This is a genomic window from Agrobacterium sp. CMT1, from assembly GCF_037203725.1.
GTDB classification, from domain to species: Bacteria; Pseudomonadota; Alphaproteobacteria; order Rhizobiales; family Rhizobiaceae; genus Agrobacterium; species Agrobacterium pusense.
In genome coordinates this window covers 57,672-170,245 of sequence record NZ_JBBCAR010000002.1, presented here as the reverse complement: position 1 = coordinate 170,245, position 112,574 = coordinate 57,672, and the positions used below count along the sequence as shown (strand labels likewise).

109 protein-coding genes, 4 tRNA genes and 1 riboswitch (2 of these 114 cut by a window edge) are annotated in these 112,574 nt (G+C 58.9%); of the genes, 63 read left to right on the top strand and 50 right to left on the bottom strand.

The features are described from left to right. Together dapE and dapD are read right to left on the bottom strand one after the other, a co-directional pair. Positions 1 to 44, bottom strand: the 5' portion of a protein-coding gene (dapE, locus tag WA845_RS03485) for a succinyl-diaminopimelate desuccinylase (RefSeq protein WP_077986597.1). Its footprint begins 1,153 nt before the window's first position; the window shows 44 of its 1,197 coding nt (coding positions 1-44); the start codon lies at positions 42 to 44; its stop codon lies beyond the left edge, outside the window. A 15-nt stretch (positions 45 to 59) separates the two neighbouring features. Continuing rightward, the gene (gene dapD / locus WA845_RS03480) at positions 60 to 914 is read right to left on the bottom strand and encodes a 2,3,4,5-tetrahydropyridine-2,6-dicarboxylate N-succinyltransferase (protein WP_006698917.1); all 855 of its coding nucleotides are present in this window, start codon (positions 912 to 914) and stop codon (positions 60 to 62) included. 143 nt (positions 915 to 1,057) lie between these two features. Here dapD and WA845_RS03475 point away from each other — a divergent pair, with 143 nt between their 5' ends. Continuing rightward, on the top strand, positions 1,058 to 1,918 hold the full coding sequence (locus WA845_RS03475; RefSeq protein ID WP_004439649.1) for a TIGR00730 family Rossman fold protein: 861 nt from the start codon (positions 1,058 to 1,060) through the stop codon (positions 1,916 to 1,918). A gap of 166 nt (positions 1,919 to 2,084) precedes the next feature. After that, the gene (locus tag WA845_RS03470) at positions 2,085 to 4,418 is read left to right on the top strand and encodes a methyl-accepting chemotaxis protein (protein ID WP_022555528.1); all 2,334 of its coding nucleotides are present in this window, start codon (positions 2,085 to 2,087) and stop codon (positions 4,416 to 4,418) included. 70 nt (positions 4,419 to 4,488) lie between these two features. Here the strand turns inward: WA845_RS03470 and WA845_RS03465 are convergent, their stop codons facing one another. After that, positions 4,489 to 5,433 carry a nucleoside hydrolase gene (locus WA845_RS03465; protein ID WP_004439655.1) on the bottom strand — a complete coding sequence of 315 codons (945 nt, stop codon included), beginning with the start codon at positions 5,431 to 5,433 and terminating at the stop codon, positions 4,489 to 4,491. A 203-nt stretch (positions 5,434 to 5,636) separates the two neighbouring features. Between WA845_RS03465 and WA845_RS03460 the strand changes: the two genes are divergently transcribed. Then, a complete protein-coding gene (locus WA845_RS03460; RefSeq protein ID WP_006698921.1) occupies positions 5,637 to 6,062 on the top strand; it encodes an Hsp20 family protein in 426 nt (141 codons plus the stop codon). Positions 6,063 to 6,118: 56 nt separating this feature from the next. Beyond that, entirely contained in the window at positions 6,119 to 6,376 is a 258-nt protein-coding gene (locus WA845_RS03455; protein WP_003503706.1) for a DUF1150 family protein, read from the top strand. Positions 6,377 to 6,417: 41 nt separating this feature from the next. Here WA845_RS03455 and WA845_RS03450 read toward each other — a convergent pair whose 3' ends face one another. Further along, positions 6,418 to 7,014: an EF-hand domain-containing protein gene (locus tag WA845_RS03450; protein ID WP_045532928.1), complete on the bottom strand. Its 597-nt coding sequence runs from the start codon at positions 7,012 to 7,014 to the stop codon at positions 6,418 to 6,420. A 100-nt stretch (positions 7,015 to 7,114) separates the two neighbouring features. Beyond that, complete coding sequence (locus tag WA845_RS03445; protein WP_112555945.1) at positions 7,115 to 7,828, bottom strand: pyrimidine 5'-nucleotidase; 714 nt, start codon at positions 7,826 to 7,828, stop codon at positions 7,115 to 7,117. Positions 7,829 to 7,934: 106 nt separating this feature from the next. Here WA845_RS03445 and WA845_RS03440 point away from each other — a divergent pair, with 106 nt between their 5' ends. Beyond that, a complete protein-coding gene (locus WA845_RS03440; protein WP_037089382.1) occupies positions 7,935 to 8,852 on the top strand; it encodes a DMT family transporter in 918 nt (305 codons plus the stop codon). 47 nt (positions 8,853 to 8,899) lie between these two features. On the opposite strand, the gene argB is transcribed toward WA845_RS03440, so the two are convergent. Next, positions 8,900 to 9,784 carry an acetylglutamate kinase gene (gene argB / locus WA845_RS03435; RefSeq protein ID WP_004439672.1) on the bottom strand — a complete coding sequence of 295 codons (885 nt, stop codon included), beginning with the start codon at positions 9,782 to 9,784 and terminating at the stop codon, positions 8,900 to 8,902. Between the two features lie 266 nt (positions 9,785 to 10,050). Between argB and WA845_RS03430 the strand changes: the two genes are divergently transcribed. Continuing rightward, positions 10,051 to 10,428, top strand: coding sequence for a hypothetical protein (locus WA845_RS03430; protein ID WP_112556156.1), 378 nt, complete (start codon positions 10,051 to 10,053; stop codon positions 10,426 to 10,428). 12 nt (positions 10,429 to 10,440) lie between these two features. Here the strand turns inward: WA845_RS03430 and yihA are convergent, their stop codons facing one another. Genes yihA through rpmH form a run of 4 tightly spaced genes read right to left on the bottom strand, consistent with a single transcriptional unit; the run spans position 10,441 to position 13,449 of the window. Next, complete coding sequence (gene yihA, locus WA845_RS03425) at positions 10,441 to 11,094, bottom strand: ribosome biogenesis GTP-binding protein YihA/YsxC (RefSeq protein WP_004439676.1); 654 nt, start codon at positions 11,092 to 11,094, stop codon at positions 10,441 to 10,443. Next, positions 11,091 to 12,893, bottom strand: coding sequence for a membrane protein insertase YidC (yidC, locus tag WA845_RS03420; protein WP_004439678.1), 1,803 nt, complete (start codon positions 12,891 to 12,893; stop codon positions 11,091 to 11,093). The genes yihA and yidC overlap by 4 nt, the downstream gene beginning before the upstream one ends. Beyond that, positions 12,893 to 13,276 (bottom strand): ribonuclease P protein component, encoded by a 384-nt coding sequence (gene rnpA / locus WA845_RS03415; RefSeq protein ID WP_004439680.1) that lies wholly within the window; start codon positions 13,274 to 13,276, stop codon positions 12,893 to 12,895. Before rnpA ends, yidC begins: the two co-directional genes overlap by 1 nt. A 35-nt stretch (positions 13,277 to 13,311) precedes the next feature. Beyond that, complete coding sequence (rpmH, locus tag WA845_RS03410) at positions 13,312 to 13,449, bottom strand: 50S ribosomal protein L34 (RefSeq protein WP_003493611.1); 138 nt, start codon at positions 13,447 to 13,449, stop codon at positions 13,312 to 13,314. Between the two features lie 351 nt (positions 13,450 to 13,800). Between rpmH and WA845_RS03405 the strand changes: the two genes are divergently transcribed. The 17 genes from WA845_RS03405 (at position 13,801) to WA845_RS03325 (ending at position 33,397) form a co-directional block, all read left to right on the top strand. Further along, positions 13,801 to 15,855: a methyl-accepting chemotaxis protein gene (locus WA845_RS03405; RefSeq protein ID WP_112555943.1), complete on the top strand. Its 2,055-nt coding sequence runs from the start codon at positions 13,801 to 13,803 to the stop codon at positions 15,853 to 15,855. Positions 15,856 to 16,099: 244 nt separating this feature from the next. Continuing rightward, positions 16,100 to 17,518 carry an ATP-binding protein gene (locus WA845_RS03400; RefSeq protein WP_006698926.1) on the top strand — a complete coding sequence of 473 codons (1,419 nt, stop codon included), beginning with the start codon at positions 16,100 to 16,102 and terminating at the stop codon, positions 17,516 to 17,518. Between the two features lie 217 nt (positions 17,519 to 17,735). After that, positions 17,736 to 17,812, top strand: a tRNA-Arg gene (locus WA845_RS03395). Positions 17,813 to 17,995: 183 nt separating this feature from the next. Further along, positions 17,996 to 18,808 (top strand): class I SAM-dependent methyltransferase, encoded by an 813-nt coding sequence (locus WA845_RS03390; RefSeq protein WP_112555941.1) that lies wholly within the window; start codon positions 17,996 to 17,998, stop codon positions 18,806 to 18,808. A gap of 199 nt (positions 18,809 to 19,007) precedes the next feature. Next, positions 19,008 to 20,153, top strand: a complete 1,146-nt coding sequence (locus tag WA845_RS03385) for an ATP-binding cassette domain-containing protein (RefSeq protein WP_162719256.1) — start codon at positions 19,008 to 19,010, stop codon at positions 20,151 to 20,153. Beyond that, complete coding sequence (locus WA845_RS03380) at positions 20,150 to 21,076, top strand: carbohydrate ABC transporter permease (protein ID WP_035206712.1); 927 nt, start codon at positions 20,150 to 20,152, stop codon at positions 21,074 to 21,076. The genes WA845_RS03385 and WA845_RS03380 overlap by 4 nt, the downstream gene beginning before the upstream one ends. Beyond that, entirely contained in the window at positions 21,076 to 21,897 is an 822-nt protein-coding gene (locus tag WA845_RS03375; RefSeq protein WP_004439691.1) for a carbohydrate ABC transporter permease, read from the top strand. Before WA845_RS03380 ends, WA845_RS03375 begins: the two co-directional genes overlap by 1 nt. Positions 21,898 to 21,939: 42 nt before the next feature. Continuing rightward, positions 21,940 to 23,232, top strand: a complete 1,293-nt coding sequence (locus tag WA845_RS03370; RefSeq protein ID WP_112555939.1) for an extracellular solute-binding protein — start codon at positions 21,940 to 21,942, stop codon at positions 23,230 to 23,232. Positions 23,233 to 23,295: 63 nt separating this feature from the next. Further along, positions 23,296 to 24,096: a phosphodiesterase gene (locus tag WA845_RS03365; protein ID WP_108081805.1), complete on the top strand. Its 801-nt coding sequence runs from the start codon at positions 23,296 to 23,298 to the stop codon at positions 24,094 to 24,096. Between the two features lie 295 nt (positions 24,097 to 24,391). Continuing rightward, entirely contained in the window at positions 24,392 to 25,888 is a 1,497-nt protein-coding gene (locus WA845_RS03360) for a succinate CoA transferase (RefSeq protein WP_112555937.1), read from the top strand. Between the two features lie 187 nt (positions 25,889 to 26,075). Beyond that, entirely contained in the window at positions 26,076 to 27,398 is a 1,323-nt protein-coding gene (locus tag WA845_RS03355) for an alpha/beta hydrolase (RefSeq protein ID WP_004439698.1), read from the top strand. Between the two features lie 124 nt (positions 27,399 to 27,522). Beyond that, entirely contained in the window at positions 27,523 to 28,560 is a 1,038-nt protein-coding gene (locus WA845_RS03350) for a 4-hydroxyproline epimerase (RefSeq protein ID WP_112555935.1), read from the top strand. Positions 28,561 to 28,672: 112 nt separating this feature from the next. Beyond that, positions 28,673 to 29,710, top strand: a complete 1,038-nt coding sequence (pyrC, locus tag WA845_RS03345) for a dihydroorotase (RefSeq protein ID WP_004439702.1) — start codon at positions 28,673 to 28,675, stop codon at positions 29,708 to 29,710. Positions 29,711 to 29,857: 147 nt separating this feature from the next. After that, positions 29,858 to 30,556 carry an orotate phosphoribosyltransferase gene (locus WA845_RS03340; RefSeq protein ID WP_004439706.1) on the top strand — a complete coding sequence of 233 codons (699 nt, stop codon included), beginning with the start codon at positions 29,858 to 29,860 and terminating at the stop codon, positions 30,554 to 30,556. A 98-nt stretch (positions 30,557 to 30,654) separates the two neighbouring features. Then, positions 30,655 to 31,581: a carbohydrate kinase family protein gene (locus WA845_RS03335; protein WP_112555933.1), complete on the top strand. Its 927-nt coding sequence runs from the start codon at positions 30,655 to 30,657 to the stop codon at positions 31,579 to 31,581. A 125-nt stretch (positions 31,582 to 31,706) separates the two neighbouring features. After that, entirely contained in the window at positions 31,707 to 32,672 is a 966-nt protein-coding gene (locus WA845_RS03330; protein WP_037089593.1) for an acetylxylan esterase, read from the top strand. Continuing rightward, entirely contained in the window at positions 32,669 to 33,397 is a 729-nt protein-coding gene (locus WA845_RS03325; RefSeq protein ID WP_112555931.1) for an alpha/beta hydrolase-fold protein, read from the top strand. Before WA845_RS03330 ends, WA845_RS03325 begins: the two co-directional genes overlap by 4 nt. A 15-nt stretch (positions 33,398 to 33,412) precedes the next feature. On the opposite strand, the gene WA845_RS03320 is transcribed toward WA845_RS03325, so the two are convergent. From WA845_RS03320 to WA845_RS03310, 3 genes are all read right to left on the bottom strand, one after another. Further along, positions 33,413 to 34,282 carry an ornithine carbamoyltransferase gene (locus WA845_RS03320; protein WP_112555928.1) on the bottom strand — a complete coding sequence of 290 codons (870 nt, stop codon included), beginning with the start codon at positions 34,280 to 34,282 and terminating at the stop codon, positions 33,413 to 33,415. Positions 34,283 to 34,369: 87 nt separating this feature from the next. Beyond that, complete coding sequence (gene pgi, locus WA845_RS03315) at positions 34,370 to 35,995, bottom strand: glucose-6-phosphate isomerase (protein WP_022555553.1); 1,626 nt, start codon at positions 35,993 to 35,995, stop codon at positions 34,370 to 34,372. Positions 35,996 to 36,105: 110 nt separating this feature from the next. Continuing rightward, a complete protein-coding gene (locus tag WA845_RS03310) occupies positions 36,106 to 37,818 on the bottom strand; it encodes a long-chain fatty acid--CoA ligase (RefSeq protein WP_037089366.1) in 1,713 nt (570 codons plus the stop codon). Positions 37,819 to 38,172: 354 nt separating this feature from the next. On the opposite strand from WA845_RS03310, the gene WA845_RS03305 reads away from it, so the two are divergent. The 6 genes from WA845_RS03305 (at position 38,173) to WA845_RS03280 (ending at position 46,012) form a co-directional block, all read left to right on the top strand. Further along, on the top strand, positions 38,173 to 39,219 hold the full coding sequence (locus WA845_RS03305; protein WP_112555926.1) for an ABC transporter ATP-binding protein: 1,047 nt from the start codon (positions 38,173 to 38,175) through the stop codon (positions 39,217 to 39,219). A 153-nt stretch (positions 39,220 to 39,372) separates the two neighbouring features. Further along, positions 39,373 to 40,389, top strand: coding sequence for an extracellular solute-binding protein (locus tag WA845_RS03300; RefSeq protein WP_112555924.1), 1,017 nt, complete (start codon positions 39,373 to 39,375; stop codon positions 40,387 to 40,389). 72 nt (positions 40,390 to 40,461) lie between these two features. Then, a complete protein-coding gene (locus tag WA845_RS03295; protein ID WP_112555922.1) occupies positions 40,462 to 42,138 on the top strand; it encodes an ABC transporter permease subunit in 1,677 nt (558 codons plus the stop codon). Positions 42,139 to 42,315: 177 nt separating this feature from the next. Continuing rightward, positions 42,316 to 44,505 (top strand): TonB-dependent siderophore receptor, encoded by a 2,190-nt coding sequence (locus WA845_RS03290; protein ID WP_112556152.1) that lies wholly within the window; start codon positions 42,316 to 42,318, stop codon positions 44,503 to 44,505. Positions 44,506 to 44,614: 109 nt separating this feature from the next. After that, complete coding sequence (locus tag WA845_RS03285; protein WP_162719254.1) at positions 44,615 to 45,496, top strand: helix-turn-helix domain-containing protein; 882 nt, start codon at positions 44,615 to 44,617, stop codon at positions 45,494 to 45,496. Between the two features lie 123 nt (positions 45,497 to 45,619). Further along, positions 45,620 to 46,012: a PRC-barrel domain-containing protein gene (locus tag WA845_RS03280; protein WP_337322193.1), complete on the top strand. Its 393-nt coding sequence runs from the start codon at positions 45,620 to 45,622 to the stop codon at positions 46,010 to 46,012. 99 nt (positions 46,013 to 46,111) lie between these two features. Here the strand turns inward: WA845_RS03280 and WA845_RS03275 are convergent, their stop codons facing one another. From WA845_RS03275 to WA845_RS03260, 4 genes are all read right to left on the bottom strand, one after another. Beyond that, on the bottom strand, positions 46,112 to 46,354 hold the full coding sequence (locus WA845_RS03275; RefSeq protein WP_006698942.1) for a DUF982 domain-containing protein: 243 nt from the start codon (positions 46,352 to 46,354) through the stop codon (positions 46,112 to 46,114). Between the two features lie 317 nt (positions 46,355 to 46,671). Then, positions 46,672 to 46,830 carry a YqaE/Pmp3 family membrane protein gene (locus WA845_RS03270; protein WP_004439740.1) on the bottom strand — a complete coding sequence of 53 codons (159 nt, stop codon included), beginning with the start codon at positions 46,828 to 46,830 and terminating at the stop codon, positions 46,672 to 46,674. Positions 46,831 to 46,938: 108 nt separating this feature from the next. After that, positions 46,939 to 47,014 (bottom strand) — tRNA-Thr (locus tag WA845_RS03265). Positions 47,015 to 47,149: 135 nt separating this feature from the next. Then, on the bottom strand, positions 47,150 to 48,112 hold the full coding sequence (locus tag WA845_RS03260) for a nitronate monooxygenase (RefSeq protein WP_112555916.1): 963 nt from the start codon (positions 48,110 to 48,112) through the stop codon (positions 47,150 to 47,152). A 253-nt stretch (positions 48,113 to 48,365) separates the two neighbouring features. Here WA845_RS03260 and WA845_RS03255 point away from each other — a divergent pair, with 253 nt between their 5' ends. Then, complete coding sequence (locus tag WA845_RS03255) at positions 48,366 to 49,511, top strand: hypothetical protein (protein WP_077986614.1); 1,146 nt, start codon at positions 48,366 to 48,368, stop codon at positions 49,509 to 49,511. A gap of 33 nt (positions 49,512 to 49,544) precedes the next feature. Here the strand turns inward: WA845_RS03255 and ppk2 are convergent, their stop codons facing one another. Further along, positions 49,545 to 50,441: a polyphosphate kinase 2 gene (gene ppk2, locus WA845_RS03250; protein WP_112555914.1), complete on the bottom strand. Its 897-nt coding sequence runs from the start codon at positions 50,439 to 50,441 to the stop codon at positions 49,545 to 49,547. 230 nt (positions 50,442 to 50,671) lie between these two features. On the opposite strand from ppk2, the gene phoR reads away from it, so the two are divergent. The 7 genes from phoR to phoB all read left to right on the top strand — a co-directional run bounded on the left by phoR (position 50,672) and on the right by phoB (position 58,606). Next, positions 50,672 to 51,940 carry a phosphate regulon sensor histidine kinase PhoR gene (phoR, locus tag WA845_RS03245; protein ID WP_112555912.1) on the top strand — a complete coding sequence of 423 codons (1,269 nt, stop codon included), beginning with the start codon at positions 50,672 to 50,674 and terminating at the stop codon, positions 51,938 to 51,940. Between the two features lie 194 nt (positions 51,941 to 52,134). Next, positions 52,135 to 53,169, top strand: a complete 1,035-nt coding sequence (locus tag WA845_RS03240) for a substrate-binding domain-containing protein (protein WP_004439763.1) — start codon at positions 52,135 to 52,137, stop codon at positions 53,167 to 53,169. Between the two features lie 272 nt (positions 53,170 to 53,441). Further along, on the top strand, positions 53,442 to 54,926 hold the full coding sequence (pstC, locus tag WA845_RS03235) for a phosphate ABC transporter permease subunit PstC (RefSeq protein ID WP_004439765.1): 1,485 nt from the start codon (positions 53,442 to 53,444) through the stop codon (positions 54,924 to 54,926). Beyond that, complete coding sequence (gene pstA / locus WA845_RS03230; RefSeq protein WP_112555910.1) at positions 54,923 to 56,242, top strand: phosphate ABC transporter permease PstA; 1,320 nt, start codon at positions 54,923 to 54,925, stop codon at positions 56,240 to 56,242. Before pstC ends, pstA begins: the two co-directional genes overlap by 4 nt. Positions 56,243 to 56,256: 14 nt before the next feature. Continuing rightward, on the top strand, positions 56,257 to 57,072 hold the full coding sequence (gene pstB, locus WA845_RS03225) for a phosphate ABC transporter ATP-binding protein PstB (RefSeq protein ID WP_003519986.1): 816 nt from the start codon (positions 56,257 to 56,259) through the stop codon (positions 57,070 to 57,072). Between the two features lie 94 nt (positions 57,073 to 57,166). After that, positions 57,167 to 57,892, top strand: a complete 726-nt coding sequence (gene phoU, locus WA845_RS03220) for a phosphate signaling complex protein PhoU (protein WP_004439770.1) — start codon at positions 57,167 to 57,169, stop codon at positions 57,890 to 57,892. 30 nt (positions 57,893 to 57,922) lie between these two features. After that, entirely contained in the window at positions 57,923 to 58,606 is a 684-nt protein-coding gene (phoB, locus tag WA845_RS03215; protein WP_003493692.1) for a phosphate regulon transcriptional regulator PhoB, read from the top strand. Between the two features lie 289 nt (positions 58,607 to 58,895). On the opposite strand, the gene WA845_RS03210 is transcribed toward phoB, so the two are convergent. Beyond that, positions 58,896 to 59,429 carry a GcrA family cell cycle regulator gene (locus WA845_RS03210; protein ID WP_004439774.1) on the bottom strand — a complete coding sequence of 178 codons (534 nt, stop codon included), beginning with the start codon at positions 59,427 to 59,429 and terminating at the stop codon, positions 58,896 to 58,898. A gap of 430 nt (positions 59,430 to 59,859) precedes the next feature. Here WA845_RS03210 and WA845_RS03205 point away from each other — a divergent pair, with 430 nt between their 5' ends. From WA845_RS03205 to WA845_RS03195, 3 genes are all read left to right on the top strand, one after another. Continuing rightward, positions 59,860 to 61,059 carry an aspartate aminotransferase family protein gene (locus tag WA845_RS03205; protein WP_004439775.1) on the top strand — a complete coding sequence of 400 codons (1,200 nt, stop codon included), beginning with the start codon at positions 59,860 to 59,862 and terminating at the stop codon, positions 61,057 to 61,059. Positions 61,060 to 61,116: 57 nt separating this feature from the next. Then, positions 61,117 to 62,034, top strand: a complete 918-nt coding sequence (gene argF, locus WA845_RS03200) for an ornithine carbamoyltransferase (RefSeq protein ID WP_112556150.1) — start codon at positions 61,117 to 61,119, stop codon at positions 62,032 to 62,034. A gap of 237 nt (positions 62,035 to 62,271) precedes the next feature. Then, the gene (locus WA845_RS03195) at positions 62,272 to 63,261 is read left to right on the top strand and encodes an Hsp33 family molecular chaperone (protein ID WP_035206751.1); all 990 of its coding nucleotides are present in this window, start codon (positions 62,272 to 62,274) and stop codon (positions 63,259 to 63,261) included. A gap of 46 nt (positions 63,262 to 63,307) precedes the next feature. Here WA845_RS03195 and apaG read toward each other — a convergent pair whose 3' ends face one another. After that, positions 63,308 to 63,700, bottom strand: a complete 393-nt coding sequence (gene apaG, locus WA845_RS03190; protein ID WP_006698948.1) for a Co2+/Mg2+ efflux protein ApaG — start codon at positions 63,698 to 63,700, stop codon at positions 63,308 to 63,310. A 231-nt stretch (positions 63,701 to 63,931) separates the two neighbouring features. Continuing rightward, positions 63,932 to 65,116 (bottom strand): O-succinylhomoserine sulfhydrylase, encoded by a 1,185-nt coding sequence (locus WA845_RS03185; RefSeq protein WP_006698949.1) that lies wholly within the window; start codon positions 65,114 to 65,116, stop codon positions 63,932 to 63,934. A 43-nt stretch (positions 65,117 to 65,159) separates the two neighbouring features. Beyond that, positions 65,160 to 65,238: riboswitch (SAM riboswitch) on the bottom strand. A gap of 73 nt (positions 65,239 to 65,311) precedes the next feature. Between WA845_RS03185 and WA845_RS03180 the strand changes: the two genes are divergently transcribed. The 4 genes from WA845_RS03180 (at position 65,312) to WA845_RS03165 (ending at position 67,753) form a co-directional block, all read left to right on the top strand. After that, entirely contained in the window at positions 65,312 to 66,409 is a 1,098-nt protein-coding gene (locus WA845_RS03180; RefSeq protein ID WP_045533194.1) for a 2'-deoxycytidine 5'-triphosphate deaminase, read from the top strand. A gap of 58 nt (positions 66,410 to 66,467) precedes the next feature. Next, a tRNA-Gly gene (locus WA845_RS03175) sits at positions 66,468 to 66,541 on the top strand. A gap of 140 nt (positions 66,542 to 66,681) precedes the next feature. Further along, entirely contained in the window at positions 66,682 to 67,407 is a 726-nt protein-coding gene (aqpZ, locus tag WA845_RS03170) for an aquaporin Z (RefSeq protein WP_337322192.1), read from the top strand. Between the two features lie 52 nt (positions 67,408 to 67,459). Continuing rightward, entirely contained in the window at positions 67,460 to 67,753 is a 294-nt protein-coding gene (locus tag WA845_RS03165) for a hypothetical protein (protein ID WP_004439782.1), read from the top strand. A 182-nt stretch (positions 67,754 to 67,935) separates the two neighbouring features. Here WA845_RS03165 and WA845_RS03160 read toward each other — a convergent pair whose 3' ends face one another. Then, positions 67,936 to 69,873 (bottom strand): glycosyltransferase family 2 protein, encoded by a 1,938-nt coding sequence (locus WA845_RS03160; protein ID WP_162719253.1) that lies wholly within the window; start codon positions 69,871 to 69,873, stop codon positions 67,936 to 67,938. Positions 69,874 to 70,043: 170 nt separating this feature from the next. Here WA845_RS03160 and WA845_RS03155 point away from each other — a divergent pair, with 170 nt between their 5' ends. Continuing rightward, the gene (locus WA845_RS03155) at positions 70,044 to 70,805 is read left to right on the top strand and encodes a transporter substrate-binding domain-containing protein (RefSeq protein WP_112556146.1); all 762 of its coding nucleotides are present in this window, start codon (positions 70,044 to 70,046) and stop codon (positions 70,803 to 70,805) included. A 42-nt stretch (positions 70,806 to 70,847) separates the two neighbouring features. Here the strand turns inward: WA845_RS03155 and uppX are convergent, their stop codons facing one another. Next, a complete protein-coding gene (gene uppX, locus WA845_RS03150; protein ID WP_337322212.1) occupies positions 70,848 to 72,074 on the bottom strand; it encodes a Wzx-type polysaccharide biosynthesis protein UppX in 1,227 nt (408 codons plus the stop codon). A 346-nt stretch (positions 72,075 to 72,420) separates the two neighbouring features. On the opposite strand from uppX, the gene uppY reads away from it, so the two are divergent. Both uppY and WA845_RS03140 read left to right on the top strand, forming a co-directional pair. After that, the gene (uppY, locus tag WA845_RS03145; protein ID WP_035206756.1) at positions 72,421 to 73,719 is read left to right on the top strand and encodes a Wzy-type polysaccharide biosynthesis protein UppY; all 1,299 of its coding nucleotides are present in this window, start codon (positions 72,421 to 72,423) and stop codon (positions 73,717 to 73,719) included. A gap of 26 nt (positions 73,720 to 73,745) precedes the next feature. Further along, positions 73,746 to 74,498, top strand: coding sequence for a polysaccharide deacetylase family protein (locus WA845_RS03140; RefSeq protein WP_045532871.1), 753 nt, complete (start codon positions 73,746 to 73,748; stop codon positions 74,496 to 74,498). A gap of 68 nt (positions 74,499 to 74,566) precedes the next feature. On the opposite strand, the gene WA845_RS03135 is transcribed toward WA845_RS03140, so the two are convergent. Then, positions 74,567 to 75,214 carry a S24 family peptidase gene (locus tag WA845_RS03135; RefSeq protein WP_004439793.1) on the bottom strand — a complete coding sequence of 216 codons (648 nt, stop codon included), beginning with the start codon at positions 75,212 to 75,214 and terminating at the stop codon, positions 74,567 to 74,569. Positions 75,215 to 75,326: 112 nt separating this feature from the next. After that, entirely contained in the window at positions 75,327 to 75,977 is a 651-nt protein-coding gene (locus WA845_RS03130; protein ID WP_006698958.1) for a response regulator, read from the bottom strand. 241 nt (positions 75,978 to 76,218) lie between these two features. Between WA845_RS03130 and WA845_RS03125 the strand changes: the two genes are divergently transcribed. Together WA845_RS03125 and WA845_RS03120 are read left to right on the top strand one after the other, a co-directional pair. Continuing rightward, positions 76,219 to 76,572, top strand: coding sequence for a DUF952 domain-containing protein (locus tag WA845_RS03125; RefSeq protein WP_004439797.1), 354 nt, complete (start codon positions 76,219 to 76,221; stop codon positions 76,570 to 76,572). Next, positions 76,572 to 77,663, top strand: a complete 1,092-nt coding sequence (locus WA845_RS03120) for a quinone-dependent dihydroorotate dehydrogenase (RefSeq protein ID WP_045532869.1) — start codon at positions 76,572 to 76,574, stop codon at positions 77,661 to 77,663. The genes WA845_RS03125 and WA845_RS03120 overlap by 1 nt, the downstream gene beginning before the upstream one ends. 189 nt (positions 77,664 to 77,852) lie before the next feature. Here the strand turns inward: WA845_RS03120 and WA845_RS03115 are convergent, their stop codons facing one another. Together WA845_RS03115 and WA845_RS03110 are read right to left on the bottom strand one after the other, a co-directional pair. Next, a complete protein-coding gene (locus tag WA845_RS03115) occupies positions 77,853 to 78,350 on the bottom strand; it encodes a CAP domain-containing protein (RefSeq protein WP_035206758.1) in 498 nt (165 codons plus the stop codon). 1 nt (position 78,351) lies between these two features. Continuing rightward, entirely contained in the window at positions 78,352 to 78,618 is a 267-nt protein-coding gene (locus WA845_RS03110) for a DUF6460 domain-containing protein (protein WP_004439806.1), read from the bottom strand. Positions 78,619 to 78,785: 167 nt separating this feature from the next. On the opposite strand from WA845_RS03110, the gene WA845_RS03105 reads away from it, so the two are divergent. The 3 genes from WA845_RS03105 to WA845_RS03095 all read left to right on the top strand — a co-directional run bounded on the left by WA845_RS03105 (position 78,786) and on the right by WA845_RS03095 (position 81,182). Next, positions 78,786 to 79,727 carry a class I SAM-dependent DNA methyltransferase gene (locus WA845_RS03105; RefSeq protein WP_006698959.1) on the top strand — a complete coding sequence of 314 codons (942 nt, stop codon included), beginning with the start codon at positions 78,786 to 78,788 and terminating at the stop codon, positions 79,725 to 79,727. Between the two features lie 130 nt (positions 79,728 to 79,857). Then, on the top strand, positions 79,858 to 80,469 hold the full coding sequence (locus tag WA845_RS03100; protein WP_112555905.1) for a YitT family protein: 612 nt from the start codon (positions 79,858 to 79,860) through the stop codon (positions 80,467 to 80,469). Between the two features lie 71 nt (positions 80,470 to 80,540). Continuing rightward, positions 80,541 to 81,182, top strand: coding sequence for a YitT family protein (locus tag WA845_RS03095; protein ID WP_112555903.1), 642 nt, complete (start codon positions 80,541 to 80,543; stop codon positions 81,180 to 81,182). Between the two features lie 26 nt (positions 81,183 to 81,208). On the opposite strand, the gene WA845_RS03090 is transcribed toward WA845_RS03095, so the two are convergent. Beyond that, positions 81,209 to 81,670, bottom strand: a complete 462-nt coding sequence (locus tag WA845_RS03090) for a carboxymuconolactone decarboxylase family protein (protein WP_006698962.1) — start codon at positions 81,668 to 81,670, stop codon at positions 81,209 to 81,211. A 107-nt stretch (positions 81,671 to 81,777) separates the two neighbouring features. Further along, positions 81,778 to 82,281, bottom strand: coding sequence for an RrF2 family transcriptional regulator (locus tag WA845_RS03085; RefSeq protein ID WP_004439813.1), 504 nt, complete (start codon positions 82,279 to 82,281; stop codon positions 81,778 to 81,780). A gap of 49 nt (positions 82,282 to 82,330) precedes the next feature. Here WA845_RS03085 and WA845_RS03080 point away from each other — a divergent pair, with 49 nt between their 5' ends. Both WA845_RS03080 and pdeM read left to right on the top strand, forming a co-directional pair. Next, on the top strand, positions 82,331 to 84,922 hold the full coding sequence (locus WA845_RS03080) for a ligase-associated DNA damage response DEXH box helicase (RefSeq protein ID WP_337322191.1): 2,592 nt from the start codon (positions 82,331 to 82,333) through the stop codon (positions 84,920 to 84,922). Between the two features lie 46 nt (positions 84,923 to 84,968). After that, positions 84,969 to 85,697 carry a ligase-associated DNA damage response endonuclease PdeM gene (pdeM, locus tag WA845_RS03075; protein WP_004439820.1) on the top strand — a complete coding sequence of 243 codons (729 nt, stop codon included), beginning with the start codon at positions 84,969 to 84,971 and terminating at the stop codon, positions 85,695 to 85,697. 14 nt (positions 85,698 to 85,711) lie between these two features. On the opposite strand, the gene WA845_RS03070 is transcribed toward pdeM, so the two are convergent. From WA845_RS03070 to podJ, 4 genes are all read right to left on the bottom strand, one after another. Further along, positions 85,712 to 86,149, bottom strand: a complete 438-nt coding sequence (locus tag WA845_RS03070; RefSeq protein ID WP_006697645.1) for a universal stress protein — start codon at positions 86,147 to 86,149, stop codon at positions 85,712 to 85,714. Between the two features lie 157 nt (positions 86,150 to 86,306). After that, positions 86,307 to 87,134 carry a TIGR02186 family protein gene (locus tag WA845_RS03065; RefSeq protein ID WP_004439826.1) on the bottom strand — a complete coding sequence of 276 codons (828 nt, stop codon included), beginning with the start codon at positions 87,132 to 87,134 and terminating at the stop codon, positions 86,307 to 86,309. Further along, on the bottom strand, positions 87,131 to 88,057 hold the full coding sequence (locus WA845_RS03060) for a sulfite exporter TauE/SafE family protein (protein WP_004439829.1): 927 nt from the start codon (positions 88,055 to 88,057) through the stop codon (positions 87,131 to 87,133). Before WA845_RS03060 ends, WA845_RS03065 begins: the two co-directional genes overlap by 4 nt. A 261-nt stretch (positions 88,058 to 88,318) precedes the next feature. After that, positions 88,319 to 92,062 (bottom strand): cell division protein PodJ, encoded by a 3,744-nt coding sequence (gene podJ / locus WA845_RS03055; protein ID WP_112555901.1) that lies wholly within the window; start codon positions 92,060 to 92,062, stop codon positions 88,319 to 88,321. A gap of 377 nt (positions 92,063 to 92,439) precedes the next feature. Here podJ and WA845_RS03050 point away from each other — a divergent pair, with 377 nt between their 5' ends. From WA845_RS03050 to WA845_RS03030, 5 genes are all read left to right on the top strand, one after another. After that, positions 92,440 to 94,236 (top strand): acyl-CoA dehydrogenase C-terminal domain-containing protein, encoded by a 1,797-nt coding sequence (locus tag WA845_RS03050; RefSeq protein ID WP_112555898.1) that lies wholly within the window; start codon positions 92,440 to 92,442, stop codon positions 94,234 to 94,236. Positions 94,237 to 94,272: 36 nt separating this feature from the next. After that, positions 94,273 to 95,481, top strand: a complete 1,209-nt coding sequence (locus WA845_RS03045; protein WP_112555896.1) for an acetyl-CoA C-acetyltransferase — start codon at positions 94,273 to 94,275, stop codon at positions 95,479 to 95,481. Positions 95,482 to 95,619: 138 nt separating this feature from the next. Further along, on the top strand, positions 95,620 to 97,836 hold the full coding sequence (locus WA845_RS03040) for a 3-hydroxyacyl-CoA dehydrogenase NAD-binding domain-containing protein (RefSeq protein WP_112555894.1): 2,217 nt from the start codon (positions 95,620 to 95,622) through the stop codon (positions 97,834 to 97,836). Positions 97,837 to 97,991: 155 nt separating this feature from the next. After that, the gene (locus WA845_RS03035; RefSeq protein WP_112555892.1) at positions 97,992 to 98,423 is read left to right on the top strand and encodes a hypothetical protein; all 432 of its coding nucleotides are present in this window, start codon (positions 97,992 to 97,994) and stop codon (positions 98,421 to 98,423) included. 283 nt (positions 98,424 to 98,706) lie between these two features. Then, a tRNA-Phe gene (locus WA845_RS03030) sits at positions 98,707 to 98,782 on the top strand. 76 nt (positions 98,783 to 98,858) lie between these two features. On the opposite strand, the gene WA845_RS03025 is transcribed toward WA845_RS03030, so the two are convergent. From WA845_RS03025 to WA845_RS03005, 5 genes are all read right to left on the bottom strand, one after another. Next, positions 98,859 to 99,947, bottom strand: coding sequence for a tyrosine-type recombinase/integrase (locus tag WA845_RS03025; RefSeq protein ID WP_337322190.1), 1,089 nt, complete (start codon positions 99,945 to 99,947; stop codon positions 98,859 to 98,861). Next, positions 99,944 to 100,189 carry a hypothetical protein gene (locus tag WA845_RS03020; RefSeq protein WP_337322189.1) on the bottom strand — a complete coding sequence of 82 codons (246 nt, stop codon included), beginning with the start codon at positions 100,187 to 100,189 and terminating at the stop codon, positions 99,944 to 99,946. The genes WA845_RS03025 and WA845_RS03020 overlap by 4 nt, the downstream gene beginning before the upstream one ends. Before the next feature lie 95 nt (positions 100,190 to 100,284). Then, positions 100,285 to 100,890, bottom strand: coding sequence for a hypothetical protein (locus WA845_RS03015; protein WP_337322188.1), 606 nt, complete (start codon positions 100,888 to 100,890; stop codon positions 100,285 to 100,287). Between the two features lie 65 nt (positions 100,891 to 100,955). Then, entirely contained in the window at positions 100,956 to 101,297 is a 342-nt protein-coding gene (locus WA845_RS03010; protein WP_337322187.1) for a hypothetical protein, read from the bottom strand. 48 nt (positions 101,298 to 101,345) lie between these two features. Then, entirely contained in the window at positions 101,346 to 101,519 is a 174-nt protein-coding gene (locus WA845_RS03005) for an Arc family DNA-binding protein (protein ID WP_337322186.1), read from the bottom strand. A gap of 97 nt (positions 101,520 to 101,616) precedes the next feature. On the opposite strand from WA845_RS03005, the gene WA845_RS03000 reads away from it, so the two are divergent. From WA845_RS03000 to WA845_RS02990, 3 genes are all read left to right on the top strand, one after another. Further along, a complete protein-coding gene (locus WA845_RS03000; RefSeq protein ID WP_337322185.1) occupies positions 101,617 to 102,003 on the top strand; it encodes an Arc family DNA-binding protein in 387 nt (128 codons plus the stop codon). A gap of 39 nt (positions 102,004 to 102,042) precedes the next feature. Then, entirely contained in the window at positions 102,043 to 102,411 is a 369-nt protein-coding gene (locus tag WA845_RS02995) for a hypothetical protein (RefSeq protein WP_337322184.1), read from the top strand. Positions 102,412 to 102,546: 135 nt separating this feature from the next. After that, positions 102,547 to 103,041 carry a hypothetical protein gene (locus tag WA845_RS02990; protein ID WP_337322183.1) on the top strand — a complete coding sequence of 165 codons (495 nt, stop codon included), beginning with the start codon at positions 102,547 to 102,549 and terminating at the stop codon, positions 103,039 to 103,041. Here the strand turns inward: WA845_RS02990 and WA845_RS02985 are convergent. From WA845_RS02985 to WA845_RS02930, 12 genes are all read right to left on the bottom strand, one after another. After that, positions 103,038 to 105,260 carry a phage tail tape measure protein gene (locus WA845_RS02985; protein ID WP_337322182.1) on the bottom strand — a complete coding sequence of 741 codons (2,223 nt, stop codon included), beginning with the start codon at positions 105,258 to 105,260 and terminating at the stop codon, positions 103,038 to 103,040. The genes WA845_RS02990 and WA845_RS02985 overlap by 4 nt on opposite strands. A gap of 121 nt (positions 105,261 to 105,381) precedes the next feature. Beyond that, the gene (locus WA845_RS02980) at positions 105,382 to 105,654 is read right to left on the bottom strand and encodes a phage tail assembly protein (protein WP_337322181.1); all 273 of its coding nucleotides are present in this window, start codon (positions 105,652 to 105,654) and stop codon (positions 105,382 to 105,384) included. Next, positions 105,654 to 105,845: a hypothetical protein gene (locus WA845_RS02975; protein WP_337322180.1), complete on the bottom strand. Its 192-nt coding sequence runs from the start codon at positions 105,843 to 105,845 to the stop codon at positions 105,654 to 105,656. The genes WA845_RS02980 and WA845_RS02975 overlap by 1 nt, the downstream gene beginning before the upstream one ends. Positions 105,846 to 106,005: 160 nt before the next feature. Then, positions 106,006 to 107,049: a major capsid protein gene (locus WA845_RS02970; RefSeq protein ID WP_337322179.1), complete on the bottom strand. Its 1,044-nt coding sequence runs from the start codon at positions 107,047 to 107,049 to the stop codon at positions 106,006 to 106,008. Positions 107,050 to 107,053: 4 nt separating this feature from the next. After that, positions 107,054 to 107,425 (bottom strand): head decoration protein, encoded by a 372-nt coding sequence (locus WA845_RS02965; protein ID WP_337322178.1) that lies wholly within the window; start codon positions 107,423 to 107,425, stop codon positions 107,054 to 107,056. A gap of 31 nt (positions 107,426 to 107,456) precedes the next feature. Continuing rightward, positions 107,457 to 108,428: a head maturation protease, ClpP-related gene (locus tag WA845_RS02960; protein WP_337322177.1), complete on the bottom strand. Its 972-nt coding sequence runs from the start codon at positions 108,426 to 108,428 to the stop codon at positions 107,457 to 107,459. Next, positions 108,425 to 108,946: a hypothetical protein gene (locus tag WA845_RS02955; protein ID WP_337322176.1), complete on the bottom strand. Its 522-nt coding sequence runs from the start codon at positions 108,944 to 108,946 to the stop codon at positions 108,425 to 108,427. Before WA845_RS02955 ends, WA845_RS02960 begins: the two co-directional genes overlap by 4 nt. Further along, entirely contained in the window at positions 108,943 to 109,287 is a 345-nt protein-coding gene (locus tag WA845_RS02950; protein WP_337322175.1) for a hypothetical protein, read from the bottom strand. Before WA845_RS02950 ends, WA845_RS02955 begins: the two co-directional genes overlap by 4 nt. Positions 109,288 to 109,339: 52 nt before the next feature. Next, the gene (locus tag WA845_RS02945) at positions 109,340 to 109,819 is read right to left on the bottom strand and encodes a hypothetical protein (protein ID WP_337322174.1); all 480 of its coding nucleotides are present in this window, start codon (positions 109,817 to 109,819) and stop codon (positions 109,340 to 109,342) included. A 141-nt stretch (positions 109,820 to 109,960) separates the two neighbouring features. Further along, the gene (locus WA845_RS02940) at positions 109,961 to 110,347 is read right to left on the bottom strand and encodes a hypothetical protein (protein WP_337322173.1); all 387 of its coding nucleotides are present in this window, start codon (positions 110,345 to 110,347) and stop codon (positions 109,961 to 109,963) included. Between the two features lie 62 nt (positions 110,348 to 110,409). Then, a complete protein-coding gene (locus WA845_RS02935; protein WP_337322172.1) occupies positions 110,410 to 110,982 on the bottom strand; it encodes a hypothetical protein in 573 nt (190 codons plus the stop codon). A gap of 149 nt (positions 110,983 to 111,131) precedes the next feature. Then, positions 111,132 to 111,425, bottom strand: coding sequence for a hypothetical protein (locus WA845_RS02930; RefSeq protein ID WP_337322171.1), 294 nt, complete (start codon positions 111,423 to 111,425; stop codon positions 111,132 to 111,134). A gap of 582 nt (positions 111,426 to 112,007) precedes the next feature. On the opposite strand from WA845_RS02930, the gene WA845_RS02925 reads away from it, so the two are divergent. Further along, positions 112,008 to 112,574, top strand: partial view of an alpha-ketoglutarate-dependent dioxygenase AlkB gene (locus WA845_RS02925; protein WP_112555890.1) — the 5' portion only. It continues 24 nt past the right edge of the window; the window shows 567 of its 591 coding nt (coding positions 1-567); its start codon is at positions 112,008 to 112,010; its stop codon lies beyond the right edge, outside the window.

Sequence of the window (112,574 nt, the reverse complement as noted above, 5' to 3'; positions counted from 1 at the left end):
CGGATGAGGGCGGCGAGATTGGCAACGGGATCGGTCGTGGTCATGGTATCAGCTTTATATCAGTCGCGCAGAAGCTCGTTGATGCCGGTCTTGGAGCGGGTCTTTTCATCGACGCGCTTGACGATCACGGCGCAATAGAGGCTGGGGCCCGGCTCGCCATTCGGGAACGGTTTGCCCGGCATGGTGCCGGCAACGACGACGGAATAGGGCGGGACTTCGCCGTAGGTGATCTCGCCGGTGGCGCGATCAACGATCTTGGTCGATTTGCCGATGAAGACGCCCATGCCGAGAACAGCACCCTCGCGCACGATGCAGCCTTCCACGACTTCCGAACGCGCACCGATGAAGCAATTGTCTTCGATGATGGTGGGCCCTGCCTGCAGCGGCTCCAGAACGCCGCCGATGCCGACGCCGCCGGAGAGATGCACGTTCTTGCCGATCTGCGCGCAGGAGCCGACGGTCGCCCATGTATCGACCATCGTGCCTTCGTCGACATAGGCGCCGAGATTGACGAAGGAGGGCATCAGAACGACGTTCTTGGCCACGTAAGCCGAGCGGCGCACGACGGCGTTCGGCACGGCGCGGAAACCGGCGGCGCGGAACTGGTTTTCACCCCAGTTTTCAAACTTCGACGGAACCTTGTCCCACCAGGTGGCTTCGCCCGGACCACCGGTCACGATTTCCATGTCATTGAGACGGAAGGAGAGAAGCACGGCCTTTTTCAGCCACTGGTTCACCTTCCAGTTTCCATCCGCCTGCTTTTCAGCAACGCGTGCCTCGCCGCTGTCGAGAAGTTGAAGAGATGTGTCCACGGCGTCGCGAACCTCGCCCTTCGTCGATACATTCACGCTGTCGCGGTTGTCGAAGGCGGTTTCGATGATCGTTTCGAGGGAAGAGAGATCCGTGAGGCTCATGGAAAATTCCTTAAAGTCGCGTGTGTTCGTGGTCACGGCGGGTTCCGTGCCGCTGGAAGGCTTTGGCCATTTGATCTAAGGGAGTGTTGGAAAGGCGTCAATGCGATTTGGGTGATTTGGCGCCGCAGACGAAAGGCATGGAAATGACACGACTGAAAAACGGCAAATTGCGGCGCAAGGACGGGGTATGGGACCCCTTGAAGCGCAGCGCTGTGGACAAGCAGCAGGCCGAGGTCGTTGTCAAGACGCCGCAGTCGGACTCCCCGTCCTACCGGCTGGCCTATGTGGATACGGACTTTCTCTGCCGCGAGGAATTGCGACCCGTCAGGCTGCAGCTGGAACTTCTGAAGACGGAAATGGCGCTCACCGAACGCGGGATCAATTCCACCGTCGTCATGTTTGGCGGCGCCCGCATTCCCGAACCGGGAGGAGAGGCCTGGGCGGCGCGCAATGAAACGCAGAAGCGCAATCTCGAGCAGTCCTCGGTTTATTACGACGAAGCGCGCAAATTCGCCCGCCTTTGCACCGACTACGGCGCGAAATCCGGTCACCTGGAATATGTGGTGGTCACCGGCGGAGGTCCCGGCGTCATGGAGGCGGGTAACCGGGGTGCCATGGATGCCGGCGGTCCTTCCATCGGCCTCAATATCGTCCTGCCGCACGAGCAGGCGCCCAACCCTTATGTAACGCCGGAACTGAGCTTCAATTTCCACTACTTCGCGATCCGGAAAATGCACTTCCTGATGCGGGCAAAGGCCGTGGTGGTTTTCCCCGGCGGTTTTGGCACGCTCGATGAGCTTTTTGAAGCCTTGACGCTGATCCAGACCAAGCGCATGGCCCCGATCCCTCTCATTCTTTTTGGAGAAAAGTTCTGGCGATCCGTCGTCAATTTCGAGTTCCTGGCGGATTTCGGCACCATCGCTCCCGAGGATATGAATCTCCTGCACTTTGCCGAAACGGCGGACGATGCCTGGAAGATCATCTCCGACTACTACGAACACTGAAGATGCACGGCGCGGCGAAGTAATATTAGGGCTTAATTAGCAATCATATTCTAACTTCGCCCTGTCGCGCTGCAGCGCACTGTCCCATGCGGACGGGCCTCCATGACGGAGATTGTCATCCGTTGACGTCAGCTCCTTCGGGTTGACGATTTCCATTGGGGCCTAAATGTTCAATCTCAAAGTGAAGTCGCTTGCGACCAAGCTGATCCTCGTAACCGGCTGTGCCATCACCACGGTTCTCGTTGCATCCAATTCTTTCCTCATCTCCCAGACCAGTGAGCGCGTGCACGCGTTGACCATGGATCAGGCCAATACGGAAGCCCGCGCCATCGCCAACGTCATCGCCGCCGATGTCGGTGAACTCGGCAGCGCTGCCCGCTCGATGGCTGGCGTCATCGGTCGGGCGCATCAGGCGAAGTCGATGGATCGCCCTGGCATCGTCAACATCCTCAAGGCCAATGTGGAGCAGAATACTTTTGCATTCGGCAGCTGGTTCTGCGAACAGCTCGGTCTTTTCGATGGTCAGACGACAGAGATCGCCAACAGGCTCGATCTCGGCACCAACGCGACCGGCGCCTTCGCACCTTACTGGTCCAAGACCCAGAAGGGCGATATCCAGTTCTCGACCTTTAAGAACGATTACGCAGCGGAGTGGTATGCGCTGGCCGCCAAGACCGGCAAGGGAGCGATTACCCAACCTTATCTCGCCGAAGGCACGGAAGTGCCGACCACCATGACCTCGCTTGCCTATCCCGTCATGTCGGATGGCAAGATGATCGGCGTGGCGGGTGTCGATATTTCGCTCGCGTCTCTCACCCAGAAGCTGCAGGCTCTGCATCCTTTCGAGACCGGCCGTGTGACGCTCGTCTCCCAGGGTGGCCAGTGGCTGGTGCCGCCGACGCCCGAGCAGAACATGAAAGCCTATGACGGAGAGGGCGCAGCCACTGTCCAGACCGCGATCGCTTCGGGTAAGCAGGGCCTCATCGAAGACCTCGGCCTTGATACCGACGCGCCGTATAACCGTCTCGTTTATCCCTTCGCCGTTCCAGGGCTCAACGCAACCTGGGTCGTCCTTGTTGATATTCCCCATCAGGCCTTGAACGCTCCGGTTCAGGAGCAGACCTATCTGATGATCATCGGTGCGATCGTCATTCTTGCCGCCGTCATTGCAGCGCTTTATTTTGCAGTCCGTTATTTCGTTCGCAACCCGCTTGCATCGCTAGTTACCGACGTCAGGACGCTGAGCGACGGTCGCTACGACGTGCCCGTCTCCGGTCAAGACCGGCAGGATGAGACCGGTTCGGTTGCGACAGCGCTTGAAGGTTTCCGCGCCAAGCTTGCCGGCATCCGTGAGATGGAGGCCGAAGCCGACGCCCAGCGTGGTCACGCCGAAACGGAGCGCCAGCGCTCTGAATTCGAGCGCAATGAAAACAGCCGCATGCAGCAGCACATTGTCAGCGTTCTCGGTTCCGGCCTGAATGCCCTGTCGCAGGGCAATCTGACCTACCGCATTCAGGACGAGTTCCCGGGCGAATATGCAAAGCTGCGCGACGACTTCAACTCGGCGCTTGCCAGCCTCGAGGAAACGGTTTCCACCGTCAACGCAACCGTCGTCAGCATCGGCAATGGCACCGGTGAGATCACCCGCGCCGCCAGCGATCTCTCGCATCGCACGGAACAGCAGGCCGCCAGCCTTGAAGAAACTGCCGCTGCGCTTAACGAGCTGACCGCCCAGGTCAATTCCAGCGCCGAAAATGCCGCAGAGGCGGCCGGTGCCGTCAGCCATGCCTGTGAAGACGCCGGCAAGTCTGGCGAGGTCGTGCAGCAGGCCGTGAACTCCATGCAGGGCATTGCGCAATCTTCGGCGGAAATCTCCCGCATCATCGGCGTCATCGACGAGATCGCCTTCCAGACCAATCTTCTGGCGCTGAATGCCGGGGTGGAAGCGGCCCGCGCGGGTGATGCCGGCAAGGGCTTTGCCGTTGTCGCACAGGAAGTGCGCGAACTCGCGCAGCGCTCTGCAACTGCTGCCAAGGAGATCAAGGGTCTGATCAATACCTCGGCCACGCAGGTGGGCGAGGGTGTTCAGCTGGTCGGCAAGGCCGGCGACACGATGAAAAAGATCGCCGATCAAGTTCTGCAGATCAACCAGCTTATACGGCAGATTTCGGCCTCAGCCAGTGAGCAGGCGGTGGGCCTGAAGGAAATCAACTCCGCCGTTACGCAGATGGATCAGGTCACCCAGCAAAATGCGGCGATGGTGGAGGAAACCACTGCGGCCAGCGTGACGCTCAACAGCGAGGCCGAAACGCTCAAATCGCTTGTCGCCGGTTTCGTAGTTTCCGGCGGTCAGCCCAGCCAGCAATTGCGTGCCGCCGCTGCGGCCATGCGCGCTCCCGCTGCTGCCGCCCCGACGTCCGCCCGTCCAGCTGCGCCCCGCGCGCGTCCGAGAACCAGCGGCGCAAATGCGCTGGCTCAGGATGACTGGACGGAATTCTGATGCGGTTTTCCGTTTTGAAATATAAAGGGCCGCTGGTATCGCCAGCGGCCTTTTTTAGCATCAGCGTCCGTCAAAGACGCGCGAAACGCTCCGTCAGCAACTCGAAGAAACCATCTGCATCCACCTTCCGCATCACGCGGGCATTGGCGGGGCGATCCGTCACGCGCCACCAGTCCACCACGGTCATGCCCATGGTCAGTTCGGAATGGACCTCGATCTCGACATTGCATTCGCGGCCCTCGAACAGTTCGGGCTTGATGAGATAGGCGATAACGCTTGGGTCATGCAGCGGACCGCCATCCGAACCGTACTTCTCGATGTCGAACCGCTCGAAGAATTCCAGCATTTCCGCCATGGCGATCGCCGGCCTCGTGCCGATCTCCCGAATGCGATTGACGCGTGCCTTGGTCGTCAGCAACTGATGCGTGACATCGAGCGGCATCATGACGATGGGCATGCCGGAGCGGAAGACGATGTCGGCAGCCTGCGGATCCACATAGATGTTGAATTCCGCCGCGGGCGTGATGTTGCCGCCCTCGAAGAAGCCGCCGCCCATCATCACCAGTTCTTTGACGCGATCAGCGATCTCCGGCGCCTTCAGGAGCGCCAGCGCCACGTTGGTCAAGGCCCCGAGGGTGCAGAGGGTAACGGTGCCCTCAGGCTCCCGCATCACCGTCTCGATGATGAAATCGACCGCGTGCTGCTTTTCTGCCTCCATGGTCGGTTCGTCGAGAACCGGGCCGTTGAGACCTGTACTGCCGTGAACATGTTCGGCGGTGATGGGCCTGCGCACCAGCGGCTTTTCGGCGCCCTCGTAAACGGGAATGTCGGTGCGACCGCACAATTCGCAGATGATGCGAATGTTACGGCTTGTCAGCTTCAGGGGAACATTGCCGGCAACTGCGCACAACCCCAGAATTTCGATGTCTTCCGGGCTGCCGAAGGCCAGCATGATCGCGGCTGCGTCGTCCTGTCCGGGATCGGTGTCGATAATGATTTTTCTGCGTTCTGCCATGTCTTGCCCGCCGTTGAGATGAGCGCTTTTTTCGAGCCGCGGGTGCTCACTTGTCAAGCCTCATTCCTGCCGCCGCTCACCGGTCACTTTGACTTGCGCATCGCGGTTCGGCTTCCCATATTGCAGGGGCCGGTGCGATTGACCGGCGAGGTTGCCGGAAGCGGGGCCGCTAAACGTCGCTTGGTTGCAAGGACAGAACAGATATGAGCCGCATGACGCCATTCACCCACCCGCTTTTGCTGGGTTTCGATGCTATGGAAAAGACGCTGGAGCGCATGGCGAAGGCCAATGACGGCTATCCTCCCTACAATATTGAGCGCCTGCCCGGCAGCGATGACGTACCGGAACGCCTGCGCATCACCATTGCCGTGGCGGGGTTCTCCGAGGATGATCTCGACGTGACGACGGCTGATAATCAGCTCGTCATTCGCGGACGCCAGCAGGAACAGGAGAAGCGCGATTTTCTCTATCGAGGCATCGCGGCACGCCAGTTCCAGCGGGTCTTCGTGCTTGCCGATGGCATGCAGGTCAGGGAGGCGCGCCTGCGCAACGGCCTTCTTTCCATCGATCTGGTCCGGCCCGAAATTTCAAACGTGGTAAAGAAAATTAATATTTCCGTCTCAGAGTAGACCATGAACGCCGGAATCGGACATGAATCGCTCGGCGTGAAGAAGGAGGCTGAAATATGCTTTTGAAAGAAGCGCATGCGCGTCTCACCCAATCCCAGCTCGCCCATATCGGCGAAGGAGAAGTGGGATATATCCGCAAGATCCGAGCGGAAGACGTCAGCCGCTGTTTCCCGGAGGCGCCCGATCTCGATCCGCAATTGGACCTTTGGGCATTGTTCGGCGCGGACGGAACGCCAATTCTCCTGACAGACAATCGTTCGAGCACCTTCTTCAAGGCGGCGGAAGACGATCTTAAAACCGTCAGCCTGCATTAAGAAAAAGCCCGCCGGTTGAGCGGGCTTTCTGCTTTTTTGGCTTAGAGGAACGGCCGGTCCGGCATGTCGTCGATGGAGATGACGCCGTCCTTGTTCTTGTCCAGTCGTTCGAACATCTTTTCTCCGGCGGCGGCGAATTCGGCCTTGCTGACCTGGCCGTTCTCGTCAGTATCGGCCCAGCGGATCAGCGCGAAGCCGCCACCTTTACCGCCGTGCTTGCCCCAGCCCTGATGGCCGAAACGACCACCATGGTCACGCTCGGCACGCTTGCCCTCAGGCGCTTTCGCTTCATCCGCCTTGGCCTCTTCCCGCTCGGGGCGCGGGTGAGCGGCCCGGAAGGCCTCCATCTTTGCCTGACGATATTCGCGCATTTCCTTTGGCGTGATCGAGCCGTCCTTGTCCTTGTCGATCTCAGCGAACAGGGCATCCTGACGGGCGGTGAATTCCTCCTTGGAAATCTTGCCATCCTTGTTCGTGTCGGCCACCTTCAGCAGGTGAACGAAGGCAGCCTCCTGGCGGATCGGCATGCGATCCTTATGGCCTTTACCGGGTGCGGCGAAACTGGCCGTTGCGGCCGTGCTGAGCACAAGGGCTGCGCCAAGAGCAGACAGGGCGATTTTGCGTGTGGTCATCGTCATTACCTTTCTTTGGTGTCCCTGAAGAAAAGATAGTGACGTCCAGCAAGCCCCACCACTTAAACATCCGTAAGGTGCATGAAGCTTCGGTAATGTTCGCTAGTCAGCGGGCGATGGTTTTTGTCAGGAACCCGGTCAGATCGTCGGTAACGTAGTCGATATGCTCATCCGTCACATCAGGGATTTCCCATCGTTCCATGATGACGCCCTCAAGATTTGATGGCACGAGTAGCACGGTCTTCATGCCCAGCGCTTTCGGGGCCGCGAGATTGCGCGGCAAATCCTCGAACATCGCAGCCTTTTTCGTATCGAGTTTTGCAAGTGCTGCAAACTTCTCGTAGGTTGCGCTGGCAGGTTTCGGCAGATAACCCGCGGCGACGATATCGAAAATATCCTCGAACTGATCGAGAATGCCGAGCGCTCCGGCGGCAGCCTGCGCATGCTTGACGCTGCCATTGGTAAGGATGAACTTCCGACCCGGCAAAGCCTTGATGGCCTCACCCAGTTCCGGATGCGGTTTCAGCGTCGAGTAGTCGATTGCATGGGCGCGTTCCAGAAACTCGTCCGGGCTGATGCCGTAATGGATCATCAGGCCCTGCAGCGTCGTGCCGTGGTCGTGATAATAACGCTTCTGCAAGGCGCGCGCTTCGTCGGGGTCGAGCTTCAGAAGCTCCGCCACATACGCCGTCATGTTGCGGTCGATCTGGGAAAACAGATTGACGTGGTGCGGATAGAGCGTGTTGTCGAGATCGAAGATCCATTCGCTGACATGGGCGAAATCGGCGGCGTCTGGCAGGTTTTTCGGCTTTGTGTCCATGGGCAGCTTTATGCCTGTTTCGAATGCGGAAGAAAATCGAAAAGAGGACGATTGATCAGAAATTCGGGCTTGGCTGCGGCCTCGCGCGCATGATACCGCCAAGGGCATGGAACTCTGGATAGGCATTACTTTCGCAAGCGCGTTTTTGCAGAACCTGCGCTCGACTTTGCAAAAACACCTCAAGGGCATGATGGGCACCACGGGTGCAACGTTTGTGCGCTTCGTGTTCGGCATGCCCTTCGCTCTCGCTTATCTTGCATTCCTGCATCTTGGGCTTGGCCGTCCGCTGCCGGTGCCGAACATGGCCTTCGCCGTGTGGGCAACGGTCGGGGCCATGGCGCAGATCGCCGCCACATTCCTTCTGGTGCACCTGTTCTCTTTCCGCAATTTCGCTGTCGGCACGGCCTATTCCCGCACGGAGCCGGCACAGGCGGCGCTGTTTGCTCTCATTTTCATAGGCGAGAGCGTCACGGGCGGTACATTGGCGGCGATAGCGATTTCGGTCGCCGGCGTCATGCTGATTTCCGTGGCGCGCACGGAAGTAACGCCCGCTTCCTTCCTCACCTCGATCTTCAGCCGAACGGCGGGTATCGGCCTCGCCTCGGGTGCGTTCTTCGGACTGTCGTCTGTTGCCTATCGGTCGGCATCGCTGGCGCTAGCACCGAGCTTGCCTGCCCCGGATGCGATGATGCAGGCGGGCTTCACCCTCGTCATCGTCATCGTCATGCAGACGGTATCGATGTTCCTGTGGATCATCTGGCGGGAAAGGGAAGAACTGCGGCGCATCGCCAGGGTGTGGAAACCGTCGCTTGCGGTCGGTTTCGTGGGTGCCACGGCCTCGTTCGGCTGGTTCACGGCAATGACCCTGCAGCAGGCCGCCGTGGTGAAGGCACTGGCGCAGGTGGAGATGCTGTTTGCCTTCGCTTCAACAGTGCTTTTCTTCAAGGAGAAGATCAACCGGCTTGAACTGTCCGGCTGCCTGCTGATTGTGGTCGGTGTGCTGTCGCTCCTGGCATTCGGGTGAATGCCTGATGTGGCGGACAGGTTTGCCGTCCGCCACCCTGAAGCACATCAGGGCACGATGAGCGTGCCGGCGCCTTCGGTAAAGATTTCCAGAAGGACGGAGTGCGGCGTCTTGCCATTGAGGATCACCACACCCTGAACACCAGCCTTGATGGCGTCGATGCAGGTCTCGACCTTCGGGATCATGCCGCCGGAAATCGTGCCGTCCTTGATGAGGGCGCGTGCCTGCGAGACGGTGAGCTCCTTGATGAGTTCCTTATTCTTGTCGAGAACGCCGGGAACGTCGGTGAGGAACAGCAGACGCGAAGCGTGAAGTGCACCCGCAATCGCGCCGGCGAAGGTATCGGCATTGATGTTGTATGTCGCGCCATCGCGGCCAGGGGCGACCGGTGCGATGACCGGAATCATTTCCGATTTAGCGAGCAGGTCGAGCAGTGTGCGGTCGACTTCCACGACTTCGCCGACGAAGCCGAGGTCGAGCACGCGCTCGATGTTGCTGTCGGGGTCGATCACGGTCTTTTTCGCCTTCTCGGCGAAGACCATGTTGCCATCCTTGCCGCACAGGCCGATGGCCCATTCGCCCGTCTGGTTTATGAGGGCGACGATTTCCTTGTTGATCGAGCCGGCCAGAACCATTTCAACGATCTCGACCGTCTTGGCGTCGGTGACGCGCAGGCCGCCCTCGAATTTTGACTCAATGCCCATCTTGCTCAGCATGGCGCCGATCTGCGGGCCGCCGCCATGCACGACGATGGGGTTGATTCCCGACTGCTTCAACAAGGCGATGTCTTCCGCGAATGCCTTGCCAAGCGTGGAATCGCCCATGGCGTGGCCACCATATTTCACCACGATGGTCTTGTTCTCGTATTTCTGCATGAAAGGCAGAGCCTGTGCGAGCAGCCGCGCCTGAGTTTCGCTTTCGGAAGACGTCATCTAAAAACCTCGGTCTGTGGTTGCGGCCGTTGAAGCCTGTCACCGCTCTAAAGCAAGTCTTTGACGGATGAAATAACCTCCTGGCCTTATTGTGTCGGCTGCGGTGAAATTTCTTTTTTTTGCCTGTTCCGGCCCTGTAATGAGATTGACATAAAGGGCCAATGGGACCAGCCTTGCTGATGAAGGGGAGGGGTTAATTCAGGGTGATGAAGATGTCTCGCGCCGTGGAAATGGTGCACCTGAACGACCGAGGAGTGATTGAACACATGACGGCACCCGATCGAGACAAGCAAAGCGGTTTACGGGACGAAGTGCTCGCGGGCGAATATGTGCTGGGTGCCCTGCCGCCGGAAAGCATGGCGGAGCTTGCCAAGCGCGTAAAACGCGACAGGCAGTTCGCGGCCATGGTCAGGCGCTGGCGTGACAATCTGGCGGAAACCGAATATCGCGAAAATGCGACCGTCGCTGCGTTGCTGGAACGGGACCCCCGCCGATCCGGTCTGCCATTCAGGAGCCAGCCGTTGCGGAGTGGCAGCATATTCGCAGCCATGCTCTCGGAGATCTGGCATTCCGTGCGCTTCTGGCGCCTTCTGGCTTTGACGGCGATGCTCTGGACCGCCGTTCTGCTTTTCACCATCGCCTGAGAGGCACGCCTCTCAAAGAGAGATCGTTCTGATGATCTCGGCCCGCAGGTTATCCAGCCCGACTGATTTTTCCGAGGACGTGGCGAGAACTTCCGGATAGGCGGCAGGGCGCTTGCGGATTTTCTCAAGCGTTTCGCCAATCAGCCGCGGCACGCCGGCATCCTTGATCTTGTCCGTCTTCGTCAGCACGATCTGGTAGGACACAGCCGCCTTGTCGAGGAGGGTCAGAACCTCCTCGTCATTCTTTTTCACGCCGTGGCGGGAATCGATCAGCACGTAGACGCGCTTCAGCGTCGCACGGCCGCGGAGGTAATCGAAGACGAGCTTCGTCCAGGCATCGACCTGATCCTTGGGGGCCTGCGCATAACCATAACCGGGCATGTCGACCAACGCCATAGGCGGAAGATCGCCCTCAGCACCGGAGTAACCATCGGGAACGAAATAATTCAGTTCCTGGGTGCGTCCCGGCGTGTTGGAGGTGCGGGCAAGCCCTTTGTGGCCCACCAGCGCATTGATGAGCGAGGACTTGCCGACATTCGAACGACCGGCGAAGGCAATTTCCGGCGGCCCTTCAGGCGGCAGGAATTTCATCGCGGGGACGCCGCGAATGAAAATCCAGGGTCGTCCGAATAGTGGCTTTTCGGTTGCCGCGCCGGTTTCACTCATTTCGATTGCACCGGCTTTCGCTTGAACAGCCCTTTGATGTTATCGAACAGCTCGATCTTGGCGCCCTGGCGCTTCATGATGACCGCCTGCTGGGTGATGGAGAGCGTATTGTTCCATGCCCAGTAGATGACCAGACCGGCCGGGAAGGAGGCCAGCATGAAGGTGAAGATCAGCGGCATCCAGTTGAAGATCATCGCTTGTGTCGGATCGGGCGGCGTTGGGTTCATGCGCATCTGCAGGAACATGGTGATGCCCATGACAAGCGGCCAGACACCGATCATCAGGAAGTGCGGCACGTCGTAAGGCAGAAGGCCGAAGAGGTTGAACAGCGATGTCGGGTCCGGCGCGGAAAGGTCGTGGATCCAGCCGAAGAACGGCGCGTGCCGCATTTCGATGGTGACGTAGATGACCTTGTAGAGCGCGAAGAAGACCGGGATCTGCAGCAGCATCGGCCAGCAGCCGGCAACAGGATTGATCTTTTCTTCCTTGTAGAGCTGCATCATCGCTTGCTGCATGGCCATGCGGTCATCGCCGTGCTTGGCCTTCAGCTCTTCCATCTTCGGCTGCACGCGCTTCATATTCGCCATGGAAGCATATTGCTTGCTGGCGAGCGGGAAGAAGAGGGCCTTGACGACGATGGTGGTGAGCAGGATCGCTACGCCGAAGTTACCAAAATAACGGAAGAAGAAATCCATCATTTTGAACATCGGCTTGGTGATGAAGTAGAACCAGCCCCAGTCGATCAGAAGGTCGAACTTCGGAATTGCGTAGGTCGTCTCGTAACGGTCAACCAGCGGCACTTCCTTGGCGCCAGCGAAAACAAGGCTCTTCAGCTCGATCGACTGGCCGGGCTCGACCGTCATCGGGTCGCTCTTGAAATCTGCCTGATAGCTCGGCTGATTGCCGGTGATGTGCGAATAACGGGTTTCGAATGGCGTCGTCTGGGGCGGAACGATGGCCGCAGCCCAATATTTGTCAGTGATGCCGAGCCAGCCGCCGGTCGCCTTTGCAACCGTTACCGGTGCTTCTTCGACGTCCTTGTACTTTTCTTCCGTCAGGCTGCCATCTTTGCCCGAAACGCCGAGAAAACCTTCATGGATGACGAAGACCGGGGGAACTGCGGGCTTGTTGTTACGCGTCACGCGGCCATAGGTGGCGAAGGAGATGGCCGCCTGGCCGGGGTTCTCAACCTTGTCGGCGACCGAGATCATGTAATGCTCGTCGATCGAAACCGTACGGGAGAAAATCACACCCTTGGCATTGGTGTAGGTGAGGGTGACGGGCGTGTTTTCCGTCAGCTTGTCGCCGCTTGCGAGCGTCCAGACGGTGGTCGGACCTGGAACGCCGCCGACTTCCTGCGCTGCAACGTAACCGAGCTCGGTGAAGTAACCGTCCTTGGTGTCAGCGGGCGAGAACAGCGTGATGATCGGGCTCGAGTCATCGACGGTCTCATGGTAGTCCTTGAGCCGGATGTCGTCGAAGCGGGCGCCGGTGAGATTGATCGAGCCGGCGATGGCATTGGTGTCGATGGCCACACGCTGGGTTCTTGCAATCGACTCTTCGCGGGTCGCCGTTGCGGCAGTCTGCGGTGAGGAGGCGGGCGGTGCGCCTTCAACGGCAGCACCTGGTGCGGCGCCCGGCGCCGGCTGCTGTTGCTGCGTGGTCTGCTGCTGCGCCTGGCGGGCCTCTTCGGCGCGGCGCTGCTGCTCGATACGCGGATTCATGTAAAGGAATTGCCAGGCGAGGACGATGACAACCGAAAGGGCTATCGCGATGAAGTAATTGCGGTTCTTTTCCATCATTCTTTCCTGGAGCGGGTCTCCTGGGACCGTTTCGGTTTCGCCGTTCCTTCAATGCGCTCGGCAAGGAGAGACTGAAGTTTCGGGAAGGCCGTATCAAGCACATCCCTGCGGGCGACAATCACATAGTCATGACCGGGCTTCATTGCGACCCCGGCAGAAAGCCTGACGGCTTCCTTCAGACGGCGGCGCATGCGATTTCGCTCGACCGCGTTGCCTTGTCTTTTTGTTACGGTGAAACCGACGCGAGGCTCGGTTTCCGGGGATTTCCGATCAAGCACTTCCAGAAGAAAGGTGCTTCCCCGCCGTTTTTCACCTGCCTGAACGGCAAGAAACTCCGACCGGTTTTTAAGCCGGCCGGGGCTTTTCTTAGTCTCGCTCATGTGCCCACGACTTTCATCGGGCCACAGATCGGCAATTAAGCCGACAGACGAGCGCGGCCGCGCGCACGGCGGGCTGCGAGAACCTTGCGGCCGCCGGCAGTAGCCATGCGGGCACGGAAACCATGACGACGCTTGCGAACAAGCTTGGACGGTTGGTAGGTACGCTTCGACATTTATTTAATACCGCGGTGTGCGGCCCTTCTTGAATTTGCAATTATTTGCAAGAGCGTTTCGTTTTTTGCACGGCTAAACCCGCCTGGGCGAGCTTTCAATGGCCGAGCGTGCGCGGCTTATAAGGGCATAGGCCAAGCAAAGTCAATTGCCGAAGGGGTTTTCGCCCTTCACCTTTTGCGGAAAACGCACCGCGATTTCTCTCGTCTACGGCCGATGAGGGCCGATTCCCATCCGCAATCGATAAAATCTGAAATTCTTTCTTAAGGCCGCATTGATAAATCTTGTGACGCGAAAAGTTATGCCAGCTTCCCATTTTCATAGCGCAGCTGGTTTTTGTTGGGGGAACGAAATTGAGAATTCGCGGTCGTATCAATCTACTTGTCGGGCTGATGAGCCTTGTTGCCTGTACCATCGGCGGGCTGTCCATCTATGCGATCAACGAATTCTGGGTTCGGTCGCACCATTTCGAACAAGCGGCCGAACGGGCTTACAAGGGCGAGGCGCTCAACCGTCTGGTAACGGCAGTCGTCATGGAGGCGCGTGGCATCTATGCAGCGGCGGACATTGCTGCGGCCGCACCCTTTGCCGACGGCATGGTCAAGAACCTCGACGCCATGGACAAGCTCATTACCAGCTGGGCACCGCTCGTGCCGGCGGAACAGAAGGCTGGTTTCGACAAGCTTGCCGGCCGCTCGAAGGAATTCCGGACTTTCCGCCTGGAGACCGTCCGGCTGGCTAAGGAAAGCGGGCCGCAGGCGGCGAGCCAGCAGGGCAACAACGAAGCAAACCGTGCCAATCGCAAGGCCTATCAGGCGGAGATCGACAGTATCGTGAAAAACGACATTGCCGAGCTTGAAGTCGTCAAGGCGGGGGTCGACGCTTTCAGCACTGCCATATTCTGGGTAATTGTCGCGGTGACTGTCGCCGGCGTGGGGGCGGGGGCTGCTTTCGGCCTCTATATCGGAACGCGTCAACTGAGTGCGCCGATCCGCCGGGTATCCCAGGTCATGAGCGAGGTGGCCGACGGAAATCTGGATGCGGCAGTTCCCTACCTTGGGCGCAAGGACGAGATCGGCGAAATGGCCGCGGCCGTCGAGGTCTTCAAGACCAATGGCCGCGAAGTGCGCCGCATGAACGCTCAGGAATCCGCCATGCGGGCCAAGAGTGACGACCTGCAGGCCGGCATGGCCGTTGTCGTCGATGCCGCCGCCGCGGGGGATTTCAGCCGCCGTATCAACAAGGATTATGGCGACGACAACCTCAACCGTTTCGCAGCCACGATCAACGCCCTGCTCATCGGCGTGGACAATGGTGTCTCCGAGACCAGCCGCGTCATCGAAGGTCTGGCGCGGGGCGATCTGACGGAGAAGATGGATGGCGAGTTCCGCGGCGTGTTCGCCGAACTCCAGTCGAACGTCAACCAGACGCTGGCCAAGCTGCGGGAAACAATGCGCGAAGTGCGCAGCAGCACGGAGGGTATCAGCGGTAATGCCGGCGAATTGCGCTCGGCCGCCGATGATCTTTCCAGGCGAACGGAACAACAGGCCGCGGCGCTCGAGGAAACATCCGCCGCTCTGGACGAGATCACTGCCGTCGTCCGAAATTCCACCGACCGCGCCCAGGAAGCCAGCGCCATGGTGGCTGAAACCAAGCAGAAGACCGAAGAATCCGCCAATGTCGTACGCGATGCCGTTTCGGCGATGGACCGTATAGAGCATGCGTCGCGGGAAATCAGCCAGATCATCAATGTTATTGATGAAATCGCCTTCCAGACCAATCTCCTTGCCCTGAATGCGGGCGTGGAAGCGGCCAGGGCCGGCGAGGCAGGCAAGGGTTTTGCAGTCGTCGCTCAGGAAGTGCGTGAGCTCGCACAGCGCTCGGCAACGGCGGCCAAGGACATCAAGGCGCTGATCACCAAGTCCGGTGAGGAAGTCGGGCGCGGGGTATCGCTGGTCCAGAGAACCGGCAGCGCTTTGAGTGAGATCGAAACGCGCGTCCTGGCGATCAACGAGCATATCCACTCCATAGCTACCGCGGCGAAGGAACAGTCCACAGGCCTGCACGAGGTGAATACGGCCATTAACCAGATGGATCAGGTTACACAGCGTAATGCCGCCATGGTGGAGGAAACCTCGGCCGCAACCCATAAGCTCAGCAGCGAGGCGGACCATCTTGTCACGCTGGTGACCCGCTTCAATGTCGGCGCGGATGGTGTTCAGCGGAACCTTCGCGCCGAGACCGTGTCGCGTCCGGCCCGCGCCGCGCAGCCCATGCGGCCCGTTGCAGTGTCAGACAGAACGACGGCGGTGGCTTCTCCGGCGCGCAAATTGATGAACAGCGTCAGCCGGGCACTCAGCGCTCAGCCAGCCGTAGCGCCGGCGCAGGGGGACTGGCAGGAATTCTGACGGGGTTACCTGATAACTAAGCCGCTTCTTGCTTCAGACGCCGCCTTGTGGCGGCGTTTGTTTTATTGCGATGAAAACCTTGCGTCGCAGCGCATTGGAAAAAAATCCGTTAGGTCCTATTATCGTTGGTGCATATAAACCGAGCCGTTCAACCGAAGCGGCGGCGCGCATACAGGATCAGGGCCCGGTGTTTTCTAAAGGCGTAGACAGCTTGGACCGCACGGAAGACAATCCGGCGCACGGCATGCCGGGATTGACTGCCGGTCTTTCCGGGCGGCTGCTGTTGCTCACGGTCATTTTTGTCATGATCGCGGAAGTGCTCATCTTCGTGCCTTCCGTCGCCAATATGCGCCTGTCCTGGTTAAGGGATCGTCTGAATACGGCTGCCGCGGCCGGCGCGGTGATTGACGGACTGCAGGCCGAATTGCCGCGAAGTGTGCAGAACGATACCCTGATGGCGACAGGGGCAAAACTGATAGCCCTGCGCAAGGACGGTACGTCGCGGCTGCTGGCGGCTGCGGAAACCCCGCCCGGCGTCGATGAGCAATATGATCTTTCCGATGTGTCGCAGGTGGCCGCAGTACGCGATGCCTTTTCCACCCTGCTGTTTGGCGGTAACCGCGTCATTCGCGTTTTCGATGTCGTTGGCGACAGCGACACCATCATCGAACTGGTGCTGGGCGAGAACAAGCTCAGGGCTGCCATGCTGGCCTATGCCCGCAATGTGTTCCTCATTTCCATCGTTCTGTCGCTGATCACCGCCGGCCTCATTTTCATCTCCATCAACCGCATCATGATACGGCCGATACGCCGGCTGACGCTCGGCATGCAGAATTTTTCGGAAGATCCTGGCAACCCGGAGCGGATTTTCGTGCCGGAGGAGGGAACGGACGAGCTGGCCGTTGCCGGGCGTCATCTCGCCGATATGCAGACGGAACTGCAGAAAACGCTGCGGCAACAGAAAAACCTCGTGGATCTCGGCCTCGCCGTCTCGAAGATAAACCACGACATGCGCAACATCCTCTCATCCGCGCAGTTGATGTCTGACCGTCTGGTGGACGCAAAGGACCCGATGGTGCGAAGCTTCGCGCCGAAACTGCTGCGTACCATCGACCGTGCCGTTGCCTACACCGGCGAAGTTCTGGCCTATGGCCAGGCGACGGAAGGTGCGCCGAAACGCAAGATGGTGCAGTTGAGCCTTCTGGTGCGGGACGTGCGCGATATCCTGGCGCTGGAGCCGGACAGCGGTATTGAATTCCGCGACAGCGTGCCCGCGGAGTTGACGGTGGATGCGGATTCGGAGCAGCTATTCCGGGTAATCCACAATCTGTGTCGCAATGCCGTCCAGGCCCTGCAATCCGATGCCGCCAATGCCGCGCCGAGGTATCTTTCAATCTCGGGTCAGAGGGCCGGCAGCGTTGTCAGCATCGTGATCGACGATAACGGTCCGGGTATGCCGCGGAAGGCCAAGGAGAACCTGTTTTCCGCCTTCAGGGGCTCGGCCCGTTCCGGCGGCACAGGGCTCGGCCTGGTCATCGCCCGCGAACTGGTGCTGGCCCACGGCGGCACCATCGCGCTTGTCGAGAAGCCGGGCCCCGGCACGCAGTTCCGCATCGAAATCGCCGATCGCGCCACGACGGTGCAGGCGGCAAGAACCGCCTGAAAGGCCCCCACCCGGATCGTCCAGCGCAGCCTTCATACCCGCTGGATGATATGCGGCTCACGCGCTCTCGAAAACGCACGTTTAGGAATGTCGTTTATTTTCAACGCGATAATTGAATTGCTGCGGAAAAATGACAATTTCGAAGCAAAATCGCTTGCAATCGGAATGAGGACGTTTTAGAGGATCGCCACGCCACCGGAAACGACCGGAACGGCACGCACCCGTAGCTCAGCTGGATAGAGCACCAGACTACGAATCTGGGGGTCAGGAGTTCGAATCTCTTCGGGTGCGCCATTTCCTTCTTAAAAACAAGCATTGAAACACGCGATATTTCTAGCCTCGTATGCGGCTTGGATGAGCAAGTCCATTCCGCCAGATTCCTCGGCCCCTCTGGCACGCGGCAGGACCGAACGAATTCCACACATCCCGAATATATGTTAAAATCATCCGATCGTGAGATGGCTCGGGGTGAAAGCCATGCTGGAAGCGGATAAGGTATTTGCGGGGTCGATTCCGGAAAATTACGACCGCTATATGGTGCCGTTGATTTTCGCACCTTTCGCCACTGATCTGGCGCGGCGGGCGGCGGCATTGATGCCGGTTGATATTCTGGAGGTCGCTGCAGGAACCGGCGCCGTCACGCGCGAACTCACGTCCCGACTATTGCCTGCCGCCAGCTATGTGGTGACCGATCTCAATCAACCTATGCTCGACTTCGCCGCGTCGCAGCAGGCACCGGATCACCGCATAAAATGGCAACAGGCCGATGCCCAGCTCCTGCCTTTTGCAAGCGCTGTCTTTGATCTTGTCTTCTGTCAGTTCGGCGCAATGTTCTTCGGTGATCGGCCGTCGGCCTATCGTGAGGCAAAGCGGGTGCTGAAGCCCGGCGGGCATTATTTATTCAATGTCTGGGATCGCATCGGGGAAAACCACTTCGCAGATGAAGTGACAAACGCGTTGGCGCGCCTGTTTCCCGATGATCCACCCCGCTTCCTGGCACGCACCCCGCATGGTTATCATGATGTGGCCGCGATCCGCCGCGAACTGGAGGACGCGGGGTTTTCCCGGGTGACGATCGAGACGGTGGCGGCGCAAAGTCGGGCCGCTTCGCCCCGTGTTCCGGCGGTCGCTTATTGCCAGGGAACGGTTCTGCGCACGGAAATCGAGGCAAGGGCCCCCGGAACACTGGATGCTGCGACAGATTACGTCACCGCAGCCATTGAAGCCCGCCATGGCAGCGGTGAGGTTACCGGCAAAATTCAGGCGCATGTGATTCTCGCCGCATTATAAGTCTGCGCCCCCAGCGATTTTCGGTTCACGGACAAGCGCGGAAATACCATCAATATTAGTGGTTTTGAGTAAAGGCCCATTCATCGCGGTTTCCGATTGTCCAAGATTTCCGGGCTTTCGCGTGTCATCGAACTTTCCTCAAACCTTCGTCATATTGTCATACAATATAAGCATATGCGCTTCAGAAAAGGAGCGCAGAATGACGCCACAATCACTTGAACTTTCGGGCATCGGCAAAGGCTTCGGCGCCGACGATGTTCTGAAAGAGATCGATCTTTCCATCCGCCCCGGAGAGTTTTTGTCCCTGGTGGGCATGTCGGGCTGTGGCAAGTCCACGCTGCTGCGCATCATAGCGGGGCTCGAAACGCCGGATCGCGGTTCGGTGTCCATCGGCGGACAGGACGTGACCGAGATCGATCCGAGCGACCGTAATCTCGCGATGGTGTTCCAGTCCTACGCCCTTTATCCGCATATGAGCGTGCGCCAGAACATCGCGACGCCGCTTAGGATGCGGCGTTTGCCCTTTGCCGCGCGGCTACCGCTGATCGGGCGGTTTGCGGCGCCGGCCGAAACGGTGAGAGAGATCGAAGCAGCCGTCGAGCAGGCGGCCGAGACGCTGCAGATCGCGCATCTGCTGGATCGCAAGCCGGCGCAGCTTTCCGGCGGCCAGCGTCAGCGTGTTGCGCTTGCCCGGGCACTGGTGCGTTCGCCGGCCGCCTTCCTCATGGACGAACCGCTCTCCAATCTTGATGCGAAGCTTCGCGCCCACATGCGCGAAGAGCTGGCAGGCCTGCACCGGCGGCTCGGCGCGACTTTCATCTATGTCACCCATGACCAGATCGAAGCCATGACGATGTCCGACCGTGTCGCGTTGATGTCTGAAGGTCGTATCGAGCAGCTTGGCACGCCGGATGAACTCTACCGCAAGCCCGCCACGCTCACCGTCGCGCGCTTCATCGGCACGCCCTCCATCAATCTGCTGCCGGTCGAAATCGCCGCCAGCGGCAAGGTGACGGCTTTCGCCCGGGATCTTGGTCTCGAAGCCGCGGGCCGCGACGCCGGTCCCGCAACGCTTGGTGTTCGCGCAGAGGATCTGCGTCCCGGCGCGGAAGGTTTGGCCGTGCGCGTGGTCCGCAGCGAAACCCATGGCGCAGACCGCTTCGTGAGTTGCCGTCTTTTAAGTGATGAGACGGTGGCCATAACCCTGCGACAGGGTGCCGGCGAAACGCTTGGCGCTGATGCGAATGGCGTCATGACCCTCGGTTTTGTGCCGGAGCGCGCGCATCTTTTCGCCGCCGATGGTCTCCGCCGCAAGGTGACCGTTCGCGAGCAGGTGCCGGCATGACGGCGGTTGATTTTTCTGGCGCGGCGCGTGCCAGCGCTCGCCCGCGGCTTTCAAAGGCCGACCGGCGGATGATCCGGCGCGGCCTGATCTTTGCGGCACCCGCAAGCTTGCTGCTTCTGGCAATCTATATCGTGCCGATGCTCGTTCTCGCCGGGTTTTCCGTCACGGATTATCAGCTTGGCGCGCTGTCCACGCGCTTTGTGGGACTGGGAAATTTCGTCAAGGCGTTTCAGGATCCGGTTTTCCTGCGTGCTTTGACGAATACGGCCATCTACGCTGCCATCGTCATTCCCTTCGGCGTGTTTCTGGCGCTCGGCGTAGCCTTGCTTGTCTATAATCGCAAGCGCAGCCGCGCCTTCTGGGAAGTAGCTTACTTCCTTCCGGTCACCGCAACGCTGGTGGCCATGGCGACCGTTTGGCAATTCCTGCTCCATCCATCGCTCGGCCCGGTGAATGCGGCGATCAAGTGGATGGGCTTCGAACCCGTCGCTTTCCTCTCCAACCCCGTTCTCCTTATCCCTACCATGGCGCTGATGGGCGTCTGGCAGATACTCGGCTTCAACATGGTGCTGTTCCTTGCCGGTCTCACCGCCATTTCGAAGGATTTGCACGAGGCGGCGCGTCTCGATGGCGCGAAGAACCCGGTGGACCGCTTCCTGACGGTGACATGGCCGATGCTCGGACCGACGACCATGTTCGTTGTGGTCACCACCTCCATCTCTGCCTTCAAGGTGTTCGAGACGGTGGCAGTGCTGACCAAGGGCCGTTTCGGATCAGAGACGTTGCTGTTCGATCTCTATCTCGAAGGTTTTGAGTATTCCAACACCGGTTATGCCGCCGCGCTGACGGTGATCTTCCTCGCAATCGTACTGGTGCTTTCGATCGGCCAGACGCTGCATATGGACCGGAAGGTGCATTATTGATGGCCGCACTCCGCAAATATCTTCCGCATCTTGTGTTGGCGCTCGGCGCTTTCCTGATGCTCCTGCCGTTCTACTGGATGGTGCTGACGTCAATCCGTTCGCCGGCGGAAATATTCAACGTTTCGCTCTGGCCGATCCCTGAGAAATTCGACGCGGCCGATAATTACACCCGTGCAGCCGGGCAAGTGCCCATGGCACGCTTCATGCTCAATGGCGTCATCGTCTGCGTCGGTATTCTCGTCGTCCAGATACTGACATCTGTGCCGGCGGCCTACGCTCTGGCGAAACTGCGGTTCCCGGGCCGCAAGCTGCTTCTTGGCCTGGTCGTCGCCGCGCTCTGCGTTCCCATCCAGGCCCTTGCCCTGCCGCTTTTCGTCGGTCTGGCAAAGACGGAGCTGCTGAACACCTATTTCGCGATGATGATGCCCTTCTTTCTCTCCGTCTTCGCCATCTTCCTGTTCAATCAGTCCTTCCGCAGCTATCCGGATGAAATCATCGAAGCGGCACGCATGGACGGCTTCTCTGAAATGGAGATCTGCTGGGGGCTTGTGCTGCGTGGTTCGCTGCCTTCACTCGCCGCCTTCTCGGTCTTTTCGCTCGTCGCCCACTGGAACGACCTTTATTGGCCGATGATCGTTATCTCTGACACCAATCTCGCGCCACCGCCGCTTGGCATGATGTTTTTCGCCGATGTTGAATCCGGCGCAAATTACGGCGCGCTGATGGCGGGCGCGACACTGATTACCGCGCCGATGGTGCTGTGCTTCCTCCTGGCACGGCGGCATTTCATCGCCGGTATTACCATGACCGGCGTCAAGTGACGCCGTTCAGACTTCCTCCTCCCAACCTCTCTGGAGACTGACATGAAACTAAACCGACGCGCTGTGATGGGCGGTCTGGCCCTTGGCATGGCTCTTGCGGGCCTCGCTCAGCCGGTTTTCGCCAACGAAATCACGCTCAATGTTCTCTACAACCTGCCGGGCTTCACGAAATTCCATCAGCCGCTGGCCGATGAATTCATGAAGAAGAACCCGGACGTGAAGATAAACTTCCTCGCTCCGGCCGCCGGTTATAACGAAGGCCAGCAGCAGGTTCTGCGCTCTGCCGTTACCGGTAATCTGCCCGACGTTTATTTCTCGGGCTACAATCTGACGGCGGAACTGGTGCACACGCTCGCACCGCGCAACCAGATCACCGATCTCGGCCCGTTCATTCAGGCCGAAGGCGGTCAGGCTTTCCTCGACAAGAACTACAGCCCGAAGATGGCGGCACTCGGCCAGATCGACGGCAAGCAGTATGGTCTGCCGGTCAACGCTTCCTCGCCGATCATCTACATCAACTCGGACCTCGTCACCAAGGCCGGCGGCGACCCGGACAAGATGCCGACGACCTTTGCGGAGCTCATCGCTCTTGCCAAGAAGATCAAGGCTCTCGACCCCAAGTTCGCTGGCATGAGCTACGACATCAACGGCTGGCCGGATGACTGGCTGTGGCAGGCGCTCATTGTCGAGCAGGGCGGCAAGCTCGTTGACGAGAAGACCAAGACCGTTGCCTTCGACAACGAGATCGGCCTCAACGCCCTGAAGATGACCCGCCAGTTCGTCACCGAAGGTGGCCAGAACCTGCTCGACTGGGATCAGTCGCGCCAGCAGTTCGGTGCAGGCCTCACCGGCTTCATCTTCTCGACGCCCGCTCACGTTCAGACGATCCAGGGTCTGGTTGGCGATCGCTTCAAGCTGAAGACGGCGACCTTTCCGCTGGACAACAAGGAAAAGGGCGGCGTTCCGACCGGCGGTAACTCTGCCGTTATCCTGACGCAGGACAAGGCCAAGCAGGATGCTGCCTGGAAATACCTGAAGTGGATCACCGGTCCGGAAGCGCAGAACACCATCGTTCGCATCACCGGTTACCTGCCGACCAACAAGCTGGCAACCGGCCCGGACTTCCTCGCTCCTTATTACGTCGAGAACCCGAATGTGAAAACCGCTTCGCTTCAGGCTGACCGTTCTCTGCCCTGGGCCGGTTACCCCGGTGGCGATTCCGTCCGCATCTGGCGCACCCAGCGTGACATCATTGGCACCGTCATGCGCGGTGAGGTGACGCCGGAAGCCGGTCTCAAGCAGATCGTCGAGCAGACCAACGCCCTGCTGAAATAATCAGCACCATCGAGAGGCTGCGGGAAATCCGTTCCCGCAGCCATTTTGCGCAGGAAGCCCCAAATGAAGATTATCCAGATCACCGATACCCATCTTCTGCTGCCCGGCGTCGCCATAAATGGCGTCGACCCGGAAAAGCAGCTGCGCGCGGCAATCGCTGATATCGTTGAAAAACACGCCGACGCCGATCTTCTTGTCATGACGGGCGATCTTTGCAATTACGGTGAGCCGGAAGCCTACGGGCTGCTCCGCGGCATCCTCGCGTCGGCCTCCATGCCGGTGCGGCTGATGCTCGGCAATCACGATCGCCGCCCGGAATTCGTGGCCGCCTTTCCCGAACAGCCGCGCGACGATAACGGTTACATCCAGTCCTTCATCGACACCGATTTTGGTCGTTTGCTGTTTCTGGACAGCCATGAAGCCGATGTCATAGGCGGCATGTATGGTGAGGATCGTCTGGCATGGCTGGAGAGCACGCTGGAAAGCGCGGGCGAGTTGCCCGTGACGGTTTTCATTCACCACCCGCCGATGGATTGTGGCATCCGCCATTTTGAACATATCGGCATGCATGATGACGGGGCTGTCATGCGCCGGCTCGTCGCTCACCCGGCCGGTGTGCGTCACATCATCTTTGGCCATATCCATGTGCCAATGGCAGGCACGACGGCCGAAGGCATCGCTTATAGTTCCGGTCAGGCCTGCGCGCATCGCTTTATCACTGATATTGACGTTGTCGATCCCCTGTGGACGGGCGGCAATCCCTGTTACCGGGTCATAAGCCTCGGCGCGTTCGGCCTGCGTGCCTATGATGTGGAAGTGGGGCAGGTCGTGCTTGGGCGGGCGCCTGTCTGCGAAGGCCCCTGACGAGTTGCTTTTTCCTCACTGCGATGACGCGAACAAGGCCTCGTCACTCCTCGCCGATCACGGCGTAACGGAAGTCTCCTGCCGATCGCAGGGCCGGCATGGTGTGAGGGCCTGCCAGCCTGTCGCGCCGATGCGTCACTTATTGTCGCTGAACGGGATTTGATACGCAGAAGTGATGGTTCCCTTCTTGCCCTTGATCTATGTCAGTTTCATCGATGAAACTGCACGCCATAGTCGCCGAATAGGTGGCCAGCCGAATGCCGTGCCATCGTGATTGCAGATCATGGAGAAGTGCATGCTCGAAAAGCGTATTCGCAACGCGTCCCTTTTGAACCGGATCGTCAGTGCCGAAGAGGCCGCCAGTCTCATTCGGGATGGCATGACTGTGGGCATGAGTGGCTTCACGCGTGCCGGCGAGGCCAAGGCGGTGCCGCTGGCGCTGGCGGAGCATGCCAAGCTGCATCCCATGAAAATCACCCTGATGACGGGGGCATCGCTGGGCAATGATCTCGACAAGACCATGGTCGAGGCGGGCATGCTGGCGCGTCGCATGCCGTTCCAGTCCGATCCGGCTTTGCGCAAGGCGATCAATGACGGCAAGGTCATGTTCATTGACCAGCATCTCTCCGAGACCGTCGAGCAATTGCGCGGCGGTCAGATTCACGGCGCCGATATCGCCATCGTTGAAGCCGTGGCGATCACGGCTGAAGGTGGCATCGTGCCCACCACCTCCGTTGGCAATTCCGCGAGCTTCGCCATCCTGGCCGATAAGGTGATCGTCGAGATCAACCTGTCCCAGCCCGAGGTGCTGGAGGGGCTGCACGACATCTTCATTCCCGCAAAACGTCCGACCCGCATGCCCATCCCGGTGGTGGCGACGGATAGCCGTGTTGGACTGCCCTTCATTCCGGTGCCGCCGGAAAAAATCGCCGCTATTGTCCTGAGTGACAAGAGCGACAGCTTCTCGACAGTGCTGCCGCCGGATGATGAAACCAGGGCCATTGCCGGCCACCTCACTGAATTCTTGCTGAACGAGGTGCGTCAAGGCCGTATGACCCACGAACTTCAGCCGCTTCAGGCCGGCATCGGCACGATCGCCAATGCTGTGATGCACGGTTTCATTGATACGCCGTTTCACGATCTCAAAATGTATTCGGAGGTACTGCAGGACTCCACATTCGAACTTTTCGATGCGGGCAAGCTGACTTTCGCGTCGGGTTCGTCGATCACCTTGTCCTCCGCCATGAATGAGCGGGTCATGCCGCGTCTGGCCGAATATAAAAGCAGGCTCATTCTGCGCCCGCAGGAGGTCAGCAATCATCCCGAAGTTATCCGTCGCCTCGGTATCATCGGCATCAACACGGCGCTGGAATTCGATATTTACGGAAACGTCAATTCGACCCATGTCGGGGGAACGCATATGATGAACGGCATCGGCGGCTCGGGGGATTTTGCCCGAAATGCCTATATGTCCATCTTTGTCACCAAGTCTATCGCCAAAGGCGGCGCCATATCGAGCGTCGTTCCCATGGTCAGCCATGTCGATCACACCGAACATGATGTCGATATCCTCGTGACCGAGACGGGCCTTGCCGACCTTCGTGGCCTTGCGCCTCGTGAACGCGCGGCGGTCATCATCGAGAACTGCGTGCATCCGGCCTATCGTGATGCGCTAACGGACTATTTCCAGCGGGCAGTCTCGCGGGGAGGGCACACGCCGCATCTCATGGAAGAAGCGCTTTCGTGGCATGGCGCCCTGCGTGAAAGGGGCACCATGCTGCCGCAGAAATAGCGGCGGATCAGGAATCCAGCCTGAGGTATCGGACGCGCCCACGCGAAATTGGGTCCGTTTGGACACACCGGGATGGAAATCATCCGCCACTTCGCTGTGGTTGCTGGCGCGTCAGTTCCGCCTCCGGTAGAAAATCCTCTCTCTCGGCAGCGACCCGGCTGCCTCAGGGTTGCAGGAGAGTGATGTAATGCCCATTCGCTTCGTCGCCATGATCGCGATTGTTGCCCTGCTTGCCGGTTGCGGCGGGCGGCCGATCGGAGTGATGACGCCAACGGGACAAACAGTGGCCGGTACGACGCCGGTGAATCTCCTTGTCGCGACGACACGCGCGCCGTCTGACAATCCTGCGGTTCTTTTCGGCGGCGAGCGGGGTACGGGGCTGAAGGTCGACGCGGTCACCGTCTCGATACCGCCAGACGCCAACCGCAAGGTCGGACAGGTGCAGTGGCCGAAGAAGCTGCCGCCCAATCCGCTGAAGGATTTCACTACCGTTGCGGTCGAGCCCATTCGCTCCGAAGCCGAGACGCGAAGCTGGATCGGCCGGCATATTGAAAAGGACCGCCGCGTGCTGGTCTTCGTGCATGGTTTCAACAACCGCTACGAGGAATCCGTCTATCGATTTGCCCAGATCGTCCATGATTCCAGAACCGATGTCGTGCCCGTCGTCTTCACCTGGCCGTCACGCGCCAGCATCTTCGACTATAATTACGACAAGGAAAGCACCAACTATTCCCGTGACGCGCTGGAAGAGATGCTGACGCGGCTGGCGAAAGACAAATCCATCCGTGAAGTCACGGTCATGGCGCACTCCATGGGCACCTGGCTTGCGGTGGAGGCGTTGCGGCAGATGGCCATCCGCAATGGGCGCGTCGATCCGAAGATCGGCAACGTTATTCTGGCAGCACCTGATCTCGACGTGGATGTCTTCAGCCGCCAGTTCGCGAGCCTCGGCAAGACACCACCGAAATTCACGCTCTTCGTTTCGCAGGATGACCGCGCGCTCAGCCTGTCGCGCCGCATTTCCGGCAATGTTGACCGTCTTGGCCAGATCGATCCTTCCGTTGAGCCTTACAGCAGCCAGCTGGAGAAGGCCGGTATCACGGTTCTCGATTTGACGAAGCTGCAATCGGGTGACCGCCTGAACCACGGCAAGTTTGCCGAAAGCCCGGAGGTCGTGCGTCTGATCGGCGACCGCCTCATCGCGGGCCAGACCGTGACGGATTCCGATGTCGGCCTGGGCGAAGCCTTGGGCGCCGTCAGCATCGGTGCCGCGCAGACGGTGGGAACAGCAGCGAGCGTTGTGGTCAGCGCGCCAATTGCTGTGTTCGATCCCCGCACGCGGGAAAACTACGGCAGGCAGGTGGAGCGGCTTGGCCGCTCGGTGGAAAATACCGTGGGATCGGTGGGTGATACGGCCGGCTCCGTGGTGGACGATCAGGCGCTTCAGTCGTCAAGGATCAACTGCGATGCCGCTGCCAATCGAAACCGGGCGGAATGCCGCAATCGCTAAACTGCGATGCGTTAGGGGCAGCGGGAACGCTAGGCGCTTTTTGTCACAGAGCGGCGCAGATTTGTATACAGCTTGTATTTTTATCTATATGGTCGGTCGACAACCCTTTTCGGAGTAAGACCCCATGCGTTGGAAACGCACCCTTCAGCTTCTCGATGTTCATTGCGAAGGCGAAATCGGCCGTGTCGTCACCGGCGGCGCGCCGAAAATTCCCGGCAATACAGTGGCTGAACAGCTTCACTGGATGAATACCGACCCAAAGGGAGAGGCGCTTCGTCGCTTCCTGACGCTGGAGCCGCGCGGCACGCCCATGGGCTCGGTCAATCTGCTTCTGCCGCCGAAGCATCCGGATGCGCACGCCGCCTTCGTCATCCTTCAGCCGGACCAGGCGCATGCCAGCTCCGGATCGAATTCCATATGCGCGACGACTGCGCTTCTGGAAAGCGGCATGGTGGAGATGCACGAACCGGAAACCGTCATCATTCTGGAAACGGCGGCTGGTCTGGTGAAGGCAACGGCCACCTGCTGCGACGGGCGCTGCGAAAAGGTCAAGCTGACCATGGTGCCGTCTTTCGTGCATGCGCTTGATGTCAGCATCGACACGCCCCAATGGGGCAAGGTAACGATGGACATCTCCTATGGCGGCATTTTTTATGCGCTGGTGGATGTGCGTCAGATTGGTCTAACGATCGAAAAAGCCAATGCCGCGAAGCTGGTCTCTGCGGGCATGATCCTTAAGGATCTGGTCAACCGCGAAATGACCGTTGTGCATCCCGAAATTGCCGCCATATCGGGCGTGGCCTATGTGATGTTCCGCGATGTGGACGCTGATGGCTCCATCCGCACCTGCACCACCATGTGGCCGGGCCGGGCGGATCGTTCGCCCTGCGGCACCGGCAATTCCGCCAATCTCGCCACGCTTTATGCGCGCGGCAAGGTGAAGGTGGGCGACGAGTATAAATCCCGCTCGATCATCGGTTCGGAATTTGATGTCGGCCTTTCCGCCGTCACCGAAGTTGCGGGCCGTCCGGCCGTCATTCCCACGATTGCCGGGCGCGGCTTTACCTTTGGTCTGCATCAGGTCGGCCTCGACCCCTTCGACCCGTTGGCCGATGGTTTTGCCATGACCGACGTTTGGGGTCCGGAAGCGGGCAACATCTGAAGCGCGCTTCAAAAAAATGACATTTACGGCTGCCTGATCATGTCGGGCGGCTGTTTTCCCGCGACAAAAGATGCTAAGCGGGCGCAATTCCATCATGCTCCGAGGTATCCCGATGAAGTCGCTCACCCTGCGCCGCCCTGATGACTGGCACCTGCATCTTCGTGATGGCGCCATGCTGGAGGGGGTGATCGGGGATACGAGCCGTCATTTCGCCCGCGCCATCATCATGCCGAACCTGGTGCCGCCGGTTGTCACCACCGCAGATGCCCGCGCCTATCGCGACCGCATCGTCAAGGCCATTCCCGCGGGCGACAGCTTTGAGCCCTTGATGACGCTCTATCTGACCGAGGACACGCAGGCCGACGACGTGGAAGAGGGCAAGAAAAGCGGCCTGATTACCGCTGTAAAGCTTTATCCCGCCGGTGCCACAACCAATTCCCACGGCGGTGTGCGCGATTTTAACAAGGCCATGCCTGTTCTGGAGCGCATGGCGAAGATCGGCCTGCCCCTCTGCGTGCATGGAGAAGTAACAACGCCGGAAGTTGATATTTTTGACCGCGAGAAGGTCTTCATCGAGACGGTTCTGGAACCGCTGCGCCAGCGCCTGCCGGAGCTCAAGGTGACGATGGAGCACATCACCACCCGCGATGGCGTTGACTATATCAAGTCTTCCAAGGCCAATCTGGCCGGCTCGATCACCACGCATCATCTCATCATCAACCGCAACGCCATTCTGGTTGGCGGCATCAAGCCACATTATTACTGTCTGCCCGTCGCCAAGCGCGAGGAGCACAGGCTGGCGCTGCGGGCTGCCGCGACCTCGGGTGACGCGCGCTTTTTCCTTGGCACGGATTCCGCTCCGCACGTGGACCCGCTGAAGGAATGCGCCTGCGGTTGCGCGGGCATTTACACGTCCATCAATACGATGAGCTGCCTTGCCCATGTCTTCGAGGACGAAAACGCTCTCGACAAGCTGGAAGCTTTCGCTTCGCTCAACGGCCCGGCCTGGTATGGTCTGGCGCCGAATGAGGAGACGATCACGCTGGTCAAGCGCGACGAGCCAGTGTCATTCCCCGCCAAGATCGAAACGGGCGCCGGGCCGGTGACCGTATTCGATCCGATGTTCCCGCTTCATTGGGATGTAAACTGATTTTATGACCGCCGGCACTGCCGGCGGTTTTGTTATGGTCCGCCGGCACCTCGGCTGGCGCACGAAATACCGAACAAAGACGCGTACTTTCCGAACACCGATCCGGGTTTTCGGAGCGAGAAACCAAGGCCTAAAAGGAGAACGCCTATGAACCACTTCACATTCACCGATCGCGCCGTCGTTGCGGAACTGGTTGCGAAAATGTTGTGGGAAATCAAGGCGGTCCATTTTAATTCCGAAAGCCCATACACCTTCGCGTCAGGCATGAAGAGCCCTGTCTATATCGACATGCGCAAGCTCATCTCCTTCCCGCGCATTCGCTCCGCAGCCATGGATTTTGCGGCGGCGGCTGTCCTGCGTGAGGCCGGTTTCGAGAAGTTTGACTGTGTGGCCGGCGGCGAAACTGCGGGCATTCCCTTCGCCGCTTTCCTTGCCGAGCGCCTCGGCCTGCCGATGATCTATTGCCGAAAGAAGCCGAAAGGCCATGGCCGCAATGCCCAGATCGAAGGACATATGCCCGAGGGTGCCCGCGTTCTCGTCATCGAGGATCTGACGACCGCAGGTGGCTCGATGTTTACCTTTATCGACGCCATCCGTGCGGCGGGCGGCATCGTCGATCACGGCATCGCACTCTTCTATTACGGCATCTTCCAGGAGGCGGAAGCACGCTTTGCCAACGGCAATGTTAAGCTGCATTACCTGACGACCTGGCGCGATGTTCTAGCCGTTGCCCGGGCTGAAAAACTGTTCGATGAAAAGACCCTCTCCGAGGTTGAAGCCTTCCTCGATAACCCGCTGCCCTGGTCGGCAAAGCGCGGCGGTGTCAGCGAATTGCCGCAATCTTGATTTCGGATGCGGGTGGCCAGCTTGTGGCTGGCCTTCCGATCCATCTTCGTCTAAATCGATTTAAGTCCATTTGATTTGCTGTTTTGAGGAGGACCGTAATGATCCTGTGTTGTGGTGAAGCCCTGATCGACATGCTGCCCCGGCAGACAACGCTGGGAGAGGCGGGTTTTGCCCCTTATGCAGGCGGTGCGGTCTTCAACACGGCCATCGCGCTGGGACGTCTCGGCGTTCCCTCCGCCTTTTTCACTGGTCTTTCAGATGACATGATGGGCGATATCCTGCGGGAAACCCTGCGCGCCAGCAACGTGGATTTCAGCTATTGCGCCACTCTTTCGCGCCCCACCACCATCGCCTTCGTAAAGCTGGTCGACGGCCACGCGACCTATGCCTTCTATGACGAGAACACCGCCGGCCGGATGATTACCGAAGCCGAGCTTCCGGCGCTGGGTGCCGATTGCGAAGCGCTGCATTTCGGAGCCATCAGCCTCATCCCCGAGCCCTGCGGCAGCACCTATGAAGCGCTGATGACGCGCGAGCATGAAAGCCGTGTCATCTCGCTCGATCCCAATATCCGCCCTGGCTTCATCAAGGACAAGCAGTCGCATATGGCCCGCATCCGCCGCATGGCCGCCATGTCCGATATCGTCAAGTTCTCGGATGAGGACCTTGCCTGGTTCGGTCTGGAAGGGGATGAGGACACGCTTGCCCGCCACTGGCTGCACCATGGCGCAAAGCTGGTCGTCGTCACCCGCGGTGCGAAAGGTGCCGTTGGCTATACGACCGGCCTGAAGGTCGAAGTTGCTTCTGAACGCGTGGAGGTGGTGGACACCGTCGGTGCGGGCGACACCTTTGATGCCGGCATTCTTGCGTCGCTGAAAATGCAGGGCCTGCTGACCAAGGCGCAGGTGGCGTCACTGACGGAAGAGCAGATCAGAAAGGCGCTTGCGCTCGGTGCAAAGGCGGCGGCAGTCACCGTTTCGCGCGCTGGCGCCAATCCGCCTTTTGCGCACGAAATCGGCTTGTGATGGGTTAGGGTTGAACCATTTTGAAAAGATGGTTCAACACGCATCACGCCGCCAAAATCGTGAAAAACCGTTATTTCGGTATTATCAAGCTTGTGTCTGCTGTTTTTTCGAGAAACAAGCGTCGCATGAGTGTTTCAACAGCCCATCCCTTTGATTTCGACCCGACCTACGGCATGCAACGCGAGCAGTTGCTTGCCATCACGCCCCCGGAAGCGCCACCCGGTTTCGATGACTTCTGGGAGAAGCGCTATCGCCGCGCGCTCGCCACTGATCCGCGCCCGGTGCTGCGCCGGAGCAAGCTGAGCGATCCCCGTTGGCAGGTCCTCGATCTGACCTACACCTCCACCGACGGTTTCCGTATCGGTGGATGGCTGCTGTTGCCGCGCGAAGGACAGGTCCGCCGCGGCCTGGTCGTCGGCCACGGTTATGGCGGGCGCGGCGAGCCTGATTTCGATGTGTCGGTGGAAGAGACAGCCGTGCTGTTTCCCTGCTTTCGTGGACTGTCGCTGAGTGCCTGTCCGCCGATTTCATCCGATCCGGCCCTTCACGTTCTCTATAATATCGAGCGGAAAGACGATTATATTATCGGAGGCTGTGTCGATGACCTTTGGATCGCGGTCTCGACGCTCGTCAGCCTTTATCCCTGGCTGGAAGGGCAGGTGGGTTATAGCGGAATCAGCTTCGGGGGTGGTATCGGCGCTCTTGCGATCCCTTATGATAAGCGTATCGACCGCGGCCATCTCGTCGTGCCGACCTTCGGCCACCGACCGTTCTGGCTGACGCTGCCAACGGTCGGCAGCGCGGACGCCGTCCAGACCTATGCGAAGACGCACGCCCATGTTCTTGAAACGTTGCGCCTCTTCGATGCGGCCTGCGCGGCCGCCCGCATAAGCGTGCCCATGCTGATTGCGCCTGCGCTTTTTGATCCAGCCGTGGCGCCGCCCTGCCAGTTCGCGGTGGCCAACGCTTTGCCGCCGTCAAAATTTAATGAAATCTTCATCCTCGACGCCGGGCATTTCGATTACCCTGACAGCGCATCGCAAGATGCGGTCCATAAGGACAAGGTCAGACGGTTTTTCAAGGTGCCATGAAACGCGAATATCTCCGCTGGTATAGTCACAGGCTCCATCGCGATATGGAACTCCTGATATTCGGTCATGCCGGCGCGAAGGTGCTGATGTTCCCGACACGCGACGGGCGCTTCTTCGAATATGAGGAGTTGGGCGTCGTCGGAAGTCTTTCCCACAAGCTGGAGGCCGGCCACCTCCAGCTTTATTGTATCGAGGGTCTGGCACGGGAAAGTTTCTACGCGGGCCACAACCATCCCGCCGACCGTCTCCGACGTCACGCCGCACTCGAGGCCTATATTCTGGGCGAAGTGCTGCCGCTGATGTCAGAGAAAAATCCGCACGGCAGCACCATCGTGCAGGGCTGCAGCCTCGGTGCCTTTCAGGCCGCCAGCCTCGTCTTCCGTCACCCGCATCTCTTCACCAAACTCGTCGCTTTTTCCGGCCGCTATGACCTGACGATGGAGGTGGAGTCTTTCGGTGATCTATTCGACGGCTATTATGACGATGACGTCTATTTCCACATGCCGAGCCACTTTCTTCCCGGGTTAAACTGCCCATGGCGGCTCGATCACCTGCGCCGCATCGACATGGTCTTCACCATTGGCGATGCAGACCCCTTTCTGGACAACAATCACCACTTAAGCCGCGTGCTTTCAGGCAAGCAGGTGGGGCACCAGATGCATGTATGGGAAGGCCGCGCGCATCGGGCGGGTGCGTGGCGCAAGATGGCGGCCCTTTATATTTGAGGCTGGAGCCCCGCCTCAGGCGAGAAGAAATTCCATCAGGGCATTCTGGGCATGTAGAAGAAAAGCTTTTGCCGACCGGCTCTGATAGGCCGGATGGGCCATTGCGTCCGCGGTCACCTCTTGGCCACGCGAGACTGGCGGACAGGGCAAAAAAATCACATCAGGCCGCATCCTGTCGAGAAGGGACGCGGATATACGATAATCGGCCAGATAATGATTGGCGTCGGACGGCCAGGAATCGGTAATGACCACATCCGCATCCAGTAGCTCGTCCATGTCCGTGCTTGCCCGGAAGTTCGGATTGATGAGCGCGGCATCCGTGACGTGCCATTGATCCGGGTAAACCTGCGTGACCTGAATGGGCAGGGAAATCGAGGCTTCGATCCAAGAGCGTAAAATATTGGCGTCCGGTGCTACGCCGACGATTTTGAGGCCGGCTTTCTGGCCCCTCAGGCTTTTCACATAGGCCAAATCACCAAGCGTTTCACATGGATGATTGAATTTTGTCCGCGCGTTGATGACAGGTGCGCGCATGTCGGCTGCAAGTGCCCGGAGTGTCGAGAGTTCCTTCGTGCGGATAATCAAAAGATCGAACCAATTGTCGAGATAACCAGCCAGATCGGCAATCTCTTCTCGGCCGTTAAAGTTGATCGGAACGGTAACGCAGGTGCCGCCCATCGCCTGGATACCGAGATCAAAGGCGGCGGTATTGCGCCAGCCGGTGTCGTCAACGATCAGCCCGACACGTTTTCCCTTGAGCGTCTGTGGCATCGTGCCCTGTAACCAGTCCTCGGCCAGAGCGCACGCGCGGTCGATGATCGAGAAGATCGCGTCCGCACTCAGGTTGTGAAACTCCAGAAAGTCTCTGCCCGGCCGGAACGACATATGCACCTCCAAATGACATTCGATCAACGCTGCATTGAAAAAAGCCGGAAGTCGCCCTCCGGCTTTCGTAAATTGCAGTGCCTGGATTTACCCCGCCAGACCCGCCAGCGCCTTCACCAGGCCCTGCGTAGAGCTGTCATGGCCAGCGGCGCTTTCCTTTCCTTCGACGACCGGAAGCAGGCCGGTCGCCAGTTCCTTGCCAAGCTCCACGCCCCATTGGTCGAAGGAGTTGATGCGGAACAGCACGCCTTCAACGAAGACGCGATGTTCGTAAAGCGCGATCAGGCGGCCAAGCGCGAATGGCGTCAGCTTGTCGTAGACGAAGGTGATGGACGGACGATTGCCGGTGAAGACACGGTGCGGCGCAATGAAATCCGCATGTCTGTCATCCACGCCCTTGGAGGTGAGCTGGGCTTTTGCCTCAGCCAGCGTCCGTCCCTTCATCAGCGCTTCCGACTGCGCCAGGCAATTGGCGATGAGAAGCTGGTGCTGGTGGCGCAGTTCGGGCTCGAAACCGTTGGCTGCGATCATGAATTCCGCCGGGATGACGCTCGTGCCCTGGTGGATCAGCTGATAGAAGGCGTGCTGACCATTCGTGCCGGGCTCGCCCCAGACAACCGGGCCAGACTGGCCTTCGACCGGCGTGCCGTCGATGGTCACACCCTTGCCGTTCGATTCCATGTCCAGCTGCTGCAGATAAGCCGGGAAACGCGACAGCCGCTGGTCATAGGGCAGGATTGCCCGCGTCGGGTAATTCAGTACGTTGCGGTGATAAAAACCGATCAGGCCGAGCAACATCGGCAGATTTTCACGGACCGGCGCTTCGCGGAAGTGGCGATCCATGGCGTGGGCGCCATCCAGGAACTTGCCGAAATTATCCGGACCGATGGCGATCATCAGCGGCAGCCCGATGGCAGACCAGATCGAGTAACGGCCGCCAACCCAGTCCCAGAAACCGAAGATGCGGTCGCTTTCGATGCCGAAGGCGGTAACCTTGTCCAGCGCTGTGGAAACCGCGGCAAAGTGATGCTTGACGGCGTCTTCACCCAGCTTTTCGGCGATGAAGCGGCGCGCCGTGGCGGCGTTCGTCATCGTCTCGATGGTGGTGAAGGTCTTCGACGCCACGATGAAGAGCGACGTCTCGGGGTCGATGAGCTTCAGCGTATCGGCGATATGCGCGCCATCAATGTTCGAGACGAAATGCGCCCGCGGGCCGTCATGGAAAGGTGCCAGCGCCAGCGTTGCCATGACCGGGCCGAGGTCGGAACCGCCAATGCCGATATTGATGACATCGGTAATCTTTTTACCGGTCGCGCCCTTCAGCGAACCGGAACGGATGGCATCGGCAAACTTGCCCATGGCAGACAGAACCGCGTTCACATCGGGCATCACGTCCTTGCCGTCAACGAGAACCGGCGTGTTGGCGCGATTGCGCAACGCGGTATGCAGGACGGCACGGTCTTCGGTGAAATTGATCGCCTTGCCGGAGAACATCTCCTCGCGCTTGGCCTCGACGCCGCCTTCTTGTGCAAGCTGTTCGAGAAGCGTGACGATCTCTTCATTCACGGCGCACTTGGAATAATCCATCAGCAGGTCATCGAACTTGGCGCTGAAACGGCTGAATCTCTTGTCATCGGCCGCAAAGGCGGCGCGAAGATCGGTTGCGGCTGTGCTGCTCGCCGTTGCTTTCAGTTTTTCGATGGTGGCCTGCATCTCGTGCTCCTCGGCTTCCGTGGAAGGATGAGGAAACTATTCTTTTTCAGGCGGCCAAATCAAGGCGGCTTCGATAAAAGAAAAGAGCCGGTCACCCGGCTCGATTTCGTTCAGTTCAGATTGCGCAATTCGCGCCGCAGGATCTTGCCGACATTCGATTTCGGCAGCTCGGTACGGAACTCGATGATCTTCGGCCGCTTGTAGTTTGTCAGGTTCTTGGCGCAGAACGCCTTGAGTTCCGCTTCCGTGAGCGACTGGTCCTTCTTGACCACAAAAAGCTTGACGGTTTCGCCGGAGTGCTCGTCCGGAACGCCGATGGCGGCGCATTCCAGGACGCCTGGATGGCTGGCGGCCACTTCCTCCACCTCGTTCGGATAGACGTTGAAGCCGGAGACGAGGATCATGTCCTTCTTGCGGTCGACGATCTTGGTATAACCGCGTTCATCCATGAAGCCCATGTCGCCGGAACGGAAGAAGCCGTCTGATGTCATCGCCTTTGCCGTCTCGTCCGGCCGCTGCCAATAACCCGCCATCACCTGCGGCCCACGAATGCAGATTTCTCCGACCTCTCCGGTGGGCAGGCTGTTGCCGTCCTCGTCGCGAATATCGATTTCGGTGGAAGAGATCGGCAGGCCGATGGTTCCGCTGAACTCCGTGGAATCGAGGCGGTTGACGGTGGCAACCGGCGATGTCTCGGAGAGGCCGTAACCCTCCGCAATGGGGCAGCCGACGATGGAAAGCCAGCGTTCCGCGACAGGCCTTTGCACCGCCATGCCGCCGCCGAGAACCAGAATGAGCGACGACAGATCGAGCTTGCGGAAATCCTCGTTGTTCATCAGCGCGTTGAAAAGCGTGTTGATGCCGGGGAAAATATGCGGCTGATAATGCGACAATTCTTTCACAAAACCGGGAATATCGCGCGGATTGGCAATCAGCAGATTGTGGCCGCCAAGCGCAATGCCCATCAGCGAATTCACCGTCAAGGCGAAGATGTGGCAGAGCGGCAGCGCGCAGATGAAGTTGAGAACTTCAGGGCGATCCTTCTGGCCGTTGAAGGCGGCGTCCAGCCACAGGCTGATCTGAAGCTTGTTGGCCAGAAGGTTGGCATGCGTGAGAACCGCACCCTTGGATACACCAGTCGTGCCCCCGGTATATTGAAGGAAAGCAATGTCCTGCGCCGTGAGGCTGACCGGCTTCAGCGAAAATCCCTGACCTTCCTTCAGCATCGCCTTGAAGCTGATGGAGCCGGGAATGGTATAGGCGGGCACCAGTTTCTTGACCTTGCGGACGACCAGGTTGACGATATGTCCCTTGAGGCCGAGAAGATCGCCCATCGCCGCGACGACCACGTGCCGCACCGCGGTTTTCGGCACCGCCTGCTGCGCCACATGTGCAAAGTTCTCCAGCACGAAAAGCGCCTTCGCGCCGGAATCCTTCAGCTGATGTTCCAGCTCGCGCGGTGTGTAAAGCGGATTGACATTGACCACCACCATGCCTGCCCGCAGGATTCCATAAACCGCAACCGGATTTTGGAGGATGTTCGGCATCATCACGGCAACCCGGTCGCCCTTTTCCAGTCCTCTGGCCTGCAGCCAGGCGGCGACGGCTCGGGTTTCAGCGTCCAGTTCCCGGTAGGTCAGCGACTTTCCCATGCTGGAAAAGGCCTTCCGGTCGGCAAACTGCACACAGCTCTTTTCGAGAAGATCGACGAGGGAGGCATTGGTCGATACGGGAATTTCGGAAGGAACGCCCGGCGGATAGGAAGACAGCCAGCGCTTCCCAATGACGGCGTTCTGCGGGTGTCCCAGGGACAATTCACTCATGCTGCTCCTCCCAGAGTCTCTTCGCGCCGCGCATTCTGTGGAACGCGTGAACAGCGCTTTCGGCTGCCTGATGTTCACGAGGCTCCCGCACCGGTCGACATCTGCCGGCGTGAGGGAACCACTTGTGACGTCACCGGATCGACTGCTCCTCCCGCTCCCCGGTGACGAATGATAGACGCGTAATCCCTTGACGTCCATCTTATCGGCGAAACCTATTTAACTCTAACGTAAACGTCAATATTGCTGCCGCACATCTCGCCAACTCGTGATGGAAAACGCATTTTCCCGGTCTTTTTTGACTTTAATCCTGATTTGAGCGATCAACATAATTCGCAAAGCAGGGCAGGATTAAAAATGGCAGGCAGCGCAGCGCTAGAACTGAAATCGGTGGGCAAGAAATTCGGTGATACGGATGTATTGTCCGACATCGATCTGTCCGTCGAAAGCGGTGAGATCATTTGTCTTGTAGGGCGCTCCGGCTGCGGAAAATCAACCTTGCTGCGTATCATCGCAGGCGTGGAGACACCCGATAAAGGCAGCGTTTCCCTGAGCGGCGCTGTCGTGGCCGGGTCTGGAGCTTTCATCGAGCCCGAAAAGCGCAATATCGGTTTCGTATTTCAGGATTATGCGCTCTTCCCGCATCTTACCGTCGAGCAGAACGTCATGTTCGGCCTCCGCTCGCTGCCGAAAGCGCAGGCCCGGGCGCGCACTGCCGAGATGATCGAACACGTGCATCTCAAGGAACTTGCGAAACGTTATCCGCATACGCTGTCGGGCGGTGAGCAGCAGCGCGTCGCGCTTGCACGTGCACTCGCCCCGCAGCCTGGCCTTCTGCTGATGGACGAGCCTTTTTCCAATCTGGACAGGGGATTGCGCGACAATGTGCGCGAAGAGACGCTCGGTCTTCTACGCCAGCTGGGCACAACGGCAATCATGGTTACCCACGATCCCGAAGAAGCGCTTTCGGCGGGCGATCGCGTGGTTCTGATGCAGCGCGGACGTATCGTGCAAAGCGGCACGGGTTACGAAATCCACGACCATCCCAAGACCCGCTATGCCGCTGATTTTTTCTGCGCCTTCAACAAGATTGAAGGACGGGTAAGGCAGGGTCGCGTGGAAACGCCGCTTGGCATGCTGGGGGATGCCTCCGATCTGCCCGATGGCCTCGCGGCGGTTGCCTATGTTCGGCCCAATGCGATTTCGATTATCGAAGACGCCGCGAAAGAAGGTATTGCCGGAGAAATATCGAGCCGGGTCTTCCTGGGGGAGATCGAACAGCTCGGCATCGCGGTGCCCGGATTACCAGCTGATCTTCGCGTCAGAACAATGCAGCGTACAGCCGCCAAGACGCGGGCGATACGCTTCGGAATTGATCCGAAGGGTGTGCTGATATTTACCTGAAGTTGAATGAGCGCATTTGCATGTTCATTTTCTGCCCATTTTCAACTCTTGGTGATCAAAAGGCGGCGGAAAATGGCGAAATAAAACTTGATTTGTATCATCATGTATGATGTCTGCTCCCCCTATTGCCGTTATCGGAGAGGGAGACAAAACATGAAGAAATTTACCGGGTTCGCCCTGCTTGCTAGCACGGTTGCCTTTGCAGCCGGCGCAGCCAATGCCGCTGAACTCAATATCTATACCACCCGCGAGCCGGGCCTCATTCAGCCCCTCCTGGACTCCTTCACCGCTTCGAGCGGCGTGAAGGTCAATACCGTGTTTTTGAAGGACGGCCTTGCGGAGCGTGTTCTGAGCGAAGGCGCGAGTTCGCCGGCTGACGTTCTGATGACGGTGGACGCCGGCAATCTTGTCGATCTCGCTGAAAAGGGCGTAACGCAGGCGGTCGAATCCGAGACCCTGAGCAAGGCGATCCCCGCTGAACTGCGCGATGCCAAGGGTCACTGGTTCGCGCTTTCCATGCGAGCCCGCGTTCTGTATGCAGCCAAGGACCTCGATCTCGCTTCCTTCAATTATGAAGATCTCGCTGATGCGAAGTGGAAGGGCAAGGTCTGCATTCGCGCCGGACAGCATCCCTACAATACGGCGCTGTTTGCCGACTACATCGCCCATTATGGCGCTGAAGACACCGAGAAGTGGCTTGCCGGAGTCAAGGAAAACCTCGCCCGCAAGGCAGGTGGCGGTGACCGCGATGTCGCCAAGGACATCCTCGGCGGCATTTGCGATATCGGTATCGCCAACTCCTATTATGTCGGCCTGATGCGCTCGGGCAAGGGCGGCGAGGAGCAGGTGAAGTGGGGCGACGCCATCAACGTGGTTCTGCCGACCTTCAAGAATGGCGGCACGCAGGTCAATATCAGCGGCGCAGCCGTGGCGAAAAATGCGCCGAACAAGGCGGAAGCCGTCAAGCTTCTGGAATATCTCGTTTCCGACGAAGCCCAGAAGATCTATGCCGAGGCCAACTACGAATATCCGGTCAAGCAGGGCGCGGCTCTCAACGAGATCGTCGCTTCGTTCGGCACGCTGAAGATCGATAACAAGCCGCTGACGGAAATCGTATCGCATCGCAAGCAGGCGAGCGAGCTGGTCGACAAGGTCGGTTTCGACAAGTAAAGGCCAATCAGCGATAACATGTGAAAGGCGTTCGCAATTGCGGGCGCCTTTCCGCGTATTTTCCAGAAGCACATGAACCCAGACGCCACCCAGCCATTGTCACCTCGTGCCCGAGTCAGATTTTCATCCTCCTTCTGGTGGCTGTGCCTTTCAGTGCTGGCGGTTTGCAGCGCCATGGTTCCGGTTATGGCGCTTGTCTCGCAGGCGTTGCAGGGTTCTGATGGCCTTTGGTCGCATCTGGGCTCAACCGTGCTCTGGACGGCGCTTCCGGATACGGCGATCCTTCTTGCCGGTGTCGGGCTGCTGGCAGGTATCGTCGGAACCTGTGCCGCCTGGCTGGTCACCGCCTATGATTTTCCCGGCCGCAAAATATTGGAATGGGCGCTGCTACTGCCGCTGGCCATGCCCACCTATATCGTCGCTTACGCCTATCTGGATATTCTGCATCCCATCGGGCCTGTGCAGGGCGCGATCCGCTGGCTGCTCGGCTATTCCAGCCCGCGTGAATTCCGTCTTCCGGACATAAGGTCCATGACCGGATGCATCGTCCTTCTCGGCTTCGTGCTGTTTCCCTATGTCTATATTCCCGTGCGCGCCATGTTCCTCACGCAGGCAGGCAACCTGCTGGAAGCGGCGCGCACGCTCGGAGTCTCCAGACGTGCGGCTTTCTTCAAGGTAGCGGTGCCGCTGGCGCGCCCGGCGATTGCGGTCGGCGTCAGCCTTGCCTTGATGGAAGCGCTGAACGATATCGGCGCGTCCGAATTTCTTGGCGTCCGCACACTCACCGTCTCCGTCTACACCACCTGGGTCACGAAATCCGACCTGCCGGGTGCGGCGCAGATTGCGCTTTCCATGCTGTTCATCGTTGTCGCCCTCGTGGCGCTTGAGCGCTGGGCGCGACGCAAGCAGCGCTACGCGGTCTCTGCGCAGAAAAGCAGGCAACTGGAGCCGCTGCGGCTCAATGGCCTGAAGGGTTGGGCCGCTTTCTTGTTGGGCAGCTTGCCGGTCCTGATCGGTTTTATGGCGCCAGCCAGCTATCTCGTCACCGAGGCATGGAAACGGTTTCGTTTCAACGGATTGTCCCCCCGTTTTGCCGATGAGGCCCTGAACACCATCGTCTTTTCCGGGGTGGCGACGGTGATCACCCTCATTCTCGGCCTTGTCGTCGCTTACGCCATGCGCCTTGCGCCGGGCCGCCTGTCGCTCTGGTCCTATCGTCTTTCGACGGTGGGATATGCCGCCCCCGGAACGGTCATCGCCATCGGCGTCCTGATCGCGCTCGGCGGCTTTGACCGCTTTGTCGACGAGACCATGCGCGACTGGTTCGGCATATCGACAGGCCTCATCTTCATCGGCAGTGGCGCCGCGCTGATCTACGCCTATTCCGCACGTTTCCTTACCATTGCCGCTGGTGGGGTGGATGCTGGCCTCAGCCGCATCCCGCAGTCCTTCGATCACGCCTCGCGAACGCTCGGGCGATCCGCAACGCAGACATTCCGACACGTCCATCTTCCGCTTTCCAAGGCCTCACTTGCGGCTGCGGCATTGCTGATCTTCGTGGATTGCGTCAAGGAGCTTCCCGCTACGCTCCTGTTGAGGCCGCTCAATTTCGAAACCTTTGCCACCCATCTTTATGGCGAAGCGGCGCGTGGCACCTACGAGGAGGCGGCCATCGCAGCCTTGGCAATCGTCGTCATCGGCATGCTTCCGGTCATGCAACTTGCAAGGATCGGCCGGCGCAAGAGCTGACATCGAAGCTCCGCCTGATAAATTGCGGGCGCAAAATTGTGCGAGAGGCCAATAAGCTTCAAATCCACCCAGAAAACGACAAGCATCGCGCCTTAATCCTGATGTAAATACTCAGCTTAATTGAGGTGCTGCGACCCTTGGGATATCAATACGGTCGCGATGTTTTCGGGGCATATCTTGAAAAATTTGCATGGGATGTTTTTGCGCCATCTGGCTTTGGGAACGGCTGCCGTAGTTTTGCTGGCGCCCGCGATGGTGCACGCGCAGGACACAACCGTCCTTCAGCAGATTACCGTTGACGGGCAGGGCGCGGAAAACGCAACTGGCCCCGTCGGGGGCTACGTCGCGAAGAAAAGCGCGACGGGTTCAAAAACCGAGACGGAAACCAGAGATATTCCGCAATCCGTATCGGTCGTCGGCCGCCAGGAAATGAACGACCGCGGCGCGGTGACGAAGATCGACGAGGTGCTGCGGTATACCCCAGGCGTGACGGCGGAGCCCTTTGGCACGGATCCGGATACGGACTGGTTTTACATTCGCGGTTTTCAGGCCACCCAGACTGGGGTGTTTTTGGATGGGCTGAACCTGTTCAGTTACGGTTTCGGCGGTTTCCAGATGGATGCCTATGGTCTGGAGCGGGTTGAAGTCCTGAAGGGGCCTGCGTCGGTGCTCTACGGCGGCGCCAATCCCGGTGGCATCGTTGAGATGATCCGCAAGCGCACCCAGGAGGAACGCGTTCGCGAAACGGAAATCGGCATCAATAATTTCGGCAACGCTTTCTTCGGTTTCGATCTCGGCGACAAGGTGGATGATGAGGGCGTATGGAAATACCGCGTTACCGGCAAGGTCTCGGGCGGCGACAACTATACGAATTACTCCGAGGATTTGCGCGGCTTCATCATGCCGCAAGTCACTTTCGAGCCGGATGCGCAGACAAGCGCCACGCTCTATGGGTATTTTTCGGCGCTTGACCAGGTGCATGTGGGCAACGGTTTCCTTCCTTATGTCGGCACCGTGGCCGACGCGCCCTTCGGCAAGCTCAACCGTGAAGCCTTTTATGGTGAGCCGGACCTTGATAACGGCCGCGTCTATCAATCGATGGCGGGCTACGAGGTCAGCCATGAATTCGACAATGGCTGGAAGATCAGTCAGAACGCCCGTTATGGGCATCTGTACAAGCACGAGACCGGGCCCTATCCCGGCGGCTGGGCAAATGCCGATGCCAACGGCCAGCCGAGACTCGATCCGATCACCAAGGACTATATGCTGACCCGCTTCGGTTACGACGGCGTGTCGAAGGTCGATAGCTTCGGTGTGGATAACCGAGTGGAAGGCCAGTTCGATACCGGTGCCGTCAGCCATTCACTGCTCTTTGGTCTGGACTATAAATATTACCGGCTGGATCAGGTGCAGGCCTGCTGCGGGTCGAATGCGATCGGCGCGCTCAATCCGGTTTACGGTTCGGCGCAGGGAACGAATTTCGTTTATGCCGATAACATCGTGACCCAACAGCAGATCGGCATTTATGCGCAGGACCAGCTGCGGTTCGGAGATGGCTGGCTTGTGACGCTGAATGGCCGTTACGACTATGTCGATACGGAGCTGAACAACAGATTGCCGACGGGCCTGTCCCGCCGCTCCAGTGACGACGCGCTGAGCGGCCGCGCCGGCCTTGCCTACGAGTTCGACAATGGCCTGACGCCCTACGTCTCCGCCGCCACCTTCTTTAATCCGCTTATCGATACGCTTGCAGACGGCACACCCGCCGTGCCGGAAGAAGGCCACCAGTTCGAAGCCGGCATCAAATACGAGCCGACGTTCTTCGATGGCAGCATCACCGCCTCGGTCTTCAAACTGGTCAAGGATAATGCTATCGTGTCGTATACGGCGGGTGGGGTGACCACCAGCGGCCAGTTCGGACAGGTCGAATCCACCGGCTTCGAGCTGGAGGCCAAAGCCAATCTCAATGAAAACTGGAAGGCACTTGCCTCCTATTCCTACACCGATATCGACATTACCCGCGATGCCAATCCAAATCTCATTGGCAAATCGCCATGGATCGTGCCCGCCCATAGCGCTTCGCTGTGGCTGGACTATGCTTTCACCACGGATACACTTGACGGATTGAGCATCGGCGGTGGTGTGCGGTATCAGGGCAAATCCTGGGCGGATGCGGCGAATACATTGCGCGTTCCTGACGCCGCTGTTTTCGATGCCGCGGTCCGTTACCAGAAGGACGACTGGACCGCATCCATCAACGTCGCCAATGTCTTCGACAAGGAATACGTCAAGGGCTGCGCCGGTGTCTCCGTCTGCGGCTGGGGTGACAGCCGAACCATCACCTTCAAGCTTTCCAAGAAGTGGTAAGGCCTGGTCAAAGGCCGCAGTTGCGGGAAAATTGGTTTGCCACTATAAACATGAATAAACTTATCATGTTATAGTGGCGCCATGGCGCGCCCTGCGGGATCGAGAAGCCATGGCTTTCCGAGTGCGGATGGAAAATGAGATCGACGGTTTTGCCGTTATAGGCGGCCCGCGCTCAAGGGTCTGGAACGGCATCGTTGCCGATCTCTGGGACGTGCGTTGTGCACCGAAAGCAGGTGGACGTTATGTCGGCAAGGACCCGCGTTTTGTTTTTCTGCTGGAGATGGATGGAAAGGATGATGGCAGGTTCGTCATGAACGGCTGCCGCCGCGACAAGTATATTGCCTCCGAGGTGAACCGTATTTCCTTCGTGCCTGCCGATCTGGATGTGCATGCGGAGTTGAGCAACGTTTCCTTCCTCCGCCACCTCGATCTGCACTTCGACGCTGGACTGCTGGGGGCTCGGTTGGTGCAGGGTTTCGATCCGCACGGTTTGCTCGACCCGCATCTGATGTTCGAGGATGAGCGCCTGCTGGCGCTGGCGCGGTTGATCGCAGCCGAATGCGACAATCCCGATCCGCTGCACGATCTCTATGGCGAGAGCCTCGTGCTGGCGCTGCTGACGGATTTTCTGAAAGTGAGGCGGGAGCCGGTCAAAAAGCGCAGCAAGCTCGCCGCCTGGCAATTGAGGGCGGCGACGGATTATATTCGCGAACATTGCCTTCGGTCGATCCGGCTTGAGGAACTTGCGGAACTTACAAACCTGTCGCAATCCCATTTCAGCCATGCCTTCAAGGCCTCCACCGGCGTCCCGCCGCACCAGTGGCAGATGCAGGCGCGTATTGATCGGGTCAAGGATCTGATGATGCGAACCGAGATGGCGCTTACCGACATTGCCATCGCAGCCGGATTTTCCGATCAGGCGCACTTCTCCCGCGTCTTTCGAAAGATGGTGGGGGTGTCCCCCTCGGTCTGGCAGAGGAGCCGCCAGTAACTACTTTTTGTTCCGTTCTTTCTCCAAAAAATTCCCTGACGGCATCTGAAACGCACCGGAACGATTTCTCCGGCGACGGGTTTACAGACGTGACCCATTGCGGAAATCAAGGAGGAAACTATCATGTTGCATCAGGAACCCCGCGCCGGCCAGGACCCCTATGTGAAGGACACGCCCAGCCTCATCGCCAGCGACAAGGTTGAAGGCACCCGCGTTTACGGCGCCAACAGCAAGCATATCGGCTCGATCCAGCGCATCATTCTTGAGAAGCGCGGCGGCCGCGTGGCCTATGCGGTATTGAGCTTCGGCGGTTTTCTCGGCATTGGCGACGATTATTATCCGTTGCCATGGGAAAAGCTGCATTACGACGAAGAGCTCGACGGCTACCGCATCGACCTGACAAAGGAACAGATCGAAAATGCCCCGCATTTCGCCAATCTCGATGATGACGAATTGCTGAACGCAAGGGATCGTAAGGTCTACGACTATTACGGCGTCGCCCCTTACTGGATGTAAGGCGAATAATCTTGCCAACGGGCATTGTGGCGTTTTCAGCTGATTTTCAGCCGGAAACGCCTGACAAAAACGGCTCCTGAAGGAGCCGTTTTTTCTGCATTAATGTGGGTTCTTCTGCATGTCGGAAACCGCATCTGTGAAGCACTTACGCGCTTCCTCCGGCGATTTTCGCCCGTCAAGTGCAGCGCGGCAGGCACTTCTGGCTCTCACGAAACTCAATCCGCGCCGATTTGGCCAGCCTTCGGTCAACAATGTCAGTGCTTCGAATGGGCCGGCGACGACACTCTTGCCGTTCGCATCCAGATTGACCTCAACAGGCTCTGTCCATCTCTCGTTCTTCATCGTGCACCTCCCAGAGCAACGCGATCCCGAAACAAACCCGACAGCGGAGCAACCCATGAACGCTGTCCTGTGTCACTACCGCCTAGGATAAGCGCAAGCAATGGAATTGACAACGGTGATCAGCGGAAGCCGAAAAACGAAAGGATCGCCAGGACGATAACGACGAGGCCGACGATGTAGATGATCTGGTTCATGATTTTCTCCTTGTCTATGTCATCACCATAACGTGAAGGAGAAGATGCGGTTCCAGAAGCACATGATAATTTAATCACGTGCTAAAAAATTGCGGACATTCCATCGTCACGCGATGCGGAACGTCACCTCCGCACGATCACCCAGATCGCGTGTATGATGCCGGGCACATAACCGCACAGCGTCAGAAGAATGTTGAGCCAGAAGTGCAGCCCCAGTCCGACCTGGAGAAATACACCAACCGGCGGCAGGATGATGGCGATGAGAATACGAATGACGTCCACGATGACAGGCTTTCCGGTTGACTGTTGACCAGCCGGAGAACGTGTGTGGGGCGGTTTGGTTTCACTTAAGCACGGACGTGCTTTTTGAGATGGATTTTTGTTTGAAAATGGTGCCGCTTACGTGACTCGAACACGTGACCCCATCATTACGAATGATGTGCTCTACCGACTGAGCTAAAGCGGCCCGGTTGTGATCCGTCTGTCACGGATCAGCTTCATGGCGGGCTGATACAGGCAATGCCGACGGATTTCAAGCCTTGAATGCGTGGCTTTTGAAATTTCCGCAAAAAGCTTTGCCTGTCCAATGTTTAAGGGCGTATCAGGCTCCGGCGCAGATGCGGCCCCTCGCAACCTCGTATTCCTGGGCCAGCCGATCAACCAGAGCCGCTACCGGCTCCACCGCCTTGACCGCGCCAATACCCTGGCCCGCGCCCCATATGTCCTTCCAGGCTTTTGCGCCGCCGGAAGCCGATTCGAAATCCATGTTTGAGGGATCCGCTTCCGGCAGCTTGTCGGGGTCGAGGCCGGAGGCGACGATCGAACTTTTCAGATAATTGCCGTGAACACCGGTGAAATAGTTCGAATAGACGATGTCTTTGGCATGCGCATCGACGATTGCCTGCTTGTAGGCTTCGGAGGCGCGGGCCTCCTGAGTGGCGATGAAGGGGGAGCCGATATAGGCCATGTCCGCGCCCATCGCCTGTGCCGCGAGGATAGAGCCGCCATTGGCAATGGCGCCGGCAAGCAGCAGCGGGCCATCGAACCACTCGCGGATTTCCTGCACGAGGGCGAAGGGAGAAAGTGTGCCCGCATGGCCGCCGGCGCCCGTCGCGACGGCGATCAGCCCATCCGCGCCCTTGCGGATGGCCGACCTTGCATGGCGATCGTTGATGACATCGTGCAGGACGATGCCGCCGTAGGAATGCACGGCCGCATTGACTTCCGGCACGGCACCGAGCGAGGAAATAACCACCGGGACCTTATATTTCACGCAAAGGCCGAGATCATGTTCCAGTCGCCGGTTGGACATATGCACGATCTGATTGACCGCGAACGGCGCGGCCGGACGATCCGGGTTGGCCTGGTTGTGCGCGTCAAGCTCTTCGGTGATCATCGCCAGCCACTCATCGAGCTGGCTTTCCGGCCGCGCATTCAGCGCCGGGAAAGCGCCGATGACGCCCGCCTTGCATTGCGCCAGCGTCAGTTGCGGGTGCGAAATGATGAATAATGGTGACGCTATGACCGGAAGACGCAGATTGTCTTTCAGCACGGACGGTAGCATGGCTCCTCCCCCAGATTACGTTTACGCGCACGTAAGTCATTATCGTGTTCGGTGTTGGATTGGAAGCGAAAACAGTACCGCGAGGCGTCGCCGAACCTGCGTTCGTAGCGCCACAATAGATCGATTTTCCCCAAGACAATCCGGTCTTTATCACAAACGATGCTTGCGGAGGGGCGGCATAGCCGTTACCGAATCGTGAACCCATGGCGCAGCGCCGCATATTTTGCAAAGCGCATTAGAACAAGGATCGGTCGTGAGCGGACTGGAAACGGCAATCAGAAATGCTCTGGAAAAATCGGACAGATCGAACGCCGAAGTTCGTGCACGTATTTATCAATCGTCCCGTCAGGCACTGGAAGCGGGCCTGCGCAAGCAGGGCATCGACGACCCGCAGATTGTTGCCCAGCAGCGCCAGCGGCTTGAAAGCCTGATCCACCTCATCGAGAACGAGGAACGCAACCGGCTTCTGGACAGGGTGGAGCAGCAATTGCGGCCGCCCGTGCAGGAAAGCGCGGCGCAGGATGATGGTTCCGTCGATCCCGTTTCGCAGCCGCCCCATCGGGATGAAGTGTCTGTCGAGCCGGAACTGCGCGGTGAAACGCGCGATGCGCGACCCGGTGCCGCCACGGCTCCGGAATCCCCCCGACCAGGCCGGCGCGGCGGAAAACCATCGAGAAGAGGTTCCAGTGCGGCTGACGCATCGCTTGCCTTCCGCCCCGAAGGTGCTGTTGGTCGCCGCAAGCGCCGCGGGCTTTTTGCCCGGCTTTTCATCTATGTCACGCTTCTGGCCTTTGTCGGTTTCGGCGCCTGGTGGGCCTATTCCTCGGGCGTCCTGCTCTCTCCGGAACAGCGGGATACCAGCGTGCCCAATCCGCCGGCGCAGGTGCAGGCAGAGGACTTTAATGGCGCCGAACCCGCCCCGAGCCTATCGGCCGGGCGTGGCTTTTCGGACGACTGGGTCGAGGTTTTTAATGCCGAGCGCGGTAATTCCGGAGTTTCGGCAGGTCCACGCGCCAATGTCGAAAATATCGCAACGCCCGCCGGCAAGGCAATTCGGGTGACGTCGAGAAGCGTGGCGCAGGATGGCGCCGTCAGCATCGAGGTTCCAGTCGAAGTGATGCGGGACATGGCCGGGAAATCCTCGACCATATCCATTACCCTGCAATCCTCCAGTGACCGGCAGACACAGGTGTCCGTCGCATGCGATTTCGCTACCTTGGGCGATTGTTCGCGCCACCGCTTTACGGCCACGGCCGAGCGCGCCGACATGCTGCTGAACGCGACATTCGAGCGTTCGCTGGCCCCCAACGCGCCGGGCAGGATTTTCATCAACAGCGATATCGATGGCAGTGGCCGCCCGGTCAACCTTTATTCCGTGCGCATCCTGCCGGGTCAGTAAAAGGGTACGAGCAGCCGCCAAAGGCGGCTCTCCTTATTTCTCTTCGGCTTTTCCGAGAAAATTCGGGCCCGCCCCCAATATCTTATTGTCGATCTCGCCGATCGCCTTCTTGTCCTTGCCTTCATAGTCCAGCGAATTGAGAATGTGGCGGATGAGATTGACCCGGGCCCGGCGCTTGTCATTGGCGCGTACCACCGTCCAGGGCGCGACATCGGTATGGGTCTTTTCCAGCATCTCGTCGCGCTTTTGCGTGTAGTCGTCCCACTTCGTCAGCGCGGCTATGTCCATGTCCGAAAGTTTCCAGCACTTCAGCGGGCTATGGCGGCGATCGTGGAAACGGTCGATCTGCGTTTCCCGTCCGATATCGAGCCAGAACTTGAAAAAGTGGATGTCCTCATGGGCGAGCATCTTTTCCAGGCGCGGCGTTTCCTTGAGGAAGCGTTTATGTTCCTCGGGGGTGCAGAAACCCATCACCGGTTCCACTCCGGCCCGATTGTACCAGGAGCGATCGAACAGAACCAGTTCGCCTGCCGTGGGAAAATGCGAGATATAGCGCTGGAAATACCATTGCCCACGCTCGGTTTCCGTCGGCTTGGTCAGCGCCACGACGCGGGCATAGCGTGGGTTGAGATAAGACCGGATCGCGAAGATGGCGCCGCCCTTGCCGGCCGCATCGCGGCCCTCGAAAACTGCCATGACCCGCTTGCCTGTGGCCTGGAGCCAAAACTGGACCTTCACAAGCTCGATCTGCAGCGCCTCCAGCGTGGCGTCGTATTCCTCGCGCTTCATTTTCTTGTCATAGGGAAAATTGCCGGCCGAGAGCTTGTTTTCCTCCACCCAGTCGGGAAGAACCGGATCGTCGATGTCAAAGCTGCGCAGCTTTCCGCCAACGGTGATCTCAACTGTCCGCTTCTTCGTTTCATCGGCCATGGTTTCCTCCGGCTGTTGTTGTGTAAAGGCAACTCGCCGCCAATGAGTTCACATCGACCGGCAGAATTCAAGCGAAAGAGGATTGCTTGAGAAAGCTGTGGCGGTGTGACGATTGCAGCGTGGAATTTGCACATATACGCTGTGGAAAATATGCGGTGATGAATCTCTGTCATGAAGCTGGCCTATGAGATTTCGATGCGCTGTCGAGCGAGAGTGGAAAGCAGGCTGAAATGGCAGTCATGGAAGGCGATAGTGGATTAAGGCTTTTGGCAAAGAAGCTTGGCCGGAACTGGCTGCCCGTGCTCGTCGTCAGCATGCTCGCCATCGTGGCAGTTTCCGAGTTGCACACGCCCTATATGCCGGCCGTCCTCTGGCTCTGCGCGGTCATCGCCATTCTAGCCGTTCGCGAAAAACCGGCCTTTTCCGAAAAGGCCAAAAATGCGGCCGGACAGGTGGATGAGCCTGATGTTCCAGCTGAAAATGTCATTTCCGGCGTCAGGGCAGGTCTTGCCGTGCTGGATACGCCCGTTTTCATTCTCGATAAGAATGCCAGCGTGCTGTTTCAGAACGGCGCGGCCGAACGGGCGTTTGGTCAGCTTCCCGCCGGGGCGCATATTTCCGCAAGGCTGCGCTCGCCGGGCCTGCTGGATGTCATTCGCGAAACCATCGCCACCGGGGAGCCCAATCAGGTCGAACATTCCGAGCGTTTCCCCTCAGAACGGGTCTTCATCGTCCGTATCGCCCGTGCGGATATGGGCGAGGGGGCGGGCCCGCTTTTCTACATCCTGTCATTCCGCGATGTCTCGGAACTTCGCCGCATCGACCGCATGCGCAGCGATTTCGTCGCCAATGCCAGCCATGAACTGCGCACTCCGCTGGCTTCCCTGCGCGGTTTCATCGAAACCATGCAGGGGCCGGCGCGCAACGATCCCAAGGCGCAGGAGCGTTTCCTCGCCATCATGCTCGATCAGGCAACCCGCATGAGCAGGCTCGTGGATGACCTCATGTCCCTTTCGAGGCTGGAGCTGCGCGCCAATATCGCGCCGGATCAGAAGGTCGATCTCGTTCCCGTCATAGGCCATGTGCGCGATACGCTTCTGCCGCTTGCCAACGAACTCGATGTCGATATCACCCTGCATCTGCCGGATGGTCCTGCGGAGGTGCAGGGAGATCGCGACGAACTGGTGCAGGTATTCCAGAACCTCGTGGAAAATGCATGCAAATACGGCCAGGAAGGCAAGATTGTTGATGTCTGGCTGCGGGCTGAGCCCGGCAAGCCGGTAGAGGTAAGCGTCGTCGACCGGGGGCCGGGCATACCGGCCGAACATGTGCCGCGGCTGACGGAACGGTTTTATCGCGTCAGCGTCGCCGACAGCCGCTCCAAAAAGGGAACGGGGCTTGGTCTTGCCATCGTCAAGCACATTCTCACCCGCCACCGCGCTCGGCTCATCATTAAATCTGAACTAGGCAGCGGCACGGATTTTACCGTCAGATTCTGACATAAATACCCGTACATACAAAATATCACGTAAATTTGCATTTTAAATCAATTATTTAGCTTGTCACAAATCTTTCATCGAAGTGACATAAAAGGATGGGGCTACGGTGGTTAAGAAGAGGTCGCCGAGCGCATGCTAAGAGCGAGTGCCGCTATCGGCTGCGTCCACAAACAAGCCCACGACGGGAGAGACAAATGAACTTCGTTAAATTTTCCGCAGCAGCTCTGGTGGCTTCTGTCGCCTTCGCTGGCGCCGCCGCTGCTCGCGACCAGATCCAGGTTGCCGGTTCCTCCACGGTTCTGCCTTATGCCAAGATCGTTGCCGAGACTTTTGCCGAAACCTTCCCGAACTTCAAGGCTCCGGTCGTCGAGTCGGGCGGCACGGGTGGTGGTCTGAAGGCGTTCTGCTCGGGCGTGGGCGAAGGCACCATCGACGTCGCCAACGCATCGCGCAAGATCAAGAGCGACGAACTGGCCGCCTGTAAGGCTGCTGGCGTTACCGACGTTCAGGAAGTGAAGATCGGTTACGACGGTATCGTCTTCGCAATGGATTCTTCCAACAAGGACATCAAGCTTGAGCCGAAAGACCTTTACCTCGCTCTCGCCGCTGAAATCGTCAAGGACGGCAAGCTCGTTGCCAACCCCTATAAGAAGTGGTCGGAAATCAACAAGGAACTGCCGGATGTAGCGATCGCCGCTTACATCCCGGGTTCCAAGCACGGCACCCGCGAAGTCTTCGAAGAGAAGATCATGGCTGACGGTTGCAAGGAAGCCAAGGCGACCGACGTCATCAAGACGCTGATCACCGACGCTAAGCAGGCTGCTGCCAAGTGCGTAGCAGTCCGTAAGGACGGCGCTGCAGTCGACATCGACGGCGACTACACCGAGACGCTCGCTCGCATCGACGCCAACAAGACAGGCCTCGGCGTCTTCGGCCTCGCTTTCTATGAAAACAACGCCGACCGCCTGAAGGTCGCTACCGTTTCGGGCGTTGTTCCGTCCACTGAAACCGTTGCCAGCGGCAAGTACCCGGTTTCCCGCCCGCTGTTCTTCTACGTGAAGAAGGCTCACCTGGGCGTTATCCCGGGCCTTAAGGAATATGTCGAGTTCTTCGTTTCCGACGAAATGATCGGCCCGGATTCCCCGCTCGCAAATTACGGCCTGGTTGCCGCTCCGGACGCAGAGCGCGAAGAAATCCGTGCCAAGTTCTCGGCCGGTTCCACGATGTAATGAAGAAGGAGGGGTGCGGCCTGCCGCGCCCCTCATACCATCCGGTGCCTCTCAGCTTGGGCGAATGTCTTCGGTTGACAGTTCCTATTCATCGTCGTCCACATGATTGTCTATGGATTACAGATGGATAGGATGTATCAACCTTGACGCTTGCCGGACTTTGATACAGTCACTTGGCAGGCATTCCGGGATGATCCAGCGGTCTCGTTTTGATGACTTTTTGATTTGCCCTATATCGCACCGTGCTCCTGCGGCACGCCGAGGGAACTCTAATGAACACATCGATCCTTTTGCTGATACTGGCGCTGATCGGCATCGGCAGTTATCTGCTCGGCAGCCGCCGTGCCGTTGCCCTGTCTGGTGGGCGTCCTTCCAGCATGCATTCCCGAGCCGGTTATCACGGTTCATACGCGGTCGTCTGGGCGGTACTGCCCGCGGCGTTCATTCTCAGCGTCTGGCTGATTATCAGCCCGCTCATCGTGACATCAGCGGTCCGCGGCGATTTCCCGGAAGACATCCGGGCGCAATCCGAGGCGCAGCAGAGCCTGACCTACGGCATGGTAACCTCCATCGCCCGCGGCCTTCAGCGGCTGACACCGGAAGAAACGGCACAGGTCGATGCGGACACAAGCGCGGTGAGGCCTCTGCTTGCATCCAAGGGCGTGGCGATTGCCGGTGATCCGGAACGGTTCATGGTTGACGCCGCCCAAACGCTGAACACCATGACCGCCACGAGCCGTCTTGCGATGATCGCTGTCGTGCTGCTGGCCGCGCTTGGCGGCGCCACCTATGCGCTTCGGGCGATTGCACCGCGCTTCCGGGCACGCAACAAGGTCGAAAAGGTCATTCTCGGCGCTCTTCTTGTCGCATCTTCCATCGCTATCCTGACAACGATCGGCATCGTTCTGTCGATGCTGACGGAAGCGATCCAGTTCTTCAACATGGTTCCGGCTCACCAGTTCTTCTTCGGCACGGTGTGGGATCCGCGTTTTGCGGCTGCCGGTGCGACCGATTCATCGGGACAGTTCGGCCTGATCCCGCTGCTTGCCGGCACACTTTATATCGGCTTCGTCGCCATGCTGGTTGCCGTGCCCGTCGGACTGTTTTCGGCGATCTATATGTCGGAATATGCGTCACCCCGCCTGCGCTCGGTGGCAAAACCGCTGCTCGAGGTGCTCGCCGGCATCCCCACCATCGTCTACGGCTTTTTCGCGCTGACGACGGTCGGTCCTTTCCTCAGAGACATTTCTGCGCAGATCAACGGGCTGGCGACGGGTAACTACGCCAACTTCATCCAGGCGCAGAGTGTCATCACCGCCGGCTTCGTCATGGGTATCATGCTGATCCCCTATGTGTCGTCGCTGTCGGATGACATCATCACCGCCGTGCCGCGTTCGCTGCGCGATGGTTCGCTCGGACTTGGCGCCACGCGCTCCGAAACCATCAAGAGGGTCATTCTTCCGGCTGCTCTTCCCGGCATCGTCGGCGCCGTGCTGATGACGGCGTCGCGCGCCATCGGCGAAACCATGATCGTGGTTCTGGCGGCAGGTGTCGCTGCTCGACTGCAGCTTAATCCCTTCGAGCCCATGACCACGGTGACGGTCAAGATCGTCAGCCAGTTGACGGGCGACCTTGAATTCACCTCACCGCAGACGCTGGTTGCCTTTGCGCTTGGCATCACGCTTTTCGCCATCACGCTTTGCCTGAATATCTACGCGCTTTACATCGTGCGCAAATACCGGGAGCAATATGAATGACCGACATCGCCTCTCCCGCAGCTGGTGCGAACGCCGTCAAGGCGACGCGTCGTGATATCGGCATCAAACGCCGTTATGCCGCCGAACGCCGTTTCCGTGCTTATGGCATGGCAGCGATTTCCTTCGGCCTCATCTTTCTCTTCCTTCTGCTTTTCTCGGTTGTCTCCAAGGGTTACACCGCGTTCCAGCAGACGATGATCACCGTTCCGGTTGAGTTCTCCGAACAGATCATCGATCCCAAGAATGAGCGTGCCACCAATCCGGCCAAGCTTATGACGGCCAATTATCCCATTCTTGCCCGTGATGCGGTTGCCAAGGTTCTGGGCGTCGCGCCAACGGACCGCACCGGTCTTCGCGCCGTCAACCTTCTGATCTCCGATAGCGTACGTACGCAGCTTCGCGATATCGTCGTTGCCGACCCCGCCGTTATCGGCACCACCCGCACGGTGACGCTGCTGGCCTCGGGCGACGTCGACAGCGCCTTCAAGGGCCAGGTCGATCTGACGGCGGATGAAGCCAATCGCCGTATCTCGAACCAGCAGCTCGGCTGGATGAACCAGCTCGCCGAAAGCGGGCAGCTTGGCAAGCATTTCAATACCGGCATCTTCATCAACGGCGCCTCGAGCCGTCCGGAGGCGGCGGGTGTCGGCGTGGCGCTGATCGGCTCCTTCTACATGATGCTGATCGTGCTGGTGCTGTCGCTGCCGATCGGTGTTGCAGCTTCGATCTACCTTGAGGAGTTTGCTCCGAAGAACCGTCTGACTGATCTCATCGAGGTGAACATCAACAATCTCGCGGCTGTTCCCTCGATCGTTTATGGTCTGCTCGGCCTCTCCGTCTTCATCAACTTCATGGGCTTTCCGCGCTCGGCCTCGCTGGTCGGCGGCCTCGTCCTGACGCTGATGACCCTGCCGACGATCATCATTGCGACCCGCGCTGCCCTGAAAGCCGTGCCGCCGTCAATCCGCGCCGCCGCCCTGGGCCTCGGCGCTTCCAAGATGCAGACGATCTTCCACCACGTGCTGCCGCTCGCCATGCCCGGCATCCTCACCGGCACCATCATCGGCCTCGCCCACGCGCTGGGCGAAACTGCGCCGCTGCTGCTGATCGGCATGGTGGCATTCGTAGCAAATTACCCGACAACGCCGATGGACCCGTCCACGGCCCTGCCGGTGCAGATTTACATGTGGGCGAATGAAGCGGAGCGCGCCTTTGTCGAAAGGACTTCAGGCGCTATCATCATCCTGCTTTTGTTCCTCATCGTCATGAATGTTGGCGCAATCCTGTTGCGTCGCCGCTTCGAACGGCGCTGGTAAAGGGAGATTGAGCAATGAACATGTTGTCGGAAGCAGCAGTTGAAAAGGCGCTGGACAAGAAAATGAATGAAGTCTCATACAAGATGATCGGCAAGGACGTTTCGGTTTATTACGGCGAAAAGCGCGCGCTTTACGACGTGAACCTCAACGTTCGCGAAAATACGGTAACCGCGCTTATCGGCCCGTCCGGCTGCGGTAAATCCACCTTCCTGCGTACCCTGAACCGTATGAACGACACGATCGACGGTTGCCGGGTAACGGGCAAGATCACGCTCGACACCGACGATATCTATGATCAGGCGATTGACGTCGTGGAGTTGCGCGCCCGCGTCGGCATGGTGTTCCAGAAGCCAAACCCTTTTCCGAAGTCGATCTACGAAAACATTTCCTACGGCCCACGCATTCACGGTCTCGCCCGCAACAAGGCGGATATGGACCAGATCGTTGAGCAGAGCCTTCAGAAGGCGGGTCTCTGGAACGAGGTTAAGGATCGCCTGCACGAATCCGGCACCGGTCTTTCCGGCGGTCAGCAGCAGCGCCTGTGCATTGCACGCGCCGTTGCCGTCAGCCCGGAAGTGATCCTGATGGACGAACCCTGCTCGGCGCTGGATCCGATCGCCACTGCCAAGGTCGAGGAACTGATCCACGAACTGCGCACCAATTACACGATTGTTATCGTCACGCACTCCATGCAGCAGGCGGCACGTGTTTCCCAGCGTACGGCCATGTTCCATCTCGGTCACCTTGTCGAGGAAAATGAAACCGACAAGATGTTCACCAATCCGGATGACCAGCGCACGCAGGATTACATCATGGGCCGCTTCGGCTGATCGCGGCCGGCGCTTTATCGCAACCCAACAAGACTGGTGCCGCTGCGGCCCGCTTCGGGCGGTCGCATGCAAGGCCAAGCCGGAGGAATAGACCGTGAACCAGACAACGACCCATTCGCATATTCTGTCTGCTTATGATGACGAACTGAAGTTCCTGACGCGACGCATCGCCGAGATGGGCGGTCTCGCCGAGCAGATGTGTGCCGACGCCGTGCGTGCGCTCGTCAATTCCGACGCCGCGCTTGCCCAGAAGGTCATTTCCGATGACGCTATCCTCGATCATTCCGAGCGAGAGATCGGCGACAAGGCCATCGTCACCATCGCCAAGCGCCAGCCGATGGCGGCGGACCTTCGTGAAATCATCGGCACGCTGCGTATCGCCGCCGACCTCGAACGCGTTGGCGACCTCGGCAAGAATACTGCCAAGCGTGTCATCGCGGTGGCCGGAACGGGCGTGCCGCGCAAACTCGCCCGCGGCATAGAGCACCTGTCGGAGCTGGCGCTGGTACAGCTCAAAGAAGTCCTTGACGTCTATTCGACACGTTCCGCAGAAAAGGCCAATGCCATTCGCGAGCGCGACGAGGAAATCGACGCCATGTATACCTCGCTCTTCCGCGAGCTTCTGACCTACATGATGGAAGATCCGCGCAACATCACCACCTGCACGCATCTTCTGTTCTGCGCCAAGAATATCGAGCGCATCGGTGACCATGCCACCAACATCGCCGAGACGATCTATTACATGACCACCGGCAGCCAGCCGGAGGGCGAGCGTCCGAAGGACGACAGTTCCAACACGCTCGGTTCGGTGACCGAGTAACAGACAAGCAGCGGCTTGCGGAGTTAGCATATGGTGCCCAAGATTGCAGTTGTGGAAGATGAGGAAGCGCTGAGCGTCCTGCTTCGTTACAATCTCGAGGCTGAGGGATATGACGTCGACACCATACCCCGTGGAGACGAGGCAGAGATCAGGCTGCAGGAACGTATTCCGGATCTGCTCATCCTGGATTGGATGCTTCCCGGCGTTTCCGGTATCGAACTGTGCCGTAGGCTCAGGATGCGGCCGGAAACCGAGCGCCTTCCCATCATCATGCTGACGGCGCGCGGCGAGGAAAGCGAACGGGTTCGCGGCCTCGCCACCGGCGCGGACGATTATGTGGTCAAGCCGTTTTCCACGCCGGAACTGATGGCCCGCGTCAAGGCCATGCTGCGCCGAGCCCGTCCGGAGGTTCTGTCTTCGGTGCTGAAGTGCGGCGATATCGAGCTGGATCGCGAGACGCATCGCGTTCACCGCAAAAGCCGCGAGGTGCGTCTCGGTCCGACGGAGTTCCGCCTGCTGGAATTCCTGATGACCTCTCCGGGCCGCGTGTTCTCCCGTTCGCAATTGCTGGACGGCGTCTGGGGTCACGATATCTATGTGGATGAGCGGACGGTTGACGTGCATGTCGGACGTCTGCGCAAGGCGCTCAACTTTTCCCATATGCAGGATGTCATCCGCACCGTGCGCGGTGCCGGATATTCGATGGAAGCCTGATCGGAACCGAACTGAGGGTTCCCCTCAGCATGACGTACCGCCAAAATGAAAACGCCCGAAACCGGTCTGGTGTCGGGCCTTTTTATTTTGAACCTTCCGCAAGCACGATATTTTCATTTCTTTGACGAGCGGTTGAGAGTCCACCGAAATTCGATTGAGGGGCGAAACCCGACGACGATGAATAAGCCTTGGTGTTCTGCTGTCGCTGCCCGGGAAGCGCGGTATTTTGTCACAAAAAAACGGGCCCGAAGGCCCGTAGTTTTTGAGTGTCAAATGTGTGCCGCAACACTCAAGCCTTGCGGCGCTCGCTGACCGGTTGGTAGGCGAGTTTCGCATGGAACTTGCAATAAGGTGAAGATTCCAGAGCTTCACAGCCGCAGAAATGGAAATCGTCTTTCAGGGGGTCGCCGACCGGCCACTTGCAGGTGCGCTCCGTCAGTTCCGTCAGCGTCAGCCGGCGGGAGATCGGAGTAACGACGTTTCTGGAAGGAACGTAATCGAGAATTTCCGCAGTTTCGATGCCGACCTCTTCCTGAAGAGCGGTCGCCGCGTTGGAGCGGGTCAGGATCCGAGCAGGTGCAGCGTTGACGCGGCCAGCGAAATTCGCCGTGCGCGGGGCAGGTGCAGCAGTCCGCTTGGGCGCAGAACGCGCCGACGTCACCGGGCCGCCAGCCTTGACACGTCCGGGCAGATTAAGACGATGGACCTTGCCGATCACGGCATTGCGGCTGACGCCGCCCAGCTGAGCTGCTATCTGGCTGGCGCTCAGTCCTTCGGCCCACAATTTCTTGAGTTTCTCGACCCGCTCGTCTGTCCAGTTCATGCCGCTTCTCCGCTTTTCGCGTGTATTTCGACAGAATCCTTCTCCGTCTCGCGGGCATGCCGCGAGCGTGGTTTCTGCCTGATTTTTGGTGACTAGTTCCGCCGCAATGCAGTCTAGTAATTAGCGATTAACCTAGTGCCACGCAGACTCCGTGGCAAGAGTCGCGGGAATCATCTCGAATCGATTTTCCGGTTTTCCCCAACTTGCTGGCGAGTTGAGTCAGAAAGGCAACACCTTGGGCCTTGCGACCTGCCACCTACTAGGGCTTGAGAAGCCTAGGAAATACGGACTTTTGTTGACATCGGCAAGCGAAGTGACAATAGTGCCCCTGCCGCCGCGAGGCGGCATTTTTGATTTTCAGGCGAGGGATAACCCTCGAAGCCTATTGACAACCGTCTGACAGCGCATCCGCGCAAGGAGTGATACAGCCATGGCCGAAGCCGCCGCGCCATTGTTCGATACATTTGCAAGAGCCCCCCTCCGCTTCGAGCGAGGCGAGGGCGTCTGGCTGTACACGGAAAGCGGCGAGCGATATCTCGATTTTGCGGCCGGCGTTGCCGTCAATTCGCTGGGCCATGCCCACCCGCATCTTGTCGACGCGATCAAGACGCAGGCCGAAAAGGTCTGGCATGTCTCGAACCTCTATGAAGTTCCGGGCCAGGAAAAGCTTGCCAAGCGCCTGACGGAGGAAACGTTTGCAGACAAGGTCTTCTTCACCAACTCCGGCGCGGAAGCACTGGAATGTGCAATCAAGACCGCGCGTCGTTATCATTATTCCAAGGGCCACCCGGAAAAGTTCCGGATTATCACCTTCGAAGGCGCCTTCCATGGTCGTACGCTTGCAACGATCGCAGCCGGCGGCCAGCAGAAATATCTCGAAGGTTTCGGTCCCAAGGTCGAAGGCTTTGACCAGGTACCTTTCGGTGATGTCGATGCGCTGAAAGCCGCCATCACGGCCGAGACGGCAGCGCTTCTGATCGAGCCCATTCAGGGTGAGGGCGGTATTCGCGCACCCAGCAAGGAATTCCTGCAGTTACTGCGGTCGCTTTGCGACGAACACGGTCTGCTGCTGATTTTCGATGAGGTGCAGACGGGCGTTGGCCGCACGGGTAAGCTCTTTGCCTATGAACACACTGGTGTCGCCCCCGATATCATGGCGGTTGCCAAGGGCATCGGCGGTGGTTTTCCGCTGGGCGCATGCCTTGCAACGGCTGATGCCGCTTCCGGCATGACGGCGGGCGTGCATGGCACCACCTATGGCGGTAATCCGCTGGCCATGGCAGTCGGTAATGCCGTGCTTGATGTCGTCCTCTCTGACGGCTTTCTGGAAAAGGTTCGTGATGTCGCGCTGGTTTTCCGCCAGGGCCTTGCTTCGCTGAAGGACCGTTATCCTGACGTTATCGAGGAAATCCGTGGCGAAGGCCTGCTTCTCGGCATCAAGGCCAAGGTGCCCTCGGGTGAGCTGCTGCAGGCCATGCGCGCCGAGCATCTGCTGGGCGTACCAGCGGGCGATAATGTCATTCGTCTCCTGCCGCCGCTCGTCACCACGGCGGAAGAAGCCCGTGAGGGGCTGGCACGCGTGGAAGCGGCCGCCGCTTCTCTCACAGCGAAACAGGCAAAAATCGCCTGAGGAAACACTGAAGGGCGGGCCTCTTTCCTGGGGCTCGCAAGCATGGGACAGTTTGAAATGGCTTCACCTAAACATTTTCTCGACCTGTCGGCCGTCAGCTCGCAGGACCTGCGGGTAATTCTCGACGATGCCCGCGAACGCAAGGCGGCCACCAAGGCCGGAACGGCAGAAAAACCGCTTGCCGGCAAGATGCTGGCCATGATCTTCGAAAAGCCATCCACGCGGACCCGCGTCTCCTTCGATGTGGGGATGCGCCAGCTTGGCGGCGAGACGCTATTCCTCTCTGGTACGGAAATGCAGCTCGGCCGCGCAGAAACGATCGGTGATACGGCAAAGGTGCTGTCGCGTTACGTTGACGCCATCATGATCCGCACGACAGATCATTCGCGCCTGCTCGAGCTTGCCGAACATGCGACAGTGCCTGTCATCAACGCCCTGACGGATGACACGCATCCATGCCAGATCATGGCTGACATCATGACTTTCGAAGAACATCGCGGTCCGGTCAAAGGCAAGACGATTGCGTGGACAGGGGACGGCAATAATGTCCTGCATTCTTTCGTGGAGGGCTCGGCCCGTTTCGGTTACCGCATGACGATGGCAGTGCCGATGGGCTCCGAACCGCATGACAAGTTCCTGAACTGGGCCCGCAACAATGGCGGCGATATCATGTTGTGCCACGATGCCGACAAGGCGGTGGCGGGCGCCGATTGCGTCGTCACCGATACCTGGGTCTCCATGAATCAGGAACACAAGGCGCGCGGCCATAACATCTTTCAGCCCTATCAGGTCAATGAAGCCCTGATGGCCAAGGCGGAAAAAGACGCGCTGTTCATGCATTGCCTGCCGGCTCACCGCGGCGAAGAGGTGACGGATGCGGTGATCGACGGCCCGCAATCGGTGGTCTTCGACGAGGCGGAAAACCGCCTCCACGCGCAGAAATCCATCATCGCCTGGTGCATGGGCGTCATCTGAAAATATCACCCGTTTGATCAACGTCGGGCGGGTGCTTGAACTTCTCGGCAGCGATTACCATCTGTTGGACTTCGAAGAGGCTCGTCGGTTTTCTGGCGGGCCCTCGTCACGATTTGCACGTTTTTCCCCGGAAGCGGTTTCTCTTCCCGGGTCTCTGTGCGACAAGCGGAAAAAGCACATTTCGAAAGCCGGACTTTTGGACGGTAGCGGCGCCACGGCTGCGCCAGGGAGTATGACATGGCAGATGTAACGGTTGAACTGGACGATCTCGATTTTGCTGGCGACGACAAGGTCGTGCCCTTTCAGGTCGAAGGTCTGGATGTGCGCGGCCGCGCCGTGCAGGTGGGTCCGCTGCTGAATGCCATTCTCGAGCGCCACGATTACCCGGCTGCGGTCGCCCGCCTGCTGGCGGAAGCGACCGTTCTGACGGCGTTGATCGGCACATCGCTCAAGTTTTCCGGCAAGCTGACGGTACAGACCAAGGGCGACGGTCCGGTGGACCTGCTGGTGGCGGATTTCACCGCGCCGGAAAGCATGCGCGCTTATGCCCGTTTTGATGAGGAGCGGCTGGCGGAGGCCCTTGCGGCAGGGGCGACTTCGCCGGAACAATTGTTGGGCAACGGTATTCTGGCCTTCACGATCGATCAGGGCGCGGGCATGCAGCCCTATCAGGGCATCGTGCCACTCGATGGCTCATCGCTGGAAGACATTGCCGGGGTTTATTTCCGTCAGTCGGAGCAGCTTCCAACCCGTGTGCGCCTCGGTGTGGCCGAATTCTTCGATCGCGACGGGGAAGGCAAGCCGCGTCATGGCTGGCGTGCGGGCGGCGTTATCGCCCAGTTCCTGCCGCAGGCGCCCGAGCGGCTGCGTATGCGTGACCTGCACGGCGGCGACGGCGATGAAGGCGGTCACGATGTGCAGGAGGACGATGCCTGGACGGAAGCCGTGACGCTTTTGAACACCGTGGATACGGACGAACTGACGGATCCGCAGGTGCCGGTGGAACGACTCCTCTTCAGGCTGTTCCATGAAAGCGGCGTGCGCATCTATGATCCGCAGTCCATTTTCGATCGCTGCAGCTGCTCGCGGGATAAGATCAAGGGCGTGCTCTCGGGCTTTACCGCCGAAGAGATCAAGGCAAGCGAGGAAGACGGCGCGATTGCCGTGACCTGTGAGTTCTGCTCGACCACTTATCGCTACGATGTCAGCGAATTTGAAAACGCCTGAATAAGGGCCGCGCCTGCAAAGGCGCGGTTTTTTTATGGCCTGCGGGTCAGTTCAAGACCCGCATCAGCCCCGGAGAATCCAGCGAAAAAGCGGGTATGGTGACGTTGAACACTTCTCCGCTTTCCGTTTCCATCTCGTAATGTCCGAACATAAGGCCGGACGGCGTGTCCAACGGGCAGCCGGAGGAATATTCGTAGGTGTCGCCGGGCTTGAGATGCGGTTGTTCTCCCACGACACCCGGTCCGTAGACTTCGTCCACCTGACCGTTCTGGTCAGTGATATGCCAATAGCGATTGACGAGAGTAACGGGAACATCCGAGTTATTCGCGATCACGACCTTGTAGCCCCAGACGTAGCGGTCGTCATCCGGGTCGGATTGTTCTTCGAGATAATACGGATCAACCGTCACCTCGATATCCCTTGTCAGAGCACGATACATACGCGCCACACCTCGATATTTTCCCTGCCCGCTTATCCTACACTATAGGCTCTGGCTATCGTCAAGAAAATGAATGACTTGAGGGGCAGGAGCTGTCTCCCCTTGCGCTGTTTTTTACCGTTAGGGATAACGGAAAAGGTAAATAATGGTTGCCTGATACTGGCTTTCGAGGCCATCAAACGCGACATGGCCCGGCGTTCCGGCCGGGCCATGTCGATTATTGAATGAATGTCAGGCCGAAACGGCTGCCAGACCCTTTGCCAGATCTTCCAGCAGATCGTCCGTATCCTCGATGCCGCAGGAAAGGCGCAAAGTGCCGCCGGAGATACCGAGTTCCGCCCGTGCCTCGTCTGTGAGGTTCTTGTGCGTCGTGGTGCCGGGATGGGTGATGAGGCTCTTGGCGTCGCCCAGATTGTTGGAAATCTTCACGATCTCAAGCGCGTTCTGCAGCTTGAAGGCCGCTTCCTTGCCGCCCTTCAATTCGAAAGCCACCAGCGTCGAACCACCGGACATCTGCCGTGCAATAATGTCGGCCTGCGGGTGATCGGCGCGCCCGGGATAGATGACCTTGGCGACCTTGCCGCTGTCGGCCAGGAAATCCGCGATCTTCGAGGCATTGGCCGTCTGCTGCTTCACGCGCAGCGGCAGCGTCTCGATGCCCTTCAGAAGCGTCCAGGCATTGAACGGCGACATGGCCGGGCCGGTGTGGCGGAAATAATCCTGCAGCTCTTCCTCAATCCATTTCTTGTCGGAAAGGATCACGCCGCCGAGGCAGCGACCCTGGCCGTCAATATGTTTGGTGGCCGAATAAACGACGATATGGGCGCCGAGTTCGAGCGGCTTCTGGAAAAGCGGTGTGGCGAAGACATTGTCAACGACCACTTTCGCACCGATCTGGTTGGCAAGCTTCGCTACGCCGGCGATATCCACCACTTCGAGTGTCGGATTGGTCGGGCTTTCGAGGAAAAACAGCTTGGTGTTTGGCTGGATTGCCTTTTCCCAGTTGCCGAGATCACGTCCGTCGATCAGCGTGCATTCGATGCCATATTTCGGCGCGAGCGTTTCAACCACCCAGCGGCAGGAGCCGAAGAGGGCACGGGCGGCAACGATATGGTCGCCGGCGCGCAGCTGACACATGATGGCGGCGGTGACGGCGGCCATGCCCGAAGCAAGTGCGCGGGCGTCTTCAGCGCCTTCCAGCAGGCACATGCGCTTTTCGAACATGTCATTGGTCGGGCTGGCGTATCGGGCGTAGATAAAGCCGTCGGTTTCACCCTTGAAGCGCGCTTCGGCTGCTTCAGAGTTTTCGTAGACGAAACCCTGGGTCAGATAAATCGCTTCCGACGTTTCACCGTAAGGGGAGCGTAGCGTACCGCCGTGAACGAGCTGGGTTGCCGGGCGCCATTTATTGCTCATGTGATCACCTTCAAAACAAAAAAACCGGCCGCAAAAGCAGACCGGTTCCTAGCACCCGGTCTTTTTAGCCACTTGTTTAACGTGGCTGCAAGCCGACCGGCCAAATCACCACGGGATAAGCTTGCCATACTGCCGTTACCGGCTTGCGTCAATGCTTTCCTTTTGGTTTTGTCGCCGTAAAAAGGAATGACGACCATGATGAGAACCACGGGCATTTTGGCGGATGGCGCAATCCGCGCGCTGTTTGCAGGCGGCAAGCTGAAAAGCGAGGCCGATCTCGATGTCGATCAGGTGCAGCCCGCCAGCCTCGACCTCAGGCTTGGCTCCAGGGCCTATCGTGTTCGCGCAAGTTTCATGCCCGGCCCCGGAACCAAGGTCATCGACAAGCTCAATCGTCTCAGCCTGCACGAGGTGGATCTCAGCCAGGGCGCGGTGCTGGAAACCGGCTGTGTCTATATCGTTCCGCTGATGGAAAGCCTTGCGCTGCCGGCGGACATGTCGGCCTCGGCCAATCCTAAGAGTTCGACCGGTCGCCTCGATATCTTCACCCGCGTCATGACCGACAATGCGCAGGAATTCGACAAGATACCGGCGGGATACACAGGTCCGCTCTATCTGGAAATCAGCCCGCGCACCTTCCCCGTGGTGGTTCGCCGTGGCTCGCGCCTGTCGCAGATCCGTTTCCGCATTGGCCATTCGCTGCTGAATGAAAGCGAGCTTCTGAAACTGCACGAGACGGAAACGCTGGTCGCCAGCGAAAGCCCGAACGTGACGGGCGGTGGTATCGCACTCTCGATCGACCTCAAGGGATTTGGCGAAAACGGGCTGATCGGTTATCGCGGCAAACACCATACGGCGGTGGTGGATGTCGACAAGAAGGCCCAGCACGATGTTCTCGATTTCTGGGAACCGCTCTATGCGCGCGGCCGCGCCGAACTGATCCTCGACCCGGACGAGTTCTATATTCTCGTTTCGCGCGAAGCCGTCCACGTGCCGCCGCTTTATGCGGCCGAAATGACGCCCTTCGATCCGCTGGTGGGCGAATTCCGTGTGCACTATGCCGGTTTCTTTGACCCCGGCTTCGGCCACGCGCAGGCGGGGGGCACCGGCAGCCGCGCCGTGCTGGAAGTGCGCAGCCATGAGGTGCCCTTTATCCTCGAGCATGGCCAGATCGTCGGCCGGTTGGTTTATGAGCATATGCTGCAGAAACCGGAAGGCCTTTATGGCACCGGTCTCGGCTCCAACTATCAGGCGCAGGGGCTGAAGCTCTCCAAGCACTTTCGCGCCGCATAATGAGCTGCGGCGGGCGCTTGACACCCGCCGCGAACTATCCGATGTCTTGTTTGTGGGTGCGGGTGTAGCTCAATGGTAGAGCAGCAGCTTCCCAAGCTGAATACGAGGGTTCGATTCCCTTCACCCGCTCCAGTCTCCCTTGATCCCCTCGCCAAAAAGATCGGCCCCCTGTCTGCTGCCACGTCGGTGGCCGCGGGACTATGTGATTTTGCTTGACTACGATTAAATTGCACGTAATAGTTGATCCAGTCGTAACATGATGGGGAAATGTTATGAGTCGCAAACTTCTTTCTGAATTTTTGGGAACCTTCTGGCTGGTCTTTGGTGGCTGTGGCAGCGTGGTTTTTGCTGCTGCTTTTCCTGAACTCGGCATTGGCTTCCTGGGTGTCGCGTTCGCCTTCGGCCTGACGGTTCTGACCATGGCCTACGCGGTTGGCGGTATTTCCGGCGGGCATTTCAATCCAGCTGTTTCGGTCGGCCTGTCCGTTGCCGGTAAATTTCCGGCAGCAAACCTACTGCCCTATATCGTTGCGCAGGTCTTGGGGGCGGTCGTTGCCGCGGCGGCTCTTTACGTGATCGTCACCGGCAAGGCGGGGGCGGACATTGGCGGTTTTGCTGCCAATGGCTATGGGGAGCATTCGCCGGGGGGATATTCGCTCCTGTCGGCGTTGCTGATCGAGGTTATTCTGACGGCGTTTTTCCTGATCATCATTCTGGGGTCGACGCATGGCAGGGTGCCGGTCGGTTTCGCGCCGATCGCCATCGGTCTTGCACTTACTCTCATTCATCTGATCTCCATTCCGGTCACCAACACGTCGGTCAACCCGGCCCGCTCCACGGGGCAGGCCCTGTTTGTCGGTGGTTGGGCTCTGCAGCAGCTGTGGCTGTTCTGGCTTGCCCCGATCGTCGGTGGGGCGATTGGCGCTGTAATCTGGAAAATTTTCGGTGAGGAAGAGAAGGTCGGCCATGCCGGCTCCGTCCAGCCCGCACAGACGTGATTAAGAGGCTTTGTTTTTCCGAATGGTCGGGAAAACAAGTGAGGAGGATGACATGGATCTTGCTTCGATATTGGCCCAGATCATCGGCGGTGCGGCTGGTGGGACAGCCGGTGGAAAGATACTGAAGGACTCTGACCTTGGCGCGCTCGGCAACCTGATTGCCGGTGCCATTGGCGGTATTGGCGGTGGAACCGTGCTCGGATCGCTGCTTGGGGCGGCGGGAGACGCCGCAGCCGGCGGTGTGGATATCGGCGTCCTTGCTGGCCAGCTCGTTGGCGGCGGTGTCGGCGGTTTGATCGTCCAGGTCATCGTCGGCCTGATCAAGAACAAGCTTGTTGCACGATAATCGACCGCGCTTGAAATGAAACGGGACGTCTGCCGGACGAAGCGCTCCGGCAGACGTCGATTATATGCGCATCGGTGGGCGAGTTGCGTAAGGCCGGCTTCGGTTTTGCAAATCGCGACGATATCGGCAGAAAATAGAAGCCGCCTTCTGCGATCAGGTAAAGGATCGAAGCGGCAACCGTTTCAGGTAGTGTTGCTAACGCTTGGTACGTGAGGCGTCTTGTTCCAGACGAAAGGCTTGGTTTTTAACTCAAGCACGGCACGCCAGGCCGCCAGAGACAATATCAGCCAATAAAGCGGAATTGCCAGCCAGCGTTTTCCCACCTGCCTCCTCTCGTAATCGATCATCCTGTTCCTGCCCATCAGCACGAATATGGCGTAACTGCCGGCGATGTTCAGCGTATCGGTAAGAAACAGAACGCCCTGCCACGAAAACAGCATGTCTGCACCGCTGTCCCCGATAGCCGTGGCCATCCACGCCACGGAAACGAAGAGCAGGGGATGAGCCATCGACGACACCAGCATGCCGCCGATCAACAGTTGGAAGACGATATAGGAGAGCCATCCCATGCGGCGCGCCGTCGCAACAGGCGCGCGGGTCATCACCAGCCAGCTCTGCAGCCAACCCTTGTACCAGCGCGCCCGCTGGTTGAGCCACACGGGAAGCGTGGTGGGCGCATCCTCCAGCGTCTGACGGTATATGACGCCGCATCGATAGCCGAGTTGGTGCAGCCTGAGACCAATATCGGCATCCTCAGTCACATTGTAAGGATCCCAGGCGCCGACGCGACGCAATACGGCGGTGCGGAAATGGTTGGACGTGCCGCCAAGCGGCAGCGGTAGCCGGTGCGCCGCAAGCACGGGCAACATTGAACGGAACAGACCGGCATATTCCAGGGCGAAACAGGCACTGATCCAGGAAGAGCGCGCATTGCTGATGATAAGCGGCGCCTGCAGGCAGGCCACGTTCTCCGGCTGATCGCGGAAGGTCGCATAGGCTTCGCGCAATTGCAGGGGATGTGGCCGATCTTCCGCGTCATAGATGGCAACGAACGCCCCACGCGCGCCGGAGAGCGCATAGGTAAGCGCCTTGGGCTTGGTCCTCGGCAGGGAAGGCGGCACTCTCACGATCTCAATATGCTGTCCGGGATTTAATCTAAGGATGGCGTCGATTGTGGCCCCGTCATCTGCCTCGCAGACGAGCTTGATATCCAGTCGGGATTTCGGCCAGTCGAGCCGCTCCAGCGCGCCGATGAGCTGGCTGACGATGGCGTCCTCACGATAGAGCGCCACCAGAATGGTATAGACCGGCAGATTTCCGTCGGGTTCGAGCGCAGCTGCGGTCGTCGTGTCTTTCTCTCCTGAAGTCTGCATCAGCACAAACAGCCTGAACAGCAGTGTGAAGAAATAAAGCATCGTCAGGGCGACGTGGATGACGGCCATGGCCGTCTGCGTGTGAAACAGCAGCGAGAGCGTAAGCAGGGTGACGACGATACCGCTATAAAAGCCCTGATGACCTTGAAGCGTGATCCTGGCAGAGTACTGCGGCGCGGTGTTGAAGAGTTGCTGGCGAGCCTCACGACAGCGGCGTGTTTCACCCGCCTTCCAGACCGCATCGCGCATGGCATGCGGCGTCGTCACCACGAGCTCGTCCAGAAGATGCGGATGTCGGTCCAGCAGGCTTTTCAGTAATTCCATCCGCGCCAGCTCGGGCACGATCAGAAGTGCTGGTTTACCGTTCGCAGGCGTTAGCCGTAGCAAGCGCGGCTCGGCTAGCTGCGTATCGAGACGATGGACATCTGCGACCCGGTCCGGATCGATCTCCGCGACAAAGGGTAACCGCAAAAATCTGGCGAAAGCGCCAAAATAGGCATCCGACGCGACAAGGCCGCCGGCCAGCAGTTCCGCTTCCAGCGTCGAGCCGTTTTCCAGCGCCAGCCGTTCGCACGCGCTGATGTAGGGCTTGCCAAATCCCAGCGCCCGAAGGAAGCGCATGTGTCCGGCTTCACCCCGATCAGGAACCGTCTGGGGTGGATTGTCGCCTATGCGGGAAAATACAATTTTTCGCCCGGCAGGCGTCGTGCGAAACGATTCTCGTGTATAGTGTCGCAAATAATCCATGCACTGCCGCCACCGTCATGGTAACGCCCCACTTCCTGCTGCGGATAGTATAGATGAGAATGACGATTGTAACGCGAAATATAATTCTTGTTTTTACTTTAGTTTTCGCTTTGCAAGTTGTCGGTATTTTCGACAAGCTTCATGCGGAGGGCCTGTCGGACGGGAACCGCATGCCAGTGCTTTTCGACGCTCAGGAGCGGTTTCCCGGTGGCGACCTTTCCTCCGTCCCCCGCATCAGGTTTTTGATGTCGGTGGATTTTCCGCCCTTCAATTTTACCGATCAGGAAGGCCGGCTTGCGGGTTTCCATGTCGATCTCGTCCGCGAGGTGTGCGCGCAGCTCAAGGTGGAGAGCAAATGTCAGGTACAGGCCTTACCCTTTGACGAGCTGGAGGCGGCTCTGGAGATGGGAGAGGGCGAAGCGGTGATTTCCGGTCTCGCCGTCACGGCCGAGCTGCGCAAGAGCTTCACCTTTTCGCGGCCCTATCTTCTGTTGCCGGCCCGGCTGGCTGTCAACAAGGCGACGAAACTTGCCGGCTCCGGCGCTGACGCACTGTCCGGCAAGAAAGTGGGCGTGGTGACCGGTTCCCGGCACGAACAGATGCTCAAGGCATTTTTTCCCAAGGCGGCGGTTGAGGGTTTTGACGGCTACGAACCCATGTACGGTGCTCTGAAGGCCGGTAAGGTCGACGCCATCTTTGCCGATGCCCTGCGCCTGCCGTTCTGGGTTTCAGGAAGCGCATCCGAAGGCTGCTGCGCTCTTTTTGGAGGGCCTTATATGTCGGACAGGTTCCTCGGCGAGGGCCTTTCCATCATGACGGTCGATCCTGATAATGTGCTGGTGCCGGCCTTCGATCAGGCGCTTGCCGCTCTTTCCCGCAACGGCCGGCTCGAAGAGATCTATCGTCGTTATTTTCCCTACGGGCTCTATTAGGAGAGACCCGGGCCGACTCCATTCAACTGAATGAGGCGCGCTCTATTTGACCGCAGCGAAAGCCTCTTCGCTCCCCCGCAGCCGTAGAAGCGCCACCCACACAGCTGCCGCTATGGCGGTTTCGACGATGAAATAGCTGCCGATCGTTCCCGAAATGCTGAAAGACCAGGTGAAGAAGGCAACGACGACGGAGCCTATGAGATTGCCGCTGTTCCATATCTTGGCGCGGATATCCTGGCGCCCGGAGGCCCCCAACGCTTCCAGCGCGGTAGCGGCCACCGCCATCGGCAGTACGGCCCAGCAAAGCACGCGGGTGATGGTGGGAAGCGAAACATATTCGTCGCCAAATAAAAGCGGCAGGAAGGGCGCGATGATAAAGATTGCCAGCGCACTGCCGGTCGCGATGAACAGCGCCGCTTTCAGCACATTATAGGCGCGTTCGATGGTTTTGCTGATACCCTGCAGCGCTGCAGAGGCGGATCCGGGATAGATAAGCCGGTTCAGGGCCTCGACGGAAAGATAGGAGCTGTCGAGAATCCGGCGGGCGATGGAATAGCTGCCCAGTACCTCCGCACTGGCGATGGCTCCAAGGACGAGAATATCGGCATTGCCGCGTACCGCCTTGAACAGGAACTGGGTGGAAAACAGGATGCCGATGCGAATTTCCTCCCGGACGATCCGAAAGACCGGTCGGCCGAGCCTTCCTATTGCCTTGACGGAAATCACGGCTGCAATCGTGTGGGCGGCGAGGTTCCAGAGTGCCCAGGCCTCGACCGTTTCCACCTTGAAGACGAGGCAGGCAACCACGGCGGCAATGGTGCGGGCGATGGCAAACATCACCTCCAGCTTGTTGGCCGAGGCAAAGTCGGAATGGGCGATGAAGCTTTGCGTGGAAAGCGAAATAACCTTCAGGAGAACGAGGTTGGTGAACAGGATCAGGAAAGTGGTGATCAGCGTGTGCAGCAACGTTTCCGACGTCGGGAAAAACACCGGGATCGTCACCATGCCGATGAGCGTCAGGACCACGCCCGTCGCCGCGCTGAGGAGATAACTGTGGCCAAGCATGACGGGGAACATGCCGCGATCCTGCGCCACGCGACGAATGAGCGATTCCTGTGAGCCGATACCGCAAATCTGAACGCCCAGATTGGTCACGGCCGTGATCGAAGCGTAAAGCGCGAATTGTTCGACACCCAGATGGCGGGCTAGCAGCGCGAAGGTCAAGAGCTGGGCGGCGCTGGACATCAGCAGCGCGCCTCCGGATGCCATATAGGCCAATCCAAGTCTGACAAGATGGCCGAGCCGCGGCGTGTTCAACGACACCTCATTCTCCGTTTTTTCCGGCGTTGCCGGGCGAATTCAAAAGGACTGTCCCTTTTAAAGTCTTACGAACTGAAAGGGCGGCAACCGGGCGGTATTCGACACCGACGACCTGAATGAATGACAGTTTCTCCTGTCTTAGCCCTGTTGAGGTAAGAGAGGGTTAAAGCAATTACACAATAATGATGATAATGACTATTTATGGTTATTAGGACATCGCCCGGTTCAGAAGGGTTTCGTTGTTCGTTGCAGGGCAGGTCCATGATCCGATTTTCCGTTCCCGAAGCAGGCCACCATGCCGCGTTTTGCTGATACGCGGTCCATTTCTGCGGAAAACAGCAGTGCCATGTCCCTGTCGGGCGGCCGTCGCGACGCGATTTTTTTTGTCGCCACGATGCTTTACATCTGGATTTCTGTCGCGCCCTTTGAAAATCTTGCGGCGCCGCCCGTGCCGCGCGCCGCCGCCAATCAGCTGACCGGTCTGGTGATCGCGCTGATCCTCGGTGTCTTCGCACTGCGCCATCGTCTGACGGGGCTTTTGCTGAGGCCCCGCTTGCCAATCCTGCTGCTCTTTTCCTGGCTCGCGCTTTGTTCGGTCCTTGGTGCAGAGCCCGGCACGTCGTTGCAGCGCCTGATTTTCACGGCGCTCCTGTGTTTTATCACCAGCGTGCTGGTCGTCATGCCGCGCGACAGGCGGCAATTCGACCGGATGATGGCCGTTTTCGCCATTCTCCTGCTGGCGCTTTGTTATCTCGGGGTTATCTTCCTGAGTTCGCGCGCAATCCATCAGCCTTACGATCTCGATGAGAAGGCGCTTGCAGGCGATTGGCGCGGAATATTCAATCATAAGAACGCCGCCGCGCCGGCAATGATCATTCTTTTCATGGTGGGCCTTTATCTGCGCAATGCCTGGTCCACGCTGGGCGGAATAGCGATTACGCTGCTGGCCGGCTTTTTTCTCTGGAAGACGAACGGGAAAACTGCAGCGATGCTTTTGCCCGTCACCATCGCCCTGGTTTGGGTCATGGAGCGGCATGCCGGGCGGACATTGCTGATGATCGGTGGCCTTCTGGCGTTTCTCAATATCGTTGCAATCGGCTCCACCTATTTCCCGAGCATACAGAGCCTCGTCGAAAGCCTGGGCATCGATTCCACGTTCACCGGACGGACGGATATATGGCGCCTGTCTTTCGACACCTTTGCGCAATCGCCGATCTTCGGGCAGGGATTCCAGGCCTTTTGGACAAGCGACCGGCTTCTGTCACAGGCCGATATTGCCGAGACTTGGGCGGTCACGGCCTTTCACGCGCATAATGGCTATGTCGAGAGCCTTTTGAATGGCGGACTGCCCGCCTTCGTCCTCACTCTCATATGGCTCGTGATCATCCCCGCAAATGATTTCCGAACAGCGGTGGACAGAGGCACGGATCCCGGCCTGACGCGGCTTTTTGGGCGAATTTGGGTATATGCGCTGCTTTCTTCCTGTCTTGAGAGTAATTTCTTTACCGGAACCGGGCCTATCTGGTCTTCTCTTCTTATTGCGATCTATTGTTTGAGACATCAGGCTTACGACATACTGGAACAGGGACAGTAATTTGCACGGCGGGCCGGGGGGCTAGTATGACGCAGAAAATCGGAACGATCGCAGACCGGGTCAATAACCGGCTCGTGCGGTATTTCCCTGGACCGACGGCGCGGATCGAGACATCCGAACCGATTGTCTCCTTCACATTCGACGATGTTCCGGCGAGCGCCTGGACCAGCGGTGCCCGCATTCTGGAAAACGAGAATGTTCGCGGGACCTTTTATATTTCCGGAGTCTTCATCGACAGGCATGACGAACCGCAGGACATGATTTCCGCTAGGGGCTGTTCGGAACTGGCTACGGCCGGTCATGAGCTCGCCTGCCATACCTATTCCCATCGCAAACTCTCAAGCTTTTCACGGCGAGGGCTGGAAGAGGATCTCGATCGTAATGAAAAGGTGCTGGCCTCGTTCGATGAGAACGGGCACAGGCGGAATTTCTCCACCCCCTTCGGCATGGCTTCGCCACTCATGCAGCCCATGCTGCGGCGCAGGTTCAGGACCGCCCGCGGGATCATGCCCGGCATCAACCGCGGCAGCATCGATCCGCATAATCTTGCTGCCGTCGAATTGCGGCCCGATCCGAACTATCTCGATGCCGCTGATCGCTGGCTTGACGACGTCCTGCAAAACGGCGGCTGGCTCGTCATTTTTACCCATGATGTGTCGTCTGCGCCAAGCTTTTACGGTTGCCCGGAAGACAGGTTTCAGGGTTTCGTGCGTAAGGCGGCATCCCGTGGCGCAAAAGTCATGACGGTTGACGCGGCCGTGACGGCACTCGGCCTCTAAGGCATGGCACCGTGCTGCGCGCTTTTAGCCATCGCGGTGAAAGCGATTATGACGTGTAGGCTATCGGCCTACTGGCTGGCCCATATGATGCGGGCGATCCATTCCACATCGGCCATCTCGAAGCTCCGATTGGGATGCTCAGGATTGAGCGAAAGAAGTTCGATGCTCTTGGGGCTTTGCCGCGCCAGCACCTTGGCCATCACTTCACCGTCACGGCTCTTCAACACCACGCGGTCGCCGCGCCGTACCTGCGCGCCAGGCTCCACGATGAGGATGTCGCCGTCGCGGTAAAGCGGCATCATGCTCTCTCCCTGCACTTCCAGCGCGTAGACTCCCTGTTTGCGTTCGGGAGACGAGGGAAACTCAACCACGTCCCAGCCCTGACCTGCCGGAAAGCCGCCGTCGTCAAAAAAACCGCCGGAACCGGCCTGAGCGAAACCGAGCAGGGGGATGGCACTTTCCGCACCGGCAGGTCGCGTCTGCGCCTTTCCGAAAGCATAACCGAAAAACTGATCCACGCTCGCTCCCGTCGCTTCGAGCACCTTGGAAACGGACTCCGTCGAGGGCCAGCGTTTGCGGCCGTCCGGCCCGAAACGCTTCGACTTATTGAATGAAGTAGGGTCGAGACCGGCACGCTTCGCCAATGCCGAAGGCGTCAGCTGATGGCGTTCGGCAAGCGTATCGATGGCGCTCCAGATCGTCTCATGTGAAAGCATGGTAGAAAGCCCGCAAACGGAGCCGATAGCGGAAAAGCTCCTGTCGTTAACACCTCGAAATCTAGACCATATCCGGTCCGGAGTAAAGGAAGGAAAGGAATAAAATCCTTGCTTACGCCACAAGAGCCGATGTGTTGATCTTGGCGAGCTGGATGACCGCCTGCGTGCGGCTGTCCACCTTGAGCTTCAACAGGATCGCGGAGACATGTGCCTTGATCGTCGCCTCCGAGACATTGAGCTCATAGGCGATCTGCTTGTTCAGCAGGCCTTCTGCCAGCATGCCGAGAACACGGCTCTGCTGCGGCGTCAGCGTTCGCAGCCTGCCGATGAGATCGGCGACATCCGGATCGTGCTCCTTTTCGCCGTGATGGCCGGCCGGTACCCACAGGTCGCCTTCCAGAACCGCGCGGATGCCATCACGGATGTCATCGATGCCGGAGGATTTTGAAATGAAACCGGAAGCGCCGAGTTCGATTGAGCGGCGGACGGTCGTCGCGTCATCCGTCGCCGATACGATGACGATCGGCAGGCTGGAAAACTCTGCGCGTAGCGCCATGAGGCCCGAAAACCCGCTGACCCCTGGCATGGCAAGGTCAAGCAGCATCAGATCCGCATCGTTACGGGCTGCGGCTGCGCGTCTGGCAGCCTCGAAATCACCGGCTTCAACGATGGTCTGGTGTCCGTCGAGGCCGGATACGGCCTGTTTCAGGGCACCGCGAAAAAGTGGATGATCATCTGCAATGATAATGACAAGTTCCGACATTCTGGCCCCCTCCCAAGGGCATTATGCGGTTCTTTTCCAGTTATTGGCTCACTCCCTTTGCCGGTGGTCGAAACACGCCCGGCTCCTCCGCCAAAGGTTGCGCCAATCGGTTCCTCTTTACAAGGAAAAGCTTGTGGACAGGCGGTCTTTCAGGCTTTCAGCAATAAAAATACCGTGGAAACTGTGGACAATCCCCTAGCTTTACGGCAAACCGCGATGGTTGGAAAGCCATGGAGAGCGCATGCAGGAAACGCCCGCGATCATCTATAAAATCGTGCCGGAGACGTTGTGGAACGAGGCCAGGGCAAAGGGTGTCTTCGACGGCGCCGCCATCGACCTGACCGATGGCTTCATCCATTTTTCCACGGCCAGGCAGGTGGCGGAAACAGCCGCGCGGCATTTTTCCGGCCAGGCCGATCTGCTGCTGATTGCAGTCGACGGCGCGGCCCTCGGCGACAAGCTGGTCTATGAACCCTCAAGAGGTGGCGATCTTTTCCCTCACCTTTATGGGCCTCTTCCCTTGACCGCCGTGCTCTGGGAGACGCCGCTTGCACTCGATCACGACGGCCAGCACCAGTTTCCGGAGATTTTGTGATGAGCGGATTATTTTCCTCGATCGGCCGCAAGGGCCTGTTCCTGGTCGATCCGGAAAAGGCCCATGGGCTGTCCATTGCGGCCCTGAAAAGCGGCTTCCTGCCCACCTGCATGGTGCCGCACGATCCGCGACTGCAGCAGACCGTGGCGGGCCTTGTCTTCCCCAATCCGCTCGGCATGGCGGCGGGTTACGACAAGAATGCGGAAGTACCGGGACCGCTTCTGAAGCTCGGTTTCGGCTTCACCGAAATCGGCACCGTCACGCCGCGGGCGCAGGCCGGCAATCCGAAGCCGCGTATCTTTCGCCTTGTGGAAGATGAGGGCGTCATCAATCGCCTCGGTTTCAACAATGAAGGCCATGCCGCTGCGCTGGAGCGTCTGAAGCAGGCGCATCTGCGTGGCATTGTCGGCGTCAATATCGGCGCCAACAAGGACAGTGAAGACCGTATCGCCGATTATGTGCAGGGCATCGAGGCGTTTTATTCGGTCGCATCCTATTTCACCGTCAATATTTCGTCCCCCAACACACCCGGTCTCCGCGACCTGCAGGCGCGCGAAAGCCTTGCCGCCCTTCTCTCGGCCGTGCTGGAACGCCGCAAGGCGGAAGCTGAACGTTTCGGCAGACGCATCCCCGTCTTCCTCAAGATCGCGCCCGATCTGACCGAGGAGGGACTGGACGACGTTGCTGAAGAAGCGCTTGCCCATGATCTGGACGGCCTGATCGTTGCCAATACCACCCTTTCACGCGACGGCCTGCGAGCCAGCCCGCACAAGGGTGAGGCGGGTGGCCTTTCCGGCAAGCCTCTCTTCGAACTCTCCACCACGGTTCTGGCCAAGGTGCGCCGTCGCGTCGGCGTCAATTTGCCGATCATCGGTGTCGGCGGCGTTTCGTCCCCGGAAACGGCCTTGGAAAAGGTAAGGGCAGGTGCGGATCTGGTACAGCTGTACTCCTGCATGGTCTATGAAGGCCCCGGTCTGCCATCTGCCATCGTCAAGGGCCTGTCGAAGCTGGTTGCCCGTGAGGGCGTGGAATCGATCCGCGATCTGCGCGACAGCGCGGTTGACCGCTGGGCGGATCGTAAGCTGGGCTGACAGCGAGCCTGAAAGGTCGAGGCAGCGCTTCCTCAGAGGCTCTCCCTCCTCATCCCTGTGCTTGTCACAGGGATCCAGCCAGCCCAAGTCCTTGGGCTGAAAGAACTCTCTCCGCCGCGCAGGCGCGTCGGCTGGATTCCTGTAACAAGCACAGAAATGAGGGAAGAGGGTGGTTTCCCGCCCTTTACCTCAGGCGCAGAGCACCATAGCCCAATAGGGCCGGTTGCGGCTGGTGGCATCGTAGGCGACCGCCACGCCGAGGCCGTTATAAGGCCCAAGCATGTTTTCCAGGTGGTGTTTGGAGCCGATCCAGGCCTTCACCACCCGCTCCACGCTATCCTGACCGGCGGCCACATTCTCCGCCGCAGGAAGCGGCACATTCCCCTCCTTCATTCGGATCAGGAAATTGTCGGTCAGTCCGATCAGATGCGCCATCTTCTGCGCCTTGACCATGCGTCCGGCCTGATAGGCGGCGGCGCTGCTGGCTGCACCATTGATGGAAAGCGGCGAAAGTCCTTTCGAGCGTCGCAGGTCGTTGACCATTGGAAGCGCCGCTGCGGTCTCATCGCGGGTGCCTGAAGGTATGCCCTTGTTGGTTGGAACGGAAACGCAGGCGGAAAGAACCGAACCGGCGGAAAGCAGCACGAAACCGCGCCGTGTAAGCGTCTGGAGAGAAGTGTCGGTCATGTCAGCGGCGATAGCTCAGAAGGCGCAGGATGATGAAGACGGGAATGACGATCGTGGCGCCCAGGATCAGATAGTCGCCGATCGCCCCCAGCGCATGGAAACCGCTGCGCCACAGGTCGACGACGAAGTCGCGCGCGCCGTAAATGATGTTCCACGGCGTCAAGCCGAAGATCGCCATCAGAAAGCCGACGAGCAGTGAAACCACGAGCAGCTTCACCACCGTTCGGGCCACTGTGTCGCCCAGCAATTTGTTGACCTCACCGGCCATCAGCAAGTCTCCTGTTTTGTCCTGACATATGAAACGGACCACATCGATGCAAGTTTTTGCGCACTATATCGCGCATATCAGCCAATTCCACGAGTGCGCCATGAAATAGGACTTGAGTTTTTTTATGGCTTGATAAATGACAGCGCGCATCTTCTCAGGAATCTTGAATGGCCCCAAACCAGTTTTCTTCCGGTGACGTCATTGCCGACCGCCGGGCGGACTATGCCCGCATGTTGGCGGAGGGAGGTGATTATCCCGCCGCCGCCGAACTCATGGAACAGGCGCTGGAACTAGCGCCACGGTGGACGGCGGGCTGGTTTCGCTTCGGGGAATATCACGAAAAGGCGGGGGAAACGGACAAGGCCGTGGCGGCTTACGAAAAGGTCGCCGAGATGGATGAGGAAGGTCTGTTTGCAGCCGAACTGAAACTCGCGGTTCTCGGCGCCGCAGAAACACCGGAACAGCCGCCGAGCCGTTATGTGGAAGGGCTGTTCGACGATTATGCCGATCGTTTCGAAACTTCGCTGGTCGAAAAGCTCGATTACAGCGTGCCGCAGAAACTGGCGGAACTGATCGAGAAGGCGGCGGATGGCGGGGTGTTCGACACTGTCGTCGACATCGGCTGCGGCACGGGACTCCTCGGCGTTGAAATCAGAGCCTTCGCAAAACGGCTGGAAGGTTTCGATATTTCACAGAACATGCTTGCCAAGGCGGAGGAAAAAGATCTCTACGATCACCTCGGCCAGGCCGATCTTTCCCTCGAAGCGGAAACTTCGGGGCTCTTCACCACGACCCTGGCGCCGAAGCGCGCCAATCTCGTCGCCGCCGCCGATGTAATGATGTATCTCGGCAGTCTCGAAACCGTCATGCCCCTCGTTTCCGCCCTGTTGGCGCCCTCCGGCTTCTTTGCCTTTTCGGTGGAGGATGCGGCAGGGGAGGATGGTTTCGTTCTGCGGGAATCCCTTCGTTACGCCCATTCGAAAACCTATGTCAGCGGTCTTCTGGAACGGGCGGGTTTTGATCTCATGGAAATTCGCAAGACCACCATTCGCAAGGATGCCGGAAAACCCCTTTCCGGCATTCTTTTTCTTGCCCGCGCCAAGGTCTGAACATCTCATTTCTTTCCATTTTCTCGATAGGTCAGCCTTCCTTACGTATCCATCTTGATCGGGTTCGTTTTGCAGTGCAAAATATGAAAGAAACCGAGGGCAAAGCTTGAGAACGAGAAGCGTTTACGGCATGTGGAGTTCCGATCCGGCCAGACACGCGCCGGTGGAAGACGTGCAGGGCATCGTCACCGGCGCCATTGTCTCGGCGCTCGGCTTTTATCTGCTGAACAAGGTCGGCCTTTTGACGGGCGGGACCGCCGGTGTCGCCTTTCTTCTGCATTATGCCTTCGGCATCAGCTTCGGGCTGCTGTTCTTCCTCGTCAATCTGCCATTCTATTACTTGTCCTTCCGTCGGCTCGGCCTTGCCTTTTCCTTCAAGACATTCATCGCCATCGGCCTTGTTTCGGTGCTGACCGAAGTGGAAGCGCGCTGGATGGTGATCGACAGCATCAATCCGCTGTGGGCGGCGCTGCTCGGTGGTCTGCTGCTGGGTTACGGATTGCTGGCGCTTTATCGCCACCGCGCCAGCCTTGGCGGCATCGGCATTCTGGCCATCTATATTCAGGATCGCTTTGGCATCCGCGCCGGCCTGATCCAGCTCGCCTTCGATGCCTTCGTCATGCTCTGTGCTTTCTTCGTCATCGATCCGGTCACGGTTGTCTATTCGATCGTCGGCGCCTTTGTCCTCAACATGTTTCTGGCCATCAATCACCGTTCGGACAGATATATCGTCGTGCGCTGAGCGAGGGTGGTTGAAATCTCCCGCACTTCAGCGCAATAGCTCGGCAGGGCTTGGTATTCAGGGGACAAGGCATGGACGATACGAGCGCGCGAAGGCGTCTTAATCTTTGGGCCTCCGCGCCGGATCGTCATTCGCTGCTGGAAGATGCGCAGGGCGTTCTTGCGGGCAGCATGCTGGTATCGCTCGGCGTCACGCTGTTTTCCGCAGCCGGTCTTTTGACGGGTGGCACGGTTGGTCTGGCGTTCCTCGTGCATTACGGTACCGACCTCAGCTTTGGTACGGTCTTCTTCATCGTCAATCTGCCGTTTTATTATCTCGCCTTCCGCCGCCTCGGCCTCGCCTTCACGGTCAAGACCTTCTGCGCCATCGCTTTGACAGCGCTGCTGTCGGAATATATGCCCGGCTTTTTCGCCTTTCAGAGCATCAATCCGGTTGCCGCAGCACTTTTCGGCGGATTGACGGTTGCGGCGGGCATGCTGGCGCTGTTTCGTCATCGCACCAGCCTCGGCGGTTTCGGCATTCTGGCGCTTTATCTGCAGGATCGTTTCGGCTGGCGCGCCGGCCTCGTGCAGCTCGCCTTTGACGGCATGGTGCTGGCCTGCTCATTCTTCGTTGCCACACCTTTTGTCATTATCTGCTCCGTTCTCGGAGCACTGGTTATGAACCTCACGCTTGCTATCAATCACAGGAACGACCGCTACATTGCCATGTAGCGGCCGCCGGTCGCGGGTTTGCGAGGTCAGGCCGCCTTCGCAGCCGCATCAACCGGATGCTGCGAGCGGAAACCGACGGCAATACGGTTCCAGGTGTTGATGGCGCCGATGGCCACCGTAATCTTCACGATTTCCTCATCGGAGAAATGTGCTTTCAGCGTTTCGAAGGCATCGTCCGGAGCTCCGGTCTCAGCAATCTTCGTCACCGCATCCACCCAGCCGAGCAATGCGCGTTCCTGCTGTGTATAAACGGGAGATTCCCGCCACACGCTCATCAGGTTGATCCATTGTTCGGAAAGCCCGTCATGGCGGCTTTCCTTTACATGCATATCCACGCAGAAGGCGCAGCCATTGATGATCGAGGCACGCAGCTTGATGAGGTGAACGAAACGGCGTTCAAGTCCGCTGCCCTGAACGTAATTTTCAAGCGCCATGACGGCCTTGAAGGCTTCGGGGGATGCTTTGGCATAGTTGATACGGGTTTTCATGGGTCTCTCCGTTGGTTGGGTCAGTTTGAAGTCATGCGTCATCAGTCCGGAAAGCGACGAAGCCCTCCAGCGTAGATCGGTTTTTCTTCGGAGCCTGTTTTCCAGTCTCAGCGCGCTGCTGTCTTGCGCTCGTTCAACTCCAGGAAGGCACAGCCACGCGCAGCAATTCCACCATCGTCAGTGGCGGCAAGATCGCCCAGAATATCGGCAATGGTGGTTTTGGCGAGTTCGGCCCTATAGACCTTCTCTGCCTTCAACATCGCTGCATTGATACCACAGGGCTTGGTGAAATACCGGCCCGGCAATGGGTTTGGACCGCGTTGCCGGATTTCCGCGCAACGGAAAGCCGGCTGCGGCCCTTCAACGGCCAGAACGATGTCCAGCAGGGTGATCTTGTCAGTCGGTCGCGCCAGACGATAGCCGCCCTTCGGCCCCGGCACCGTGGCAACTATTCCGGCGCTGGACAATGATTGCAGGTGCTTCAGAAGATAGCTGGTGGAAACGCCGTGGAATTCCGCGAGCGCGGCCGCGGACAGCACGCCGCCTTCGGAAAGTCCCGCCAGCATTCCCACGCTGTGAATGGCCTGTTCAACGCCGTCCCCGAGTTTCATCGGTCTTTTCCATGTCTTGTTGTTGCGCTATCATGGATATTATTTATCCATGATTCTGTTTTCCTGTCAAGCGGCCCTGTTCCGCCCTTCTTTTTCTCAGGTTTTTCACTACGTTAAAGGCGTGAAACACACCGAGTCCCCCATTTCCGGCATAGATGTCGGCACCTTGCCCCTTTCATTCCAGAAATGGTTTGTCGAAAAAGGGTGGTCTCCGCGCGCCCATCAGCTGGAGCTTATGGCGCGGGCACGGGGCGGCGAGAACATGTTGCTGATCGCGCCCACCGGTGCTGGCAAGACGTTGGGCGGCTTCATGGCCTCGCTCACCGATCTGACAGAGCGGGGCAAGATACCGTCTGGCTCCGGCTTTGTCGGCGTGCACACCCTCTACATCTCACCGCTGAAGGCGCTTGCAGTCGATATCGAGCGTAATCTCACCAAGCCCGTTTCCGAAATGGGTCTGCCGATTGTCATCGAAACCCGCACCGGCGACACGCCCCAGGCGAAACGCCAGCGCCAGAAGGTGCGCCCGCCGGATATCCTGCTGACCACACCGGAACAGGTCTCGCTGCTGCTCGCCAACAAGGAGGCCGAGCGCTTTTTCCGTGACCTGAAATATGTGGTGCTGGATGAGCTGCATTCGCTCGTTACCTCCAAACGCGGCCATCTGCTGTCGCTGGCGCTCGCCCGCGTGCGCCGGCATGCGCCCGATGTCCGTTTCATCGGCCTTTCGGCCACGGTGGCGGAGCCGATGGATTTGCGCCGTTATCTTGCACCGCAGGGGCAGGGGAAGCCGCCCGCCGGCTTGATAACCGTCGAAGGCGGTGCAAAGCCGGATATTTCCATCTTGCACACGGAAGAACGCATCCCATGGTCCGGCCATTCAGCGCGTTATGCCGGAAAGGACTTATACGAAGCGTTGAAGCAGCATCAGACGACGCTGGTGTTTGTCAACACACGCTCGCAGGCGGAAAGGGTCTTTCAGGAGCTCTGGACGATCAATGACGACAATTTGCCGATCGCACTGCATCACGGCTCGCTGGATGCCGGGCAGCGCCGCAGGGTGGAAGCGGCCATGGCGGAAAACAGGTTACGTGCCGTCGTTGCCACCTCCACCCTCGATCTCGGCATAGACTGGGGTGACGTTGACCTTGTCGTGCATGTCGGCGCGCCGAAGGGCGCAAGCCGCCTCGCTCAGCGTATCGGCCGTGCCAACCACCGCATGGATGAGCCGTCAAAGGCGATCCTCGTTCCCGCCAACCGCTTCGAGGTGATGGAATGCCGGGCAGCGCTGGATGCCAACTATATCGGCGCGCAGGATACGCCGCCGATCGCCGAAGGCGCGCTTGATGTTCTCGCCCAGCACGTACTCGGCATGGCCTGTGCCGAGCCTTTCGATGCGGATGAACTTTATCGCGAAGTCACCAGCGCCTCGCCCTATGCCGACCTGCCGCGTGCCGCCTTCGATCGGGTGGTGGATTTTACTGCCACCGGCGGCTACGCGCTGCGCACCTATGAACGTTATGCCCGCATCCGCCAGATGAAGGACGGTCGCTGGCGCGTGTCCAATCCGGCGGTAGCGCAGCAATATCGCCTCAACCTCGGCACCATCGTCGAGGCGGCGGAACTCAATGTCCGCATGGTCAAGCGCAATGCCAAGGGCACGGTCGGTCGCGGCGGAATGTCGCTCGGCAAGGTCGAGGAATATTTCCTAGAGCAGCTGGTGCAGGGCGATACTTTTCTCTTTGCCGGCAAGGTGCTGCGGTTCGAGGGCATCAGGGAGAATGAATGCCTGGTCTCACAGGCCTTTTCCATGGATCCGAAGATACCCTCCTATGCCGGTGGCAAATTTCCGCTTTCCACCTACCTGGCAGATCAAGTGCGCTCCATGCTGGCAGACCCGACACGGTGGCATGCCCTGCCGGATCAGGTTCGCGACTGGCTGGCAATCCAGAAGGAGAAGTCGATCATTCCCAAGCGGGACGAGCTATTGGTGGAGACCTTCCCCTTCCGTAAGCGCTTCTTCATGGTCATGTATCCCTTCGAGGGACGGCTGGCGCATCAGACACTCGGCATGCTTCTGACGAGACGGCTGGAACGGGCCGGAGCAAAACCGATGGGTTTTGTCGCCACCGATTATTCGCTGGCCATCTGGGCCATGGAGGATATCGGCATGCGCCTGAAGTCCCGCCGCCTGTCGCTGGCCGACCTTCTCGATGAGGACATGCTTGGCGACGATCTGGAAGCATGGCTTGACGAATCCTTCATGCTGAAACGCACCTTCCGCAATTGCGCAGTCATTTCCGGGCTGATCGAACGCCGCCATCCCGGCAAGGAAAAGACCGGCCGGCAGGTCACGGTGTCCGCCGATCTTATTTATGACGTTCTTCGCAGCCATGAGCCGGATCATATCCTGCTGGAAGCGACGCGACGCGATGCCGCAGCAGGACTTTTGGATATTGGCCGTCTTGGCGATATGCTGAAGCGAATCAAGGGACACACCACGCATCGCGCGCTGGAGCACGTCTCGCCCCTCGCCGTTCCGGTCATGCTGGAAATCGGCCGGGAGACGGTGGCGGGCGAAGCGATGGACGATGTGCTGGCGGAAGCTGCTGATGAGCTGATCGCCGAGGCCATGTCCTGAAATATGCCCATGTGCTGAAGTATGCATTGAAGGAACAACGATAAAAGTGCTGAGCCGGCTGACATTGAGCGACAGGTTTTCCAACGGCTTCGAATGCCTGGGCAGCGAGACCGCCATCAACGGCGTTTCCGCCTGGTGCGACCCTTTGGGTGGGCTCTACCTGCCCGACCTGTCGCTGCTCGTCGTTTCCGACCTGCATCTGGAAAAGGGTGCGGCTTTTGCAAGGCGTGGACGCATGCTGCCGCCCTATGACACCATCGCCACCCTCAAGATACTGTCTTCCCTCGTCAGCCGCTACGATCCGAAGATCGTCGTCAGCCTCGGCGACAATTTTCATGATCGCGTCGGCTCCCAGCACCTGCCGCTGCCGTTGCGCGAACTTATCCGCGAGATGGCCCGCGGTCGCGAATGGATATGGATCAACGGCAACCACGACCCCGATGGCACGGTCGATCTGCCGGGTTCTTCGGTGGATGAGATGTTTTACGGCAATCTCGTTTTCCGCCACGAGCCTAAGCCGGGCGATGCGGCCGGTGAAATCGCCGGTCACCTGCACCCCTCCGCCACTGTGCGACGCCGCGAGAAGACGGTGCGGCGGCCCTGTTTCGCCACCGATGGTTCGCGTCTGTTGATGCCGGCATTCGGGGTGTTGAGCGGCGGGCTGGATTTACGCCACAAGGCAATGCGCGGCCTGTTCGATCATGCCGCTCTCGTCGCGCATCTGATGGGGAGAGATCGCATCTACTCGGTGCGGTTTTCCAGTCTGCTCGGCTGAGATTTTAGCGCAGCCTATTGGCGGTAGACCAATACCGGTATCTTCGAATTCTTCAGCACCTTGGCGGTCACACTGCCGAGCAGCATCTCGACGAAACTCCTGCGCCGGTGCGAGGCCATGGCGATGAGATCGCAGCCGGTCTTGTCGGCTATTTCAATGATCGCCTCGTCCGGCCGCCCCGCCCGCGCCAGCAGGGCCTCGCAATCCAGCCCCATGGCGGTGGCATGCGCCTGCGTATCGCGAAGCAGATGCTCCGCCTCTTCGCAACGGTGGAATTCCTCTTCGGCAATGGCGGCAATGTCCTCGACATCGCTGGCAATCACATGAAAGGGTTCCGATACCGTCACCACGGTCACCTTTGCGCCTGCCTCCTTGGCGAGAGCGAACCCTTGGTCGATTGCGATCTGCGCCAGCGGCGAACCATCGGTGGGAATGAGAATGTGCTTGAACATGACATTTCTCCTTTTCATCCCCGTTACAACCGCACTTGCCGCCATCAGCTGCGTGCGTTTGTAACGCCTTGAATTTTACAGCAAACCCCGGAAGGAAGCGAATGCTATCTTTGCCAGTGCGGGTGGCAGACGCTCTCTTTTGCGCGATTGAAAACGCTCAGTCCTTGCGGAAGATGATGCTGGCGCCCCAGCCGGTGACGACGGCGAGCAGAACGCAAAGCGCGCCGTAAGCAAGCGGCGTCTGATGCGCGGCATCGGTGATCGCCTGTTCCATGCCGGTCTTGACGACGCGCAGTTTTAATTCGCGCTGGGCGATGAATTTGCCGCTCTTGAAGAGATAGGCGCGCGCCGTGTGCACCCCGTTCGGCACGTTGGCGGGCAGGCGCAAGGTCGCCCAAAACAGGCCCGTGCGTTCCAGCCTCACCCCGGTCGTATCATTGCGGTAGATGCCGCTCGAAAGCTTGAGCCGACGATAGGCCTCCTGAAAATCGAAGACATTGTCGGGCACGCCCGAAAAGACAGCGCTTTTGAGCGACAGATGGTCGACGCCGAGCCCCATGGCGCGCAGCGTTCCGGGGGAGGCGACATCGCTGATATTGCGGGTGCTGGCCATGGAGTAGGATTCCGGCAGCGGCGTGAAGGTGATGGCGCTGGTATTGATCCAGATGCCTGCCACACGCTCCTTCTTGCGCACGGTCATGTAGTCGCTCGGCCCTTCCAGCGTCACCACGATATCATATTGCCCGATGGCCAGTAGCAGCTGGTCGGTATTGTTGAGTGCGCCGAAGAGGGTGAAATCCGCCCCGCGAAAATCCGAGGCTATCGGAATTTCCGTCGTCGAAGCGCCGATTTCGATGTTTTCCTGCAGGGGGCGCTGCTGCGGACCCGGCGGCAGCGCAAGCGGCGGCGTCTGGGCGGAAGCAGTTTGCCCGAAGGCAAGACAGGAGAGCAGGGCAAGGGCGGCAAGCAACAAATGGCGGGTCAATAACCTAACCCCCCGACGGCGACCGAAAACAGGTCTTCCGGCCGCACCACCAGCGATACCGCAAGGCGAAGGGCGACGGCGAGGACAAGAAGCGCCAGCAGCGCACGCAGCTGTTCGCCGCGCAGTTTCTGGCCGACGCGTACACCATATTGCGCGCCGATGACGCCAGCCACCATCAGGATGAAAGCCAGCACCACATCGACGGAGTAGTTGGTCGCTGCCTGTACGACGGTCGTGTATGCGGTGACGAAAATGATCTGGAACAGTGAGGTGCCGACAACTACACTGGTGGGAATGCGTAACAGATAGATCATCGCCGGCACCATGATGAAACCGCCGCCCACACCCATGATAGAGGTGAGTATGCCGATGCCGAAACCGAGCGTGACGACTGGAATGATGCTGAGATAGATCTTCGATTTCTTGAACCGCATTTTCAGCGGCAGGCGGTGTACCCAGTTGTGGTGTCCCGGCCGGCGCAGCGTCACCGTCTCGTTGCGGGCGGCGCGGCGAAGTGCCGAAATGCTTTCCTTCAGCATCAACCCGCCTACGGTGCCGAGCAGGATGACGTAGAGCAGCGAAACGATGAGATCGAGCTGGCCGATGCTGCGCAGGAAGGAGAATATCCACACGCCGACCGTCGCCCCCAGGAGGCCGCCGACGAGCAGAACGCTGCCGAGCTTGACGTCGAGGGTTCCACGCCGGAAATGGGTGATCGAGCCTGAAACGGAGGAGGCGACCACCTGGTTGGCGCCCGTCGCCACGGCCACGACTGGCGGAATATTGTAGAAAATCAGCAGCGGGGTGATCAGAAAGCCACCACCCACACCGAACATGCCGGACAAAAAACCGACGGCCGCGCCCATGCCGAGAATGATGAAAATATTCACCGACAGTTCTGCGATCGGCAGATAGACAGTCACGGCTCGGACCTCGGGCAAATGGTTCCGGGCGGCATGGCTTGTCCGGTGAGGGGGCCTTGCCGCGATTTACACTTTCTGTCTGAAAAGACCGGGCATGCCCAGCCTTCATCCGTCATGCCCGCGAGGGCCTAACCTGTCAACATTCAACGGTAAATACGTTGATAATTTGGAAAGATAGAGGTCTGGCGAAGGCAGCCGCCCACATTCCTGTCAGGCGTTGCAAAAAAGCGGCCGGGGGCCGCTTTTTGGGTTTCAGAACCATTATTTATTGCGGGCGAGAAGCGCTGTCACCAGTTCGTTGGTAATGCGCCCGTCCGGGGTCTGGCCCACGGATTTCTGAAAGTCCTTGATGGCCGTCACGGTGTTCTTGCCGAGCTTGCCGTCCGGCTGCCCGGCATCGAAGCCGTTCTTGTTGAGGATCGCCTGAATGTTGCGGATCGCCTTTTCCATGTCCACGGAGGCGGTTTTCACGCCTTCCTTGCCAGCCCACTCTTCCGGCGGGTTGACGCTGTTGGCATCTTCCGAAAGCGGCTTGACCTTCCACGCCTCCACCTTGGCCTTGGCGCTCTGGAGCTGCTGCGGGTTCAAGGCCCCCGCCACTTCGTCGCGCTTCTGGGCGGCATCGGCATCGCCATCCTTGGCGGCAATGGCGAACCACTTGTAAGATTCCTCGATATCCTGTTTCACGCCGCTGCCGCGCGCATAGAGGATGGCAAGATTGAACTGGCTGTCGCGGACGCCGAGTTCGGAGGCCTTGATGAACCACTGCGCGGCGGCAGCAAAATCCGGCTGGCCCGCCGCGTCGGAAGCCAGCAGGACGGCAAGATTGTGCATGGCGCCCGCATTGCCCTGTTCGGCGGCCAGCGTGTAATAGCGCTTGGCTTCCGGAAGGTTGCGTTCGACGCCGTTCGCCTTCTCGTAGAGATTGGCGAGACGATATTGCGCGGGTGCAAGACCGCGATCGGCAGCCAGTTTGTACCACTTCGCGGCTTCGGCACGGTCGGCGGCAACGCCGCGACCGTCGGTGTAGCGGGCTGCGATTTCGAAAAGCGCCTGCGTGTCGCCCTTGGCGGCGGCTTCAGCAAGCGATGCGGGCTCTATCCCGGCGGGAACGACGATGGCGCCGTCGGCGGGAGCGGCCGTGACGACGGCCTCAGCCGGTTTCGGCGGTTCCGCCTGCGCGACGGTGCCGGATTTTGCGGGATCCACGGCGGGAACATCGGCGACCGGCGGCTCCTCGGGTAGCGGCGCACCGCCAATGGTCCGGTGGTCAATGGTATTCTGTGCCGGAGCGGAGTTCTCGATGCTGTCGGCCGGGGCTGCCTGCTCGGATCCGATCGCGAGGTCAGACGGTATGGTGACGGCCTTGTCGCCGGTTTCGGGAAGGGCGGAAACCGGTGCATTGTCCATCTTCTGTTCAATCACCGGCGCCGGGGCTTCCGTGCCGCTGATCAGTGTCTTGACGAGGGGCATGGCCATCATCGCCAGAAGGATCGCGCCGATACCGAGCAGCAGCGGCCGGCGATAACGCGAAAGAGCCGAAGTTTCGGTCTTTCTTTTCTTTTTGCCGGTTTCAAGCTTTTCCGGCGCTGTTTCCATCGCGGCGGCCTGCGCGGCACGGCGGGCGGCGGCGATAAAGTCCGTCCGTCCTTCCGCGTCCACGGCCTTGCCGGTGGCGGCCACCTGGCTGGCGCGCACGCGTTCCAGGATTTTCTTGATATCAGGCGCGCCCGAACCGGGCTCCAGGAGTTCGTTCTCCTGACCGGCTGGCAGAACGTCGATCGGATCAAGCGACGGGGCAGGCTCAACCTGGGTGCGGGCGGAAGAGGCCGATACGGGTTCTTCCTTGGTCTTTGCGGGCTTCGCCGTGCTTGTTTTGAAGCGCTTCGTCAGCCCGGCAAGCAGGCTCGTTCTCTCTGCTTTTGCGGGCTTGGCGGCAGCGGGCGGCACGATGGCGGTCGCGTCATTGTCGCTGACGTCCTCGAGAATGGCCTGCTCTTCGGCTATATAGCCCTCTTCCGGGAATATGGCGGCCGGCATCGCGACGTCGTCGCGGCCTGCGGCAACAGCCTGCTGTGCAACGTGACGGGTGGGCTCTTCGCGGTAGGACGGTCCGTTGTCGAGATTATCCAGGCGGCCGGCAATCTGCACCAGCGTTTCGTGCAGTGCTTCGAAGGTGCGGTGCGTGCGCTCTTCGGTGTTGCGGCTCAGCGCTTCAAGGTTGCGCAAATCGGCCGCGAGATCGGTCAGCATCGACATGTCGGCGATGTTCGCGCCAGCCGAGAGGTTGTTGCGGGTATAGGCGTCGAGAACGGCCTCGGCTGCCTGCCGGGCCGCTTCGATGATATATTCGTCGTTCGAAGCCATATAGTCTTCGATCGCCGCCATGCGCGCATCGAGTTCAGGCGACATGCCTGCGGCCTGCATCTGCACCGGCTGGCTGATCAGCGTCGAGAGATGGGCGATCTGGTTTTCAAGGCTCGCCAGCGCATGGCTGTCAGCGGGGGCGGCATGGGCGGTCTCATCCAGTCGCGCGGCGATAGTGCCAAGCCGCTCTTCCAGGCGCGAAAAGGCGCTTTCACTGAGGCCCGATGCCAGCTGCGGCTGGCTATAGCGATAATCGAGCTCCTCGATCTGCCGAGAGAGCGTGTCGAGCCGTTCGGCCAGACCCTCATTGACGGTGCCGTGGTCGAGCGCATCGATCTTGCGGGAAATGTCGCTGAGGAAAGACGTCAGCTCCGCCTGCTGCGAGGGGCGCTGCGACCGTTCCAGAAGCAGTGAAAGCTGGTCCAGTCGCTCATGCAGTTGCGCTGCATCGCGCGCGGTGCTCAGCTCATCGATCTTGCCGGCCAGCGCTTCAAGGCGCGCGGTAAGATCAACGGAGGGTTCCGGTTTTGCAGCGGCGAGGCGGTTGATATCACCGAGCTGTTCGGCGAGGCCGTTCAGGCGGTTTTCCAGTCGCTGGGCGAGCGCATTGTCGGTTGCCTGCGCATTGGGGCGTGTGCCGGTCGCCGCAATGGCGCGGCTGATTTCGTCCAGCCGCTGATCGAGACCGGAAAACTGTTCGCTGAAGACCGCTTCATTCGGCTGCATGTGCTTGCCGAGTTGCTCGACCGCGCTGGCGATCGCGATCAGCTTCTCCTCGAGCACGCGAACGGCCGGATTGTTGCTCATGCCGCCGAGCTGCGTCTTGATGTCATCGAGACGATAGGCGAGGGAGACGATTTCATCCTGAAGGGCGCCAGCATCGAAACCACGCAGCGTGTCTTCCAGATTGTTCCAGCGGCTTTCGATCCGATGGACGCTGTCTTCGCGTGCGAGCTGGTCAATGGTGAGGCGTAGGTCCTCGAATTCGTTGCGCAGCGCATAGACATCCGGAGATGCCAGATTGCCGAGCTGGTCGATGCTTCCGGCAAGCCGTGCGATGTCATCGCGCAGATCGCCGATGAATTGCTGGTCTTCCGCCGCGGCGCGGATATTGCGGATTTCCGCGCGCAGTCCCTGCGCTTCCCGCGCAACGCCCTCGGCAATATCGTGCTTCAATTCGTGGCGGAGGTTCACGAGTGCCTGCGCGATTTCCTGCAGGGCCGCGTCATTGCGTGGCTCTTGATAGGGCGGGATGGCGCGTGCGCGTGGTGCGGCCTGAGGAGCCGGCTGGGGCTCCCTCTGCCGATATTCCGGCGCGAGCGGCCGTGTGATCGTGCGTTCCGGGCGGGCGGCGGGTTCCTGCGGGCGCTGGAAGCTGGTCTCCAGCAGACGCTGGCGCTGGCGTATTTCGTTGACGGGATCAAGTTGCGGTGGCGTCACGCTTGTGCGTGGCTCGCGTGGTGCGGCATAGGTTTCGCTCTTCGTTTCCGGCGGGGCGCCAGCGGCCCGCTGGTCGCGCGGAAACTTCTGGCTCATCAACCCTTCGATGCGGGCTTCAAGGCCTTCAATGGTGCGATTGAGAGCATCAAGAGACGACCTGTCGCTTGGCTGTTGGGTTTTCGATCGCAATCCGTTCATGTTTTCGCTCGCTTCGCTTCCGCCCGCCGTGCCCGGTTATCTGTCGCGACGTTGCCTGTTTGGACACGCCGTCGCCGCAACATGCAGCAATTCTAGAGCCGGTATTTGCCCCCGTGGAGGAAAATGCGCCGATGAACGAAGCAGTTACCTCCATCGGGAGAATTCACGAAACGTGGTAAAGAAGTGGTTAACCAAGGTCGGAATTTTTTAACTTTTGCGATGCAGGCCGAGCCCCGGAGCGGTGCGGAGGACAATTACGCAAAAAGGGAGAGCGATAACCCCATGGAATTTATTTGACGTTTACGCGCACGTCAAATATTGTCATTCCATATCAGCCGGATTATCTCCGGCGCCCACGATGCGGAGGAACATCGGTAATGCCTGTTTACAAGGCCCCAGTTAAGGACACGCTTTTTATCCTGAATGACGTTCTCGGCCTGGAGCGGTATAACAACCTGCCCGGCTTCGAGGATGCGACGCCCGACATGATCGAGGCAATCACCGGCGAAGCGGCAAAGCTTGCCGAGGAACGGCTTTTCCCACTCAATCTTTCCGGTGACCAGCAGGGTTGCGAGCGCGCCGATGACGGTTCTGTCTCCGTGCCCGATGGTTTCAAGGAAGCCTATGACGCCTATTGCGAAGGCGGCTGGATCGGCCTTGCCGTTCCCCAGGAATTTGGCGGGCAGGGCCTGCCCTATACGCTGCATGCGGCGATCGGCGAGTATATGTCTTCCGCCAACCTGTCCTTGATGATGTATCCCGGCCTGACACAGGGCGCTATTGCCGCCATCCTCGTGCATGGCACGCAGGAACAGAAGCAAACCTATCTGCCGAATATGGTTGAAGGTACCTGGTCCGGCACCATGAACCTCACCGAACCCCATTGCGGCACCGATCTCGGTCTCCTGCGCACCAAGGCGGTGCCGCAGGGAGATGGCACTTACAAGATTTCCGGCCAGAAGATCTTCATCTCGGCTGGTGAACATTCCATGACCGATAATATCGTCCATCTGGTGCTCGCCCGCATCGAGGGCGCACCTGAAGGCACGAAGGGTATTTCGCTTTTCATCGTGCCGAAATTCCTGGTCAAGGAAGACGGCACGCCCGGTGAGCGCAACGGCGTCACCTGTGGTGCGATCGAGCACAAGATGGGTATTCACGGCAACGCCACCTGCGTCATGAATTACGATGATGCGACGGGTTATCTGCTCGGTGCGGAAAACAAGGGCCTTTCGGCCATGTTCGTGATGATGAACGAGGCGCGCCTCGGCGTCGGCCTGCAGGGGCTTTCCGTGGGCGAAATCGCCTATCAGAATGCGGTGGAATATGCCCGTGAGCGTATTCAGGGCCGTTCGCTTTCCGGCGCGAAATTCCCGGACAAAAAGGCCGATCCGATCATCGTGCACCCGGATATCCGCCGCACGCTGATGACCATCAAGGCCTATAACGAGGCTGGCCGCGCTTTCCTTTTGTGGACAGCGCTGCAATCGGACATCGCCCACCGCTCGACCGATGAGAAGGAGCGGCAGGCGGCAGACGACCTGCTCGGTCTCGTCACGCCGATCCTCAAGGGTGTTCTGACTGACAAGGGCTTCGACCACGCCGTGATGGCGCAGCAGGTGTTTGGCGGTCATGGCTACATCGAAGAACATGGCATGAGCCAATATGTCCGCGATGCGCGTATTACCATGATCTATGAGGGCGCTAACGGCATTCAGGCGCTTGATCTGGTGGGCCGCAAGCTCGGCATGAATGGCGGCCGCGCCGTCATGGCGCTGTTCAAGGAGATTGGCGATTTCTGCGAGGAAAACCGCGGCGATGAAAAGCTCAGCCTCTACACCAAGGGTTTGAAGAAGGGCTTGAACGACCTTCAGGCCGCAACCATGTGGTTCATGCAGCACGCCATGGCAAAGCCCGACAATGCCGGTGCCGGTTCGACCGACTACATGCATCTCTTCGGCATCGTGGTGCTGGGTTACATGCAGGCGCGCATGGCGAAAGCCGCCAGCGAAGCGCTTGCGGCAGGCAGCGCTTCGGATGAGGATTACCTCAAGACCAAGCTTGTCACGGCGAAGTTTTACATGGAGCGCATCATGCCGGAAACGGCGCTGCGCAAGGCCCGCATCGAAACCGGTGCGGACACCATGATGGAACTGGCCGCGGAAGCATTCTGAGACATCTGGCGTTTCTGACGCCACAGGGAGAGAGTTATGACCGACGTATTTATCTACGACCATGTCCGCACCCCGCGCGGACGCGGCAAGAAGGATGGCAGCCTGCATGAGGTGCCGTCCGTTCGCCTTGCCGCCAAGACGCTGGAAGCCATCCGCGACCGCAACGGGCTTGATACCTCTGCTGTCGATGACATCATCATGGGCTGCGTCGATCCTGTTATGGATGCCGGCGCGGTGATCCCGAAAGCCGCCGCTTTCGAGGCCGGTTATTCCAACAGGGCGCCGGGCATGCAGATCTCGCGCTTCTGCGCCTCTGGTCTGGACGCCATCAACTTCGCGGCGGGCAAGGTGAAGGCTGGGTCTGACGATATCGTCATCGCCGGCGGCGTGGAAAGCATGTCGCGCGTCGGTATGGGCATGTCGGGCGGCGCCTGGTACATGGACCCCTCGGTCAACTTTCCGGCCTTCTTCATGCCGCAGGGCGTGTCGGCCGATCTGATCGCCACGAAATATGGTTTTTCCCGTGACGATGTCGATGCCTATGCCGTCGAGAGCCAGAAGCGCGCCGCGCATGCCTGGGAAAAGGGCTATTTCAACAAATCGGTCATTCCGGTGAAGGACCAGAACGGCCTGACGATCCTTGACCGCGACGAGCACATGCGCCCCGGCACCGATATGCAGGCGCTGGCTTCGCTCAACCCGTCCTTCCAGATGCCCGGTGAAATGGGCGGCTTCGAAGCTGTCGGCATCATGGCGCATCCGGAAGTGGAGCGGATTAACTACGTCCATCACGCCGGCAACTCATCCGGCATCGTTGATGGTGCCGCCGCCGTGCTGGTTGGTTCGAAAGCGGGCGGCGAGGCAATGGGCGTGAAGCCGCGTGCCCGTATCAAGGCTTTCGCCAATATCGGCTCCGACCCGGCGCTGATGCTGACCGGCCCGGTTGACGTAACCGAAAAGCTGCTGAAAAAGACCGGCATGTCGCTTGCCGATATCGATCTCTTCGAACTCAACGAAGCCTTCGCCGCCGTGGTCCTGCGCTACATGCAGGCTTTCGACATCGATCACGACCGGATGAACGTCAATGGCGGCGCAATCGCCATGGGTCATCCGCTGGGTGCAACCGGCGCGATGATCCTCGGGACGGTGCTGGATGAGCTGGAACGGCGCGATCTGAACACCGCGCTCGTCACGCTTTGCATTGGTGCAGGCATGGGTACAGCAACCGTCATCGAGCGGGTTTAAGGCAGCGGCTACGGCCCGCTTCCGTCATCCTCGGGCTTGACCCGAGGATCTATCCCCGGTGCTTGGATCTTCGGATCAAGCCCGAGGATGACGAGGAAAGCGAAGCGGCCATTACGATTCAGGGAAGAGGAATCCCAAATGAGCACTTACACCAATTTCACCATCGAGACGGACGCAGACGGCATTGCCCTCGTCACCTGGGACATGCCGGAAAAGTCCATGAACGTCTTCACGTCAGAGGTGATGGACGAGTTGAACGCCATTCTCGACGCCACCGTCGCCGATAGCGCCGTCAAGGGCGTCGTCTTCACGTCGGGCAAAAGTACCTTTTCCGGCGGCGCCGATCTGTCGATGATCAAGTCGATGTTCTCCTTCTACAATGACGAGAAGATGAAGAACCCGGATCAGGCGGCAGCAAAGCTGTTCGAGCTGGTGGGCCGCATGACCGGCCTGTTCCGCAAGATCGAGACCAACGGCAAGCCCTGGGTTTCGGCCATCAACGGCACCTGCATGGGGGGCGCTTTCGAACTGTCACTCGCCTGCCACGGCCGCGTGGCCTCCAGCGCCAAGAGCCTCAAGATTGCACTGCCGGAAGTCAAGGTCGGCATCTTCCCGGGCGCTGGCGGCACGCAGCGCGTGCCGCGTCTGACGGACGCGCAATCCGCCTTGCAGATGATGACGACAGGCCAGTCGCTGACCGGTGCGCGCGCCAAGGCCATGGGGCTGGTGCACCAGGTAGTCGAGCCGGATCAGCTTGTCGCAACCGCAAAGCAGATGATCAAGGACGGCCTGAAGCCGGTCGCGCCGTGGGATGAAAAGGGCTTCAAGGCCCCCGGCGGCGGCATCTGGACGCCTGCGGCTGCCCAGCTGTGGCCCGCCGCTCCGGCGATCCTCCGCCGCGAAAGTGCCGGCAATTATCCGGCCGCACTCGCCATCCTCAAATGCGTTTATGAAGGGCTGCAATTGCCCTTCGATACGGCGCTGAAAGTAGAGCAGCGTTATTTCACCGAAATCCTTCGCTCGAAGGAAGCCTTCGGCATGATCCGCTCGCTGTTCATTTCCATGCAGGAGCTGGGCAAGGGCGCACGCCGCCCGGCCGGCCAGCCGAAGACGGAGTTCAAGAAGGTCGGCGTCGTCGGCGCGGGCTTCATGGGGGCGGCCGTCGCTTACGTCACCGCCGCAGCGGGTATTCCCGTCACGCTGGTGGATCGCGATCAGGAAGCCGCAGACAAGGGCAAGGGCCATTGCGAGGAAAGCGTCAAGGCCGCCATCGGCAAGGGCAGGCTGACGCAGGATGAAGGCAAGGCCCTGCTCGATCTCGTCACCCCAACGGCGGATTACACTGCATTATCTGATGCGGATCTCGTCATCGAAGCCGTCTTTGAAGACCGCGACGTGAAGAAAGCCGTCATCGAAGCCGTGGAAGCCGTTCTGCCCGAAGGCGCAATCTTTGCCTCCAACACGTCCACCTTGCCAATCACGGGGCTGGCAAAGAACTCCAGGCGTCCGACCGATTTCATCGGCATCCACTTCTTCTCGCCGGTCGAGAAGATGATGCTGACGGAAGTCATCTTGGGCAAGGAAACCGGCGACAAGGCGCTTGCCGTCGCACTTGATTATGTGGCCAAGATCAAGAAGACCCCGATCGTCGTCAACGACACCCGCGGCTTCTTCGTCAATCGCTGCGTGCTGCGTTACATGGCCGAAAGCTACGACATGCTGATCGAAGGCGTGCCGCCCGCAATGATCGAAAATGCCGCGAAATTCGCCGGCATGCCGGTGGGCCCCTTGGCGCTAAACGACGAAGTGGCGATCGATCTTTCCTACAAGATCCTGAAAGCCACCGTCGCCGATCTCGGCGAAAAGGCGGTCGATCCGCGCCATATGGAGCTGGTGAAGAAGCTGGTGGAAGGCGAGGGCCGCTTTGGCCGTAAGAACGCCAAGGGCTTTTACGACTACCCGCCAAAGCCCGCCAAGAAGTCCCTCTGGCCTGGCCTGAAGGACCTCTATCCGCAGCAGAAGCCTGAAGACGTGGATATGGAGGTGCTGAAGCAGCGCTTCCTCGTCACCGTGGCGCTGGAAGCCGCCCGCACGGTGGAAGAGGGCATCGTCACCGATCCGCGTGAGGCGGATGTCGGTTCCATCCTCGGTTTCGGCTTCGCGCCCTATACCGGAGGCGCGCTGTCCTACATTGACGGCATGGGCGTGAAGAGCTTCGTGGCGCTCGCCGAAAAGCTCAGCGAGACATACGGACCGCGCTTCCAGCCAACGCCGCTGCTGAAGGATATGGCCGCCAAGGGCGAGACCTTCTACGGTCGCTTCGATCCCTATGCCAGCGCCGCGAAGGCGGCCTGAGGCTCCAGCGAGATGATTGAACAGGCCCTTCGGGGCCTGTTTTATTATGCCTGTCTACCCGCTTTCCATGCATCCTTTGCCGGGCTGAGGCGTTGAAAAGGCTGACCGGGCAAAAGCGCCCGCCGCCGCAATTCAGCACGCCTCAGGAGACAGCGATGAAAGCACCACTGCGATCCCACGGTTTCGATAAGCCATCAGACCTGGACGACGAGTTGGCCGAACTGGACGAAGAGGCGGAAGCTGTGGCCGCCGAAGAGACGGTGGAAAAAACCGCAGCCAGGAGGACACCTGCCGCCAATACCATCGACCCGGCGCTGCGTGCCGAACTGGACGAGCTTCGCCAACAGGTCGAAAAGATCCGGCGTGATGTCAAGCGGCTTGAGGCGGCCGAGATGTCCCGCCACAGGCCCGCACAGGCCCACCATGAGCGCGACCGCGAGAACTCCCGCCTGATGACGGTCGTGCGCTCCGTAGCCGTCACCTCGCTTGCAAGCCGCATCTTTGCGTCTTCGCCCGTCATGGCGGCGCTGGTAGCCGTGGTGCCTCTCGCGCTTGGTTTCGCAGCACGGCGCCGCGAAGGGGTATAGCCCCACCTGCCATGCTGCGCCCGCCACCGGCCGGGATAGGTCCCTCGCAAACATGACGCGGGCAAATGCGCTCTGGCATCAGGAGGCCATACAATGAGTTTTGCTGCGTGAACCGGCCTTCGCCCTGCGCTCTTTCCAGCCATCCACAGGCGCCGTGAAAAAACTGTCAAAAAACTTCGGAAGGGCGCTTGCCATGTTCGAACAAGATGTTATAACCCCGCTCACTTTCGGGGCGCAAACGACCCCGACCGCGAAAAGCGGAGGTTCTTCAAGGACCTGAAGTGCCCGGATAGCTCAGTTGGTAGAGCAGCGGATTGAAAATCCGCGTGTCGGTGGTTCAAATCCGCCTCCGGGCACCATTCTAAGCCTTTGGTGTTGCTGTCTTTTTCCATCATTTGCCGCTTTCCGTTCTGCATCAGTTTGACAAACTTTTTCTCAAAGTTTGACAACTTTCGTTTTTCGTTTGTTCAGTTCGGCCTCAAAATCAGCCACCGCGCTCTGCGCCTGTTTCGACCTGTCGGCGCGGCGGGAATAGTGCTTTGCCATCGCTTCGGTGGCATGGCCCAAGACGAGGGCAATACTCGCGTTATCGCGGCCCATCTCCGCAAGGATCGTCCCTACTGTGTGACGAAGCCCCTTGAGAGTTAGTCCAGGCTGAACAGCGCCAGCCTCTTCGAGCTTCTTCTTGATCCGGTCCCAATTTGTGCTGAAACCGTTGTACGTCCAAGGTTGGCCCCGGCTGCTGGCGCAGAGGGTAATGGCGTTATGGATGGGTGAAGCGTCCAACGCTTCATTGACTGGCGCAAACAAAGGAAGATAGACCGGTTGGCCGGTCTTGTTGCGGCGGGTGTCGATGCCCGCGTTTGAAATAGCCGTCTTAGGCAGCGCCAAAGCGTCCTGCGGATCAAGGCCGTAGAACATCATAAGGCTGAACGGCAGAAGCATATGAGGCGGCAGGGCCGCCAACACGACCTCGCGCTCCGCATCCGTCCAAGGCCGGTTCGCGTCTGGAAGGTCTTTTGGGCGCTCCGCTAGGCTGACGTGTTCAACCGGGTTTTCTTTCACGTACTCGTATTCCATGCCCCATGCGAAGATGATGGAGAGGACAGAACGGACGTAGTTTGCGAAGCGAAACTTATGCTGCTGTTCGGCCTGATCGCGGATTTTTGCAACACGCCCCCGCGTGAACCAGTCAAGGGGCTGGTCTTCAATGGGCTGAAGCCAGTCGAAAACCTTCTGGTAGTCCGACTGCGTGCGGGTTGCGCGCTTCTGAAACTTCGGGCTGGCGCGATACTTTTTGATGAGCATGCCAAGGGTTCCCGGCTTCGCTGCCTTCACCTCATAGAGCTTATTGATGCGATGCACTTCCATATCGAATGCGAGGCTATAGACCTCGAATTTCTGGCAGTCGACTTTGTGGCCGGTCGCGCGATGATAAGCGCGCCAACGAAACGGAGCTTTGTTGTCGCGCTGGATTTTCCAACCGGTGTATTTATTTACCCGCTTTTCGCGTGCCTTCGTCATGCGCGTCTTCCAAGTTTGCCAATCACGTCTTCATCGCTGGCGTGCGCGCTGTCTTTCAGGCCATCAAGGTAGCTGTCTAAATCGCGCATGTCGTAGACTTTGACGCCCGACGGAAATTGAACCGGAGCAATTCCACAGTCGATTGGAAACCGTTTCGCGGTCACGCCGCAGTAGTCTGCGGCCTCCGTGAGCGTCAGCATACGACGAGGCGCGACCCTGATATTTAACGTTGTGCCAGCCATCCGAATGTACCTTGGATCTAGAGTTGTGGCGGACCCCAAAATCGCGGGGGCCGCCGTAGTGGGCCGGGAAGGAACCGCCCGACCTCGAAACTTGACTAGCCGGACGCCTTCGAAAGGCGGCTAGCGACTTCGTTAATGGAGGCGGCATTGCCGGCAGCGACGCTGATACCGAGAGGTTCAAGGGCCTCGCGCACAAGGCGGTCGATTTTCACGACGATGAAGCTTCCGTCTGGGATGGCATTGACGTCGACCTGCGTACCAAGCTCGGGTCCGATGACATCACCGTTCGAACGAACGACGATAAAGGCCGGACGGTTCGAAGTGACGTAAGGAGAAGGGAAGGTGAAAATCTGCCGCACCTGATCCATCACTTTACGCAGCAAAGAGGCGGGAAACCCGTACTCCACTAGACGAACAGCCAAACCGAGCATCAAAACGTCGCGCGAGGAGTAAAGACGCCATGCCGTGCCATCGCGAACCTTGTCTGCGTCAAGTGCGATCTGGCCGCGATACTGCCAATTCTGGATCAGTGGCGAGTTGACGCTGAGGGCTTTCAGGACCTTTGCACGTTGATGCGTGGGGGTGATAAACTCGGCTGTCAGGAGCAACAAGCGCTCCTTTTCTTCTTGGCTTCGCGCCAGAGCCTCACGCGCGTGGGCATCAAGAATGGCTTGCTCTTCGGGTGTGCGGATTTTTTTCATGCTAATTCCTCAAATTGCGATGCTGCAAAATGTCACTCGATGAATGGGTTTGCAACAATAAATATTCATTGATCGGAATTGGCGGCAAGCGAATGCAGAAGGTCAGCAACTTCTCTAAGGTCGTCAAGCAGGTCCTCGAGCGAGGTTTCCACCCCACTTGAAAGCGCCAGAACTTCGTTGGACGCGAAACCAAGAACCTTACGGTCGGCATCTCCTGCGTAATAGTACCCTGGCCTGTCGTTCATCTTCCGGGGTGTGAAGAGGATATCGCTAACGGCAGAATCGGTGACGGTGGCAAGGCAGTTCAGCTTATGTAGGTCGAATTGCAAATCATCGGCCTTGCTGATCAGCGAACGAATTCGTTCGACAGCGCTTGCGCTGGCTGTGGTTTTGGTATTATATTTCATTCGCTTAATGCACCTTTCCTTAAAGGTTGAAAAAGCCGACGCTGGTTCCTAGGCCGCTGCGTCGGCTTTTTGCATTTCTGGTTGCGCGTATGCGCGGCTCAGTTGGAAAACAATTTCTGCATTCATGGATCTGTTGTTACGGTCGGCTTCGCTCCGAATGCGGTCCCGCATTCCGTCAGGCAAGCGCAAAGGAAATTTATCGCTTTCGCGGCCAGTCTTCATATTTCCGACTCCGATAGGACTACGGTGATATTACTATTACGGTAGTCCTATTGACGTCAAGCGAATAATATCACAGTGGTCCTATAGGGGTGTCGATATGAAGCAAAATATTGGACGTGGATCAGATCAATTCAATTTGCGGTTTCCAGACGGAATGCGTGAACGCATTGCGCGTGAAGCTGAGAAATCCGGGCGGTCGATGAATACCGAGATCGTCTCTCGGCTGGAGTTCACACTCGATTCGCACGTTGCGGACGAAAAAGAACTGCGCTCTCTTGTCAATCAGGTTGAAGAGTACAAGCGCCTGCTGATCGAAAAAATTAATAACCAGAAGGGGCAGACGGCGCTATTCAAGTCGGCGTGCCACCATATCTTGAGCTACGGTGATGATATTCCGCCCGAGCTTATCAAATTCGCAGAAGAGATGCTTTCCATCTACAGCGTAGAAGCCAGTGATATCGCAGCAGATGTCGAAAAAAGCTGAGACCCGTTCCCCAATGAAACGGGTTTGAGGATACAAGGTATGGCCGACTACAGAGAAATATCACAAGAGTACGCCCGGCAGGGAATAAATGCCGCATTTCTTCTGAATGGCGGGGCTGCGGTGGCGCTGCTCTCGCAAACTGCAGAATTAATCAAATTAAATCTCACAGCGATTGTTTCTCAAGCAATGCTCATATGGGCTGTGGGCACCATCTTTGCTGCACTGACTTGGGTCATAGCGTTTGGGTCTACGCGCTACGTCGACAAATCGGAGCGGGAGCATTCCGCTGATCACCTTGCTACGTCAGATATACTGATGGTCGTAGGTTTGGTACTGATCATATTTTCGCTGGTGACGTTCGCTTGGGGCTGCGTGGCCCTGGCATCAGGAATCCACAGCATCTTGTGAAATCCCTTTCCAGTCTGAAAGGGTTTTTCGAGCCGCAAACTTTAACTGTTCCCAATGGAAACCGTTTTGAAGTTTCGCAAAATTTGCGAACTTCTTTAAAAGAGGCAATCAACGAAGATGCTGAGGTCGTAGGGCATGGAGACGGAGAAAGAGTATGAACAGCGCTTAAAATCCGCTGAGAGGCAACACGACTGGCGAAAGAAGGGATTGGAAATTCACGCCACGCAGCTCCAGTCTTTTGCTGGGATGGCCATGAAAGCTCCTGCTTTGGTGTCGGCTGGTGGCGTGGCTGCCGCCCTTGGCTTCTACAGCGCCAACTACAACCGACTGAAATTGATTCCCACGGCATTAGACGACTTCAACGCTGTTTTGGTTTGGTTGTTTATGTCTCTGTTGTTTACCTTAGTTGCTCCGGGCGCAGCATACTTTTCTCAATTGTTTTACTCAGCGGCAATCGCCTCTGAGGAGCATTTCTATGATCGTCCCTTCGTTCGCGACACCAAACGATCGAGACGGTTTTCATTGGCTGGTGATGTCGCTCGGTGGATCGCTGTAGGTCTTACAGCTGGATCAGCCGCGTGCATTGTGGTGGGGGGAATAGACTTTTTGCAACTGGTGGCAAAGGTCTAAATCCAATCCGAATATGCGGCTTCAAGGCTGGTTCTCATCTCCCGCCCGATCCGCTCCAAAACGTACTCGGCTATGTCCTGCGGGTTAGACGCGCCGTTGATGTTGATCACGGGGCTAACAGTGACGTCAAAGGTGTTCCCGCCTCGTGACGCCATGGGAGACTGTGAACCTCGCGCCGCCGCCCGATATGCCGCGTTCGGGGAGACCATCCCGGATCGTCCAGGAGAAAACAGCTCCGGCCCTTTCTCGCCCACAAGATAGGTTCCGCCTGCTCGGACAGGCCCGCCACGTGCGCGCGCGCCGTCAACAGCCGGTTCTTCGCCACCGCCGCCGAGAAACTTAGGCCAGCGGATGGACCCGGTAAGGTCGATATTGCCCACAGCGGCAACGATGCGACTTGGGATCGTCTTCACCCATTCGATGAATGAGTCGAACTGTGAAACCATGCCGTCCCAAAGCTTCTGGATCATAGCCACGCCGGCATTGTAGAGCGCGAGGTGACCGGCAACGAATTGCTCAATGATCCGGTTCGTCATGTTGCGGGCGTTGTTGCTGATCGCTTCCGTCTGGTCAGCTCCAAGAATTTCGCGGTCGAACAACCCGGAAAACATCTGCCCAAGCTGCGAAAACTTCTCGCCCACCCATCCGGCGGCGCTGCTGATCGCTTCCAGCGCCGGGGCCATCTGGTCAAGATAGGGCTGCAAGCGCTGGATAACGGGTGCAAGCCGGTCGCCAATTGCTGCCGCCACCCCTGACAGGGTGGCCGTGATCCGGTCCCAATACTTGTAGATCGTGGCCCCCGCCGCACCGACTGCCGCCGCGCCGAGCGCAATACCGAGCCAGACCGGCGCGGAGATCGCCGCCAGCGCCGCGCCCACGCCTGTCAACGCGCCAGTGATGGCGGTGAAGACGCCCGCCACACTGCCGAGACCGATAAGCGCATTGATTACTCCGCCCATCATGAAGAGGCCAGCAAACCGCGCCGCCGTGGCTGCGATGCGGAAGGCGACGATTGCCGCCGTGGTAGCGGTGATGGCCGAAGTCAGGCCCGGATATTCGCGGGCAAGCTGGCTGATACTCGTCACCATAGGCCCAAGACGTCCAAGGGTGCGGTTCACGGTAGGCAAGAGCGCATCGCCGACACTTATAGCCAGATCGGTCACGCGGTTTTTGAAGATTTGCAGGCCGAACGCCGTGCGCTGCGAGGCGGTGTCGAACTCCTTTGAAGCCGATCCGGCATATTTGCTCTTGTCAGCAATCAGGTCCAGTACCTGCGCAAGCAGATCGCCGTTCGAAATCAGTGGCCCGAGCGCGCGCGCCTCGTCTCCAAACAGGTCAGAGATAGCCGCTGCGCGGACGGAAGCAGGCAAGCTGTTGATGCGGGCCAGCACGTCTTGAAGCGTACCGACCGCATCTTTCTGCATCGACTGCGCCACGCCTTTCGCGGACAGCTTGAGCTTTTTGAACACGGCCACTTGCCGCGCCGTGGCGCTTTCGCCCTTCGTCAGCGCCCGCCCGACATTCAAGAGACTGGTACTTGCCACTTCCGCCTCGAAGCCCGCGCCGGTCATCGCTGCGCCGATTGCGGCCACCTGCTCCGCCGTCATGCCGAACTGGCTTGCCATCGGTGCCACGCGGCGCACAACATCAAGGATTTGCGGGGCGCTGGCGGCGCTGTTGTTACCAAGGTGGTTGATTGCGTCGGCAAGCGAGGCGGTGTCATCCAGCGACAGCCCCAAAGCCGTTTTGAGCTTGGCCAGCGCTTCGCCGGTCTGTCCTGCCCCGATATCCCATGCCACGCCGACCTTAGCGGCGATTTCCGCGAACTTCGCCAACTCGTTTCGAGCGATGCCGGATTGACCGGCCGCAGCGACGATTTCAGCAATGCCGGTTGCGGCCATCGGGATATTCAGCGACATTTTTCGGATGTCGTCGCCCATCTGCCGGAATGATGCTGCGGTGTCGAAATCCACCACCTTGCGGATATCCGACATGGCACTTTCGAATTCCACCGCCGCAGAGACCGGCGCGGACAGCCCTTTCCAGAGCGCGTAACCCGCGCCAACCGCATCAAGCATTTCGCCCCGCATAGCGGAGAGCTGCTGTGCGTTTCGCGTGGATTGCGCGGTCATCCTTTCTAACGTCGTGGCCAGGCCACGCGCTGGACCGGTCAGGCGATCCACAAGGCTGACGACCAGTTTTGATTCCAAAACACCCATTAACTCGTTCCGTTCTTGCGCTTCACGTGGCGGATAGCCGCTTCGTAATAGGCGATGGTTTTTTCTGGCGGAAACGCCTCCACCATAGGCAGAGGCGTGGACGTTTCAGCAGCGACGATGGTTATGATGTCGATCCATTCGGCGCTTTGCGGGAGTTTCCCAAGAGCGGAGCCACGAGCGTCTCGATTTCGTGGAAGTCGTCCAGCTCGATCTGGCGGAAAGCCGGCAGCGGGATCTCTGCTATGGAGGAAAGCATGGCAAGGCTTTTTCCCATGTCACCCTTGAATTCATCCATGACCAGCAAATCGCCCGTGCGGGGCTTACGGAAGGTCAGTTCGGTGTAGGTTTCGCCGCCGTGGCTGACGGGAGTTTTAAGGGTGTATCTGACGCTCATTATTCGTCGCCTTTCATCATGGCTTTAAGGGTGTGGGCGGTAATGCCGGGTTTCTTTTCCGTGGTTGCCAGCAGTTCCAAGAACTGGTCCCGCAAGCCGGTTAGGCCGGGAAAACAGCAAATGTGTTCGTCGGTCATTTCGCCCACAGTCATTTCGTCAATCGGATCGGGGCAGAGTTGTTTTTCGGGCATAAAAAGCTTTCGCTGCAGTGGAGAAAGATTAGAGAGCCTCGCGAACCTTGACCCGACATCGTGCATCTGGGCGCAGGGAGGTTCGCTTTTCGTTGTTGGCCTAGCTCCGTCGGCCTCATGTCTTGGCGCCCAAAATTAGGTAAAGGGTGGCGCGGCCTGCTTATTTGATCTTGAGGCGGACAAGAAGCGACGGACGTGTGCAGAGCGGCAGCACGTTCGATTCCGTATGGATTTCGCGGCCCTTGTCGTGGGGCAGTTCTTCGGTGGAAACGAAAACCTTGGTTTCAGGGTCGGGGCTGCGGTTTGCGCCGCTCATCGTGTCCGGCGGCGCGATATAGCGTTTGAAGAACGGTGTTCCGAGCGGGACGACAATAGCTTCATCGGTAGGGACAGCATCACGCGCCACAAGCGTGCCGTTCGACTGACGGACATGGAACTGCTCGTCAATGCGCTCCAGCGTCAGGCCGCCAAACTCGAAGATATCCTGAATGTCATCACGCCCCGGATTGGCGGTGTCGCCCTTATAGGCGCGCATTTCTTCCAGCACATTCGGATGATTAACGTACTTGTCGAAGAAATCCGCTCCGGCGAGGACGCGAAGGCCGGTTGCGGGCGTTCCGCGCAACTCGCGCCGAACGTAAGCTTTCACCTGCCTGTTGAGCGGTGCAATGCGGGTCGCCGCGGCTTCCAGATCGTATTCGACGCTGTGTTCCACAAGGTCGAATTTGTCATACACGTTCAGAAGCTGCCGCCCGTCGCCGTCCAACACGATACCGTTGAGCGCACCCCAATCGAGATGAAAATGCGTAAAATCGTGCTTGGCGCGCAGAACGGCAAGGCGATCATTATAAACATCCTCAAGGTTCGCCATGATCACGTCGCCCTCACCCCAAACGGTAAGGTTCTGGATATCGGCCGGCGTAATGGCGTCATCGAGCGGAAAATGCGGAATGTCGAAAGAAATGGCGTTTTTGTTGTCACCGCGCATGTTGAGATTTGACTCGCCGCCGCGCTCGCGGGCCGGGATAACGGTCAGCTCCTGTTCAGAAACACCAAGCCGCACATAGGTGGTGTGGATTGGCGTATCGGTGAAAATACCAAGCTGCGCCGGACGCCCGGTCACATAGGGCGGAATATTGATGCTGTCGGTCAGCCGTTGGTCGGCAAATTCTGGAGCGTTCAGATAGTCAAGAGCGGTCGTCAATGGATTATACTCCCCTGCGTGCGATAATGCCGAGTGCGGCAAGCTGGTCGATTGCGATTTTCTGCTGCGCGGCGGTGATACCGGCAGGCCAGGTGAGGCTTTGCAAAACCACCTGCGCGCGGCGCTTGAGGGTCACAACCTCGATATCAGCGGCGCTAGCGTCGGCGTTTTGCAAGATGATGGCGGCGGCGATCTGCGTGCCGTCATTGGCGGCAGTGTCGAGCTGCTTGAATTTGCCGGTATTGGTGACTTTGCCCAACACCGCGCCGCAAATCACCTTGCCCGACTGGGCAAGCGTGTCGGTGTCGCGCGAAAAGCGATTTTTGCCCTCGTCCTTGACGACATCACTTTCCGTTTTGTAGCTGATTTTCTGCATGGTCTTTCCTTAGAGGGTTGCCGGTCGGCGGTTACTTGATGCCGTGGCGGCGTTTCATGTTGGCGGTCAGATCGGCCCGCTTGGGAGGCTCGCGACCGGGTGCAAGGCCCGTATTGTTGAGGCCCTGCGCGTTCATCATCCGGCGCGGCGGGACGTATTCTTGTTCATGCTGCGGCGTCTCCGACCCTCCCACCGTGCGGGGCGAGACCTGCATAAGTTTAACGGCGTCTTCCGCACTCATTTCGGTGTTGAAGGCCAGATGCTCGGCAAGAGACGTGCGGCCTTCCGCTTCGTCGGATTTCAGAATGGCTTTAAGGCGCTGGGTAGCCACGGCGACGGCTTCATTTTGCGGCATGGGTTTTTCCTTGGCTCTTTGCGGGCTGCTGGCACCCCATTTTTGAGAAGCCGCCAGCGCCACCAGCTTTTCAGGCGCTTTGCGGAATTTGCTGTAATCGAAGGCCGCGACCATTGCCGCCGCCTTGCCACTCTCCGCGTCGGCAAAACCGGCCTCAATCGCCTGTTCCGGCGTGAACCACGTCTCGTCCTTCATGATTTCGCGGCAGGCGCTTTCGCTCTTGCCCGACTTGGCCGAGTAGACGCGGGCATAGGACGTTGCCAACACTTCCAACGCCTCAATCGTCTTGTTATGGTCCTGAGAATTGCCGAAGGTGAAGCCGCTCGGATCGTGGATCATCATCACCGAACCCGCCGCCATGGTGACTTTTTTGCCTGCCATGGCGATCAGCGAGGCGGCAGAAGCGGCAATGCCTTCAACGAGGATATCGACTCGACCGGAGCGGGATTTCAGGAGCGCGTAAATCGCGGCACCTTCGGTGGCGACACCGCCTCCCGAATTTATGGCAACCGTCACGGCCTGGTTTTCCGCAAAGCCCGCCAGCGCATAAAAAACGTCCGTGGCGTTAAAACCGTCTTCGAAAGAGTCTTCACCGCCGCCAACAAAACCGGTTAGGCGGATTGTGTTTTTGTCAATGATGGTGCTCACTGCAATTCTCCCGATGTGAGGACGGCGCGCGGATCGGCATCGATCCGGCGAAGGACATCGAAACCGCTTTTTTCGGCGGCGCGGATCATGGCCTCTTCGGCAAATTCAAGATCGAGGACTGCCTTTTCCGCCTTCGCCAGTTCGCTGGCGCGCTCGGCGTCGGAATAGCTGGTGGCGGAACCGTAACTTTCGGAAATCGCCGTGCTGATCTGGTCACGCAACGCCGTCACCGTGGCCGAAGCCACCACGTCCGGCGGCACGGTCGTAACCGGCGCGCGATAGCCGGCTGCGATGAAGCGGAGCGCAAAATTCTTCACGGTGGACGCCGACGATACCGACGCCAGCCAGCTATCCAGACGGTCCAAGGCCACATCGCGGGAGACAGGCGCTTGTAGGATTTTCGTCACCGTGTAGCGAGCAACAACATTCTGCTGGCGGATCTCTTCCAGTGCCGTCATGAGCGCCATTCCGCCGGAGCGTGAAGCTTTCAAAAGCTGCTGGATGCTTGGTGTGCTCATCGGGCGTCTCCGGTCTGTTGTGCATGGGCGGCGGCATAGGCTTCGCAGGTCTTGCGCAGCTTCTTTGCGGCGTGAGCGCGCTCCTGAAGGATTTCGATTTCGCCTTCTTTGTCTTCGATGCGCTTGTTCAATTCGGCCTGCTTTTCCTGAAGCTCTTCGATCAGGCCGCGGGCGTCAGTGCGATCTGGTTTCACACGGCGCTGTTCTGCCAAAATCTGGCGGCGGAACTCGTTGGCGACGTCCATGTCGGCGTGCAGCGCGGCGCGGGCATGTTCCAACGCCGCATCTTCGCGGGCGCATGCTGTGCGCAAAACCGTCAGGCGGTTGGGGTCGATGGTCATATGCAGTGATTTCCCTGTTGTTGTTCGCAAGGTCGATGACGGCACAAGGAATTCAAAGACCCTCTTGAATTCCTTGTTCGAGGATTTGCCGCAGGCGGTCGGTTTGCGGCATGCGCGTGCCGCTGTTGAGGACGCGCCAGAAGGTCGCCGCCGGTTCGGTGGACGGCGCGGCAATGGCATTGCGGTCGCGCTTCCAGCGTCCCGCCTCATAGGTTTCGAAGGAGCGGCGCATGCGGCGGCTTGCGACACTGGCGGGAAGGTCGCACCACTCAATATGCTGGTCGCGTAACCGGCGCAGCATGTCGTCACGGCGTGCGTTTCTCGCAGCATTGCTGGTGGTGATGCCCCCATGGCGGCGCGTACCGAAAGACTGATCGAGCGAAACTTCTCCAGCTGTCTCCACGAAAGGCGTCAGGCCTTGGATCAAGAAGATTTCGAGGTGGTAGGGAAGCTTTTGTCCAGAGGCCAGGTAGCGTGTCACCTGTCCCAGTAGTCGCAACGTCACAACAGGGTCATTGCAGGGTTTGGTCATTGTTCCCATCCGTGCAACCGTGCGTGTATCGTGCGTGTATCCGTGTACCGCTTTCGAGAAGTGCAACTAGTGAAATCCCGCAGTACCCCGGTCCCGTATGTTGATTTATTCCGGGATACGGTCCCTAAATGGGGGAGGTGGTCACACATGAGCGGCCTCCATTTCGCGATGACGGGTTTCCAGTTCACGAAACCAGACGAGTTGCTTGACGGTCATGGTGAAGTGATCGCCGTGTAGTTCGGCGCGGCCTACCATGTTCCCCACAAAAGTGCGTTCACGGTCATGAAGGAAAGCGGCATCGAGCAACTTGCGCCCGGCCTCAATGATGTAGGCCGCAGAGACAGGCGAGCGGGCCGGTCCTGCCTGCGGCCCTGGTTCCCGCTCCCGATAAACTACCCTCTCGACAACGCGCGGCGGCTTGTCGATCAGAGCCACCAGATCGTGCAGGCAAGCGCCACCGCTTTCCAGCGTTCGCATGATCGCGGCCACGGTCGCGACAACCTCGCCAGCATGGTCACTGGCCAGCATGGGCAAGAGCTTCCGCAGTTTCGTGATTGTATTCCTATCGAGGTCGGCCATCGGTCCAGCCTCTAGCCATGCGATGCGGTGGAAGCTCGCCACCAGCCCGTGCGGTTCATGCCCGGCTGCGGTTGCCGTTGGTCAGGCCGATTTGAGGGATTTCGAGCGGAAGCCGCATACCCCCTCTCAAAAGCCGTTTTCTCCTTTTCGGCAGTCTCGAAGAGAGAGGTTTTTACCTTACTCACTGAAGTGTTCAAACCTTTGAACCCTATCGCCCGGATGATCCAGCTGCCCCACGACTTCGAAATGATCTTGATGATGTTCGTAAGGTTCTTGCCGAAGGTCTGCGGACGCTCGCGAACCGAGATATGCTCCAAGCCCTTCGAGCGCGCCTTGCGGATGGCGTTTTGTACCGAAGTCCGACCGACACCAGCCACGCGGGCGATTTCGTCAAGGCAAAGGTCGCAGAAGCCTTTCTTGCGGCAACGATCTGCAATGACAGCGAGCGCGGCGCGTTCGGCCTCAGAGTAGCAGGCGCGGATTTCGGGTGGCATGTTGCCACCGCTCGCCCATTTCCGGCGGCGCTGTATTTCTTTGGAACGTTCTTCGCTGGTCACGCGCTTGCGGCGCGCCTGCTGCACCACGCGGTCAGCCGCGCGGGCCGATGCCTGTTTCTCGTAGACCTTAGACGCGGGCTTCGTTCCCGCGCCTGTTGCAAAGTAATCATCGTTGGCGCGAGGGGAGCGGCAAACGATGCGTGTGCGAAGGAGCGCGGCGGAGGGCTGATAATTCGTCATTCGCCTGCCCCCGGCTTGGAAAGGGAACGAGCAAGCTTCGCGGCGTCCGCCGCCTCCATGACCGTCAAGGCAAAACGACGACGGATCGTTACGACCGGATGTAACGTCATTGGGTTGAGGCTAAGCCACAGCGCAGCCTCTCTTACGCGGGCTTGGACGGTGTCCAAAGTGTTTGACAAGTTCCCGCTAAGTGCTTGACTTTCGATAGCGGGTTTGACAAAAATTTCGGCATAAGGTGCTGTTTTCGGCTCGACAGGCGCGGCTTGAAAATCCGCGTGTCGGTGGTTCAAATCCGCCTCCGGGCACCATTAAATCTCCAGATTGATAAATTTATATAGGTGCGTGTTCGTACCGATCCGACCTAATCTTGTGGGATTCAACGATAGCCATAATGGCAATAAACATTTGCCTCGTGGGCGGGTAGGCGAAAAACCTCGTAAATACGTTTTTTGGGTGAGTGTATTTCGTCCGCTAACATTATCCCAAAACTATCAGATGCTTGGCAGATTCTTAACCCCTGCTTAATGGATTTTTTGCCCAGCTTGGCGATTTGCCATTCCTGTGACCGTTCGGCGTGAAATGCTCGTGACAACAAAATTGATCGCCGTTTTCTTGGGAGTGCCGCAGCCCATCTTTTGAGCTCCGGCAAAGTTGCAATTACTGTCGTAAACAGTTCTCCCTACGATGGAGCCTTTGATATGGATGGGGCTGCTGAACGCAGTAGTTTTGCTAGACCGGTTGCGTACCCGTTTCAGTTTCCGACTATCCGGGATACGCACACATAAAACGAAAGATGACGGCACCTCTGCGCTAGATGAGAATGACGAGGTTGTAACATACGTTTTTCATCGTAAAGGGAGGCCAGCCCGCAAATGGATCATACTGTAATTCCATCTTCTTTACCGCCCGGCGTCATATATTTCGGTGACTTCCTTTCGCCGCAAGAGGAAGCTGCCACCGCAACCATATTGGATGCCGGTGGGTGGAGCACGGAACTGAAGCGTCGTGTGCAGCATTTCGGTTATCGGTATGACTATAAAGCCCGCGCAGTTGCGCCGGATGCCTATCTCGGGCCTTTGCCGCCATGGCTGGGCGTGTTCGCCAGAAGATTAGTGAGGAACGGCCACTGCGAGAACTTGCCTGATCAGGTTATCGCGAACGAATACTTTCCAGGGCAGGGGATCAGCGCGCATGTCGATTGTGTCCCCTGTTTCGACGATACAATCGTGTCGATAAGCCTTCTATCCGCTTGCGAGATGGTTTTCCGCGATTTGCGCGGATCCGGCACATGTGGCGTTGTGCTTCAGCCCCGCTCAGGTGTCCTGCTCATGGACTCCGGGCGTTATCATTGGACTCACGAAATTCCGGCTCGCAAATCGGATATTGTGAACGGGGTGAAGACCGTTCGAAGCAGGAGGATTTCCCTGACTTTTCGTAAA

What these genes read in the sequence shown, in the direction of transcription:
- dapD (WP_006698917.1), bottom strand. Translation starts at nt 914, where the DNA reads ATGAGCCTCACGGATCTCTCTTCCCTCGAAACGATCATCGAAACCGCC.
- WA845_RS03475 (WP_004439649.1), top strand. Translation starts at nt 1,058, where the DNA reads ATGACACGACTGAAAAACGGCAAATTGCGGCGCAAGGACGGGGTATGG.
- WA845_RS03470 (WP_022555528.1), top strand. Translation starts at nt 2,085, where the DNA reads ATGTTCAATCTCAAAGTGAAGTCGCTTGCGACCAAGCTGATCCTCGTA.
- WA845_RS03465 (WP_004439655.1), bottom strand. Translation starts at nt 5,433, where the DNA reads ATGGCAGAACGCAGAAAAATCATTATCGACACCGATCCCGGACAGGAC.
- WA845_RS03460 (WP_006698921.1), top strand. Translation starts at nt 5,637, where the DNA reads ATGAGCCGCATGACGCCATTCACCCACCCGCTTTTGCTGGGTTTCGAT.
- WA845_RS03455 (WP_003503706.1), top strand. Translation starts at nt 6,119, where the DNA reads ATGCTTTTGAAAGAAGCGCATGCGCGTCTCACCCAATCCCAGCTCGCC.
- WA845_RS03450 (WP_045532928.1), bottom strand. Translation starts at nt 7,014, where the DNA reads ATGACGATGACCACACGCAAAATCGCCCTGTCTGCTCTTGGCGCAGCC.
- WA845_RS03445 (WP_112555945.1), bottom strand. Translation starts at nt 7,828, where the DNA reads ATGGACACAAAGCCGAAAAACCTGCCAGACGCCGCCGATTTCGCCCAT.
- WA845_RS03440 (WP_037089382.1), top strand. Translation starts at nt 7,935, where the DNA reads ATGGAACTCTGGATAGGCATTACTTTCGCAAGCGCGTTTTTGCAGAAC.
- argB (WP_004439672.1), bottom strand. Translation starts at nt 9,784, where the DNA reads ATGACGTCTTCCGAAAGCGAAACTCAGGCGCGGCTGCTCGCACAGGCT.
- WA845_RS03430 (WP_112556156.1), top strand. Translation starts at nt 10,051, where the DNA reads ATGACGGCACCCGATCGAGACAAGCAAAGCGGTTTACGGGACGAAGTG.
- yihA (WP_004439676.1), bottom strand. Translation starts at nt 11,094, where the DNA reads ATGAGTGAAACCGGCGCGGCAACCGAAAAGCCACTATTCGGACGACCC.
- yidC (WP_004439678.1), bottom strand. Translation starts at nt 12,893, where the DNA reads ATGGAAAAGAACCGCAATTACTTCATCGCGATAGCCCTTTCGGTTGTC.
- rnpA (WP_004439680.1), bottom strand. Translation starts at nt 13,276, where the DNA reads ATGAGCGAGACTAAGAAAAGCCCCGGCCGGCTTAAAAACCGGTCGGAG.
- rpmH (WP_003493611.1), bottom strand. Translation starts at nt 13,449, where the DNA reads ATGTCGAAGCGTACCTACCAACCGTCCAAGCTTGTTCGCAAGCGTCGT.
- WA845_RS03400 (WP_006698926.1), top strand. Translation starts at nt 16,100, where the DNA reads ATGCCGGGATTGACTGCCGGTCTTTCCGGGCGGCTGCTGTTGCTCACG.
- WA845_RS03390 (WP_112555941.1), top strand. Translation starts at nt 17,996, where the DNA reads ATGCTGGAAGCGGATAAGGTATTTGCGGGGTCGATTCCGGAAAATTAC.
- WA845_RS03385 (WP_162719256.1), top strand. Translation starts at nt 19,008, where the DNA reads ATGACGCCACAATCACTTGAACTTTCGGGCATCGGCAAAGGCTTCGGC.
- WA845_RS03380 (WP_035206712.1), top strand. Translation starts at nt 20,150, where the DNA reads ATGACGGCGGTTGATTTTTCTGGCGCGGCGCGTGCCAGCGCTCGCCCG.
- WA845_RS03375 (WP_004439691.1), top strand. Translation starts at nt 21,076, where the DNA reads ATGGCCGCACTCCGCAAATATCTTCCGCATCTTGTGTTGGCGCTCGGC.
- WA845_RS03370 (WP_112555939.1), top strand. Translation starts at nt 21,940, where the DNA reads ATGAAACTAAACCGACGCGCTGTGATGGGCGGTCTGGCCCTTGGCATG.
- WA845_RS03365 (WP_108081805.1), top strand. Translation starts at nt 23,296, where the DNA reads ATGAAGATTATCCAGATCACCGATACCCATCTTCTGCTGCCCGGCGTC.
- WA845_RS03360 (WP_112555937.1), top strand. Translation starts at nt 24,392, where the DNA reads ATGCTCGAAAAGCGTATTCGCAACGCGTCCCTTTTGAACCGGATCGTC.
- WA845_RS03355 (WP_004439698.1), top strand. Translation starts at nt 26,076, where the DNA reads ATGCCCATTCGCTTCGTCGCCATGATCGCGATTGTTGCCCTGCTTGCC.
- WA845_RS03350 (WP_112555935.1), top strand. Translation starts at nt 27,523, where the DNA reads ATGCGTTGGAAACGCACCCTTCAGCTTCTCGATGTTCATTGCGAAGGC.
- pyrC (WP_004439702.1), top strand. Translation starts at nt 28,673, where the DNA reads ATGAAGTCGCTCACCCTGCGCCGCCCTGATGACTGGCACCTGCATCTT.
- WA845_RS03340 (WP_004439706.1), top strand. Translation starts at nt 29,858, where the DNA reads ATGAACCACTTCACATTCACCGATCGCGCCGTCGTTGCGGAACTGGTT.
- WA845_RS03335 (WP_112555933.1), top strand. Translation starts at nt 30,655, where the DNA reads ATGATCCTGTGTTGTGGTGAAGCCCTGATCGACATGCTGCCCCGGCAG.
- WA845_RS03330 (WP_037089593.1), top strand. Translation starts at nt 31,707, where the DNA reads ATGAGTGTTTCAACAGCCCATCCCTTTGATTTCGACCCGACCTACGGC.
- WA845_RS03325 (WP_112555931.1), top strand. Translation starts at nt 32,669, where the DNA reads ATGAAACGCGAATATCTCCGCTGGTATAGTCACAGGCTCCATCGCGAT.
- WA845_RS03320 (WP_112555928.1), bottom strand. Translation starts at nt 34,282, where the DNA reads ATGTCGTTCCGGCCGGGCAGAGACTTTCTGGAGTTTCACAACCTGAGT.
- pgi (WP_022555553.1), bottom strand. Translation starts at nt 35,995, where the DNA reads ATGCAGGCCACCATCGAAAAACTGAAAGCAACGGCGAGCAGCACAGCC.
- WA845_RS03310 (WP_037089366.1), bottom strand. Translation starts at nt 37,818, where the DNA reads ATGAGTGAATTGTCCCTGGGACACCCGCAGAACGCCGTCATTGGGAAG.
- WA845_RS03305 (WP_112555926.1), top strand. Translation starts at nt 38,173, where the DNA reads ATGGCAGGCAGCGCAGCGCTAGAACTGAAATCGGTGGGCAAGAAATTC.
- WA845_RS03300 (WP_112555924.1), top strand. Translation starts at nt 39,373, where the DNA reads ATGAAGAAATTTACCGGGTTCGCCCTGCTTGCTAGCACGGTTGCCTTT.
- WA845_RS03295 (WP_112555922.1), top strand. Translation starts at nt 40,462, where the DNA reads ATGAACCCAGACGCCACCCAGCCATTGTCACCTCGTGCCCGAGTCAGA.
- WA845_RS03285 (WP_162719254.1), top strand. Translation starts at nt 44,615, where the DNA reads ATGGCTTTCCGAGTGCGGATGGAAAATGAGATCGACGGTTTTGCCGTT.
- WA845_RS03280 (WP_337322193.1), top strand. Translation starts at nt 45,620, where the DNA reads ATGTTGCATCAGGAACCCCGCGCCGGCCAGGACCCCTATGTGAAGGAC.
- WA845_RS03275 (WP_006698942.1), bottom strand. Translation starts at nt 46,354, where the DNA reads ATGAAGAACGAGAGATGGACAGAGCCTGTTGAGGTCAATCTGGATGCG.
- WA845_RS03260 (WP_112555916.1), bottom strand. Translation starts at nt 48,112, where the DNA reads ATGCTACCGTCCGTGCTGAAAGACAATCTGCGTCTTCCGGTCATAGCG.
- ppk2 (WP_112555914.1), bottom strand. Translation starts at nt 50,441, where the DNA reads ATGGCCGATGAAACGAAGAAGCGGACAGTTGAGATCACCGTTGGCGGA.
- phoR (WP_112555912.1), top strand. Translation starts at nt 50,672, where the DNA reads ATGGCAGTCATGGAAGGCGATAGTGGATTAAGGCTTTTGGCAAAGAAG.
- WA845_RS03240 (WP_004439763.1), top strand. Translation starts at nt 52,135, where the DNA reads ATGAACTTCGTTAAATTTTCCGCAGCAGCTCTGGTGGCTTCTGTCGCC.
- pstC (WP_004439765.1), top strand. Translation starts at nt 53,442, where the DNA reads ATGAACACATCGATCCTTTTGCTGATACTGGCGCTGATCGGCATCGGC.
- pstA (WP_112555910.1), top strand. Translation starts at nt 54,923, where the DNA reads ATGACCGACATCGCCTCTCCCGCAGCTGGTGCGAACGCCGTCAAGGCG.
- pstB (WP_003519986.1), top strand. Translation starts at nt 56,257, where the DNA reads ATGAACATGTTGTCGGAAGCAGCAGTTGAAAAGGCGCTGGACAAGAAA.
- phoB (WP_003493692.1), top strand. Translation starts at nt 57,923, where the DNA reads ATGGTGCCCAAGATTGCAGTTGTGGAAGATGAGGAAGCGCTGAGCGTC.
- WA845_RS03210 (WP_004439774.1), bottom strand. Translation starts at nt 59,429, where the DNA reads ATGAACTGGACAGACGAGCGGGTCGAGAAACTCAAGAAATTGTGGGCC.
- WA845_RS03205 (WP_004439775.1), top strand. Translation starts at nt 59,860, where the DNA reads ATGGCCGAAGCCGCCGCGCCATTGTTCGATACATTTGCAAGAGCCCCC.
- argF (WP_112556150.1), top strand. Translation starts at nt 61,117, where the DNA reads ATGGCTTCACCTAAACATTTTCTCGACCTGTCGGCCGTCAGCTCGCAG.
- WA845_RS03195 (WP_035206751.1), top strand. Translation starts at nt 62,272, where the DNA reads ATGGCAGATGTAACGGTTGAACTGGACGATCTCGATTTTGCTGGCGAC.
- apaG (WP_006698948.1), bottom strand. Translation starts at nt 63,700, where the DNA reads ATGTATCGTGCTCTGACAAGGGATATCGAGGTGACGGTTGATCCGTAT.
- WA845_RS03185 (WP_006698949.1), bottom strand. Translation starts at nt 65,116, where the DNA reads ATGAGCAATAAATGGCGCCCGGCAACCCAGCTCGTTCACGGCGGTACG.
- WA845_RS03180 (WP_045533194.1), top strand. Translation starts at nt 65,312, where the DNA reads ATGATGAGAACCACGGGCATTTTGGCGGATGGCGCAATCCGCGCGCTG.
- aqpZ (WP_337322192.1), top strand. Translation starts at nt 66,682, where the DNA reads ATGAGTCGCAAACTTCTTTCTGAATTTTTGGGAACCTTCTGGCTGGTC.
- WA845_RS03165 (WP_004439782.1), top strand. Translation starts at nt 67,460, where the DNA reads ATGGATCTTGCTTCGATATTGGCCCAGATCATCGGCGGTGCGGCTGGT.
- WA845_RS03160 (WP_162719253.1), bottom strand. Translation starts at nt 69,873, where the DNA reads ATGGATTATTTGCGACACTATACACGAGAATCGTTTCGCACGACGCCT.
- WA845_RS03155 (WP_112556146.1), top strand. Translation starts at nt 70,044, where the DNA reads ATGCCAGTGCTTTTCGACGCTCAGGAGCGGTTTCCCGGTGGCGACCTT.
- uppX (WP_337322212.1), bottom strand. Translation starts at nt 72,074, where the DNA reads ATGGCATCCGGAGGCGCGCTGCTGATGTCCAGCGCCGCCCAGCTCTTG.
- uppY (WP_035206756.1), top strand. Translation starts at nt 72,421, where the DNA reads ATGCCGCGTTTTGCTGATACGCGGTCCATTTCTGCGGAAAACAGCAGT.
- WA845_RS03140 (WP_045532871.1), top strand. Translation starts at nt 73,746, where the DNA reads ATGACGCAGAAAATCGGAACGATCGCAGACCGGGTCAATAACCGGCTC.
- WA845_RS03135 (WP_004439793.1), bottom strand. Translation starts at nt 75,214, where the DNA reads ATGCTTTCACATGAGACGATCTGGAGCGCCATCGATACGCTTGCCGAA.
- WA845_RS03130 (WP_006698958.1), bottom strand. Translation starts at nt 75,977, where the DNA reads ATGTCGGAACTTGTCATTATCATTGCAGATGATCATCCACTTTTTCGC.
- WA845_RS03125 (WP_004439797.1), top strand. Translation starts at nt 76,219, where the DNA reads ATGCAGGAAACGCCCGCGATCATCTATAAAATCGTGCCGGAGACGTTG.
- WA845_RS03120 (WP_045532869.1), top strand. Translation starts at nt 76,572, where the DNA reads ATGAGCGGATTATTTTCCTCGATCGGCCGCAAGGGCCTGTTCCTGGTC.
- WA845_RS03115 (WP_035206758.1), bottom strand. Translation starts at nt 78,350, where the DNA reads ATGACCGACACTTCTCTCCAGACGCTTACACGGCGCGGTTTCGTGCTG.
- WA845_RS03110 (WP_004439806.1), bottom strand. Translation starts at nt 78,618, where the DNA reads ATGGCCGGTGAGGTCAACAAATTGCTGGGCGACACAGTGGCCCGAACG.
- WA845_RS03105 (WP_006698959.1), top strand. Translation starts at nt 78,786, where the DNA reads ATGGCCCCAAACCAGTTTTCTTCCGGTGACGTCATTGCCGACCGCCGG.
- WA845_RS03100 (WP_112555905.1), top strand. Translation starts at nt 79,858, where the DNA reads ATGTGGAGTTCCGATCCGGCCAGACACGCGCCGGTGGAAGACGTGCAG.
- WA845_RS03095 (WP_112555903.1), top strand. Translation starts at nt 80,541, where the DNA reads ATGGACGATACGAGCGCGCGAAGGCGTCTTAATCTTTGGGCCTCCGCG.
- WA845_RS03090 (WP_006698962.1), bottom strand. Translation starts at nt 81,670, where the DNA reads ATGAAAACCCGTATCAACTATGCCAAAGCATCCCCCGAAGCCTTCAAG.
- WA845_RS03085 (WP_004439813.1), bottom strand. Translation starts at nt 82,281, where the DNA reads ATGAAACTCGGGGACGGCGTTGAACAGGCCATTCACAGCGTGGGAATG.
- WA845_RS03080 (WP_337322191.1), top strand. Translation starts at nt 82,331, where the DNA reads ATGATTCTGTTTTCCTGTCAAGCGGCCCTGTTCCGCCCTTCTTTTTCT.
- WA845_RS03070 (WP_006697645.1), bottom strand. Translation starts at nt 86,149, where the DNA reads ATGTTCAAGCACATTCTCATTCCCACCGATGGTTCGCCGCTGGCGCAG.
- podJ (WP_112555901.1), bottom strand. Translation starts at nt 92,062, where the DNA reads ATGAACGGATTGCGATCGAAAACCCAACAGCCAAGCGACAGGTCGTCT.
- WA845_RS03050 (WP_112555898.1), top strand. Translation starts at nt 92,440, where the DNA reads ATGCCTGTTTACAAGGCCCCAGTTAAGGACACGCTTTTTATCCTGAAT.
- WA845_RS03045 (WP_112555896.1), top strand. Translation starts at nt 94,273, where the DNA reads ATGACCGACGTATTTATCTACGACCATGTCCGCACCCCGCGCGGACGC.
- WA845_RS03040 (WP_112555894.1), top strand. Translation starts at nt 95,620, where the DNA reads ATGAGCACTTACACCAATTTCACCATCGAGACGGACGCAGACGGCATT.
- WA845_RS03035 (WP_112555892.1), top strand. Translation starts at nt 97,992, where the DNA reads ATGAAAGCACCACTGCGATCCCACGGTTTCGATAAGCCATCAGACCTG.
- WA845_RS03025 (WP_337322190.1), bottom strand. Translation starts at nt 99,947, where the DNA reads ATGACGAAGGCACGCGAAAAGCGGGTAAATAAATACACCGGTTGGAAA.
- WA845_RS03020 (WP_337322189.1), bottom strand. Translation starts at nt 100,189, where the DNA reads ATGGCTGGCACAACGTTAAATATCAGGGTCGCGCCTCGTCGTATGCTG.
- WA845_RS03015 (WP_337322188.1), bottom strand. Translation starts at nt 100,890, where the DNA reads ATGAAAAAAATCCGCACACCCGAAGAGCAAGCCATTCTTGATGCCCAC.
- WA845_RS03010 (WP_337322187.1), bottom strand. Translation starts at nt 101,297, where the DNA reads ATGAAATATAATACCAAAACCACAGCCAGCGCAAGCGCTGTCGAACGA.
- WA845_RS03005 (WP_337322186.1), bottom strand. Translation starts at nt 101,519, where the DNA reads ATGAAGACTGGCCGCGAAAGCGATAAATTTCCTTTGCGCTTGCCTGAC.
- WA845_RS03000 (WP_337322185.1), top strand. Translation starts at nt 101,617, where the DNA reads ATGAAGCAAAATATTGGACGTGGATCAGATCAATTCAATTTGCGGTTT.
- WA845_RS02995 (WP_337322184.1), top strand. Translation starts at nt 102,043, where the DNA reads ATGGCCGACTACAGAGAAATATCACAAGAGTACGCCCGGCAGGGAATA.
- WA845_RS02990 (WP_337322183.1), top strand. Translation starts at nt 102,547, where the DNA reads ATGGAGACGGAGAAAGAGTATGAACAGCGCTTAAAATCCGCTGAGAGG.
- WA845_RS02985 (WP_337322182.1), bottom strand. Translation starts at nt 105,260, where the DNA reads ATGGGTGTTTTGGAATCAAAACTGGTCGTCAGCCTTGTGGATCGCCTG.
- WA845_RS02980 (WP_337322181.1), bottom strand. Translation starts at nt 105,654, where the DNA reads ATGAGCGTCAGATACACCCTTAAAACTCCCGTCAGCCACGGCGGCGAA.
- WA845_RS02975 (WP_337322180.1), bottom strand. Translation starts at nt 105,845, where the DNA reads ATGCCCGAAAAACAACTCTGCCCCGATCCGATTGACGAAATGACTGTG.
- WA845_RS02965 (WP_337322178.1), bottom strand. Translation starts at nt 107,425, where the DNA reads ATGCAGAAAATCAGCTACAAAACGGAAAGTGATGTCGTCAAGGACGAG.
- WA845_RS02955 (WP_337322176.1), bottom strand. Translation starts at nt 108,946, where the DNA reads ATGAGCACACCAAGCATCCAGCAGCTTTTGAAAGCTTCACGCTCCGGC.
- WA845_RS02950 (WP_337322175.1), bottom strand. Translation starts at nt 109,287, where the DNA reads ATGACCATCGACCCCAACCGCCTGACGGTTTTGCGCACAGCATGCGCC.
- WA845_RS02945 (WP_337322174.1), bottom strand. Translation starts at nt 109,819, where the DNA reads ATGACCAAACCCTGCAATGACCCTGTTGTGACGTTGCGACTACTGGGA.
- WA845_RS02940 (WP_337322173.1), bottom strand. Translation starts at nt 110,347, where the DNA reads ATGCTGGCCAGTGACCATGCTGGCGAGGTTGTCGCGACCGTGGCCGCG.